The organism is Streptomyces cylindrosporus (genome assembly GCF_022698165.1).
GTDB lineage: Bacteria > Actinomycetota > Actinomycetes > Streptomycetales > Streptomycetaceae > Streptomyces > Streptomyces cylindrosporus.
The window spans coordinates 569,135-684,103 of the sequence record NZ_JALDAY010000003.1 but is presented as its reverse complement, the minus strand read 5'-3'; the positions used below and the strand labels follow the sequence as shown (position 1 = coordinate 684,103).

General features: G+C 71.6%; 98 protein-coding genes and 1 riboswitch (1 of these 99 running past the window's edge). Of the genes, 51 read left to right on the top strand and 47 right to left on the bottom strand.

Annotated features, from left to right (window positions below):
• Positions 1–96: 96 nt before the first annotated feature.
• Positions 97–1,644, bottom strand: a complete 1,548-nt coding sequence (locus MQP27_RS12395; RefSeq protein ID WP_242764922.1) for an MFS transporter — start codon at positions 1,642–1,644, stop codon at positions 97–99.
• Between the two features lie 186 nt (positions 1,645–1,830).
• Between MQP27_RS12395 and MQP27_RS12390 the strand changes: the two genes are divergently transcribed.
• From MQP27_RS12390 to MQP27_RS12380, 3 genes are all read left to right on the top strand, one after another.
• Positions 1,831–2,454: a TetR/AcrR family transcriptional regulator gene (locus MQP27_RS12390; protein WP_242764920.1), complete on the top strand. Its 624-nt coding sequence runs from the start codon at positions 1,831–1,833 to the stop codon at positions 2,452–2,454.
• Positions 2,455–2,536: 82 nt separating this feature from the next.
• Positions 2,537–3,238 carry a ribonuclease HII gene (gene rnhB / locus MQP27_RS12385; RefSeq protein WP_242764918.1) on the top strand — a complete coding sequence of 234 codons (702 nt, stop codon included), beginning with the start codon at positions 2,537–2,539 and terminating at the stop codon, positions 3,236–3,238.
• Between the two features lie 68 nt (positions 3,239–3,306).
• Positions 3,307–3,945 carry a hypothetical protein gene (locus tag MQP27_RS12380; RefSeq protein ID WP_242764916.1) on the top strand — a complete coding sequence of 213 codons (639 nt, stop codon included), beginning with the start codon at positions 3,307–3,309 and terminating at the stop codon, positions 3,943–3,945.
• Between the two features lie 248 nt (positions 3,946–4,193).
• Here MQP27_RS12380 and MQP27_RS12375 read toward each other — a convergent pair whose 3' ends face one another.
• Both MQP27_RS12375 and MQP27_RS12370 read right to left on the bottom strand, forming a co-directional pair.
• On the bottom strand, positions 4,194–4,829 hold the full coding sequence (locus MQP27_RS12375; RefSeq protein WP_242764914.1) for a hypothetical protein: 636 nt from the start codon (positions 4,827–4,829) through the stop codon (positions 4,194–4,196).
• 332 nt (positions 4,830–5,161) lie between these two features.
• On the bottom strand, positions 5,162–7,327 hold the full coding sequence (locus MQP27_RS12370) for a RecQ family ATP-dependent DNA helicase (protein ID WP_242764912.1): 2,166 nt from the start codon (positions 7,325–7,327) through the stop codon (positions 5,162–5,164).
• 370 nt (positions 7,328–7,697) lie between these two features.
• On the opposite strand from MQP27_RS12370, the gene MQP27_RS12365 reads away from it, so the two are divergent.
• The 7 genes from MQP27_RS12365 to MQP27_RS12335 all read left to right on the top strand — a co-directional run bounded on the left by MQP27_RS12365 (position 7,698) and on the right by MQP27_RS12335 (position 19,252).
• Positions 7,698–9,527 (top strand): DUF4192 domain-containing protein, encoded by a 1,830-nt coding sequence (locus MQP27_RS12365; RefSeq protein ID WP_242764910.1) that lies wholly within the window; start codon positions 7,698–7,700, stop codon positions 9,525–9,527.
• A gap of 701 nt (positions 9,528–10,228) precedes the next feature.
• The gene (locus MQP27_RS12360; RefSeq protein ID WP_242764908.1) at positions 10,229–12,148 is read left to right on the top strand and encodes a glycogen debranching N-terminal domain-containing protein; all 1,920 of its coding nucleotides are present in this window, start codon (positions 10,229–10,231) and stop codon (positions 12,146–12,148) included.
• A gap of 131 nt (positions 12,149–12,279) precedes the next feature.
• Positions 12,280–13,038 (top strand): NUDIX hydrolase, encoded by a 759-nt coding sequence (locus MQP27_RS12355; RefSeq protein ID WP_030939512.1) that lies wholly within the window; start codon positions 12,280–12,282, stop codon positions 13,036–13,038.
• Positions 13,039–13,105: 67 nt separating this feature from the next.
• The gene (locus MQP27_RS12350) at positions 13,106–15,238 is read left to right on the top strand and encodes an ABC transporter ATP-binding protein (RefSeq protein WP_242764905.1); all 2,133 of its coding nucleotides are present in this window, start codon (positions 13,106–13,108) and stop codon (positions 15,236–15,238) included.
• Positions 15,239–15,399: 161 nt separating this feature from the next.
• Positions 15,400–16,287 carry a FadR/GntR family transcriptional regulator gene (locus MQP27_RS12345; RefSeq protein WP_242764903.1) on the top strand — a complete coding sequence of 296 codons (888 nt, stop codon included), beginning with the start codon at positions 15,400–15,402 and terminating at the stop codon, positions 16,285–16,287.
• A gap of 431 nt (positions 16,288–16,718) precedes the next feature.
• Complete coding sequence (locus MQP27_RS12340; RefSeq protein WP_308289924.1) at positions 16,719–18,254, top strand: RNA polymerase sigma factor; 1,536 nt, start codon at positions 16,719–16,721, stop codon at positions 18,252–18,254.
• Positions 18,255–18,388: 134 nt separating this feature from the next.
• Entirely contained in the window at positions 18,389–19,252 is an 864-nt protein-coding gene (locus MQP27_RS12335; protein ID WP_242764901.1) for a serine protease, read from the top strand.
• 103 nt (positions 19,253–19,355) lie between these two features.
• Here the strand turns inward: MQP27_RS12335 and MQP27_RS12330 are convergent, their stop codons facing one another.
• On the bottom strand, positions 19,356–19,586 hold the full coding sequence (locus MQP27_RS12330) for a DUF7455 domain-containing protein (protein WP_242764899.1): 231 nt from the start codon (positions 19,584–19,586) through the stop codon (positions 19,356–19,358).
• 441 nt (positions 19,587–20,027) lie between these two features.
• On the opposite strand from MQP27_RS12330, the gene MQP27_RS12325 reads away from it, so the two are divergent.
• From MQP27_RS12325 to MQP27_RS12300, 6 genes are all read left to right on the top strand, one after another.
• Positions 20,028–22,151: a DNA gyrase/topoisomerase IV subunit B gene (locus MQP27_RS12325; RefSeq protein WP_242764897.1), complete on the top strand. Its 2,124-nt coding sequence runs from the start codon at positions 20,028–20,030 to the stop codon at positions 22,149–22,151.
• 249 nt (positions 22,152–22,400) lie between these two features.
• A complete protein-coding gene (locus tag MQP27_RS12320) occupies positions 22,401–22,925 on the top strand; it encodes a CcdC protein domain-containing protein (protein ID WP_242764895.1) in 525 nt (174 codons plus the stop codon).
• On the top strand, positions 22,922–24,073 hold the full coding sequence (locus tag MQP27_RS12315) for a histidine kinase (protein WP_242764893.1): 1,152 nt from the start codon (positions 22,922–22,924) through the stop codon (positions 24,071–24,073). The genes MQP27_RS12320 and MQP27_RS12315 overlap by 4 nt, the downstream gene beginning before the upstream one ends.
• Positions 24,070–24,759: a response regulator transcription factor gene (locus MQP27_RS12310; protein WP_242764891.1), complete on the top strand. Its 690-nt coding sequence runs from the start codon at positions 24,070–24,072 to the stop codon at positions 24,757–24,759. Before MQP27_RS12315 ends, MQP27_RS12310 begins: the two co-directional genes overlap by 4 nt.
• A gap of 69 nt (positions 24,760–24,828) precedes the next feature.
• Positions 24,829–25,383, top strand: a complete 555-nt coding sequence (locus tag MQP27_RS12305) for a DUF485 domain-containing protein (RefSeq protein WP_242764889.1) — start codon at positions 24,829–24,831, stop codon at positions 25,381–25,383.
• Positions 25,380–26,972 carry a monocarboxylic acid transporter gene (locus tag MQP27_RS12300; RefSeq protein WP_242764887.1) on the top strand — a complete coding sequence of 531 codons (1,593 nt, stop codon included), beginning with the start codon at positions 25,380–25,382 and terminating at the stop codon, positions 26,970–26,972. The genes MQP27_RS12305 and MQP27_RS12300 overlap by 4 nt, the downstream gene beginning before the upstream one ends.
• A 79-nt stretch (positions 26,973–27,051) precedes the next feature.
• On the opposite strand, the gene MQP27_RS12295 is transcribed toward MQP27_RS12300, so the two are convergent.
• Positions 27,052–27,744 (bottom strand): response regulator, encoded by a 693-nt coding sequence (locus MQP27_RS12295; RefSeq protein WP_242764885.1) that lies wholly within the window; start codon positions 27,742–27,744, stop codon positions 27,052–27,054.
• A gap of 161 nt (positions 27,745–27,905) precedes the next feature.
• On the opposite strand from MQP27_RS12295, the gene MQP27_RS12290 reads away from it, so the two are divergent.
• From MQP27_RS12290 to MQP27_RS12280, 3 genes are all read left to right on the top strand, one after another.
• Positions 27,906–28,721, top strand: a complete 816-nt coding sequence (locus MQP27_RS12290; protein WP_242764883.1) for an ABC transporter ATP-binding protein — start codon at positions 27,906–27,908, stop codon at positions 28,719–28,721.
• The gene (locus tag MQP27_RS12285; protein WP_242764881.1) at positions 28,711–29,574 is read left to right on the top strand and encodes an ABC transporter permease; all 864 of its coding nucleotides are present in this window, start codon (positions 28,711–28,713) and stop codon (positions 29,572–29,574) included. Before MQP27_RS12290 ends, MQP27_RS12285 begins: the two co-directional genes overlap by 11 nt.
• Positions 29,575–29,644: 70 nt before the next feature.
• Positions 29,645–30,697, top strand: coding sequence for an ABC transporter substrate-binding protein (locus tag MQP27_RS12280; protein WP_242764879.1), 1,053 nt, complete (start codon positions 29,645–29,647; stop codon positions 30,695–30,697).
• A gap of 54 nt (positions 30,698–30,751) precedes the next feature.
• Here the strand turns inward: MQP27_RS12280 and MQP27_RS12275 are convergent, their stop codons facing one another.
• From MQP27_RS12275 to MQP27_RS12260, 4 genes are all read right to left on the bottom strand, one after another.
• Complete coding sequence (locus MQP27_RS12275; RefSeq protein ID WP_242764877.1) at positions 30,752–31,432, bottom strand: response regulator; 681 nt, start codon at positions 31,430–31,432, stop codon at positions 30,752–30,754.
• Positions 31,429–33,099: an ATP-binding protein gene (locus MQP27_RS12270; protein ID WP_242764875.1), complete on the bottom strand. Its 1,671-nt coding sequence runs from the start codon at positions 33,097–33,099 to the stop codon at positions 31,429–31,431. The genes MQP27_RS12275 and MQP27_RS12270 overlap by 4 nt, the downstream gene beginning before the upstream one ends.
• A 123-nt stretch (positions 33,100–33,222) precedes the next feature.
• Positions 33,223–34,167 (bottom strand): ferredoxin family protein, encoded by a 945-nt coding sequence (locus tag MQP27_RS12265; RefSeq protein WP_242764873.1) that lies wholly within the window; start codon positions 34,165–34,167, stop codon positions 33,223–33,225.
• 54 nt (positions 34,168–34,221) lie between these two features.
• Positions 34,222–35,475 (bottom strand): citrate synthase, encoded by a 1,254-nt coding sequence (locus MQP27_RS12260; protein ID WP_242764871.1) that lies wholly within the window; start codon positions 35,473–35,475, stop codon positions 34,222–34,224.
• Positions 35,476–35,584: 109 nt separating this feature from the next.
• On the opposite strand from MQP27_RS12260, the gene MQP27_RS12255 reads away from it, so the two are divergent.
• The gene (locus MQP27_RS12255) at positions 35,585–36,745 is read left to right on the top strand and encodes a citrate synthase/methylcitrate synthase (protein WP_242764869.1); all 1,161 of its coding nucleotides are present in this window, start codon (positions 35,585–35,587) and stop codon (positions 36,743–36,745) included.
• A gap of 170 nt (positions 36,746–36,915) precedes the next feature.
• On the opposite strand, the gene MQP27_RS12250 is transcribed toward MQP27_RS12255, so the two are convergent.
• Together MQP27_RS12250 and MQP27_RS12245 are read right to left on the bottom strand one after the other, a co-directional pair.
• On the bottom strand, positions 36,916–37,152 hold the full coding sequence (locus tag MQP27_RS12250) for a hypothetical protein (RefSeq protein ID WP_242764867.1): 237 nt from the start codon (positions 37,150–37,152) through the stop codon (positions 36,916–36,918).
• Between the two features lie 149 nt (positions 37,153–37,301).
• Entirely contained in the window at positions 37,302–37,853 is a 552-nt protein-coding gene (locus MQP27_RS12245; protein ID WP_242764865.1) for a DUF6082 family protein, read from the bottom strand.
• Positions 37,854–38,176: 323 nt separating this feature from the next.
• Here MQP27_RS12245 and MQP27_RS12240 point away from each other — a divergent pair, with 323 nt between their 5' ends.
• Positions 38,177–39,265, top strand: a complete 1,089-nt coding sequence (locus tag MQP27_RS12240) for a CobW family GTP-binding protein (RefSeq protein WP_242764863.1) — start codon at positions 38,177–38,179, stop codon at positions 39,263–39,265.
• Here MQP27_RS12240 and MQP27_RS12235 read toward each other — a convergent pair.
• Positions 39,262–41,718 (bottom strand): DNA gyrase/topoisomerase IV subunit A, encoded by a 2,457-nt coding sequence (locus MQP27_RS12235; protein WP_242764861.1) that lies wholly within the window; start codon positions 41,716–41,718, stop codon positions 39,262–39,264. The two genes, MQP27_RS12240 and MQP27_RS12235, sit on opposite strands and share 4 nt — an antisense overlap.
• A gap of 293 nt (positions 41,719–42,011) precedes the next feature.
• Between MQP27_RS12235 and MQP27_RS12230 the strand changes: the two genes are divergently transcribed.
• The 4 genes from MQP27_RS12230 to MQP27_RS12215 all read left to right on the top strand — a co-directional run bounded on the left by MQP27_RS12230 (position 42,012) and on the right by MQP27_RS12215 (position 46,822).
• Positions 42,012–43,406 (top strand): M16 family metallopeptidase, encoded by a 1,395-nt coding sequence (locus MQP27_RS12230; protein ID WP_242764859.1) that lies wholly within the window; start codon positions 42,012–42,014, stop codon positions 43,404–43,406.
• Positions 43,403–44,791, top strand: a complete 1,389-nt coding sequence (locus tag MQP27_RS12225; protein ID WP_242764857.1) for a M16 family metallopeptidase — start codon at positions 43,403–43,405, stop codon at positions 44,789–44,791. Before MQP27_RS12230 ends, MQP27_RS12225 begins: the two co-directional genes overlap by 4 nt.
• 203 nt (positions 44,792–44,994) lie before the next feature.
• Positions 44,995–45,158: riboswitch (cyclic di-AMP (ydaO/yuaA leader) on the top strand.
• A 13-nt stretch (positions 45,159–45,171) separates the two neighbouring features.
• Positions 45,172–45,948, top strand: a complete 777-nt coding sequence (locus MQP27_RS12220) for a M23 family metallopeptidase (protein WP_242764855.1) — start codon at positions 45,172–45,174, stop codon at positions 45,946–45,948.
• A gap of 187 nt (positions 45,949–46,135) precedes the next feature.
• Positions 46,136–46,822 carry a GntR family transcriptional regulator gene (locus tag MQP27_RS12215; RefSeq protein WP_242764853.1) on the top strand — a complete coding sequence of 229 codons (687 nt, stop codon included), beginning with the start codon at positions 46,136–46,138 and terminating at the stop codon, positions 46,820–46,822.
• 138 nt (positions 46,823–46,960) lie between these two features.
• On the opposite strand, the gene MQP27_RS12210 is transcribed toward MQP27_RS12215, so the two are convergent.
• The gene (locus MQP27_RS12210) at positions 46,961–47,242 is read right to left on the bottom strand and encodes an HPr family phosphocarrier protein (protein WP_016432192.1); all 282 of its coding nucleotides are present in this window, start codon (positions 47,240–47,242) and stop codon (positions 46,961–46,963) included.
• Between the two features lie 199 nt (positions 47,243–47,441).
• Between MQP27_RS12210 and MQP27_RS12205 the strand changes: the two genes are divergently transcribed.
• From MQP27_RS12205 to MQP27_RS12190, 4 genes are all read left to right on the top strand, one after another.
• Positions 47,442–50,291 carry a bifunctional acetate--CoA ligase family protein/GNAT family N-acetyltransferase gene (locus MQP27_RS12205; RefSeq protein ID WP_242764851.1) on the top strand — a complete coding sequence of 950 codons (2,850 nt, stop codon included), beginning with the start codon at positions 47,442–47,444 and terminating at the stop codon, positions 50,289–50,291.
• A gap of 64 nt (positions 50,292–50,355) precedes the next feature.
• Positions 50,356–50,943, top strand: coding sequence for a DUF5998 family protein (locus MQP27_RS12200; protein WP_242764849.1), 588 nt, complete (start codon positions 50,356–50,358; stop codon positions 50,941–50,943).
• Positions 50,943–52,133 (top strand): alkaline phosphatase family protein, encoded by a 1,191-nt coding sequence (locus tag MQP27_RS12195; protein ID WP_242764847.1) that lies wholly within the window; start codon positions 50,943–50,945, stop codon positions 52,131–52,133. Before MQP27_RS12200 ends, MQP27_RS12195 begins: the two co-directional genes overlap by 1 nt.
• 43 nt (positions 52,134–52,176) lie before the next feature.
• On the top strand, positions 52,177–52,824 hold the full coding sequence (locus tag MQP27_RS12190) for a thymidine kinase (protein ID WP_242764845.1): 648 nt from the start codon (positions 52,177–52,179) through the stop codon (positions 52,822–52,824).
• A 22-nt stretch (positions 52,825–52,846) separates the two neighbouring features.
• Here the strand turns inward: MQP27_RS12190 and MQP27_RS12185 are convergent, their stop codons facing one another.
• Positions 52,847–53,650 carry a VOC family protein gene (locus MQP27_RS12185; RefSeq protein WP_242764843.1) on the bottom strand — a complete coding sequence of 268 codons (804 nt, stop codon included), beginning with the start codon at positions 53,648–53,650 and terminating at the stop codon, positions 52,847–52,849.
• Between the two features lie 297 nt (positions 53,651–53,947).
• Here MQP27_RS12185 and MQP27_RS12180 point away from each other — a divergent pair, with 297 nt between their 5' ends.
• Positions 53,948–54,799 (top strand): sulfurtransferase, encoded by an 852-nt coding sequence (locus tag MQP27_RS12180; protein WP_242764841.1) that lies wholly within the window; start codon positions 53,948–53,950, stop codon positions 54,797–54,799.
• Positions 54,800–54,917: 118 nt separating this feature from the next.
• Here the strand turns inward: MQP27_RS12180 and sepH are convergent, their stop codons facing one another.
• The 3 genes from sepH to MQP27_RS12165 all read right to left on the bottom strand — a co-directional run bounded on the left by sepH (position 54,918) and on the right by MQP27_RS12165 (position 58,901).
• Positions 54,918–55,961, bottom strand: a complete 1,044-nt coding sequence (gene sepH, locus MQP27_RS12175) for a septation protein SepH (protein WP_242764839.1) — start codon at positions 55,959–55,961, stop codon at positions 54,918–54,920.
• Positions 55,962–56,383: 422 nt separating this feature from the next.
• Positions 56,384–57,703: a D-arabinono-1,4-lactone oxidase gene (locus MQP27_RS12170; protein WP_242764837.1), complete on the bottom strand. Its 1,320-nt coding sequence runs from the start codon at positions 57,701–57,703 to the stop codon at positions 56,384–56,386.
• Positions 57,663–58,901 (bottom strand): MFS transporter, encoded by a 1,239-nt coding sequence (locus MQP27_RS12165; protein ID WP_242764835.1) that lies wholly within the window; start codon positions 58,899–58,901, stop codon positions 57,663–57,665. The genes MQP27_RS12170 and MQP27_RS12165 overlap by 41 nt, the downstream gene beginning before the upstream one ends.
• Before the next feature lie 194 nt (positions 58,902–59,095).
• Between MQP27_RS12165 and MQP27_RS12160 the strand changes: the two genes are divergently transcribed.
• Together MQP27_RS12160 and MQP27_RS12155 are read left to right on the top strand one after the other, a co-directional pair.
• Positions 59,096–60,223 carry a ferrochelatase gene (locus MQP27_RS12160; RefSeq protein ID WP_242764833.1) on the top strand — a complete coding sequence of 376 codons (1,128 nt, stop codon included), beginning with the start codon at positions 59,096–59,098 and terminating at the stop codon, positions 60,221–60,223.
• An 8-nt stretch (positions 60,224–60,231) separates the two neighbouring features.
• A complete protein-coding gene (locus MQP27_RS12155; protein WP_242764831.1) occupies positions 60,232–61,032 on the top strand; it encodes an inositol monophosphatase family protein in 801 nt (266 codons plus the stop codon).
• Between the two features lie 79 nt (positions 61,033–61,111).
• Here the strand turns inward: MQP27_RS12155 and MQP27_RS12150 are convergent, their stop codons facing one another.
• Positions 61,112–61,276, bottom strand: coding sequence for a hypothetical protein (locus MQP27_RS12150; protein WP_242764828.1), 165 nt, complete (start codon positions 61,274–61,276; stop codon positions 61,112–61,114).
• Positions 61,277–61,670: 394 nt separating this feature from the next.
• Between MQP27_RS12150 and MQP27_RS12145 the strand changes: the two genes are divergently transcribed.
• The 4 genes from MQP27_RS12145 to MQP27_RS12130 all read left to right on the top strand — a co-directional run bounded on the left by MQP27_RS12145 (position 61,671) and on the right by MQP27_RS12130 (position 65,215).
• A complete protein-coding gene (locus MQP27_RS12145) occupies positions 61,671–62,324 on the top strand; it encodes a response regulator transcription factor (protein WP_003993508.1) in 654 nt (217 codons plus the stop codon).
• 6 nt (positions 62,325–62,330) lie between these two features.
• Complete coding sequence (locus tag MQP27_RS12140) at positions 62,331–63,572, top strand: sensor histidine kinase (protein ID WP_242764826.1); 1,242 nt, start codon at positions 62,331–62,333, stop codon at positions 63,570–63,572.
• Positions 63,573–63,966: 394 nt separating this feature from the next.
• Positions 63,967–64,263 (top strand): DUF4193 domain-containing protein, encoded by a 297-nt coding sequence (locus MQP27_RS12135; protein WP_005481602.1) that lies wholly within the window; start codon positions 63,967–63,969, stop codon positions 64,261–64,263.
• 13 nt (positions 64,264–64,276) lie between these two features.
• Positions 64,277–65,215, top strand: a complete 939-nt coding sequence (locus MQP27_RS12130) for a hypothetical protein (RefSeq protein WP_242764824.1) — start codon at positions 64,277–64,279, stop codon at positions 65,213–65,215.
• A gap of 7 nt (positions 65,216–65,222) precedes the next feature.
• On the opposite strand, the gene MQP27_RS12125 is transcribed toward MQP27_RS12130, so the two are convergent.
• Entirely contained in the window at positions 65,223–65,687 is a 465-nt protein-coding gene (locus MQP27_RS12125) for a DUF3093 domain-containing protein (RefSeq protein ID WP_242764822.1), read from the bottom strand.
• A 58-nt stretch (positions 65,688–65,745) separates the two neighbouring features.
• On the opposite strand from MQP27_RS12125, the gene MQP27_RS12120 reads away from it, so the two are divergent.
• From MQP27_RS12120 to MQP27_RS12080, 9 genes are all read left to right on the top strand, one after another.
• A complete protein-coding gene (locus MQP27_RS12120) occupies positions 65,746–66,330 on the top strand; it encodes a PaaI family thioesterase (protein WP_242764820.1) in 585 nt (194 codons plus the stop codon).
• The gene (gene dut / locus MQP27_RS12115; protein ID WP_242764818.1) at positions 66,327–66,878 is read left to right on the top strand and encodes a dUTP diphosphatase; all 552 of its coding nucleotides are present in this window, start codon (positions 66,327–66,329) and stop codon (positions 66,876–66,878) included. Before MQP27_RS12120 ends, dut begins: the two co-directional genes overlap by 4 nt.
• Position 66,879: 1 nt before the next feature.
• Positions 66,880–67,641, top strand: a complete 762-nt coding sequence (locus tag MQP27_RS12110) for a DUF3710 domain-containing protein (protein WP_242764816.1) — start codon at positions 66,880–66,882, stop codon at positions 67,639–67,641.
• A gap of 157 nt (positions 67,642–67,798) precedes the next feature.
• On the top strand, positions 67,799–68,977 hold the full coding sequence (locus MQP27_RS12105; protein WP_242764814.1) for an alginate lyase family protein: 1,179 nt from the start codon (positions 67,799–67,801) through the stop codon (positions 68,975–68,977).
• A gap of 60 nt (positions 68,978–69,037) precedes the next feature.
• Positions 69,038–69,733 carry an ABC transporter ATP-binding protein gene (locus MQP27_RS12100; RefSeq protein ID WP_242764812.1) on the top strand — a complete coding sequence of 232 codons (696 nt, stop codon included), beginning with the start codon at positions 69,038–69,040 and terminating at the stop codon, positions 69,731–69,733.
• A 126-nt stretch (positions 69,734–69,859) separates the two neighbouring features.
• Positions 69,860–72,415 (top strand): DUF4118 domain-containing protein, encoded by a 2,556-nt coding sequence (locus MQP27_RS12095; protein ID WP_242764810.1) that lies wholly within the window; start codon positions 69,860–69,862, stop codon positions 72,413–72,415.
• Complete coding sequence (locus tag MQP27_RS12090) at positions 72,412–73,098, top strand: response regulator (RefSeq protein ID WP_242764808.1); 687 nt, start codon at positions 72,412–72,414, stop codon at positions 73,096–73,098. Before MQP27_RS12095 ends, MQP27_RS12090 begins: the two co-directional genes overlap by 4 nt.
• A 45-nt stretch (positions 73,099–73,143) precedes the next feature.
• The gene (locus MQP27_RS12085; protein ID WP_242764806.1) at positions 73,144–73,542 is read left to right on the top strand and encodes an OB-fold nucleic acid binding domain-containing protein; all 399 of its coding nucleotides are present in this window, start codon (positions 73,144–73,146) and stop codon (positions 73,540–73,542) included.
• A gap of 3 nt (positions 73,543–73,545) precedes the next feature.
• Entirely contained in the window at positions 73,546–74,313 is a 768-nt protein-coding gene (locus MQP27_RS12080; RefSeq protein WP_242764804.1) for a DUF3159 domain-containing protein, read from the top strand.
• 67 nt (positions 74,314–74,380) lie between these two features.
• On the opposite strand, the gene MQP27_RS12075 is transcribed toward MQP27_RS12080, so the two are convergent.
• Both MQP27_RS12075 and MQP27_RS12070 read right to left on the bottom strand, forming a co-directional pair.
• Positions 74,381–75,058: a potassium channel family protein gene (locus tag MQP27_RS12075; RefSeq protein ID WP_242764802.1), complete on the bottom strand. Its 678-nt coding sequence runs from the start codon at positions 75,056–75,058 to the stop codon at positions 74,381–74,383.
• Positions 75,058–75,729 carry a potassium channel family protein gene (locus MQP27_RS12070; protein WP_242764800.1) on the bottom strand — a complete coding sequence of 224 codons (672 nt, stop codon included), beginning with the start codon at positions 75,727–75,729 and terminating at the stop codon, positions 75,058–75,060. The genes MQP27_RS12075 and MQP27_RS12070 overlap by 1 nt, the downstream gene beginning before the upstream one ends.
• A 391-nt stretch (positions 75,730–76,120) precedes the next feature.
• Here MQP27_RS12070 and MQP27_RS12065 point away from each other — a divergent pair, with 391 nt between their 5' ends.
• Both MQP27_RS12065 and MQP27_RS12060 read left to right on the top strand, forming a co-directional pair.
• On the top strand, positions 76,121–78,226 hold the full coding sequence (locus MQP27_RS12065; protein ID WP_242764798.1) for an APC family permease: 2,106 nt from the start codon (positions 76,121–76,123) through the stop codon (positions 78,224–78,226).
• A 91-nt stretch (positions 78,227–78,317) separates the two neighbouring features.
• Positions 78,318–79,649: a class I SAM-dependent RNA methyltransferase gene (locus tag MQP27_RS12060; protein ID WP_242764796.1), complete on the top strand. Its 1,332-nt coding sequence runs from the start codon at positions 78,318–78,320 to the stop codon at positions 79,647–79,649.
• A gap of 26 nt (positions 79,650–79,675) precedes the next feature.
• Here the strand turns inward: MQP27_RS12060 and MQP27_RS12055 are convergent, their stop codons facing one another.
• From MQP27_RS12055 to MQP27_RS12040, 4 genes are all read right to left on the bottom strand, one after another.
• Positions 79,676–80,773, bottom strand: coding sequence for an AraC family transcriptional regulator (locus MQP27_RS12055; protein ID WP_242764794.1), 1,098 nt, complete (start codon positions 80,771–80,773; stop codon positions 79,676–79,678).
• A gap of 61 nt (positions 80,774–80,834) precedes the next feature.
• The gene (locus MQP27_RS12050; RefSeq protein WP_242764792.1) at positions 80,835–82,268 is read right to left on the bottom strand and encodes an aldehyde dehydrogenase family protein; all 1,434 of its coding nucleotides are present in this window, start codon (positions 82,266–82,268) and stop codon (positions 80,835–80,837) included.
• Positions 82,265–83,143: an SDR family NAD(P)-dependent oxidoreductase gene (locus MQP27_RS12045; protein ID WP_242764790.1), complete on the bottom strand. Its 879-nt coding sequence runs from the start codon at positions 83,141–83,143 to the stop codon at positions 82,265–82,267. The genes MQP27_RS12050 and MQP27_RS12045 overlap by 4 nt, the downstream gene beginning before the upstream one ends.
• Entirely contained in the window at positions 83,140–84,486 is a 1,347-nt protein-coding gene (locus tag MQP27_RS12040; RefSeq protein WP_242764788.1) for a flavin-containing monooxygenase, read from the bottom strand. Before MQP27_RS12040 ends, MQP27_RS12045 begins: the two co-directional genes overlap by 4 nt.
• Before the next feature lie 313 nt (positions 84,487–84,799).
• Between MQP27_RS12040 and MQP27_RS12035 the strand changes: the two genes are divergently transcribed.
• Entirely contained in the window at positions 84,800–86,077 is a 1,278-nt protein-coding gene (locus MQP27_RS12035) for an MFS transporter (protein ID WP_242764786.1), read from the top strand.
• A gap of 143 nt (positions 86,078–86,220) precedes the next feature.
• Here MQP27_RS12035 and MQP27_RS12030 read toward each other — a convergent pair whose 3' ends face one another.
• The 10 genes from MQP27_RS12030 to dnaK form a co-directional block, all read right to left on the bottom strand.
• Positions 86,221–87,204 (bottom strand): AraC family transcriptional regulator, encoded by a 984-nt coding sequence (locus tag MQP27_RS12030; RefSeq protein ID WP_242764784.1) that lies wholly within the window; start codon positions 87,202–87,204, stop codon positions 86,221–86,223.
• 111 nt (positions 87,205–87,315) lie between these two features.
• Complete coding sequence (locus tag MQP27_RS12025) at positions 87,316–87,708, bottom strand: DUF2267 domain-containing protein (RefSeq protein ID WP_242764782.1); 393 nt, start codon at positions 87,706–87,708, stop codon at positions 87,316–87,318.
• A 95-nt stretch (positions 87,709–87,803) separates the two neighbouring features.
• Positions 87,804–89,489 (bottom strand): FAD-dependent oxidoreductase, encoded by a 1,686-nt coding sequence (locus tag MQP27_RS12020; RefSeq protein WP_242764780.1) that lies wholly within the window; start codon positions 89,487–89,489, stop codon positions 87,804–87,806.
• Positions 89,489–89,749, bottom strand: a complete 261-nt coding sequence (locus MQP27_RS12015) for a UBP-type zinc finger domain-containing protein (RefSeq protein ID WP_242764778.1) — start codon at positions 89,747–89,749, stop codon at positions 89,489–89,491. Before MQP27_RS12015 ends, MQP27_RS12020 begins: the two co-directional genes overlap by 1 nt.
• Positions 89,750–89,755: 6 nt before the next feature.
• Positions 89,756–90,214, bottom strand: coding sequence for a thioredoxin (gene trxA / locus MQP27_RS12010; protein ID WP_242764776.1), 459 nt, complete (start codon positions 90,212–90,214; stop codon positions 89,756–89,758).
• Entirely contained in the window at positions 90,211–92,850 is a 2,640-nt protein-coding gene (clpB, locus tag MQP27_RS12005) for an ATP-dependent chaperone ClpB (RefSeq protein ID WP_242764774.1), read from the bottom strand. The genes trxA and clpB overlap by 4 nt, the downstream gene beginning before the upstream one ends.
• Complete coding sequence (locus tag MQP27_RS12000) at positions 92,841–93,215, bottom strand: chaperone modulator CbpM (RefSeq protein WP_242764772.1); 375 nt, start codon at positions 93,213–93,215, stop codon at positions 92,841–92,843. Before MQP27_RS12000 ends, clpB begins: the two co-directional genes overlap by 10 nt.
• Positions 93,212–94,183 (bottom strand): DnaJ C-terminal domain-containing protein, encoded by a 972-nt coding sequence (locus MQP27_RS11995; protein ID WP_242764770.1) that lies wholly within the window; start codon positions 94,181–94,183, stop codon positions 93,212–93,214. Before MQP27_RS11995 ends, MQP27_RS12000 begins: the two co-directional genes overlap by 4 nt.
• Before the next feature lie 6 nt (positions 94,184–94,189).
• The gene (locus tag MQP27_RS11990; RefSeq protein WP_242764768.1) at positions 94,190–94,771 is read right to left on the bottom strand and encodes a nucleotide exchange factor GrpE; all 582 of its coding nucleotides are present in this window, start codon (positions 94,769–94,771) and stop codon (positions 94,190–94,192) included.
• A gap of 10 nt (positions 94,772–94,781) precedes the next feature.
• Positions 94,782–96,698 carry a molecular chaperone DnaK gene (gene dnaK / locus MQP27_RS11985; RefSeq protein WP_242764766.1) on the bottom strand — a complete coding sequence of 639 codons (1,917 nt, stop codon included), beginning with the start codon at positions 96,696–96,698 and terminating at the stop codon, positions 94,782–94,784.
• A 286-nt stretch (positions 96,699–96,984) separates the two neighbouring features.
• On the opposite strand from dnaK, the gene MQP27_RS11980 reads away from it, so the two are divergent.
• Positions 96,985–98,700: a PucR family transcriptional regulator gene (locus tag MQP27_RS11980; protein WP_242764764.1), complete on the top strand. Its 1,716-nt coding sequence runs from the start codon at positions 96,985–96,987 to the stop codon at positions 98,698–98,700.
• Positions 98,701–98,771: 71 nt separating this feature from the next.
• On the opposite strand, the gene MQP27_RS11975 is transcribed toward MQP27_RS11980, so the two are convergent.
• The gene (locus tag MQP27_RS11975; RefSeq protein WP_242764762.1) at positions 98,772–99,218 is read right to left on the bottom strand and encodes an anthrone oxygenase family protein; all 447 of its coding nucleotides are present in this window, start codon (positions 99,216–99,218) and stop codon (positions 98,772–98,774) included.
• A 92-nt stretch (positions 99,219–99,310) separates the two neighbouring features.
• Between MQP27_RS11975 and MQP27_RS11970 the strand changes: the two genes are divergently transcribed.
• The gene (locus tag MQP27_RS11970; RefSeq protein WP_242764760.1) at positions 99,311–99,889 is read left to right on the top strand and encodes a TetR/AcrR family transcriptional regulator; all 579 of its coding nucleotides are present in this window, start codon (positions 99,311–99,313) and stop codon (positions 99,887–99,889) included.
• Between the two features lie 30 nt (positions 99,890–99,919).
• On the opposite strand, the gene MQP27_RS11965 is transcribed toward MQP27_RS11970, so the two are convergent.
• From MQP27_RS11965 to MQP27_RS11945, 5 genes are all read right to left on the bottom strand, one after another.
• A complete protein-coding gene (locus MQP27_RS11965; protein ID WP_242764758.1) occupies positions 99,920–100,576 on the bottom strand; it encodes a response regulator transcription factor in 657 nt (218 codons plus the stop codon).
• Positions 100,573–101,826 (bottom strand): sensor histidine kinase, encoded by a 1,254-nt coding sequence (locus MQP27_RS11960; protein WP_242764756.1) that lies wholly within the window; start codon positions 101,824–101,826, stop codon positions 100,573–100,575. Before MQP27_RS11960 ends, MQP27_RS11965 begins: the two co-directional genes overlap by 4 nt.
• A 126-nt stretch (positions 101,827–101,952) precedes the next feature.
• Positions 101,953–103,089: an ABC transporter substrate-binding protein gene (locus tag MQP27_RS11955; protein ID WP_242764754.1), complete on the bottom strand. Its 1,137-nt coding sequence runs from the start codon at positions 103,087–103,089 to the stop codon at positions 101,953–101,955.
• Between the two features lie 167 nt (positions 103,090–103,256).
• Positions 103,257–105,053, bottom strand: coding sequence for a thiamine pyrophosphate-requiring protein (locus MQP27_RS11950; RefSeq protein ID WP_242764752.1), 1,797 nt, complete (start codon positions 105,051–105,053; stop codon positions 103,257–103,259).
• 61 nt (positions 105,054–105,114) lie between these two features.
• Positions 105,115–108,168 (bottom strand): FAD-binding and (Fe-S)-binding domain-containing protein, encoded by a 3,054-nt coding sequence (locus MQP27_RS11945; RefSeq protein ID WP_242764750.1) that lies wholly within the window; start codon positions 108,166–108,168, stop codon positions 105,115–105,117.
• A 164-nt stretch (positions 108,169–108,332) separates the two neighbouring features.
• Here MQP27_RS11945 and MQP27_RS11940 point away from each other — a divergent pair, with 164 nt between their 5' ends.
• Positions 108,333–109,091: a restriction endonuclease gene (locus MQP27_RS11940; RefSeq protein WP_242764747.1), complete on the top strand. Its 759-nt coding sequence runs from the start codon at positions 108,333–108,335 to the stop codon at positions 109,089–109,091.
• A 10-nt stretch (positions 109,092–109,101) separates the two neighbouring features.
• Here MQP27_RS11940 and katG read toward each other — a convergent pair whose 3' ends face one another.
• From katG to MQP27_RS11910, 6 genes are all read right to left on the bottom strand, one after another.
• Positions 109,102–111,294 (bottom strand): catalase/peroxidase HPI, encoded by a 2,193-nt coding sequence (gene katG / locus MQP27_RS11935; protein WP_242764745.1) that lies wholly within the window; start codon positions 111,292–111,294, stop codon positions 109,102–109,104.
• Between the two features lie 25 nt (positions 111,295–111,319).
• On the bottom strand, positions 111,320–111,757 hold the full coding sequence (locus MQP27_RS11930) for a Fur family transcriptional regulator (RefSeq protein ID WP_242764743.1): 438 nt from the start codon (positions 111,755–111,757) through the stop codon (positions 111,320–111,322).
• Between the two features lie 178 nt (positions 111,758–111,935).
• Positions 111,936–112,634, bottom strand: coding sequence for a cupredoxin domain-containing protein (locus MQP27_RS11925; RefSeq protein ID WP_242764741.1), 699 nt, complete (start codon positions 112,632–112,634; stop codon positions 111,936–111,938).
• Positions 112,622–113,134: a hypothetical protein gene (locus MQP27_RS11920; RefSeq protein WP_242764739.1), complete on the bottom strand. Its 513-nt coding sequence runs from the start codon at positions 113,132–113,134 to the stop codon at positions 112,622–112,624. The genes MQP27_RS11925 and MQP27_RS11920 overlap by 13 nt, the downstream gene beginning before the upstream one ends.
• Before the next feature lie 103 nt (positions 113,135–113,237).
• The gene (locus MQP27_RS11915) at positions 113,238–114,269 is read right to left on the bottom strand and encodes a cupredoxin domain-containing protein (protein ID WP_242764737.1); all 1,032 of its coding nucleotides are present in this window, start codon (positions 114,267–114,269) and stop codon (positions 113,238–113,240) included.
• Between the two features lie 59 nt (positions 114,270–114,328).
• Positions 114,329–114,969, bottom strand: the end of a protein-coding gene (locus tag MQP27_RS11910; protein WP_242764735.1) for a copper resistance CopC/CopD family protein. It continues 676 nt past the right edge of the window; the window shows 641 of its 1,317 coding nt (coding positions 677–1,317); its start codon lies beyond the right edge, outside the window — the gene reads right to left on this strand; it ends in the stop codon at positions 114,329–114,331.

Below are 114,969 nucleotides of genomic sequence, written 5' to 3'. Positions count from 1 at the left end.
CGAGCCCTGAGTGTGCGGATGGCCGGGCCGACGTCCTCGCCGTCGGTCCCCTGGACTCGGTCCGGCCACCCGCGGTCCCTCGCGGACCCGGGCGGATCAGCCCACCGCCGGGCCCGCCGTGCCGGCGAGCGCCTCCAGGTCGCTCTTGCGGACCCGGATCACCAACCAGGCCGTACCGAGGGCGAGCACGGCCATGGCAGCCGCCGCGACGAAGCCCATCGAGATGCCCTGGGCCAGCACCTCGTGCCCCCAGGCGCCGGGCAGCTGGTGCGTCTTGGCGAACTCCGCCTTCTGCTCCGCCGAACCGTCGGCGAGGAACTTCGGCAGCTGCTTCTGCGCCTCGTCCTTGCTGGCCGAGCCGAACACCGTGGTCAGGATGGACAGGCCGAGCGAACCACCCACCTGCTGCATGGCGTTGAGCAGTCCGGAGGCCGCGCCCGCCTCGTGCTGGGCGACACCGGAGACCGCGGTCACCGTCAGGGTCACGAAGTTGAGGCCCATGCCGAAGCCGAACACCAGCATCGGTCCGAGCACCCCGCCCGCGTACGAGCTGTCGGAGCTGATGAGCGTCTGCCAGGCCAGGCCGACCACCGCGAGCGCCGAACCCGTGACCATGAAGGGCTTGGGTCCAAGGACCGGCAGGAACCGCTGGGAGAGCCCGGCGCCGAGCGCGATCACAACCGTCACCGGCAGGAAGGCGAGGCCGGCCTGGATCGGGCTGTACCCCAGCACGTTCTGCACGAAGAGCACGATGTAGAAGAACATGCCGAACATCGCCGCGGCCAGGCTCAGCATGATCACGTACGTGCCCGAGCGGTTGCGGTCGGCGAACATCCGCAGCGGCGTGATCGGTTCCTTGGCCCGGGACTCGACGAGCGCGAAGGCCACCAGCAGGACGACGGCCGCCGCGAAGGAGCCGATGGTGAGGCTGTCCCGCCAGCCCTCGTCCGCGGCCCGGATGAAGCCGTAGACGAGGGCCGCCATACCCGCTGTCGAGGTCACCGCGCCCACGATGTCGAAGCGGCCGGTGTGCCGCTCGGACTCGCTGATGTAGAGCGGCGTGAGCAGGGCGATCACCACGCCGATCGGTACGTTCACGAAGAGCACCCAGCGCCAGTCGAGCCACTCGGTGAGCATGCCGCCCGCGAGCAGGCCGATCGCACCGCCGCCCGCGGAGACCGCGGCGAAGACGCCGAAGGCCCGGTTGCGTTCCGGGCCCTCGGGGAAGGTCGTGGTGATCAACGCCAGCGACGTGGGCGACGCGATCGCGCCACCCATGCCCTGCAGCACGCGCGCGGCCAGCAACTGCCAGGGTTCCTGGGCGAGTCCGCCGAGCAGGGAGGCGAAGGTGAACAGCAGGATGCCGGTCATGAAGACCCGGCGGCGGCCGAGGATGTCACCGGCCCGGCCGCCCAGAAGCAGCAGGCCGCCGAAGGTGAGTGTGTAGGCGCTGACGACCCAGGTGAGGTCGGTCGTGCTGAACTTGAGCGCGTCTTGAATGTGCGGGAGCGCGATGTTCACAATCGTCGCGTCGAGTACCACCATGAGTTGGCAGGCCGCGATGACCGCGAGCGCGATGCCGGGATGCCCTTGCCGGCGAGCCGCACCTGGCTTCTGGTCCTTGATCAATTGAGAGGTTGTCACTATGGGTCCCCCACGAACGCGTTAGTGAACGATCCCGTTCACTGTCGCGTCAAAGGTAGTGAGTCCCCGATAGTGAACGCAAGCGTTCACTTAAATTGGTGTCGTACGGCGGGTCCCCCGTTGCCGCCGCGCGGCGCTCCACATCCCCGAAAACTCCGCTCCCCCATGCCCGCTGGAGACACTCAGATGGTTACCTCGCGCTGGACGGCCGCCCCCGCTCAGGCGGCCTCCCTCCGTCGGCGCGGCGCCGTGCTCGAACGCGCGATCCTCGATGCCGCCCTGGAACAACTCAGTACGGTCGGCTGGAACGGCCTCACCATGGAGGGCGTCGCCGCCGGCGCCCAGACCGGAAAGGCCGCGGTCTACCGCCGCTGGCCGTCCAAGGAGGATCTCGTCGCGGACGCCCTGCAGGCCGGACTGCCGAGCTTCGCGGAGGCCCCCGACCTCGGCAGTGTGCGCGAGGATCTGCTTGCGCTGTGCAGGCAGGCGCGCGACGCGATGTTCTCGCGCCCCGGGTTCGCGGTCCGCGCTGTGATTCACGAGTGCGATCCGATCCAGGCCGAGCGTTTCCACAGCGTCATCTTCGACGGGATCGTAGAGCCGACGATCGAGTTGCTCCGTGAGGTCATCGCCCGCGGAATAGAGCGGAACGAGGTGCGGGCCGACGCGGCGAACAGCTATGTCTTCGATGCCATTCCGGCCATGATGATGTACCGCTCGAAGATGCGCGGAAGCGAATGGGGGGATCGCGACATCGAGGAGATGATCGACCAGTTGATGGTTCCGCTCCTGCGGCCCGACGGCGACTGAAAGGGGTTCGGGAGGGTTCTGACGCGGCGCGCGGAAACCGGGGTGTCGCCGGATGATCCCCGAGGCGTACGCTAAGGGCGCCATGCCGTACGAACCACCTACTCACACCGTCGAGCGCTCCCTTCGCGCAACGACCGGAGCGAAGATCATTGCCGGTGTCGACGAGGTGGGGCGGGGTGCCTGGGCCGGACCTGTCACCGTCTGCGCGGCGGTCACCGGACTGCGCCGGCCCCCCGAAGGCCTCACCGACTCCAAGTTGCTCACCGTCAAGCGGCGCACCGTGCTTGCCGAGGAGTTGCAGAAGTGGGTGACCTCGTACGCCCTCGGTCACGCTTCCCACGAGGAGATCGACGAACAGGGCATGACGGCCGCCCTGCGGCTCGCCGCGGTCCGAGCCCTGGAGGCGCTGCCCGTCCGGCCCGACGCGGTGATCCTCGACGGGAAGCACGACTATCTCGGGACGCCCTGGAAGGTCCGTACGGTGATCAAGGGTGACCGGTCCTGTGTGGCGGTCGCGGCGGCTTCGGTGATCGCCAAGGTTCAGCGCGACAAAATGATGGCCGAACTGGGTATCGACCATGCAGACTTCGGTTTTGCGGACAATGCCGGGTATCCGTCTCCCGTGCACAAGGCCGCGCTGGAGGAGCGGGGCCCCACCCCGTACCACCGGTTGTCGTGGGCGTATCTTGATGCGCTGCCCCAGTGGCGGCACCTCAAGAAGGCCCGCAGTTGGGCGGACGGAAGCGTTCCGGAGATCGAGGGACAGCTCGGCTTCGACTTCTGACGATTCCGCTCGCACTCATGTGCCACCCCCCGACGCGAGCCGTACCAACGTTTGATAAATATCAGCTCATGCCTCTCATTCCCGAGGAGCCTCAGATTCACGAGAGTGCCCAGGGTCCCCGCGCCACTCCGGCCAGTGGCCGCACCGCGCCGACCCCTCGCCCCGTACCCGGCCCCCGCCCCGCGGCCCCGCCGCGACCCGGCCGCCCCGGTCCGCTCCGGCCCACTCCGCCGGTGCAACGTACGTCGCGTGACGTGGCCGCCAAGCCCGGACCCTCGGGTCCGGTAGCCGCCGCTGCCCCCGTCGCGGCTCCGGCGACCCCGCAGATCCAGCTGATCCCGGCCTCGCTCGAAGGCGCGCTCGACGCCGCCGAGGAGGCCGTGGACCTGCTGCTGGACTCGGGACGCGCCCCCGGCGACGTGCTCGTCATCACCACCGGCGAACAGCACCCGTGGGCCGCCCACGAACTGTCCTTCGGCGAAGCCTCCTACTGGGCCCAGCACGACGTCGGCGACGACGTCTTCTACGCCGACGCCGCCGTCGCCTCTCGCGCCGGCTCGCGCCCCGTGGTCGTGGTCGCCGTCAACGGTGGTCCCGACACTGCCGCCGCCACCGCCCTGCCGCTGGCCCACGCCCGGGCCGGCGCCCTGCTGATCGTCTGCGGCGACCCGCAGCAGATCAACTCGGTTCTGGGCGCGGGCGTCTGAGACCGCTCCGGGACGTCCACGGGGACCCCGGAGCGAGGACGACGCCGCTTGTTGCGGCATCGGCACGGCGGACGCTTCGGCATGCTCGGATGACGGCCGGGGTGGCCGCCGAGGGCGCGTGACACGGGTCGTCCGCCTTGGTCCGCGGGAGTGCCCGCGCGCGGACACGGTGTCCGTCGTACGCGCGGGTCTTCGTCCCAGGTGCTGTGCCGGCATACGGCGGGAACCTGCCGTACGGCCCGGTCGGCTCAGCGGGCTGCCGCGCGGCGCAGAACCTCCGAGGCGGCACCGCCGGTACGCGGCAGCGGAGGCGGGGCCTCTGACATGCCGAACGGTTCCGGCGACGAGTCGGCGCTCGGGCGGCGACCGCCACGGCCCTCGCCGAGGACCTGCCAGCCGTCCCGGGTCAGCGTTATGTAGGCCCCGCAGCGCAGTCCGTGCAGCGTGCAGGCGTCACGCAGACCCCACATCCATGCGCCGTCCTCCTCCGTCCAACGCGCGTCCCCCTCGCGGCAGTAGAGCAGCACCGCGGTGCGTACCGGGGTGCGCAGCCGCAGGTCGTGCGGGATGACCCGGCGCAGCTGGGCGAGCAGCGCGTTCCGGAACATCCAGCCGTCCGCCGGAGCCGGGCGGCGGGTGAACGAGGCGCTGGCGCGCAGCCGTTCGTCCGGGTCCAGGACCGCCACGATCGCGGTCGCCGGCCGAGGGCGGTGCCGGGAGTGCAGTCCGCTGACGACCTCCCGTGGGTTGCGCAGCAGGGGGATGCCGGCGGCGGCCCACTCCGCCGGTTCGAGCATGCGGACGAGCGGGTTGGCGGAAGCGGCGGACAGGTCGGCAGACGTCGACGTGGATGCCGCGGAGGACGGAGCGAATGCGAAGGTCACGGTCCTCCCTTCGGCTACGCGCCCACACTGCGGGCGAGGTCGGATTCGGGGGAGCGCACACCGCAGCAGAGCCCTACCGGACCACGGACGAGCCGTGCGGGGAGCGGAGTTCAATTCTTGCTGTCGAACTTGGATGCGGCAACGAGCAATTGGGGCCACTGACCGGAATCTGGCGGTACGCGGTTTATATCCCTACCCCGGGCTTACTGCCGCGACGCGTGAGGTGACCGTTCACCTCGCGTTCGTACACCGTTGGGGCACAGCTGGTCCAGAGGAGCGTCGCCCGACTCGGCGGAAGGATGTGGCCGAGGTCCCTGCCCGAGGGCCGGCGATCAGCCCTGGACGGCCAGGACGAGAGGCAGCACCTCCTTCGCGCCGGCCCGCCGGAGCGCGCGGGCCGCGACCGCGAGCGTCCAGCCCGTCTCGGTGTAGTCGTCGACGAGCAGGACGGGGCCTGCGGCGTCCGCGAGGGCGGAGGCGAGCGCCGGGGGCACGGTCAGGGTGCCGTCCAGAGCCTTGAGGCGCTGCGCGCTGTTGCTGCGGGAGACGTGGGGCGCGTCGGCCGCGTACTCCACGGAGCCGAGCAGCGGCAGCCTGCCGACTTCCGCGATCCGCGCGCCCAGCGAGTCGATCAGTTGGGGCCGGGTGCGCGAGGCGACGGTGACGACACCCACAGGACGGGCGAGGACAGCGGCCTCTCCCGATGCCCAGCCGCCGGGCCCCTTGGCCCAGTCGACGAGCACACCGACCACGGCCTTCGCCACATCGTCCGGCACGGGCGCGTCCGGGGCCTGGGGCGTGAGCATGGGCCGCAGCCGGTTGCCCCAGCCGATGTCCGACAGCCGGCCCAACGCCCGCCCGGGCGCCGCCTGTTCACCGGCCGGGATGCGGCCCTTGAGGTCGACGCCGATCGACGGCAGCCCGGTCGGCCACATCCGGCGCGGCTCCACCTCGACACCCGCCCGGCCGAGATCGACGCGAGCCGCGTCCAGCGCGGCCGTGGACGTGTCCGCGGTGAAGCGCGCCCCCGCGCAGTTGTCGCAGCGCCCGCACGGCTTGGCACCCTCGTCGTCCAGCTGGCGCTGCAGGAACTCCATCCGGCAGTCCGTCGTCGAGGCGTACTCGCGCATCGCCTGCTGTTCGGCCTTGCGCTGCCGCGCGACCCACTCGTACCGCTCCGACTCGTACGTCCACGGCCGGCCGGTCGCGATCCAGCCGCCCTTGACCCGCTGCACCGCCCCGTCCACGTCGAGCACCTTGAGCATGGTCTCCAGGCGGGAGCGGCGCAGCTCGACCAGGGGTTCCAGCGCGGGCAGCGACACGGGGCGGTCCGCGCGCGCGAGGACGTCGAGTGTGCGGCGCACCAGTTCCTCCGGCGGGAAGGCGAGCGATGCGAAGTACTCCCAGATCGCCTCGTCCTCCCGGCCGGGCAGCAGCAGCACTTCGGCGTGCTCGACGCCGCGTCCGGCACGGCCCACCTGCTGGTAGTAGGCGATCGGTGAGGACGGCGAGCCGAGGTGCACCACGAAGCCGAGGTCCGGCTTGTCGAAGCCCATGCCCAGCGCGGAGGTGGCGACCAGGGCCTTCACCCTGTTCGCGAGGAGGTCGTCCTCGGCCTGCTGCCGGTCCGCGTTCTCCGTCCTGCCGGTGTACGAGGCGACCGTGTGGCCGCGTTGGCGCAGGAAGGCGGTGACCTCCTCGGCGGCGGCCACCGTGAGCGTGTAGATGATCCCGGAGCCCGGCAGCTCGTCCAGATGGTCGGCGAGCCAGGCCATGCGGTGCGCGGCATCCGGCAGCCGCAGCACGCCCAGGCTCAGGCTCTCCCGGTCCAGCGGGCCGCGCAGCACCAGCGCGTCCGACGCGCCCCCGGTGCCGAGCTGCTCCGCGACATCGGCGGTCACGCGCGCGTTGGCGGTCGCGGTGGTCGCGAGCACCGGTACGCCGGGCGGGAGGTCGGCGAGCATGGTGCGCAGTCGGCGGTAGTCCGGGCGGAAGTCGTGTCCCCAGTCGGAGATGCAGTGCGCCTCGTCCACCACGAGGAGCCCGGTGGCGGAGGCCAGCTTGGGCAGTACCTGGTCGCGGAAGTCCGGATTGTTGAGCCGCTCCGGGCTGACCAGCAGGACGTCGACCTCGCCGGCCGCGATCTCGGCCTGGACGGTCTCCCATTCCTCGGTGTTGGCCGAGTTGATCGTCCGCGCGTGGATGCCGGCCCGGGCCGCGGCCTCGACCTGGTTGCGCATCAGGGCGAGCAGCGGGGAGACGATCACCGTCGGACCGCTGCCGCGGGCCCGCAGCAGCGACGTCGCCACGAAGTACACCGCGGACTTGCCCCACCCCGTGCGCTGCACGACGAGCGCGCGGCGTCTGTCGGCGACCAGTGCCTCGATCGCCCGCCACTGGTCCTCGCGCAGCCGGGCCGCGCCGGTGGCGTCCCCGACGAGGCGGGCCAGGACCGCGTCGGCGGCCGCCCGGAGTTCCGCGTTGCTGGTGTGCTCCATGCGTCCCATCCAACAGGACGGCACTGACAATCCGGACCGGGGCGGGGTGGGAGTGGCGCAGATGCCGGTGTTTCCGAAGGGGCAGGGCCGGGGTCGAAGGGGGAACCTGTCCGACTTTCCGGCGGAGCCCGCGGGAGTTTGAAGCAGGGTCCGCCGGAGTTTCCGAGGGAGCCTGCGGGGGTTTCCGGGGAGGGGTGGCGGATTTCGGGGGCGGGAGCCAGGTTCCGTGGGGAGGGGGAGTGGGCCAGACCTCGCGGGCCTGTTTCGGAGAGATCGGGTTCGGCCCGTCCCGTTCCGGCATTGACGTGTCCCTGGTCGGACTTATCCACAGGGCAAAGCGGAATTTCATGATCCGCGAGATCGTCGGCGCATGACGAATCACGGCGAAACCACTGGATCCCCCGAAAACGGCAAGGCTGCCGGACACGACGGGCACGAGCCCCGCGAGGACGGACACGCGGTCCGCCCGGCCCCGGTCGACTGCGCCGCCTACGACAGCCACGGCCCCGAGCACCAGGTCACGCTGCGCACTCCTGCCGAACTGGCCGACGCGCTCCCGTATCTGCTCGGTTACCGCCCCGAGGACAGCATCGTCCTGGTCGCCCTGCACGACAGGGACGGCCGGGGCAGGTTCGGCGGCCGTGCCCGCCTCGGTATTCCGACCAGCGCGGACGACTGGCCGTCCGCGGCGCGGCAGTTGGCGCACGGGCTGGTGACGGGCAGCGAGCGCAGAGGAACTCGCCCCGAACAGATCGTCGCCTACCTCTGCCAGGAGCCCGCGAAGGGGGAGACGGGTCGGCAGGTCATGGAACGCCTGCGCCCGCTGGCCCAGAAACTGCGCGTCGAATGCGGTCAGCTGGACGTCCCGGTGATCGAGGCACTGTGCATCTCGGACGGCCGCTTCTGGTCGTACTGCTGCGTGAACGAGACCTGCTGCCCGTCCGAAGGCGTCCCCATGGGCCTGCCCGGCACCTCCGTGCTGGCCGCCGCGGCCACCTATGCCGGCCTGCAGGTACGGGGAACGCTGCGCGAGCTCCGGGCAAGGCTGCAGCCCTGGGAAACCGCGGCGGCACTGGAGCAGGAGCTCGCCCTGGACACCGCGAGCATGGCGCTGGTGCCCCGGATTCTCGACGGCGCCAGCCGCGCGGACGTGGCCGAGGAGACGCTGGAGCTGGCCGAGCGGATCCGGCATCGCCTGGCGGAAGCCCCTGCGGTGTCCGGCACGCTCATGGCGGACCTCCGCGACGACGAACTGCTCGGGCACGACGAAGCGGCGACGTTGATTCTCGGTCTGCAGGACCGGTCCACGCGCGACCGCGCGGCCGAGTGGATGGAGGGCGAGGAGGCCGCCCCCGCACTGCGCCTCTGGCGCGCACTTGCCCGCCGTTGCGTCGGGCCGTACGGCGAGCACGCCGCGGCGCCGCTGACCCTCGCCGGCTGGGTCGCCTGGTCCGGGGGCGACGAGTTGGAGGCGAGGGAGGCGCTGGCCATGGCACTGGGCGCCGACCCCGGCTATCTGTTCGCCCGACTGCTGCATCAGGCCTGCAACGAGAGCCTGGATCCGGAGTCGATCCGGCGCTGCTTGCGGGCGGAACGGCGGGATCGCGAAAGGGGGTTGGGCCGGCGGCCCAGGGGCGGGGAGCCGGGCGCCGAGGCGGGGCCGGCGCAAGGGGAGGACGCGGAGGGAGCCAAGGACATGGGGGCGGCTTCGGCACCGGAGACGGGTGACATGACCGGGGTGCCTTTGGAGGCGCGGGCGGCATCAGAGGCTGCTGAGGCTCGCGCCGGCCTTCCTGCGTCGCCTGCGTCGGAGGAGGAGGTTTCCCGGCCACGGCGCCGTACTCGTTCCGGTGGCGCGGGCGGGAGTCGGACTCGCGCGACCAGGGCGGATGATGGGGAGGCCGGTAGCCGGTCTCGCGCAGTGAGGGCGGACGGCCGTGCGGCCAGCGGTCGGCCTCGCGCAACGAGGGGGGACGGTGTCGCGGCCGGTACCCGGAGTCGCCCAGTGGGCGCAGATGGGCGGGGCAGCGCCGCAGGAGTGGCTCGTTCGCGGAGGTCGACGACCGACGGCACCCGTCCTGGCCCCACGCGGAAACCAGCCACGCGCTCGCGTGCAGGCGGGAACGGGCCTGCGCACCGCCAGGGCAGCCGTCCCGCGGGCACGAACCCCGGAAGCGACGGCGCCGAGGGGGACGCGTGAGCAATGGCCGGGAGAACACTGAAATTTGTCTGCGAATCGACGTTGATTGTGGGGCGACGAGTGAGCGGCGGCGAAAGGCCGCCGAGAGTGACCCGTTGCGCCACCGCCATTCGGTCGGGTCTGCCGATCGTGAGCGTGACCCGGGAGAGTCTCGCCGCGTTCACCTGAGTGGCGGAGCGCCTGGATGGGCTGTGCCGCCGCACAGCCCACGTCCGTCCGGATCCCACACCCGGTGCCACACACGCCCGAGGTGCACAGAGCGCAGAAGAAGCCACCGCATGCATCAGCCGACCCCGCCCTACGCCGCCGACGACCGCACGCGCGACGCCCGGTTCAAGCCGTTCCCCCAGGCGGGCGCGGACCTGCCGACGCCCGCGAGCCCTGTTGGTATGCGCGAGCCACTCGGTGCGCTCGGCCGCGATCTGTCCGACCACCAGGATCCGTCCAACGGTCGCAATCCATCCGCAGCCCAGCCCGCGGGGGGCCACCGCTTCACGCCCGCTGGACCGACGGATCCAGCACGGCCGGCGCCCACTTCCCCGGGCATGAACCGGTCTGCACCCCCGCCCCCGCCCCCGCTCCCGCCCTCAGGCCCGCCCCGCCGCCCACCCGCCTTCCCGCCCTCGGGAACTCCCTCTCAAACCCGAGGAGTTCCCACGCCCTCCCGTCGGCCGGCCGAGCTGCCGTCCACCCACACCGCCATGATCTGCCTCGCGCTTCCCGGCCTCGCCATCTCCACGGAGCAGGGGCAGATGACCGGTCAGGGGCTGGAGGGGTTCTATCGCGCGGGTCGGCGCGTCCTGTCCCGTTGCCAGGTCCGGGTGGCCGGGCGTGAACCCACCCCCGTGCAAGCCCGGATGACCGCGGCCGACCGCGCCCGCTTCGTGGGCACCCTGCGTGTCTCCCCGCACTCCGGCCCGGACCCGGACGTCATGGTCGAGCGCATCCGGCACGCGGACGGTACGGAGCGCATCACCCTGCACAACTCGGCACTGCGCCCGCTGCGGATCCCGGTCGAGGTCGCCCTCGGCACGGACCTGGCCGACCTGGGCGCCATCGCCTCGGGCACGGCAGGCCCCGAACTGCCCGCCAGCGTCCACGACTCGGGCCTGCGCTGGTCCTGCGCCACCGGCAACTCCTGGGTCACGGCGGATCCGCCGCCCGCCGACGCGCTGGCCTCCGCAGGACTGCTGCGCTGGGAGTTGGAGCTCGCGCCCGGTGGCAGCAGGACCGTGGAGTTACGCGTACGGCCGGACGGGGCCGGACCCGCCCGGGCCGCGGGCCGCGCTGCGACGAGCCCGCTCGCCGCCGCACGCGCGTCCGGCGATGATCCGCGGATCGAGTCGCTCCTGCGCACGAGCGTCGAGGACCTCCAGGCCCTCCTGATGCGCGACCCCGCGCACCCGTCCGACCTGCACCTCGCAGCCGGGGCGCCCTGGCGCTGCGGCCTCGCCCCGGCCGAAGCCCTCGCCGCGGCCCGTATGACGCTGGCCCTCGGCACCCGGCTCGCCGCGGGCACGCTGCGTACCCTCGCCCGCACCCAACTCCTGGCATCCGGGCCGCAGTTCGGCATGATCCCAGGTCCACGGCGCGACGCGGGCATCCACCTGCCGCCGGGCTGCACCGGCACCGAGGCCACCCTGCTCTTCCCCGCGCTCCTGGCGGAGGCCCGCCGCTGGGGCCTCGCCGAGCAGGAGACGGAGGAACTGCTGCCGACGGCCGAGCGCTGCCTGACCTGGCTGCGGGCGACCGTCGGCGACGGCACCTACCTGCGCGATCCCCACCCCGGCGGTCCGGTCCGCTGTGAGACACAGGCACACGCACACCGCGCCGCGCTTCTCGGCGCCGACCTGCTCGATGCCTGCGGCAGACCCGGCGGCGCCGACCTGCGCCAGTGGGCGCAGGCGCTGCGGACGGCCTTCCGGGACGACTTCTGGATCGACGACCTCGGCGGAGGCAGACCGGCGGCCGCCCTTGCCCCGGACGGGAGCCAGGTGCCGCAACTGGGCGCGGCCGCCGGCCACCTCCTCGACACCGGTCTGCTGGGCAGGGGCGAACTGGCCGCCGGCCTGCTCGACAAGGTGCAGACCGAGCAGCTCGCACGACTGCTCGGCGGCCCGGCCATGGACTCGGGCTGGGGGCTGCGCGGACTGGGCGCGAAGGAAGCCGGATACAACCCGTTCGGCCACCGCAGCGGCGCCGTCCGGGTCCACGAGACGGCTGTGGCCGTCGCGGGGCTGGCAGCCGCCGGATACGAGAAGGAGGCCAACTCGCTGCTGCGCGGCGTGCTAGCGGCGGCCGAGGCCTTCGACCACCGGCTGCCCGAGATGTACGCGGGGGAGCAGCGCACCGGGGGAGGCGCCCCCCTCCCGCACCCGGCGTCCTGCCGCCCCGCTGCCACGGCGGCGGCCGCGGGAGTGCTGCTGCCGATCACTCTCGCGGGCATCCGCCCCGACGCCCCGGGCGGGACTGTCACGCTGCGCCCCGTGCACAGCGCACCCCTGGGCGAGACGGTCCTGACGGGACTGCGTGTCGCCGGTGCCCCCTTCTCCGTACGGGTCAGCAGACTCGGCCTCGCCATGGTCGAGGAGGCGGGCGACGGGCTCCAACTGGGCGGGTGACCTCGGAGGACGTGCCATCGGGGGGCGACCCGGAGGGGAAGGCGAGACGCATATCCGAGCGAATTGGATCAGTCACCGAAGCGGCCGACGAAGGGAGTGTTTATCGTCAGGCAGACGACTATGATCGCCGCATGCCCTACGACCCGTCAGCCTTTCCGCCCTTTGCCGTCACCGTGGACCTGGTCGTGCTGACCGTGCGCCGCCATGCGCTGTGCGCGCTCGCGGTGCGCAGGGGCGAACCACCGTTCCAGGGGCGCTGGGCGCTTCCCGGCGGATTCGTACGGGCCGACGAGGACCTGGCGCAGGCGGCGGCGCGAGAGCTGGCCGAGGAGACCGGGCTGCGCGCGCACGACCCCGCCGTACCGGCTCAGGACAACGGTGCCCATCTGGAGCAGCTCGCCACCTACGGGGATCCCAAGCGGGATCCCCGGATGCGCGTGGTGAGCGTCGCCCACCTGGCGCTCGCCCCCGACCTGCCCGCGCCCCGGGCCGGCGGCGACGCCAGCAACGCACGCTGGGCACCCGTCGAGGAACTGCTGCAGCAGGGTGGTTACGGCCGTGACGGCGAACCGGTGGCACCGCTCGCCTTCGACCACGCACAGATCCTCTCCGACGGGGTGGAGCGCGCCCGCTCGAAGATCGAGTACTCGTCGCTGGCCACGGCGTTCTGCCCCACCGAGTTCACCGTGGGCGAGCTGCGGCGGGTCTACGAAGCGGTCTGGGGCGTGGCGCTCGACCCGCGCAACTTCCACCGCAAGGTGACCGGCACGCCCGGCTTCCTGGTGCCCACCGGCGGTACGACGACGCGCCAAGGCGGTCGGCCCGCCCAGTTGTTCCGCGCGGGCGGCGCGACGCTGCTCAACCCCCCGATGCTGCGCCCCGAGGTGTGACGGCCGCACGCGTGGAGCGAGCGCCAGTATGCCCAAAAAGCGGACATAGCGCGCTATCTTGCTGCGGGTGATCCAGGCCTTCGGACTGACCAGCAACCCCCGCAAGGACCTTCCGCCCGCCGTCGACGACGTCTCCTTCGAGGCGCGCGCGGGCCGCGTCACCGCGCTGCTCGGTGCGCCGGGCGCCGGCAGGACGACGGTGCTCAGACTCATGCTCGAACTCCAACAGGGCCGTGGCATCACCTACTTCAGGGGCCGCCCCCTGCACCGCATCGCCCACCCCTCGCGCGAAGTGGGCGTGCTCCTGGGCGACGTACCGGGGCACCCGGCCCGTACCGTACGCGGCCACCTCCGCATGCTCTGCGCGGCCGCGGGGGTTCCGGTCCGGCGCGCCGACGAAGTCCTCGAAGTGGTCGGCCTGGTGAGCCTGCGCGACGAACGCCTCGGCACTCTCTCGCGCGGCATGGACCGCCGCCTCGGGCTCGCCTGCGCCCTGCTGTCCGACCCCCACACGCTCGTCCTCGACGAACCCGCCGACGGCCTCTCCACCCGCGAGACCGGCTGGCTGTACGGCATGCTGCGCGCCCATGCCGCCCAGGGCGGCACGGTCCTGCTCACCACGGCCGACCCCAAGGAGGCCGCACGCAACGCCGACCGTGTGATCACGCTGGAGCAGGGCAGACTCGTCGCCGACCAGGACGTCGCCGAGTTCGCCCGCACCCGGCTGCGCCCCCGCGTCGCCGTTCGCAGCCCGCACGCCGCACGGCTCGCCGCCCTCCTCACCAAGGAGGCCCGCACCGCGCAACGCTCCGTCGAGATCGTCCGCGAAGGCGGCAACCGCCTCTCCGTGTACGGCAGCACCTGCGCCGACGTCGGCGAAACGGCGTTCCGCCACGGCATCCTCGTACACCAACTGGCGGACGAGATCGGAGACATGGGACCCGGAGCGGGGGCGACGCCGCCGGCCGTGCCGGACGCGACCGAGGGCTCCTGGTCGCCGGCCGCATCACGTACCGCCGACGCGTACACCAGCCCCGCCGACGCGCCTGCTACCGCCACCGGTGCGCCTGCCACCGCCATGGGCGTGCCTGCCACCGCCACCGACGCGGCTGCCACCCCCACCGATGTGCCCGCCACTACCACCAGCGCGCCTGCCACCCCCACCGGCGCGCCCGCCGCCGCCACCGGCCTGCCCGCCACCGCCCCCGACGCGCACACCACCCCCGCCGACAGGCCCCCCACCGACGCCGGCGGACCCCATCCCGGCGCACCACGCCACGCCCCGTCGGCCGACGCTTCCCAGGCTGCCGATCCCGCCAACCCCGCGCACCCGCACTCGCCCGACCACCGGCACCTCCACAGCACCCCCCGTCCCCTCGACCCCCGCGCTCCCCTCTCCCCCCTCCCACCCCCCATCTCCGTCCGCCCCGCCCCCAGCCCCCTCCGCCCCCTGCGCTACGAGATCCGCCGCGCCACCGGCATCGGGACCGGGTTCCTCACCGCCGCCGCCGTGCTGCTCGTGTCCGCGCTCACCGCCGTACTCCTGGCACGGATCGGACACACCCCGCAGTCGCGCCTGCTGGTGGCCTGGCCGCGGGAGGTGCCGTTGCCCCCGGCTGCCCTGGGGGCGGGGCTGCTCGGGGCGCTGGCCTTCGGTGACGAGTTCCGCCACCCCGCGCTGGCGGCGGATCGCGGCACCGTGCCCCGGCGGCTGGGGCTGCTCGTCGCGAAGCTCCTCGTCGCCGCGGCCACCGCGCTGACGCTGGCCTTCCTCACGGTCGGCTGCGACGCCGAAGTGCTCTATCTCGTATACGGACGGGAGCTCGCGCAGGTTCCCGCCGACTGGCTTTCGCTGAGCGCGAGTTGGATCGGGCTCGTCGTCGGCTGTGCCTGGGCCGGCGTGCTGGCGGCCGGCGTCTTCCGGTCCACCACGGCGGGGCTGGCGGCCGTCGTCGCCGTACCGGTGCTCGTCGTTCCGCTCGTACAGAAGGCCTTGGAGGGATCGTCCGTGCGGACCGCGGCCGGTCTTCCGATGCGGCTGCGCGAGACGCTCCTGCTGCAGTGGCCCTTCGGGGGAGAGCGCTATCTTTCCGCGGCGGTACGTGTGCTCGCCCAACCCGTGGGCGGCGCGCTGACGTTGTCGCTGACCGCTCTGCTCTGCGCGTATCTGCTCACGACCCTGCGCGGCAGGGTCCGATGACGACCGTCCGTGTCCGTTCGCCCCACCCTGCGCACAACTCCCCGGGGAAAGCCCATTTCTTTCCGATAAGGCGTCAATTGCGACGGAGTGAGCGATCACCCTTTCGTGTGCTTTTCACCAAAGACCTCAAGGGAGTTGGGAGCGACGCCGACAAAGGATCCGTGAGTACCCTTGCGCACACCATGATGACCGCCGCCCGCTCCGCAGACTCCGGTCTCGCCGGCCCGGGCGAACTCGACCGCTACCCCTACGCGGAGGCCCCCGTCGCCGACCGCGTCGGAGTCCCTGCCTGGGAGAGCGCGGACCCGGAGCTGGGCCGCGTGGGCCGCCGCGCCGCGGGCAGCCGCGGGCGCGGGCTGCACGGCCAACTCGTCCAGCAGCTGGGCCAGATGATCGTCTCCGGCGACCTGGGCGCGGACCGCCCGCTGGTGCCCGAGGAGATCGGCCAGCGTTTCGAGGTCTCCCGCACCGTAGTCCGCGAGTCGCTCCGCGTCCTGGAGGCCAAGGGCCTGGTGAGCGCCCGGCCGAACGTCGGCACGCGCGTGCGTCCCGTCAGCGACTGGAACCTGCTCGACCCGGACATCATCGAATGGCGCGCCTTCGGGCCGCAGCGCGACGACCAGCGCCGCGAGCTGAGCGAGCTGCGCTGGACGATCGAACCGCTCGCCGCCCGCCTCGCCGCCGGGCACGGGCGCGAGGACGTCCAGCAGCGCCTCGCCGACATGGTGGAGATCATGGGTCACGCGATGGGGCAGGGTGACGCGCTCACCTTCTCCCGCGCCGACGCCGAGTTCCACTCGCTGCTCATCCAGGTCGCCGGCAACCGCATGCTGGAGCACCTCTCCGGGATCGTGTCGGCCGCGCTCCAGGTCTCCGGCGGCCCCGTCACCGGCTGTGACCGGCCCAACGAGACCTCGCTCACGTACCACGGCCGGATCGTCGACGCCCTCGCGGCCGGCGACGGCACGGGCGCCGAGACGGCCATGCGCCAACTGCTCACCGTCCACCCCGAGGTGGAGCGCGTGGTGCCGGCGCCGCGCGAGCACTGAGCGCGCGCACCGCGGGTGGCGCGGCCGGGTATGTCTCCCCCTCCTGTGGCATCGCCTGGCCGGCGAACCGTCTCCCGTCGGACCCCGCAGGATCTCCGCCGTCCTGCGGGGTCCGACGGTGCGACGGGCCGTGTGTTCCGGGCGCGAGCCCTGGGTAGGAGGTGTTGGTGGCCTTCTCTGCCCCTGTCTGACCGTTTTTGAGCGCTTACGGGGTGTGACTCGGGCCACGCAGATTGGGCGTAACGCTCGTGGGAACAGCGCGATGACCTAAGAGGTGACAGCCGAGGAGGGAATACGGACGCCGTTCACGGCGCTGTGCATCTTCCCGGCCCCCGCCCGCGCCGTCGGCCCGATCCTCAAAGCCGGCGGTCGGCTCCTGTCCGTCCCGGACGGGGCCGGAAGCCGTTTTCCAACGTTCCGAGAGGTTGTTCGTGTCGGCCAGCACATCCCGTACGCTCCCGCCGGAGATCGCCGAGTCCGTCTCTGTCATGGCTCTCATCGAGCGGGGAAAGGCCGAGGGGCAGATCGCCGGCGACGATGTGCGTCGGGCCTTCGAAGCTGACCAGATTCCGGCCACTCAGTGGAAGAACGTACTGCGCAGCCTCAACCAGATCCTCGAGGAAGAGGGTGTGACGCTGATGGTCAGTGCCGCGGAGCCCAAGCGCACCCGAAAGAGCGTCGCAGCGAAGAGTCCGGCCAAGCGCACCGCCACCAAGACGGTCGCGGCGAAGACGGTGACCGCGAAGAAGGCCACCGCCACCGCGACCCCGGCGGCGCCCGCTGCCGACCCGCCGGTCGAGGACGACGCCCCAAAGGCAGTTGCCAAGAAGACGGCCGCCAAGAAGACGACGGCGGCGGCCGCGAAGAAGACCGTCGCCAAGAAGACGGCGGCGAAGAAGACCAGCGCCAAGAAGGACGACGCCGAGGTCATCGAGGAGGAGGTGCTCGAGGACACCCCCAAGGGCGGCGACGAGCCCGAGGGTGCCGAGAGCGCGGGCTTCGTGCTGTCCGACGAGGACGAGGACGACGCGCCGGCCCAGCAGGTCGCCGCCGCGGGTGCCACCGCCGACCCGGTCAAGGACTACCTCAAGCAGATCGGCAAGGTCCCCCTCCTCAACGCCGAGCAGGAGGTCGAGCTCGCCAAGCGCATCGAGGCGGGCCTGTTCGCCGAGGACAAGCTGGCCAACGCCGACAAGCTGGCCCCCAAGCTCAAGCGCGAGCTGGAGATCATCGCCGAGGACGGCCGCCGCGCCAAGAACCACCTCCTGGAGGCCAACCTCCGTCTGGTGGTCTCGCTGGCCAAGCGTTACACCGGCCGCGGCATGCTCTTCCTGGACCTCATCCAGGAGGGCAACCTCGGTCTGATCCGTGCGGTCGAGAAGTTCGACTACACCAAGGGCTACAAGTTCTCCACGTACGCCACCTGGTGGATCCGTCAGGCGATCACCCGCGCCATGGCCGACCAGGCCCGCACCATCCGTATCCCGGTGCACATGGTCGAGGTCATCAACAAGCTCGCGCGCGTGCAGCGCCAGATGCTCCAGGACCTGGGCCGCGAGCCCACCCCGGAGGAGCTGGCCAAGGAACTCGACATGACCCCGGAGAAGGTCATCGAGGTCCAGAAGTACGGCCGTGAGCCCATCTCCCTGCACACCCCGCTGGGCGAGGACGGCGACAGCGAGTTCGGTGACCTCATCGAGGACTCCGAGGCCGTCGTCCCGGCCGACGCGGTCAGCTTCACGCTCCTGCAGGAGCAGCTGCACTCCGTCCTGGACACCCTGTCCGAGCGCGAGGCGGGCGTCGTCTCCATGCGCTTCGGTCTCACCGACGGTCAGCCGAAGACCCTCGACGAGATCGGCAAGGTGTACGGCGTCACGCGCGAGCGCATCCGCCAGATCGAGTCCAAGACCATGTCGAAGCTGCGCCACCCGTCGCGTTCGCAGGTGCTGCGCGACTACCTCGACTAGGTCGCGGTCGTACGACGTCCAAGGCCCGGTTCCCCGCGGGGAACCGGGCCTTGTCGCGCAGGTGCGCGGGTGCGGGGTGCGGCCGACTGGATCACTCTGGGTGTCCTGTGATCATCCCAGAGTGAGGAGCGTGCATGCGCCGTTCTCTTGTGCGGACCCTGACCCGGCCGCTGGTCCTGGCGGCCGCGGCGACCGCCATACCGCTGCTGTCCGCCGCCCCGGCGCCCGCGGGCGTCGTCGTCGGCGGCTTCCCTGCCGACATCTCCGGGAGCCCCTGGACGGTCGCGCTGTCCAGCCGTGACCGGTTCGGGGGTACGCGCGCGGGGCAGTTCTGCGGTGGCGTGGCCGTCGGCCGTACGACAGTGCTCACGGCGGCCCACTGCATGGGCGAGGACGTCCTGGGGGCACCTCCGAACCGGGTACGGGACCTGAAGGCCATCGTGGGCCGTACGGACCTGCTCTCGGACCAGGGCAGGGAGATCCGGGTCCGGAGCGTCCGGGTGAATCCGGGCTACGACAGCCTCAGCAACTCCGGGGACTTCGCCGTACTCACTCTCGCCGAGCCGCTGCCGCAGAGTTGGGTCGTCGCGATGGCGGCCGCCGGTGATCCCGCCTACGAGCCCGGTACGAGCGCCATGGTCTATGGCTGGGGGGATGTCACGGGCGGCGGCGACTACGCGCGCGGTCTGCGCGCGGCAAGCGTGCACGTCATGCCCGACGCCCAGTGCGAGCAGGCGTACCCGGGGAGCTCGGACGGCACCTATGTGGCCCGGAGCATGCTGTGCGCTGGGGAGCCGGAGGGCGGGCGGGACGCCTGCCAGGGGGACAGCGGCGGGCCCCTCGTCGCCCAGGGGAAGCTGATCGGGCTGGTGTCGTGGGGGAGCGGCTGCGGCCGGGCGGGCAGTCCAGGCGTCTACACGCGCGTGTCCGAGGTCGTACGGGCACTGGGCGGGGGCGGTGCGGCCGGCGGCCCGGAGAGGGCCGCAGGCGGGGTCTGAGCGCCTCCACGGCTACGAGAGCGGGCGGCGCGGTCCCTGAAGCAGGGGCCGCGCCGCCCGTAACCGGCCTGTGCCGGAGCTGGCTCGTCGTGGATGCGAGGTGTCAGCGCTCTTCTTCGGAGGCGGTGGCAGGAACGGTCGTCAGCCGCTCCGTCTCGTCCTGTATCTCAGCGGCGATCTTCTTGAGTTCCGGCTCGAACTTGCGACCGTGGTGGGCGCAGAAGAGCAGTTCGCCGCCGCTGAGCAGTACAACGCGCACGTATGCCTGTGCGCCGCAGCGGTCGCAGCGATCGGCGGCCGTCAGCGGGCTCGCGGGGGTCAGAACAGTAGTCACGTCGCCTCTTCTCTAGCTCGACGAGCTGTCGTACCAGGGTCAACATCCAACCAGCCCCAAAACGTTCCCGCCCGGGGCTTTTCCTCGAAAGATTTTTTCGAGGCCGGCTGTCTGTTGCCGGTTGGCGGCGAATGTGCCGTATTGCGTGTCTTTGTGTTGTACGGGTTCGCGCTGGCTGTCAGTGTCCGTCCTCCCGGCTGGCTTGCCGGTTTGTTCATGAGGACGTGCCCGGAGCCTAAATGGTTCATGCCTGGAAGGGAACGTGATATGTACTTCACTCCATCGAGGGATCGAACACTCATGCGACTCTGGACTACCCTGAGTTCAGACGAGGGTGGCGTGACAACGGCTCTACCAGGCCTCGGTACCCTCTTCACGGCAACCGAAGCCGCGCCCTTACCCAGAAGGGCCCCATCTGAAATTCAGCGAGGAGCGAACCGCGTGACCGCCGAAACGTCCGTGTCGTCCACAGCGCTGCTGGCAGGAGCAGAGCGGGACGGTTCCAACTACACCGCGCGGCACCTGCTCGTCCTCGAGGGGCTCGAGGCCGTGCGCAAGCGCCCGGGCATGTACATCGGGTCGACCGACAGCCGCGGTCTGATGCACTGCCTGTGGGAGATCATCGACAACTCCGTCGACGAGGCCCTCGGTGGCTACTGCGACCACATCGAGGTGATCCTCCACGACGACGGGTCGGTGGAGGTGCGGGACAACGGCCGGGGCATCCCGGTCGACGTCGAGCCGAAGACCGGCCTGTCCGGCGTCGAGGTCGTCATGACCAAGCTGCACGCCGGCGGCAAGTTCGGCGGCGGCTCCTACGCCGCTTCCGGCGGTCTGCACGGCGTGGGCGCCTCGGTGGTGAACGCCCTGTCGGCCCGGCTGGACGTCGAGGTGGACCGTGGCGGCCACACGCACGCCATCAGCTTCCGGCGCGGTGTGCCGGGCGCCTTCTCCGCGACCGGCCCGGACGCCAAGTTCGAGGCCACCAGCGGCCTGCGCAAGGCCAAGAAGATCCCCAGGACCCGCACCGGCACGCGCGTGCGTTACTGGGCCGACCGCCAGATCTTCCTCAAGGACGCCAAGCTCTCCCTGGACAACCTCCACCAGCGCGCCCGCCAGACCGCTTTCCTGGTGCCCGGCCTGACCATCGTCGTCCGCGACGAGTTCGGCCTCGGCGAGGGCGGCAGCAAGGGCGAGGAGTCCTTCCGCTTCGACGGCGGCATCAGCGAGTTCTGCGAGTACCTGGCCGGCGACAAGCCGGTCAACGACGTCCTCCGCTTCTCCGGCCAGGGCACCTTCAAGGAGACGGTCCCGGTCCTGGACGAGCACGGGCAGATGACGCCCACCCAGGTCACCCGCGAGCTCGACGTCGACGTCGCGATGCGGTGGGGCACCGGGTACGACACGACCCTGAAGTCGTTCGTGAACATCATCGCCACCCCCAAGGGCGGCACCCACGTCGCGGGCTTCGAGACAGCGGTGACCAGCACGCTGAACGAGGTGCTGCGTGCCAAGAAGCTGCTGCGCGTCGCCGAGGACGACATCGTCAAGGACGACGCCCTGGAGGGCCTCACGGCGGTCGTCACCGTCCGCCTGGCCGAGCCGCAGTTCGAGGGCCAGACCAAGGAGGTCCTCGGCACCTCGGCGGCCCGCCGCATCGTGAACACGGTGATCTCCAAGGAGCTCAAGGCGTTCCTGACCTCCACCAAGCGGGACGCGGCCGCCCAGGCCCGGGTCGTCATGGAGAAGGCCGTCGCGGCGGCACGCACGCGTATCGCCGCCCGCCAGCACAAGGACGCCCAGCGCCGGAAGACGGCCCTGGAGTCCTCCTCGCTGCCGGCCAAGCTCGCCGACTGCCGCAGCGACGACGTGGACCGCAGCGAGCTGTTCATCGTCGAGGGCGACTCCGCGCTCGGCACCGCCAAGCTGGCGCGCAACTCCGAGTTCCAGGCGCTGCTGCCGATCCGCGGCAAGATCCTCAACGTCCAGAAGTCGTCCGTGACCGACATGCTGAAGAACGCCGAGTGCGGCGCGATCATCCAGGTCATAGGAGCGGGCTCGGGCCGGACCTTCGACATCGACGCGGCCCGCTACGGCAAGATCATCATGATGACCGACGCCGACGTCGACGGCTCGCACATCCGGACTCTGCTGCTGACGCTCTTCCACCGCTACATGCGGCCGATGGTCGAGGCCGGCCGGGTCTTCGCCGCGGTGCCTCCGCTGCACCGCATCGAACTCGTCCAGCCGAAGAAGGGCCAGGACAAGTACGTCTACACGTACTCGGACCGCGAACTGCGCGACAAGCTGCTCGAGTTCGAGAGCAAGGGCATCCGGTACAAGGACGCCATCCAGCGCTACAAGGGTCTGGGCGAGATGGACGCCGACCAGCTGGCCGAGACGACGATGGACCCGCGCCACCGCACCCTGCGCCGGATCAACCTCTCCGACCTCGACTCCGCGGAGACGGTCTTCGACCTGCTGATGGGCAACGACGTGGCACCCCGCAAGGAGTTCATCTCCAGCTCGGCGGCGACGCTGGACAGGTCGCGCATCGACGCGTAGCGGCTGCGCCGGGCTCGGGGGCGCCGAGGGCTCAGGTTGGGGTGGCTCGGCCCGAACCGAGCCGACCGGCGGCCTCGCCGGACGAGACCGGTTTCCGTCGGCTCCACCCGTGGGTGGAGCCGACGGCCGTTTGCGGATCCACCCACGATCCACCCCTGCTCCGATCTGCCGACCTGCGGATTTCCGTAGCGTCGAAGGCGTCGGCAGCGCTCGCTGCCGCGACTCCCTTCTTCGCACACGGAGGCTCAGATGTCCGGGCTCGCCAACGCGCTGATGATCGCGGCCGTCGTGGTCCTGGTGATCGTGCGACAGTTCCGCGCCCAGCAGATAGGCACCTCGAAGCGCTGGTGGCTCATCCCCGTCGTCCTCGCCGTGGTAGCGCTGCGCCAACCCGGAGTCGTCGACGCCCACCACCGCACCGAGTCGGTGGCCCTGCTGGCCGTGGAACTGCTCATCGGCCTCGCCACGGGAGCCGGCTGGGCCTGGACCACCCGCATATGGGCCGAGCCGGACGGCAGCGTATGGAGCAAGAGCAGCAAGGCGAGCGTGACCGTCTGGATCATCGGCATCGCCCTGCGCGTCGGCCTCTTCGCGCTCGGCGCCGCCCTCGGCGTGCACCAGGACAGCTCCGCCCTGCTCCTCGCCCTCGCAGCCACCCTGCTGGTTCGCGGCGGGATCCTGGTGTGGCGGGCCCAGTCCGTTGCACCGGCGGCCCCCGCGGCCAGGACGTACGGTGACCACACGGCCCGGTTCGCGCGGAAGGAGCGTGTGTGACGGAGACTTCATGGACACGCTGGCCCTCCCGGGAGGCGCTGAGCCGCGACGGAATCTCACGGTCTCGGCGGCTGCTGGGCTGGGTCGTGCGGCTGCTGGTGATCGGCATGCTCCTGTGGGGCGCCTACAACAGCACCCATGTCCACGGATGGGGCGCGGTCGCGGCCGTCGCGGGTGTCCTGCTCGCCTCCCTCGCAGCCTGGGCGTTCTGGCGTACCACGCTCGCGCACCGGCTCCTGCCGTCGATCGCCCTCATCGCCGTGCTCATGGGGATCGCGGTCGCGGGCGAGGCCGGCGGGTTCACGACGGCGGCTCTCGTCATCTGGTGCGGCTGTGCCGTCGGTGCCCTGGAGCGGCTGCCGCTCGCCGCCGCCGTGCCCGTCATGTCGGTCGCCCTCGCCGCTTTCGCCGCGATGAACAACGACGTGTGGCTGACCACCGCGGTGACGACAGCCGGGCTGGGGCTCGCCGGGTACACCCTGCGCCTCGACGCGGAGGCCCGCGGCACCGCGCAGCAACTGCTCGCGCAGGAGCGGGCCGCCCGGGCCGCCGAGGCGGAGTCGGCGGCACTCGCCGAGCGGGCCCGGATCGCGCGCGAGATCCACGACGTGCTGGCGCACAGCCTCTCGGCACAGCTCGTGCACCTGGAGGCGGCCCGCCTGCTGATCGAGCGGGGCGCGGACCGGGAGCAGATCCTGGAGCGGGTGGTGGCGGCACGCGGCATGGCCCGGGACGGCCTCGACGAGACCCGGCAGGCGCTCTCCGCGCTGCGCGGCGAGCTGACCCCGCTGGAGGACTTCCTGTCGCAGCTCGTCGGTACGACCTCCGGTGCCGAGGTCACCATTACGGGTGAGCGCAAGCCGCTGCCCGCGGAGGCCTCGCAGGCCGTGCGCAGGGTCGCCCAGGAAGCCCTGACGAACGTGCGCAAGCATGCGCCGGGAGCCAAGGTGCGGGTGCGGCTGGACTACGACGACCATCAAGTGACGCTGGCCGTACGGGACTCGGGCGGTCCGCCGGGCGAGCTGAGCGAGGCGGGCGCCGGGTACGGTCTGCTGGGCATGCGGGAGCGTGCCGAGCTGCTGGGCGGTTCGCTGGACGCAGGGCCGGACGAGGAGGGGTTCGCGGTGACGCTGAAGGTGCCCGTATGACGGAAGGGGCTGAGACTGAGACGCGGCCCGCGCGGGTCGTCGTCGCGGACGACCAGACCGTCGTCCGGGAGGGCATCGTGATGCTGCTCGGCCTCCTGCCCGGGATCGAGGTCGTCGGCGCCGCGGGGGACGGGGAGGAGGCGGTGCAGCTCGTTGCCGAACTCGCCCCGGACGTGGTGCTGATGGACCTGCGCATGCCCAGATGCGACGGCGTCGAGGCGACCCGGCGCATCAGGGCCGAGCACTCCGGGACCCAGGTCGTGGTGCTGACGACCTTCGCGGACGACGAGTCGCTGTTCCCGGCGCTGCGGGCAGGAGCGCGGGGCTACCTCACCAAGGACGCGGGAGGGGACGAGATCGTACGGGCCGTGCAGAGCGTGCTGTCCGGGGACGCGGGGCTGTCGCCCAGCATCCAACGGCGGCTGCTGGAGCGGCTGTCGGAGCCCGAACCGCGGCCGGTCGCCCCGGCCGAGCCGCCCGACGGCCTCACCGCGCGGGAGATCGAGGTCCTGGTGCTGATCGCCGAGGGGCTCAGCAACACGGAGATCGGCCGCAAGCTGCATGTGTCCACGGCGACGGTGAAGACGCACATCAACAACATGTTCACCAAGACGGGACTCAAGGACCGCGCCCAGGCGGTGCGTTACGCGTACGCGAAGGGGATCGCGCGGCCACCGGTGGGTTGAATCACCTGATGGGGTGAAGAGCGCGGGGAAGAGAAGTCGGGGATCTTCCCGTTCTGTCCATCCTTGGGCATGCAGTCAAGCAATGGTCGTCCCCGCGGAGGCGGGGGTGGCGCCGAGAGTCCGGCCGAGATCCGCGAGGGTCAAGACCAGGCCCGTGCCGAGGCGCCCGGGGGCATGAGGTACGACGACCCGTGGTACGACGCACTCGCCTCCGGCTGGGGCGAGTCGGACGGTTCCGGCGTGCCCGCGCCGGTGCCGGCGCAACAGGCGGGCGAGGAGCGAGGGGTCGCCGCGGCCGACGTCTATCTGGAGGTGCAGCGGAGCGCGGCGTTCCAGGAAGTGCGCAGCCGCTACCGGAGGTTCGTGGTGCCGGGAGTCGCCGTCTTCCTCACGTGGTACGTGGGGTACGTGGTGACTGCCACGACCGCGCCGGGGCTGATGGCACGGCCGGTGGCGGGCGCCCTGAACGTGGCGATGCTCGCCGGGCTCGGACAGTTCCTCACGACGTTCCTGCTCGCCTGGGCCTACGCCCGGCACGCACGGCTGCGCAGGGACCGGGCCGCGCTCGAACTGCGCTGGGACACCCAGGAACTGACGCGCTCGGTCCGGGGCGGTGCGCTGTGACGGGCCATCATCAGACGCTGGCGCTACTCCTGTTCAGCGCGTTCGTCGCCGTCACGCTGGCGATCACGACCTGGGTCAGCCGCAACCGGCACGGCTCGGCGGAGGAGTTCTACGCCGGCGGGCGGCTCTTCTCACCTCTGGAGAATGGTTTTGCCATCGCGGGCGACTACATGTCCGCCGCCTCCTTCCTGGGCGTCACCGGACTCATCGCGCTGTTCGGCTACGACGGCCTGCTCTACGTGGTCGGCTTCCTGGTGGCCTGGCTCCTGGTGCTGTTCCTGGTCGCCGAACTGGTCCGCAACTGCGGGCGGTTCACCCTCGCCGACGTGGTGGCGGCGCGGATGAGCGAGCGGCCGGTGCGGATCGCGGCGGGAACTTCCTCGGTCACCGTGTCCGTTCTGTATTTGGTGGCGCAAATGGTCGGGGCGGGCAGCCTGGTCGCGCTGCTGCTCGGGCGGACGAGCGAGGCCGCGCAGGCGTGGACCGTGATCGGCGTCGGCGCGCTCATGGTGATCTATGTGTCGTTGGGAGGGATGCGGGCCACCACCTGGATCCAGATCGTCAAGGCGGTTCTGCTGCTCGGCGGCACGATCGCGCTCACGGTCCTCGTCGTGCTGCGCTTCCACGGCGACGTCGACCGACTGCTGCTCACGGCGGCCGAGCGCAGTGGCCACGGCGACGCCTTCCTGGCTCCGGGACTGAAGTACGGCGGGAGCTGGACCGCCCGCTTCGACTTCATCAGCCTGGGGCTCGCGCTGGTGCTGGGCACGGCTGGGCTGCCGCACATCCTGTCCCGCTTCTACACCGTGCCCACCGCCCGGGCGGCCCGGCGTTCGGTGCTCTGGTCGATCGGGCTCATCGGCGGCTTTTATCTGATGACGATCATCCTCGGCTTCGGCGCCGCCGCGATCGTGGGGCCCGAGGCGGTACGCGGGTCGAACGCGGCCGGGAACACGGCGGTTCCGCTGCTGGCGCTCGATCTGGGCGGCGGTGCGGATTCCACCGGAGGAACGGTTCTCTTCGCCATCGTGGCCGCCGTCGCCTTCGCAACGATCCTCGCGGTGGTTGCCGGGATCACGCTCGCCTCCTCGGCGTCCGTGGCCCACGACCTGTACGCGTCCCTGCGACGCCGGCGGACCGAGCCGCGCAGCGAGGTGGCTGTCGCGCGCGTCGCCTCCGTCGGCATCGGCGTGGTTGCCATCGGCCTCGGCCTGCTGGCCCGCGACCTCAACGTCGCCTTCCTGGTGGGCCTCGCCTTCGCGGTCGCCGCCTCCGCGAACCTCCCGGTGCTGATGTACTCGCTGTTCTGGCGCGGCTTCACCACCCGCGGCGCGGTGTGGGCCGTATACGGCGGGCTCGTCCCCGCGCTCGGGCTCGTGGTGCTGTCGCCGGTGGTGTCGGGCAGCCCCGAATCCCTCTTCCCCGGTGTCGACTTCCAGTACTTCCCGCTCCAGAACCCCGGCCTGGTGTCGATCCCGCTCGGTTTCCTCGCGGGCTGGCTCGGCACGGTCACCTCCGCCGAGGTCCCGGACGAGGCCAAGCACGCGGAGACCGAGGTGCGGTCGCTGACGGGGGCCGGGGCCGTGTAGCCGCCGGGCGCCCTCGTCGTCGTACCGCAGGAAATGACGGCCCCTTCACCGCCGTAACGCATGAATCGAAGTCGTCGGGTTACGGGGCCACCCATGCGTACAGGTGCTCCGGGCGGCCCGTGTCGCCGTATTTGAGGGAGAGGCGGAGGCGGCCGGCCTGTTCGAGGTTGCGGAGGTAGCGCTGGGCCGTGGAGCGGCTCAGGCCTGTCTCGGCGGCGACCTCGTGGGCCGAGAGCGGGTGGTCGGCGTGGTGCAGGACGCGGCAGATGAGGTCGCTCGTCGGCTCCGAGTGGCCGCTGGGGAGGCCGGGGGACGACGGCGCCGGGCTGGTGCGCAGCGCGCCGAAGATCCGGTCGACCTGCTCCTGGCCGGCGATCCCGCGGCCGCCGACGCGGTCGACGGTGCGGCGCAGGGCGGCGTAGGAGTCGAGGCGGGTGCGCAGGGCGGCGAAGGTGAACGGCTTGACCAGGTAGTGCAGCGCGCCCAGGCGCATGGCGGCCTGCACGGTGGTCACGTCGCTGGCCGCGGTGATCATGATGACGTCGGTGCCGTGGCCCTGTTCCCGCATGCGATGGACGAGTTCGAGGCCCGTCTGGTCGGGCAGGTAGTGGTCGAGCAGGACCAGGTCGATGGTTCCGCGCTGGACGCTGGCCAGGGCCTGGGCAGCGCTGTGCGCGCGGGCGGCGACCCGGAAGCCGGGAACCTTTCCCACGTACTTGGCGTTGATCTCGGCGACGCGGAAATCGTCGTCCACGACCAGGACGTCAATCATCGGGCCTCTTTCTGTCAAGGCCTGGCGAGCGTTAAGCCCGTGTTTCGGCTCCGCTGTTGTAGCGCGAGCAAAAAGAGCACAACAGGCTGTTGCAAGCAAAAGAACGGCATGTGCTCACAAGGCTGCTGCTGTGGCTCGGGCCACATCTACCGTCCCCGGCCATGAGCGCAGACACCAGCCCCGCCATTCAGCTGCGGGGCGCGAGCAAGATCTTCAGGACCCCGTCGGGGGGTCTGCACACGGCAGTCAGGGAACTTGATCTCACGGTCGGGCGTGGGGAGTTCGTGGCGGTCGTCGGTCCCACGGGCTGCGGTAAGTCGACCACGTTGACGCTGGTCAGCGGGTTGGAGGAGCCCACCGAGGGCGAGGTTCTGGTCGCGGGGGAGCCGGTGAACGGCGTCGGCGACAAGGTCGGTTTCGTCTTCCAGCAGGACGCCACCTTCCCCTGGCGCACCGTCCTGTCCAACGTCATGGCGGGCCCCCGCTTCCGCGGCGTGCCCAAGGCGGAGGCGAAGCAGAAGGCCCGCGAATGGCTGGCCCGGGTCGGGCTCGCCGCCTTCGAGGACCGCTACCCGCACCAGCTCTCCGGCGGCCAGCGCAAGCGCGTCGCGCTCGCCGCGACCTTCGTCAACGACCCCGAGATCCTGCTGATGGACGAGCCCTTCTCGGCGCTCGACGTGCAGACCAGGGCGCTGATGTCGGACGAACTGCTGGAGCTGTGGTCGGGCACGGGCGCCTCCGTCGTCTTCGTCACCCACGACCTGGAGGAGTCCATCGCCCTGGCCGACAAGGTCGTCGTGATGACCGCGGGGCCGGCCACCGTCAAGCAGGTCTTCGACATCGACCTGCCGCGGCCCCGCAAGGTCGAGTCGGTGCGTCTGGAGCCGCGGTTCATCGAGATCTACCGCGAGATCTGGGAGTCGCTCGGCGAAGAGGTCCGCATCACCCGCGAGAGGGGTGCCGCCAATGTCGCCTGACGTCCTCAGCACACCGGTCGTCGACACGGTCAAGGCACCGGACCGCGCCCAGTCACGCGCGCGTGCCGCCCGCCGACGCAAGATCGTCGTCACGGCCACCCGCGTACTCCTCCTGGTCGCCGTCCTGGGCCTGTGGGAGGCGTTCGCCCGGACCAAGGTCATCGATCCGTTCAACTTCTCGATGCCCTCGAAGATCTGGGACCAGATTTCCACCTGGGTGATGCACGGGACGGCCATCGGCTCTCTGGGCGAGCAGATCTGGTACACGCTGTACGAGGCGCTGCTCGGCTGGGTCCTGGGTGTGCTCGCCGGTGTCGTGTTCGGCATCGTCCTCGGGCGGATCACCTTCCTCGCCGATGTCCTTGGTCCATACATCAAGGTGCTCAACTCAATACCCAGGATCGTCCTCGCCCCGATCTTCATGATCTGGTTCGGACTCGGCCCGGCCTCCAAGGTCGCCTCCGCCGTCGTCCTGGTCTTCTTCCCGGTCTTCTTCAACGCCTTCCAGGGCGCTCGTGAGGTCGACCGCAACCTCGTCGCCAACGCCCGGATCCTGGGTGCGAGCAACCGCAGGGTGACGCTCCAGGTGGTCATCCCCTCAGCGACCTCGTGGATCTTCACCAGCCTGCACGTCAGCTTCGGCTTCGCCCTCATCGGCGCCATCGTCGGCGAGTACATCGGCGCGACCAAGGGCGTCGGCCTGCTCATCTCGCAGTCGCAGGGCACCTTCAACACGGCCGGTGTGTACGCCGCGATGGTCATCCTCGCCGTCGTCGCGCTCGCCGCCGAGGGGCTGCTGACCTTCGCCGAGCGCCGCATCTTCCGGTGGAAGCCGGCGGGCTCCGACAGCTGAACGCCCTCGACGCCCCCTGAAGCCACCCCCCTTCCTCCCGCACCGCCCTCTCACAAGGACGTGAACCCTCATGCGCAAGTCCGCCAGATACACCACCCTGGCCGCCGCCGGCCTGCTCGCCCTCTCCTCCCTCACCGCCTGCGCCAACGACGCGGCCAGCACCGCCTCCACGAGCAAGGGCGACGGCAAGGGTACGAAGGTCAAGATCATGGTCGGTGGCCTGGACAAGGTGATCTACCTGCCCGCGATGCTCGCCCAGCGCCTGGGCTACTTCGACGCCGAGGGCCTCGACGTGGAGCTGCTGAGCGAGCCGGCCGGCGTCCAGGCCGAGACCGCGCTGGTCTCCGGGCAGGTCCAGGGGGCCGTCGGCTTCTACGACCACACCCTCGACCTGCAGACCAAGGGCAAGTCCGTGGAGTCCGTCGTGCAGTTCTCGCAGGCGCCCGGCGAGGTCGAGATCGTCTCCACCAAGGCCGAGGGCGACATCAAGTCGCCGAAGGACTTCAAGGGCAAGAAGCTCGGCATCACCGGCCTCGGCTCGTCGACGGACTTCCTCACCAAGTACCTCGCCGTCAAGAACGGTGTGAAGGTCAGCGAGTTCACGCCGGTCGCCGTCGGCGCGGGACCGACCTTCATCTCGGCGCTGCAGAAGGGCGCGATCGACGGCGGTATGACGACCGACCCGACCGTCGCCACGATCCTCGACAAGAAGGCGGGCAAGGTCCTGCTGGACATGCGGACGCCCGAGGGCTCCCAGGAGGCGCTCGGCGGCCCGTACCCGTCGTCAAGCCTGTACATGCAGACGGACTGGGTCAACGGTCACAAGGACACCGTCCAGAAGTTGGCCAATGCATTCGTCAAGACGCTCAAGTGGATGTCCACCCACAGCTCGACCGAGATCGCCGACAAGATGCCCGCCGACTACTCCCAAGGCAACAAGGTCCTCTACGCCGCGGCGATCCAGAGCTCGCTGCCGATGTTCACCAAGGACGGCGTGATGCCCGCCGAGGGGCCCGCAACTGTTGAGAAGGTGCTCAAGGCGTTCAACCCCAACATCAAGAACGCCAAGGTGGACCTGAGCAAGACGTTCACTACCGAGTTCGTGGAGAAGGTCGCGCACTGATTACGTATCCATGAGGGGGCACGGCCCCTTCCCCCGCCCCCAACGGCCGTGCCCTCAGGCGCGGGTCGCCCACACGTAACGGTGTTCAGGGCGGCCCGCGTCGCCGTATTTCAGCGTGAGCCGGGCCCGGCCCGTGCGCTCCAGGAGCTTCAGATAGCGCTGCGCGGTCTGCCGGCTCACTCCCGTCCGGTCGGCGATCTCCTGGGCGGACAGCGGGCCTTCGGCGCTCATCAGGGACTGGCGCACGAGCTCCGCGGTGGAGGGGGAGTGTCCCTTGGGCAGCCCCGGCTCCGAAGGCGTGGACAGCGCGCCGAAGATGCGGTCCACCTCGGCCTGCTCCGCCTCGCCGCCGCCGTCCAGCGTGCGGCGCAGCGCCGCGTACGCCTCCAGCTTGCTGCGCAGTCCCGCGAACGCGAACGGCTTCACCAGGTACTGCAGCGCCCCGTGCCGCATGGCGGCCTGCACGGTCGACACGTCCCGGGCCGCCGTCACCATGATCACGTCGGTCTGGTGGCCGCGCCGGCGCATCTCCTGGACGACCGCCAGACCGGTCTCGTCGGGCAGGTAGTGGTCCATCAGGACCAGGTCCAGCCGGGGCAGCGCCTCCAGCTGACGCAGCGCCTCGGCCGCGCTGTGCGCCTCGCCGGCGACGTGGAAGCCCGGCACCTTCTCGACGTAGGCGGCGTTGACCTGCGCGACCCTGGTGTCGTCGTCCACGACCAGGACCTCGATCATCGCGACTCCTCCTTGACGGGCGTGTCCACAGGAGCGCTCAGCGCGGGTTCCGGCGCCGGGTCGTCCAGGGCCTCGGGCAGTACGACGGTGAACTCCGCGCCGCCGCCGTGCGCCTCGCCCACGGTCGCGCTGCCGCCCTGCCGTTCCGCGAGCCTGCGCACCATGGAGAGCCCGATGCCGCGCTTGCGGTGGGCGGGCGGCTCCTTGGTGGACCATCCCTCGGTGAAGATCAACTCCCGCTGTTCCGGCGGGATTCCCGGCCCGGTGTCGCGCACCCTGAGGACGGCGGTACGTCCCTCGGCGCGCAACTCGACCTCCACGCGCGCGTGCGGAGTGCCCGCGACCGCGTCGAGCGCGTTGTCGACCAGGTTGCCGACGACCGTGACGACCCCCCTGGCGTCGATCAGCCGGTCCGGCAGCCGGGTCCGGTCCGAGATCCACAGGGCGACGCCGCGCTCGGCGGCGACGGTCGCCTTGCCGACCAGCAGGGCGGCGAGCAGCGGGTCCTGGATCTTCTCGGTGACCTGTTCCGAGGTGGCCCGGTGGTCGCCGACCACCTCTCCGACGAAGTCCACGGCGTCGTCGTACATCTCCAGTTCGAGCAGCCCGAGCAGTGTGTGCATGCGGTTGGCGTGCTCGTGGTCCTGGGCGCGCAGGGCGTCGATCAGCCCGCGCGTGGAGTCGAGTTCCCGGCCGAGCTGCTCCAGCTCGGTGCGGTCGCGCAGGGTGGCGACGGCACCGCCGTCGTCGGTGGGCATGCGGTTGGCGACCAGGACGCGCTGGCCGCGCACGGTGAGCAGGTCCGTGCCGGTCACCCGGCCGGCCAGTATGTCGGCCGTACGCCCTTCGCCGAGCGCCTCGTCGGGGGAGCGGCCGACGGCCTCCTCGTCGATGCCCAGCAGGCGGTGCGCCTCGTCGTTGAGGAGTCGTACCCGGCCCGCGCGGTCCAGGGCGACGACGCCCTCCCGGATGCCGTGCAGCATCGCCTCGCGCTCCGCGAGCAGCGCCGAGATGTCGGAGAAGGCCAGGTCGCGGGTCTGCCGCTGCACCCGCCGGGAGACCAGCCAGGCGGCGAGCGCGCCGACGGCCAGGGCGCCGCCGGCGTACGCGAGCAGGCCCGGGATCGCGCTGAGCAGCCGGGCCCGCACACTGTCGTAGGCGATGCCGACAGAGACCGCGCCGACGATCCGGTGCTCGGTGTCGTACAGGGGCACCTTGCCGCGGGCCGTGCGGCCCAGGGTGCCGTTGTCGATCGCCATGACCTCGTTGCCGGCCAGGGCCTCGCCGGGGTTCGTCGAGACGATGCCGCCGATCTGCGAGGTGTCGGTGTGCGACCAGCGCACGCCCCGCCAGTCCATGATCACGACGTACCGGGCGTGGGTGGCCTTGCGGATCCGTTCCGCCGCCTTCTGCAGCGGTCCGTCCGGCGTCGGCGGGGTGGTCTGGAGCTCCTCGGCGATCTGCGCCTCCTGTGCGGTGGTCTCCGCGATCGACAGTGCGCGGCGCATCGCCTGGTCGTCCAGCTGCTGGCTGAGCGGTGCGAGGAAGAGGCCGGTCGCGAGCACCGCGACTCCCGCGGCGATCGCCACCTGCATCAGCAGCACCTGCGAGAACACCCGCTTCGGCATACCGAGGCGCAGGCGGCGTGCGGGGGGAGTGGGGCTCATACCCACGACGGTACGTGGGCGTGCCGGAACAGCCGTAGGGGGTGTGGCATGGATCTCTTGATCGAGGGCCTGGATCTCTTGATCAATGCTGAGGCTTGCAGGCCGTTGTGTTGATCAGCCGGGTCAACTCGCGAGCGCGGTCGTCCTGATCAACTCGCGAACCTCCACGACGTCCATGCGGGTCGGCGCGCCCAGGATCGACGTGCCGCAGCTCTCCGGGCGGGGCGGCGCGGACGCGCCCTGGGCCACGACGACCCGCCAGCGGCGCCCGTCCGCGTGCGTGACGGTCACCTCCCAGCGGGGGGCCGCACCGTCCGTCCGTACGACACTCAGCGCGTCCGCGGCGTACACGCGCGCGTGCGAGCGCACCGCGAGCTCGGCCGCCTGGCCCGGACGCTCCCAGGCGGAACTGCCACGGCAGCCCTCCACGACGACCCGCCCCTCCTGGACGCCGTGCAGGACGTCCTTGACGGCGTGCGCCTCGGCGCGGCCGTACGCGTAGCCGTAGGGCAGGACGAGCAGCGTGGGCGAGAAGCGATGACCACCCAGATGGGTGACCTCCCAGACGCCTTCCACGCCGGACGCGGCGAGTTCGGCCGCGAGCGGGCGGCCCAGCAGGGCGCAGCAGCGGTCCCGCTTGCCGTTGGTGCACACGAGCGCGAGCGGATCGCCCGCGTGCGGCCGCGCGGCGAGCACCGCGTCGAAGCTCTGGTGCTCGCCCCGGCCGAGCGCGGCGAAGTCAAGGTCGAGCAGCTCCCTCGGATCGCGGGTCGTGGCGGAGTGCAGCCACACCGCGCCGGGCACGGTGTGGGCCGCGTAGACCTGCCGGATGGCGGGCGTGCCGCAGTCGGCGTGCCGTCCGGGGCGGCGGATGAGCGCGATGCGGACGCCCGTGCCCTTCGCGGCAGCCTCCAGGGCGCGGCCGAGTGCCGGATCGAGGTGGCTCGACGTGAGCGCCTTGGCGCCCCAGGGACCGGACTGCTCCAGCAGCAGCCAGGTCCGCGCGGTGGCCGCGGTTCCCGCAAGGGGCTCTTCGAGATCCCGGGACGCGGTTGAGCACGTACTCACAGAGGTGAGCCTAACCTGACTTGCCCCGTGGTGACTTCCTGGCCGGGCCGTGTCCTACTCCGGCAGGGGCTGAGGCGGCTTCGGGCCTACGTAGTGTCCGCTCGGGCGCATGCGCAGCGGGCGTTCGCCGTACTCCTCCAGGGCGTGCGCGATCCACCCGGCCGTACGGGCCACGGCGAAGATCGTCTCGCCCGCAGAGGACGGCATGCCGCTGGACGCGGTGAACACGGCGAGGGCCAGGTCGACGTTGGCGTGCAGCGGGGTGTGGCGGGCCGTGGTGGCCACGATGTCGCGGGCCGCGGCCAGGGCGGGGGCCGCGTGGGGGAGCTCCTCCAGGAGGCGGAACAGGACACGCGCGCGTGGATCCTCGCCCTGGTAGAGCCGGTGGCCGAGTCCCGGAATACGGCGGCCCGCGCGCAGTTCCTCCGCGATCGGGGGAGCCGCGTCGCCCTGGTCGAGGACGTCGAGCAGCAGCCGGTGGGCGTGGCTGCTGGCGGCTCCGTGCAATGGGCCTTCGAGCACGCCGAGTCCGGCGGAGACGGCCGCGTAGGCGTGCGCGCGGGCCGACGCTGCGACGCGTACGGCGAGGGTCGAGGCGGCCAGGTCGTGGTCGACCAGGAGGGCGAGGGCGGTGTCCAGGACGCGCAGTGAGGCCTCGTCGGGTTCCTGTCCGCTCAGCCGCGCCCACAGCCGGTGGGCGAGCGGGCCCTCGTCGCGGCGGCCGCCGCGGGCCGGGAGGGCGGCGACGAGGGAGGGGATGAGGATGCGCGCGGTGCCGAGCACGGCGTCCTCGGAGAGGTCGAAGCGCAGCGGGTCCGCCACCGCGGCGGCGATCGCCGCGACCCGCAACCGGTCGGTGGGGCCGGCGTGTTCGGGCAGCGCGTCGACCGCGTGGCGGGCCACGGTGACCGAGGACTTCGGTGCGGTGAAGGTGACGCCGGGGTGGAGTGTGCCGGTCCACAGCCACTCGGCGACCTCTTCGTACGAGTGCCGCGTGGCCAGCTCGGTGGCGTCGACTCCCCGGAAGTAGTACCGGTCCTGCTCGATGAGGGTGATGCGGGTCCGGACGGACAGCTCACCGCCCGACGCCGGACTGCCGCTGCTCTCCCGCCTGTTGCGCCGAGCGAGCGCGGCGACCTCGTCGGCGTCGAAGGTGCTGCCCCGGCCGCCGGGCACGCGCCGGCTGCTGAGCTGACCGCGGCTCACGTACGCGTACACGGTCTCGGGTTTCACGCCCAGCAGTTCGGCGGCTTCCTTGGTGGTCAGCCGTTGCTCGGCGGGACCGGGGGAGGGCTCTTGATCGCGCATGGGGTCACCGTATCGGCATCACGACGTATGGATTGAATGCATTGATCAAATCAATATTGACAGGGGATGAGTCAAGCATGGACAGTCGAATCAAGTCCAGGGAGGAATCATGTCCGTCAACAGGTCAGCAGCCGCCACCGTCGACGTACCGCGGGGGCTCGCGGGTGTCGTCGTCACCGACACGGAGATAGGCGACGTCCGGGGGCTCGAAGGCTTCTACCACTATCGCCAGTACTCGGCCGTCGAACTCGCGCAGACCCGCGGCTTCGAGGACGTCTGGCATCTCCTGGTCCACGGCGAACTGCCGGACGCGGCACAGCGGTCGGCGTTCGCCGCCGAGACGGCCGCGCTGCGGCGGCTGCCCGACGAGGTGCGGGCGGCGCTGCCCGCGATCGCGGCGGCGAGCGGAGGTTCCGGCCCGCTGGCCGGCATGCGCACCGCGCTCTCGCTGCTCGGCGCGGCCAAGGGTTTCCGGCCGGTGTACGACATCGACGCGGACGAGCGTCGCCGGGACACCCTCGTGGCGGCCGCGGCCGTACCGACCCTGCTCATGGCGCTGCACCGGCTGGATCAGGGCCTCGACCCGGTCGAACCCCGCGACGACCTCTCCTATGCGGCCAACTACCTCTACATGCTGACCGGTTCGGAGCCGGGCGCGCGACAGGCGCGGGCGGTCGAGCAGTACCTGATCTCAACCATTGATCACGGCTTCAATGCATCAACCTTCACGGCGCGGGTGATCGCGTCGACCGGGGCGGACGTGGCCGCGTGTCTCGTCGGGGCCGTGGGGGCGCTGTCCGGGCCGCTGCACGGGGGTGCGCCGAGCCGGGCGCTGGACACGCTGGACGCGATCGGCACGCCGGACCGCATTGACGCATGGATCCGCGAGCGGGTCCTGTCCGGTGACCGGATCATGGGCTTCGGTCACGCCGTCTACCGTACGGAGGACCCCCGCTCGCGCATGCTCCGTGAGGTGGCCGAGAGCTTCGGCGGTCCGCGAGTGGCGTTCGCGGTGGAGGTCGAGCGCCAGGTGGAGGCGATCCTGGCGGAACTGAAACCCGGCCGGGAACTGCACACGAACGTCGAGTTCTACGCGGGCGTCGTCATGGAACTCTGCGGCCTGCCACGCGAGATGTTCACGCCGACCTTCGCGGCGGCGCGGGTGGTGGGCTGGAGCGCGAACATTTTGGAACAGGCGGAGGACCGGAAGATCATCAGGCCGGTGGCGCGGTATGTGGGGCCGGGGGCGCCGGTGGCGGTGCCGGCCTGAGGAACGCGTGTGGCCTGGTGCCGTTCTGGCGCCAGGCCTCATCGGTGGTGGTCGAGCAGAGACGGGGTGCCGAGCTGCTCGCGGCAGGTGCCCGGCGCGGAGCGTTGTCGCGTGCGGCCGGGGGGCTGGGACGGGACGGAGCTGGGGTGGAGACGTGCCCGTGGGAGAGGTCAGGCGTCGGGGATGTCCGCCTTGGCGCGGATCAGGGTCTCCCGGCTCACGACGACAATGCGTTCGTAGTCGGCTCGGGAGGCGTCCGAAGGAAGCTCACGCTCCAGCGCCTCGGTGGCCTCGGTGCCGATGACGGCGAAGTTTCCGTCGCTCAGTTCGAAGACGTCCGGGCAGTTCGCTCCTGAGGCACTGCCACGGGCACTTGGAGGCACACCGATGCGGCGCACGATCTTCAAGGGGTACCGGTCCTTACACACGATCTGGGCAGAGTGGTGGGCAGCACGTTACTGGGATTGCTGATGCACGTGCGTCTGCATCGACGAAAGTCACCCGAACCACGCTGCTGGTGCCCCTGAGTTGACCGGTGTGCCCTGGCTCCGGAAGATCAATCGGACGGCGGGTCGCCCACCACCCACCACTCGTCCGTGTCGGCCTCGTCGAGTTCCTTGATGAGCCTGTCGACCATGCGTCCGAGCCGTGCCTCGTCGGACACCGCCTTCAGCGTCGCGCGCTGCCCCTTGGAGGCTTGCCAGTACTCGCGCATCAAAGGGTTCTGGAACAGCTCGCGAGCATGCCCGTAGAACTGCTCCTGGTCGAGGATGCCCGCCCGATAGAGGTGGTAGAGGTTGATGTACCAGGCGTTGGCGTAGAGGTACTGCCGCCGTTTCGCCTCCGGGATTCTCGAGTCGTAGGTGTCGATCACCGCGGCCAGCGACGGATCGTCGATCGCCCTGGACAGCAACTCCCAGTGCATGCGCTGCTGGTGCGCCAGGGCCCTGCGCCGGGCCGCCCGCTCCTCCAGTTCCAGCCGCTTCGTCTGCAGCCGTTCCGCCTCGATGCGCCGTCGGCCTGCGGCCAGGGCCATCCCGGTGGTGGCGAGCAGCAGGCTGGCCGCGGCGAAGCCGAGCCTCCCCGCGGCGTTCTTCCGTGTGGCCATGTCAACTACCCCCGATCAGGCGGCCGTCCGCCGGTCGTCGGGGTGCGGGTCGACTGATGGGGACCGGCGAGCGGTGGGCGGCGCTTGCCGTCTCCCAGGGTGCCGAGCGGCTCTGATCGGCGGGGAGGCGGAGAGGAGGCGCACGGAGGGAAGCGAGGGTCGCACACTCCGGCGCCTTGCCCAACGTCTGCCCCGCAAGTGCTGCTAACAATCGTTCACTTCGCAGTGATTATTCCGGCTCGTATCCTGGTTCGGCATTCAAATCTCGTACGTGCGCCGCAGCCGCGATCCGGCGCACAAGGAAGCGCGGAAGAGGTCGCACGTTGAGCCAGCCGAGCCACAGCCGTCGGCAGATCCCGGTCGTCGTCCTCGCCGGATTCCTCGGTTCCGGCAAGACCACGCTCCTCAACCACCTCCTCCACCGCAGCGGCGGCAGCCGTATCGGCGCCATCGTCAACGACTTCGGTGCCATCGAGATCGATGCGATGGCGGTGGCCGGGGCGCTCGGCGACTCCACCGTCTCCCTCGGCAACGGATGCCTGTGCTGCGCCGTCGACGTCAGCGAACTCGACGTCTATCTCGACAAGCTCGCCCGGCCCGACGTCGGCATCGACGTGATCGTCATCGAGGCGAGTGGCCTTGCGGAGCCTGAAGAGCTCGTGCGGATGGTGCTGGCCAGCGAGCAGCCGGACATCGTCTACGGCGGTCTCGTCGAGGTCGTCGACGCCGCAGAGTTCGACGACACGCGCGCGAAGCATCCCGGGATCGACCGCCATCTCGCCCTCGCCGACCTCGTCGTCGTCAACAAGGTGGACCGGGCCGGGGGTGGGGAGGCGGTTCTCGGGGTTGTGCGGTCCCTTGTCGACCGTGCCGCTGTCGTACCCGCCACCTACGGACGTATCGACCCCGAGTTCCTCTTCGACTGCCGGCCCGCCGAGGAGCGCATCGGGCAGCTCTCCTTCGACGACCTGCACGATCACATCGCCGACGGCCATGATCACACCGCGGACGGACACGCGGCCCATCTGCACAGCGCGTACGACAGCCTGTCCTTCAGCTCCGACGTGCCCATGGACCCGCGTCGCCTGATGGCCTTCCTCGACAGCCGTCCCGAGGGGCTCTACCGGATCAAGGGATGCGTCGACTTCGGCGCGTACGACGCCCGGAACCGTTACGCCGTGCATGCCGTGGGCCGCTTCCTGCGGTTCTACCCGGAGGCCTGGACGGCCGGCGACCCGCGGCTCACTCAGCTCGTCCTCATCGGCTCCGGCATCGATTCCGCCGCCCTCGGCAAGGAGCTGGAGGCGTGCAGGAGCGACGCCCCGCACACCGCCGACGAGCACGGCATGTGGGGCGTCCTGCGCTACGTACGGGAGCCGGATGACGTCGAGGTCGAGGACCCGTCGGCCTAGACCGGACCCGCCACCACCGCCACCGTCTTCGGCAGCGACACGCCCGAGCCGTCGCGGCGCGGGTCGATCTCGGGGAGGTCGGCCGGGGTGCCGTTCTTCTGCGCCGCCTTCGCCGGGACCGTGCCCGCCCAGGCCAGGGAGAGGCAGTCCTCGCCCTTGAGGAACCGCTGGCAGCGGACGCCGCCGGTGGCCCGGCCCTTGCGCGGGTACTGGTCGAACGGGGTCAGCTTGGCCGTCGTCTGGACCGAGTCGTCGAGCGTGCCGCGCGAGCCCGCGACCGTGAACACGACAGCGTCGGCCGCCGGGTCCACCGCCGTGAAGGAGATGACCTTCGCGCCGTCCGTGAGCTTGATGCCGGCCATGCCGCCCGCCGGGCGTCCCTGCGGGCGCACCTGCGAGGCCTGGTAGCGCAGCAGCTGCGCGTCGTCCGTGATGAAGACCAGGTCCTCCTCGCCGGTGCTCAGCTCGACCGCGCCGACGATCCGGTCGCCCTCCTTGAGCGTGATGACCTCCAACTCCTCCTTGTTGGACGGGTAGTCGGGCACCACACGCTTGACCACGCCCTGCTCGGTGCCGAGCGCGAGGCCGGGGGAGGACTCGTCGAGGGTGGTCAGGCAGACCACCGTCTCGTCGTCCTCCAGGGAGAGGAACTCGGAGATGGGTGCTCCGCCGGACAGGTTCGGTGCCGACGCCGTCTCCGGGAGCTGCGGGAGGTCGACGACGTTGATCCGCAGGAGGCGGCCGGACGACGTCACGGCGCCGATCTCGCCGCGCGCCGTCGCCGGGACCGCCGAGACGATCACGTCGTGCTTCACGCGCCGGGCGTCGGCGTCCTCCGGGAAGGGCTCGCCGTTCGACGTACGCGCCAGCAGGCCCGTCGAGGACAGCAGCACCCGGCACGGGTCGTCCGCGACCTGCAGCGGTACGGCGGCCGCCGGGGCGCCGGACGCCTCCAGCAGGACCGTGCGCCGCTCGGTGCCGAACTTCTTGGCCACCGCGGCCAGTTCGGTCGAGACCAGCTTGCGCAGCTCGGTGTCCGAGTCCAGGATCCGGGTCAGCTCGGCGATCTCCGCGTTGAGCTTCTCCTTCTCCGACTCCAGCTCGATGCGGTCGTACTTGGTGAGACGGCGCAGCGGGGTGTCGAGGATGTACTGGGTCTGGATCTCCGACAGGGAGAAGCGCTCCATCAGGCGCTCCTTCGCCTGCGCGCTGTTCTCGCTGGAGCGGATCAGACGGATGACCTCGTCGATGTCGACGAGGGCGGTCAGCAGGCCCTCCACCAGGTGCAGGCGGTCGCGGCGTTTGGTGCGGCGGAACTCGCTGCGGCGCCGCACGACCTCGAAGCGGTGGTCGAGGTAGACCTCCAGGAGCTCCTTGAGGCCGAGGGTGAGCGGCTGGCCGTCCACCAGCGCGACGTTGTTGATGCCGAAGGACTCCTCCATCGGCGTCAGCTTGTACAGCTGCTCCAGGACGGCCTCCGGCACGAAGCCGTTCTTGATCTCGATGACCAGGCGCAGGCCGTGCTCGCGGTCGGTGAGGTCCTTGACGTCGGCGATGCCCTGGATCTTCTTCGAACCGACCAGGTCCTTGATCTTGGCGATGACCTTCTCCGGGCCGACCGTGAAGGGCAGCTCGGTGACGACCAGGCCCTTGCGGCGGGCGGTGACGGTCTCGATCTCGACCGTGGCGCGCATCTTGAAGGTGCCGCGGCCCGTCTCGTACGCGTCCCGGATGCCGGAGAGTCCGACGATACGGCCGCCGGTGGGCAGGTCGGGGCCGGGGACGTACTTCATCAGCGTTTCCAGATCCGCGTTCGGATAGCGGATCAGATGGCGGGCGGCCGCGATGACCTCGCCGAGGTTGTGCGGGGGCATGTTGGTCGCCATGCCGACCGCGATGCCCGACGAGCCGTTCACCAGCAGGTTCGGGAAGGCGGCCGGGAGGGCGACCGGCTCCTGCTCCTGGCCGTCGTAGTTGGGCGCGAAGTCGACCGTGTCCTCGTCGATCGACTCCGTCATCAGGCTGGTCGCCTGGGCCTGGCGGCACTCGGTGTACCGCATGGCGGCGGGCGGGTCGTCGTTGCCCAGCGAACCGAAGTTGCCGTGGCCGTCCACCAGCGGGACACGCATCGAGAAGGGCTGGGCCATGCGCACCAGGGCGTCGTAGATCGACGCGTCGCCATGGGGGTGCAACTTACCCATGACCTCGCCGACCACGCGCGCGCACTTCACATAGCCGCGCTCGGGGCGCAGGCCCATCTCGTTCATCTGGTAGACGATGCGCCGGTGCACCGGCTTGAGGCCGTCGCGGGCGTCGGGCAGGGCGCGGGAGTAGATGACCGAGTACGCGTACTCGAGGAAGGAGCCCTGCATCTCGTCGACGACGTCGATGTCGAGGATGCGCTCCTCGAACGAGTCGTCGGGCGGCGGGGTCTTCGTGCTGCGGCGGGCCATCGCTGCCGGCTCCTCTTTTCTGGTCGCTCGCCTTCGGGACGCGCCCCTTCGGCTCACTACTTGCTGAAGCGTGAACGGGATCTGACGCGAACCATTGTGGACCGCGGCACTGACAACACGGACGAGGACCGGGCGTGAGCCCTCCCGTCCAGCGTGCCCGCAGGCTACGCGATCCGCTGTGGGCGTACGTCCCGCGGGAACTTCGCCGACGGTCCGCACGCTTGCATACAGTGGCAGGACCGGCAGGAAAACAGCGGTTTCAACCACCGCATCCGCGAGGCGAAGGGACGTACATGCCCATGGCTCACACGGCCACAGACCAGGCAGGCACCGGGGGCCTGACAGCGACCGAGCACCGCCTGGCCAACGGGCTGCGCGTGGTGCTCTCCGAGGACCACCTGACCCCGGTCGCGGCGGTGTGCCTCTGGTACGACGTCGGCTCGCGGCACGAAGTCAAGGGACGTACCGGCCTTGCTCACCTCTTCGAGCACCTGATGTTCCAGGGCTCCGGCCAGGTCAAGGGCAACGGCCACTTCGAGCTGGTGCAGGGCGCCGGCGGCTCGCTCAACGGCACCACCAGCTTCGAGCGCACCAACTACTTCGAGACCATGCCCGCCCACCAGCTGGAGCTCGCCCTCTGGCTGGAGGCCGACCGCATGGGCTCCCTGCTGGCCGCCCTGGACGACGAGTCCATGGAGAACCAGCGGGACGTCGTGAAGAACGAGCGCAGGCAGCGTTACGACAACGTCCCGTACGGCACCGCGTTCGAGAAGCTCACCGCCCTCGCCTACCCGGAGGGCCACCCCTACCACCACACCCCGATCGGCTCGATGGCCGATCTGGACGCGGCGACCCTGGAGGACGCGCGCGCGTTCTTCCGCACCTACTACGCGCCGAACAACGCCGTCCTGTCGGTGGTCGGCGACATCGACCCGGAGCAGACCCTGGCCTGGGTGGAGAAGTACTTCGGCTCCATCGCCTCGCACGACGGCAAGCCCGCGCCCCGCGACGGCTCGCTCCCGGACACCATCGGCGAGCAGCTGCGCGAGGTCGTCGAGGAGGAGGTCCCCGCGCGCGCGTTGATGGCCGCCTACCGGCTCCCGCACGACGGCACGCGCGCGTGCGACGCGGCCGACCTGGCGCTCACCGTCCTCGGCGGCGGCGAGTCCTCCCGCCTCTACAACCGCCTGGTCCGGCGCGACCGTACGGCCGTCGCGGCCGGCTTCGGCCTGTTGCGCCTGGCCGGCGCGCCCTCGCTGGGCTGGCTGGACGTGAAGACCTCCGGTGACGTCGAGGTGCCGGTCATCGAGGCCGCCATCGACGAGGAGCTCGCCCGGTTCGCCGAAGAGGGCCCCACGGCCGAGGAAATGGAGCGCGCCCAGGCCCAGTTGGAGCGCGAGTGGCTCGACCGGCTCGGCACGGTCGCGGGCCGCGCCGACGAACTGTGCCGGTTCGCCGTCCTGTTCGGCGATCCGCAGCTCGCCCTGACCGCCGTGCAGCGCGTCCTCGAGGTGACGCCGGAGGAGGTCCAGGAGGTCGCCAAGGCCCGCCTGCGGCCCGACAACCGCGCGGTGCTCGTCTACGAGCCCGTCTCCCCGGAGGCCGCCGAGGACGCGGATCCCCCCGAAGACCCCGAGGCCGAGGCCACGGTCGAAGCCGGCGACGAGAACGAGGAGGCGGCCAAGTGACCGAGCTCGCCACGATGCAGTTCCACCCGCAGCCCCAGGCGGGCGAGGCCAAGCCGTGGGCGTTCCCGGCGCCCACGCGCGGGGCGCTCGGCAACGGCCTGACGGTCCTGCGCTGCCACCGCCCCGGCCAGCAGGTCGTCGCCGTCGAGGTGCTCCTGGACGCGCCCCTGGAGGCCGAGCCGGCCGACTACGAAGGTGTCGCCACGATCATGGCGCGCGCCTTCTCCGAGGGCACCGACAAGCACTCCGCGGAGGAGTTCGCCGCCGAGCTGGAGCGCTGCGGCGCGACCCTCGACGCGCACGCCGACCACCCCGGCGTCCGCCTCAGCCTGGAGGTCCCGGCCTCCCGCCTGGCCAAGGCGCTCGGTCTGCTCGCCGACGCCCTCAGGGCGCCCGCGTTCGCCGACAGCGAGGTCGAGCGGCTGGTCCGCAACCGCCTCGACGAGATCCCGCACGAGCTGGCCAACCCCTCCCGCCGGGCCGCCAAGGAGCTCTCCCGGCAGCTGTTCCCGGCGACCTCGCGCATGTCGCGCCCGCGCCAGGGCACCGAGGAGACCGTCGAGAAGATCGACGCGGCGGCCGTACGCGCCTTCTACGACCGCCATGTCCGGCCCGCCACCGCCACCGCGGTGGTCGTCGGCGACCTCACGGGCATCGACCTGGACGCGCTGCTCGGCGAGACCCTGGGCGCCTGGACCGGCTCCACCGCCGAGCCCCGCCCGGTGCCGCCGGTCACCGCCGACGACACCGGCCGCGTGATCATCGTCGACCGTCCCGGCGCCGTCCAGACGCAGCTGCTCATCGGCCGCGTCGGCGCCGACCGGCACGACCGCGTGTGGCCCGCGCAGGTCCTCGGCACGTACTGCCTCGGCGGCACCCTCACCTCCCGCCTGGACCGCGTCCTGCGCGAGGAGAAGGGCTACACCTACGGTGTGCGGGCGTTCGGCCAGGTGCTGCGCTCCGCCCCGGACGGCACGGGCGCCTCGATGCTCGCCATCAGCGGCTCCGTCGACACCCCGAACACCGGCCCGGCGCTGGACGACCTCTGGAAGGTGCTGCGCACCCTCGCCGAGGGCGGCCTCACCGACGCCGAGCGGGACGTCGCCGTGCAGAACCTCGTCGGAGTCGCGCCGCTGAAGTACGAGACCGCGGCGGCCGTCGCGAGCACGCTGGCCGACCAGGTCGAGCAGCACCTGCCCGACGACTACCAGGCGACGCTGTACCGGCAGCTGGCCGCGACCGGCACCGTGGAGGCCACCGCGGCGGCCGTGAGCGCCTTCCCGGTGGACCGTCTGGTGACCGTCCTCGTCGGCGACGCGGCGCAGATCAAGGCGCCCGTGGAGGCCCTCGGCATCGGAGAAGTGACCGTGGTGTCCGCCGAGTAGCGGCACGCGCGCCTGGAGAGGCCCTGGTGACTGATGCGTCACCAGGGCCCTCCTATGTCCGAATTGGTGCGGAATCGAAGGAGAGTTGCCTGTCTGCCCTGTGGGATGCGCTACAAACACCGTGATCCGTTTGGGGATTGAAAGTCGGCCCGCTTAGCGTCGTCCGGGCTGTCCGTCAGGCACCGCGCCGCGTCCGCGGCACCGGACAGTCATCGCCGAGTCCCCGTACGGCGCGAGCCAGGGGAGCCGGGGACCCATCGCAGTCCCTGGGGTGAATCGGACGCCCGCGCGTGCAGCGAGGGGGTCCGTAGGAGACCTTCCTGCTCCGAACCCGTCAGCTAACCCGGTAGGCGAGAAGGAAGGAAAGGATCAGCCAGTACATGGCGTTCATGTGCGCCACCGGGAAGCACCGCCGTCCCGGCAAGCTCAAGCGCTCCACCGTCCAGGCGGCCGGCGTCGCCGCCCTCGCCACCACCGGTGTCATCGGCACCCTCGCGGCTCCCGCGCTCGCCGCGGAGAACTCGGTCGAGAGCACGGTCGAGCAGACCGGCCTCAACCCCGTCATCGCCATCGGCGACTCCATAGCCGACAAGATCGACGCCCAGGCCGACGCGCAGAAGCAGGCCGCCGAGGAGGCCGCCCGCAAGAAGGCCGCCGCCGAAGCCGCGCGCAAGAAGGCCGCCGCCAAGGCCAAGGCGGAGCGCGAGGCCAAGGAGCGCGCCGCCCGCGCGGCCGAGCGCAAGCGCCTCAACACCTTCGTCGCGCCGATCGCCAACTCCTATGTCTCCACGGGCTACAAGGCCAGCAGTTCGCTGTGGTCCTCCGGCAGCCACACGGGCATCGACTTCCACGCGGCCAGCGGTACGTCCGTGCACGCGGTCGGCTCCGGCACGGTCGTCGAGGCCGGGTGGGGCGGCTCCTACGGCAACAACATCGTGATCAAGATGAGCGACGGCACGTACACCCAGTACGGCCACCTGTCGTCCATCGGCGTCTCGGTGGGGCAGAAGGTCACCCCGGGCCAGCAGATCGGCCTCTCCGGCGCGACCGGCAACGTCACCGGACCGCACCTGCACTTCGAGGCCCGTACGACCCCCGACTACGGCTCGGACATCGATCCGGTCGCCTATCTGCGCTCGCACGGCGTGAACGTCTGACGACGGACCGCGAGATCTTCCGGAACCCCGGCTCCACGAGCCGGGGTTTCGTCGTTTCCGTCCCCTCGCTGTCCAAAAAATATCCCTGGATTCCGGCCCCCCGTCGGAAATTCCGGCCGATTGCAATAGAGTCACGGAACACACGTCAATCGGCGACGTTTCACGGGGATTAAGACGGAGGTCGGTCATGCGTATTCCGGCGCACTCGGTATGCACGGCGATCAGAGACGACATCGTCGCCGGTGTCTACGAGCGCGGGAGCCGCCTCACCGAGGAACTCCTGGCCCGCCGCTACGGCGTCTCGCGCGTCCCCGTCCGCGAGGCCCTGCGCACCCTGGAGGCCGAGGGCTTCGTGGTGACGCGCCGGCACGCGGGCGCGTGCGTGGCCGAACCGAACGAGCAGGAGGCCGCCGACCTGCTGGAGATGCGCATGCTCCTGGAGCCGCTCGGCGCCTCCCGGGCCGCCCAGCGGCGTACCGAGGCCCATCTCAAGGTCCTGCGCGGCCTGGTCAGACTGGGCCAGGAGCGGGCCAGGAGGGGCAACAGCGAGGATCTGCGCTCCCTGGGCGGCTGGTTCCACGAGACGCTCGCCCAGGCCTCCGCCAGCCCCGCGCTGACCTCGATGCTGACCCAGCTGCGGCACAAGATCGCCTGGATGTACGCCGTGGACGCCCCCGCCAACCCCGTGGAGTCCTGGGCGGAGCACGGCGCGATCGTCGACGCGGTGGCCCGCGGCGACAGCGAACGCGCGCGTGCCGTCACGACCCTGCACACCGAGCGTTCCAGCGCGGCCCACCGGCTGCGGTTCGGCTCCGGCGCCGAGCGTGTGAGGAACTCGCAACATCCCGTAAACATGCCGAGCCTGCGGCATTAACACGGGCGCCGTATACAAAGAAGTGAGAATTCGCGGGGGTTTATTCATGCTGCCCCCGAGCGGAATTCCGCGGTGCCGGCGCGGGAAATGCGAAGGGCTCGCCCGGTAATTCGGACGAGCCCTTCTGCGATGCCGTGATCAGACGGTCTCGGGAAGCTCCTCGAGACCCTCGGAGACCAGCTTGGCCAGACGGTCGAGGGCGGCGTCCGCACCCTCGGCGTCGGAGGCGAGGACGATCTCCTCGCCACCCTGGGCGCCCAGGCCCAGGACGGCCAGCATGGAGGCCGCGTTGACGGGGTTGCCGTCGGCCTTGGCGATCGTCACCGGGATGCCTGCGGCCGTGGCGGCCCGGACGAAGATGGAAGCGGGGCGGGCGTGGAGGCCCTCGGCCCAGCCGACGTTGACGCGGCGCTCAGCCATGTGATGCTGCCCTTCGGTGTTCAGGGTTGTCTAGACCAGTTTCCCACACGTGAAGCAAGCCCGGAACGGACCTTCGTCCGTCCGGATCGGCGGCGTCGGACCGCGGCCTCGGCCCGACTTCCGTCCTGTCCGTCTTCTGCTGTCGTTCTCCACAGACTGCCTCGCGCCGTTGTCGGACGCGAGCCGTACTCTGGGGCCCATGCAGACCTCGTCGGACCGGCACGAGTACCCCGCCCACTGGGAAGCCGACGTGGTGCTGCGCGACGGCGGCACCGCGCGCATCCGCCCCATCACCGTCGATGACGCGGAGCGCCTGGTCAGCTTCTACGAGCAGGTGTCGGACGAGTCGAAGTACTACCGCTTCTTCGCGCCCTACCCGCGTCTGTCCGCAAAGGACGTCCACCGCTTCACGCACCACGACTTTGTGGACCGGGTGGGACTCGCGGCCACGGTCGGCGGCGAGTTCATCGCCACCGTACGCTATGACCGCATTGGTGCCGACGGCACGCCCGCGTCCGCCCCCGCCGACGAGGCCGAGGTCGCCTTCCTCGTCCAGGACGCGCACCAGGGCCGCGGCGTCGCCTCCGCCCTCCTCGAACACATCGGCGCCGTCGCACGCGAGCGCGGCATCCGCCGCTTCGCCGCCGAGGTGCTGCCGGCCAACACCAAGATGATCAAGGTGTTCACGGACGCCGGCTACACCCAGAAGCGCAGCTTCGAGGACGGCGTCGTACGGCTGGAGTTCGACCTCGAACCCACCGACCGCTCGCTCGCCGTCCAGCGCGCGCGTGAGCAGCGCGCCGAGGCGCGGTCCGTACGGCGGCTGCTCGTGCCCGGCTCGGTCGCCGTGATCGGCGCCGGACGCACGGCCGGGGGCGTGGGCCGCAGCATCCTCGACAACATCAGGGACGCCGGGTTCACGGGCGAGCTGTACGCCGTCAACAAGGCCTTCCCCGAAGACCTCAAGGAGCTCGACGGCATCCCCGCCCACCGCTCCGTCCGGGACATCGGCGGGCATGTGGACCTCGCGGTCGTCGCCGTGCCCGCCGAGCACGTGCCCGAGGTCGTCACCGAGTGCGGCGAGCACGGCGTGCAGGGGCTGGTCGTCGTCTCCGCCGGGTACGCCGAGAGCGGGCCCGAGGGCCGCGAGCGCCAGCGCGAACTCGTACGGCACGCGCGCACGTACGGCATGCGGATCATCGGGCCGAACGCCTTCGGGGTCATCAACACCTCGGCGGACGTACGGCTCAACGCCTCCCTCGCCCCCGAGATGCCGCGCCCCGGCCGCATCGGCCTGTTCGCCCAGTCCGGCGCCATCGGCATCGCGCTGCTGTCCCGGCTGCACCGGCGTGGCGGCGGCGTCACCGGGGTCACCGGCGTCTCCACCTTCGTGTCGTCCGGCAACCGCGCCGACGTGTCCGGCAACGACGTCATCCAGTACTGGTACGACGACCCCGACACCGATGTCGTCCTGATGTACCTGGAGTCCATCGGCAACCCGCGCAAGTTCACCCGCCTCGCCCGGCGCACCGCGGCCGCCAAGCCCCTGGTCGTCGTCCAGGGCGCCGGCTCCGCGCCGCAGGGACATGCCGTACGGGCCACGCGGCTGCCGCACGCCACGGTGTCCGCGCTGCTGAGGCAGGCCGGCGTCATCCGCGTCGACACCATCACCGAACTCGTCGACGCGGGCCTGCTGCTGGCCCGGCAGCCGCTGCCGGCCGGCCCGCGCGTGGCGATCCTCGGCAACTCCGAGTCGCTGGGGCTGCTGACGTACGACGCCTGCCTCTCCGAGGGGCTCAGGCCGCAGCAGCCGCTGGACCTGACCACCGGGGCCACCGCGGGCGACTTCCACGCGGCCCTGCTGCGGGCCCTCGGCGACGACTCGTGCGACGCCGTGGTCGTCACCGCGATCCCGGCGATCGGCGAGGCCTCCGTCGCGGACGCCGAGCTGGCCGAGGCGCTGCGCTCCGCCGCCGAGCAGGTCCCCGGCAAGCCCGTGCTCGTCGTGCACGTGGAGCTCGGCGGGCTCGCGGAGGCCCTCTCGGCCGCCGCCGGCACCGCACCGCAGGCCGAGGCCAAGGCCTCCGGCGCCCGCCGGCTCCGCCCCTCGCAGCAGCTCCCCCCGCCGTCGGCCTCCCCGGCCCCGCCCCAGGCACCGGCCGAGACCCCCGCCACCGCCCCCCGCCTCATCCCCGCCTACCCCGCCGCCGAGCGCGCCGTCCGCGCCCTCGGCGAGGCCGTGAAGTACGCCCAGTGGCGGCGCGAAGCGGCCGAGCCGGGCAAGGTGCCCGAGTCCATCGACGCGGACATCGACGAGAAGGGCGCCGCCGAGCAGATCGCCGGCATGCTCACACGCGGGCAGGGCCTCACCCTCGGCACCGAGGAGACCTGCGAGCTGCTCGGGCGGTACGGGATCGCCGTCCGCAGGGCCGTCCCCGCCTTCACCGCGGAGGACGCCGTACGGGCGGCGGACGACATCGGCTACCCGGTCGCCCTCAAGGCCACCGCCCCGCACCTCAGACACCGCGCCGACCTGGGCGGCGTACGCCTGGACCTCGCGGACGAGGAGCAACTGCGGCGGGCGTACGCCGAGTTGACCGGGCTGTTCGGAAAGCCGGAGGAGCTGCGCCCGGTGGTGCAGGGGATGGCGCCGCGCGGGGTCGACACGGTGATACGGGCCGTCATCGACCCGGCGGCCGGGGCCGTGCTGTCGTTCGGGCTGGCCGGAGCGGCCTCGCAGCTGCTCGGCGACATGGCGCACCGGCTGATCCCGGTCACCGACCGGGACGCCACCTCGCTGATCCGGTCGATCCGGACGGCACCGCTCCTGTTCGGCTGGCGCGGCTCGACCCCGGTCGACACGCCTGCCCTGGAGGAACTGCTGCTGCGGGTGTCCCGGCTGGTCGACGACCACCCGGAGGTCGTCGCGGTGACCCTGGAGCCGGTCGTCGTCGCCCCCCGTGGCCTGAGCGTTCTCGGCGCCTCCGTCCGCCTGGCGCCCCCGCCCGCGCGCGACGACCTCGGCCCGCGCACCCTTCCCGTCTACTGAGACGTGCCCGGAGACAGCCCTGACCGGTGCCTCGCAGTCGGTGCACCCCCGTAGGATGGACGCCATGGCCAAGACCAGTACGACGACCCAGGGGCTGCGTGCGGCGATCGAGCGCAGCGGCTACTACCCGGCCCTCGTGGCCGAGGCGGTGGAGGCCGCCGTGGGCGGCGAGCCCATCCGGTCGTACCTGGTCCACCAGGAGACGACGTTCGACCAGAACGAGGTGCGGCGGCACGTGACCGTGCTCGTCCTCACCGGCAACCGCTTCATCGTCAGCCACACCGACGAGCAGGCTGCCGACAGCACCTCCCCGACGCCGTACGCGACGACCTCGACGGAGTCGGTCAAGATCGGCCGGATCTCTTCGGTCGTGCTCAGCCGGGTGGTCGCCAACCCCGAGCAGTACCAGCCGGGCACCCTGCCCCGCGAGGTCGTGCTGACCATCGGCTGGGGCGCCGTCTCCCGCATCGACCTGGAGCCCGCCGCCTGCGGCGATCCCAACTGCGAGGCGGACCACGGCTACACGGGCAGCTCCACGGCGGACGACCTCAGCCTGCGCGTCAGCGAGGCCGGGGACGGCCCGGAAACGGTCCGCCAGGCCCTCGCCTTCGCCCAGTCGCTCTCCGAGGCGACCGCGGACACCACCCGCTGATGGTTCACGCTCCCTGGGACGCTGAGCCGCAACCCCTCTCCGTCGACTCCGCGCCCCTGCCCGAGTACGGCAGCGGCTCCCTCGCCGATCTGCTGCCCACGCTGGCCGCCGGCATGGGCGTACCGGACACGACCGCCGCGATCACCGAGCTGACCCCCGCCGACCGGAACTGCGTGTTCCTGATCGACGGGCTCGGCTGGGAGCAGCTGAAGGCGTACCCGGACGAGGCGCCCTTCATGACCTCGCTGCTCGGCAGCTCGCGCGGCTCCACCGGCCGCCCGCTGACCAGCGGCTACCCGGCGACCACCGCGACCTCCCTGGCCTCCGTCGGCACCGGCCTGCCGCCGGGCGCGCACGGCCTGCCCGGCTACACCGCGCGCAACCCGGAGACCGGCGAGCTGATGAACCAGCTCCGCTGGCAGCCCTGGACCTCGCCGCGCGCCTGGCAGCCGTATCCGACCGTCTTCCAACTCGCCCACGCCGCCGGTGTGCACGCGGCCCAGGTGTCCTCGCCGCACTTCGAGAACACCCCGCTCACCAAGGTCGCGCTCAGTGGCGGAACGTTCCTCGGGCGGCTGTCCGGCGAGGACCGCATGGACGTCGCGGCCGAGCAACTGGCCGCCGGAGACCGTTCCTTGGTCTACACGTACTACGCCGAGCTGGACGGCGCCGGACACCGCTACGGCGTCGAGTCGGACACCTGGCGCGGCCAGCTCATGCACGTCGACCGGCTGGTCCAGCGCCTCGCCGAGCAACTGCCGCCGCGCACCGCGCTGTACGTCACCGCCGACCACGGCATGATCGACGTCCCGTTCGACGAGCAGCACCGCATCGACTTCGACGAGGACTGGGAGCTGCGCGCCGGGGTCGCCCTGCTGGGCGGCGAGGGCCGGGCGCGGCACGTGTACGCCGTCCCCGGCGCCGAGAACGACGTCCTCACCTGCTGGCGCGAGGTGCTCGGCGAGCAGTTCTGGGTGGCGTCGCGGGACGAGGCGATCGCGGCGGGCTGGTTCGGGCCGCACGTCGACGAGCGGGTGTACGCCCGGATCGGCGACGTCGTCGCGGCCGCGCGGGACGACGTGCTGATCATCGCGTCCGAGCGGGAGCCGAAGGAGTCGGCGATGGTCGGCAACCACGGTTCGATGACCCCTGCCGAACAGCTGATCCCGCTGCTCGAAGTACGCTCCTGAAGCCGCACGACCGACCACTCCACCGAAAGGTGCTCAACTTCCCATGCCCGAGCTGGTGTTCTTCTCCGGAACGATGGACTGCGGGAAGTCCACGCTGGCTCTCCAGATAGAGCACAACCGCTCGGCGCGGGGCCTGGTGGGCATGATCTTCACGCGCGACGACCGGGCGGGCGAGGGAAAGCTCTCGTCCCGGCTGGGCCTGGTCAGGGACGCGGTGGAGGTCGAGGACGACCAGGATCTGTACGCGTACATCGTCGACCACCTCTCCCAGGGCGGCCGGGCGGACTACGTGATCGCCGACGAGGCACAGTTCCTGGCGCCGGAGCAGATCGACCAACTGGCCCGCGTGGTCGACGACCTGGGCCTGGACGCCTACGCCTTCGGCATCACCACGGACTTCCGCTCCAAGCTCTTCCCCGGCTCCCAGCGCCTGGTCGAACTCGCCGACCGCGTCGAGGTCCTCCAGGTGGAGGCCCTGTGCTGGTGCGGCGCCCGCGCCACCCACAACGCCCGCACGATCGGCGGCGCGATGGTGGTCGAGGGTGCCCAGGTGGTGGTGGGCGACGTCGACCAGCCGGACGCGATCGGCTACGAGGTCCTCTGCCGCCGCCATCACAGCCGCCGAATGACGGCGGCGACGGCCCGAGCGGCCGCCCTGTCCCCGGACGTGCTGCCGGTTTCGTCGGCCTGAGACCGAGCCCGTGCGCCCGGGCTCAGCGCGGGTTCTGGGTCAGGGAGAAGCGGGCGCCCTCCGGGTCGGCCACCGTCGCGACCCTGCCGTGGGCGGTGTCCCTCGGGGGCTTCAGCACGTGGCCGCCGAGCTCGGTCAGGTGGGCCACCGCGGCGTCCGCGTCGGCCACCTCGAAGTACGTCATCCAGTGCGGGCCCCGGTCGCGGGGGAGGGCGTGACCCACGCCGTGGATGCCGGCCACCGGGTGGGAGTCGACGTGGAGGGCGACGTAGTCGGAGTCGGCGGAGACGACCGGCTCCTCCTCGTAGCCGAAGACCGTTTCGTAGAACTTGGCCACGCTCGCCGACTCGAAGGTCAGCAGCTCGTTCCAGGCGGGTGTGCCCGGCACGCCCGTGATGCCGGTGCCGAGGTGGGCCGCCGCCTGCCAGATGCCGAAGACCGCGCCCGAGGGGTCGGAGCCGATGGCCAGCCGGCCGGCCTCGGCCGCGTCCAGGGGGCCCACCCCGATCGTGCCGCCGCACAGCCGCACCGTCTCCGCGGTCAGGTCCACGTCGTCCGAGGCGAGATACGGCGTCCAGGCGACGGGCAGATGCCGGTCCGCCGGGAGCTGGCCGATGCCCGCCACCTCGTAGCCGTCGAGCAGGGCCCGCACATACGGCCCGAGCTGCTGCGGACCCGGCTCGAACTCCCAGCCGAACAGCGCGCCGTAGAACTCCTCGGTGGCGGCCAGCCCGTGCACCATCAGGCTCACCCAGCAGGGCGTGCCGGGTGTGCGCCGGGCGTGCGTCTCGCCGTTCGGGCCGGCCGACCCCCGTGCCTCGGTCATCGTCACTCTCCCTCGACCCCTCGCGGTGGCCGTGTCGCGTCCGCTCTCCGGATGTCCGTGCCGATGCTCGCACCACCCGTCCCGCCGCGCGCTCCGGGCGCGCCGCGGGCTCGGGGCCACGTGCCCGCAGAATGCCCGGTGTGCGGTTTACCGTCCGTTTCCGTGCGATGGCCGACGTATGTCCATCGGCTGTACAGCATGTGCCCGAGTCCGTACGCCTCGTGATCGGGCCTGTCCGGCCGAGCAGAGTAGCCGGACATGGACGATGCGGCCACCCCGTGCGCAAGGATGGTGGCCATGAACGCCATCATCTCCGCTTCCGAACTCGCGAGCGACCTGGCCGGATCCAACCCGCCAGTACTGCTCGACGTCCGCTGGCAGCTCAGCGTGGCCAAGGCGGCCGGCGAGCCGCCCTTCGACGGCCGCGCGCAGTACGCCGCCGGGCACATCCCGGGTGCCGTCTACGTCGACCTGGACTCGGAGCTCGCCTCCGCGCCCGGCGAGCGCGGCCGGCACCCGCTGCCGGACCTCGCGGTCTTCGGCGCCGCGATGCGCCGGGCGGGCGTCTCGGCCGGGAAGCCGGTCGTCGTGTACGACGGCGGACAGGGCTGGGCGGCGGCCCGCGCGTGGTGGCTGCTGCGCTGGACGGGTCACCCGGACGTGCGGGTCCTCGACGGCGGGTTGCCGACCTGGGAGGGGGCGCTCGAGACGTCCGCGCCGGCGCCGGCGGAGGGCGATTTCGCGCCGGTTCCGGGCGGCGAGGGGCTGTTGGACGCCGACGGCGCGGCGGCGCTGGCCCGTTCCGGCGTGTTGTTCGACGCGCGGGCGGGTGAGCGGTACCGCGGGGACGTGGAGCCGATCGACCGGGTCGGCGGGCACATCCCGGGTGCGGTGTCGGCGCCGACGAACGAGAACGTGGGCGTCGACGGCCGCTTCCGGCCCGCCGAGGAACTGGCCGAGCGCTTCAAGTCCCTTGGCGCGGCCGGTGGTTCGGACGTCGGCGTGTACTGCGGCTCGGGCGTCTCGGGGGCGCACGAGGTGCTGGCGCTGGCGGTCGCCGGGATCGACGCGGCGCTGTACGTCGGCTCGTGGTCCGAGTGGTCCTCGGATCTGTCGCGGCCGGTCGCCGTCGGGCCCGAGCCCCAGTAGGCCGAGCAGGCCATGTGCAAGGGGCATGTGTAAGGGCCGCGTCTCCATGGGCGCGGCCCCTTACACCTCGTACCTTCCCTTACACCTCGTACCTTCGCGTCAACCGCCGTACGACCGGCTACTCCTGCTTCTTGCGGCGCGTCCCGAACACGATCTCGTCCCAGCTCGGGACGGCCGCGCGGCGGCCGGGGCGGACGCCGTCGGCCTCGGCCTGGCGGTCGGTGGCGCCGACGAGCCGGTCGCGGTGGCTGCCCACCGAGCGGGGCATCAGGACGTCCGCGTAGGCGGAGCCGGCCGAGGCCGCGGGCGCCGGGGGCTCCTCCGCCTCGGGTTTGGCGACCGGCTCCTCCGGCGGCGGAGGCGGTGTCTCGGAGGGGCGCTCCGGCACCACCAGGTCGCCGCGGAAGCTCGGTACCGCCTCCAACAGGCTGGTCAGCGAGTCCCGTTCGCCCGCCGTGCTCTCCTCGGCGGGCTCGGTCGACTGCGCGGGCAGGCTCGGCCGGTGCAGCGCGCCGTCCAGTGGGCGGTCGCGCGGCAGCCGTGCGATGCGCGGGACGAAGGGGAAGCTGGGCTCCGGAGCGGCGAGTTCCTCGGACTCGCCGATCAGCGAGCGCGCCTCCTCGTCGACGGCCTGCACGAGCCGCCGGGGCGGGTCGTACGTCCAGCTCGCCGAGTGCGGTTCGCCCGCGACCCGGTAGACCAGCAGGACCTCCCAGGTGCCGTCGTCGCGGCGCCAGGAGTCCCACTGCACGGTGTCCTTCTCGGCACCGCGCAGCAGCAGCCGCTCCTGGACGGCCTCGCCGAGCTGCGGACCGGCCGCGTTCTCGCCGGGGCGGCGGACCGGGGTCTTGCGGGCCCGCTCGGCCATGAACGCGCGCTCGGCGAGGACGGGGCCCTCGAAGCGGCGTACGCGGTCGACCGGGATTCCTGCGAGCTGCGCGACTTCTTCCGCGGAGGCACCGGCGCGTATACGCGCCTGGATGTCGCGGGGACGGAGATGGCTCTCGACCTCGATCTCGATCTGGCCGAGACGGGGCCGGTCACCGCGGACGGCGGCACGGAGCCGCTCGTCGATCGGAAGGGTGTACTCCGTTGAGTCGGCAGCCTTGAGCACCAGCCGTGTGCCGTCATTCGAGACGGCCACGACACGCAGTTCGGGCATGGGGACCTCCCGGGTGGTGCCTGCCGACGTCACGTGCGTCGCTGCTTCCGCTAGTCGAGTGTGGCCTGCCCGGGTGCAGCCTGCCACAACCTTGCCGAGTTGCCCGGCGTGTCGGGCCAGGGCCCTGGATCGCCGTTATGGCACGGTTACCTATTCGCAACGCTAAGTGACCAACTCCGTCACCCTGTGCAACTAGCCCCCTCCCGGCGGTCCTTCAGCCGCGGACGCCCTGGCGGGAGACCGGACCCAGGGCTCGCAACAGTACTCCATTTGGACCACGTGCGTGGATTGGCTCGACCCTCAACTTCTGGCAACGGGGGCCGCCCGACCGCTCGTTACGGGCTTTCCGGGATCTTGAACGTGGCGTACTTCACGGAATCACCAGAAACGGAACTAATGGTTTCCCTCGCCCGGGGCCTCGGCTACGACCCCAGGACCCTCCGCAAGTAGTCGTTCTGGAACCGGCGTTCCGGGTCGAGGCGGTCCCGCAGTGCCGTGAACTCCCCGAAGCGCGGGTAGACCCCGGCGAAGTACTCGGCGTCGCGGGTGTGCACCTTGCCCCAGTGCGGGCGGCCCTCGTGCGCGGTGAAGATGCGCTCGGCGGCGGTGAAGTACGCCTGGTACGGCGTGCCCTTGAACATGTGGACGGCGACGTACGCGCTGTCGCGGCCGGACGCGGTGGACAGCGTGATGTCGTCCGCGGGAGCCGTGCGCACCTCGACCGGGAAGCTCACCCTGAGGTCGGAGCGGTCGACCATCGCCTTCAGTTCGCGCAGCACCCCGGTCAGCGCCTCGCGTGGGACGGCGTACTCCATCTCCACGAACCGCACCCGGCGCGGAGAGGTGAAGACCTTGTACGGGATGTCGGTGTAGGTGCGTGCGGAGAGGGCCCTGCTGGAGACCCGGGCGATCGTCGGGACCGTCGCCGGGGCCGCGCGGCCGACCCACTGGGCCACCTGGAAGACGCCGTTGGAGAGGAACTCGTCCTCGAACCAGCCGGCGACCCGGCTCACCGGCTTCTCCGGGCCCGCGCTGCGGTTGTTGCGCTTGGTGTTGGTGGAGCCGGTGTGCGGGAACCAGTAGAACTCGAAGTGCTCGTTCTCGGCCCACAGTTCGTCGAAGTCGGCGAGCACCTTGTCGAAGGGCATCGGCTCCTCGCGGGCCGTGAGCAGGAAGACCGGCTCCACGGCGAAGGTGATCGCGGTGACGATGCCGAGCGCGCCCAGGCCGATCCGGGCCGCCGCGAAGACGTCCGCGTTCTCCTTCTCGGAGCAGGAGAGCACCGACCCGTCGGCGGTGACCAGCTCCAGGGCGCGGATCTGGGCGGCGATGGAGGCGGACTCGCGCCCGGTGCCGTGCGTGCCCGTGCTGGTGGCGCCGGAGACCGTCTGCTCCATGATGTCGCCCATGTTGGTCAGCGACAGACCCTCGCGGGCCAGGGCCATGTTGAGTCTCTTGAGCGGGGTGCCGGCCTCCACCGTGACCGTCATGGCATCGCGATCAATCTTGCGGATACCGGTCAACAGTTGAGGGCGGATCAACACACCGTCCGTCGCGGCGATGGACGTGAAGGAGTGCCCGGTGCCGACCGCCTTCACGGTCAGCCCGTCCTCGGCGGCCTTGCGTACGGCCGCGGCCAGTTCCTCCACGGAGGCCGGCTCGACCTCCCGCGCGGGACGGGCCGAGACGTTCCCGCCCCAGTTACGCCACGTGCCGTTCTTCGCGCTCGTCGTGCTGCTCAACGGTGCCTCCCCGACGCGGAGCCGGCCTGTCGAGCCGGCGGTACCCCAGGAAACCGACCGCGACCGCGACGGCCCCGGCCACGGCCGGAACCCCGTACCCGGCCCGCGCCCCGGCCGCGTCGATGACCCAGCCGGCCACCGAGGAGCCGAGCGCCACGCCGACCGCGAGCCCGGTGCTGATCCAGGTCATGCCCTCGGTCAACTGCGCGCGTGGTACGTGCTCCTCGATCAGGGACATCGTCGTGATCATCGTGGGTGCGATGGACAGGCCCGAGACGAAGAGCGCCACGGCCAGAAACGGCAAGTTTCCGACCAGTAGGAGGGGGATCATACTCACGGCCATCGCGCATATGCCCAGCAGCCAGCGGCGCTGTGGTGCCCCTGTGAACCGCAGCAGCCCGAAGACGACTCCCGCCACACAGGAACCCGCCGCGTACAGCGCCAGGACCACGCTCGCGGCCCCCTTGTGGCCGCGCTCGTCGGCGAAGGCCACGGTCACCACGTCCACCGCGCCGAAGATCGCGCCGGTCGCCACGAAGGTGGCCACCAGGACCTGCAGGCCACGCGCGCGCAGCGCGCTTCTTCCGCCCCGGTGGTCGCGCGGGTGCGGTGCCGGCTCGGTGGCCCGCTGGGCGGTCAGCCAGAAGACGCCGACGGCGAGGAAGCAGGCGGCCAGCAGCGGCCCGGCCTCCGGGAACCAGGCCGTGGACAGCCCGATGGAGATGATCGGCCCGAAGATGAAGCACACCTCGTCGACCACCGACTCGAAGGAGTACGCGGTGTGCAGCTGCGGGGTGCCCCGGTACAGGGCGGCCCACCGGGCGCGGATCATCGCGCCGAGGCTGGGCACGGCGCCGATGCCGGCCGCGCACACGAACAGCAGCCAGTCCGGCCACCCGAAGCGCGCGGCGCACAGCAGCCCGGCCGCCGAGGCGAGTGCGACCAGGGTGGCCGGGCGCAGCACCCGGCGCTGACCGTGCTGGTCCACCAGCCGGGAGATCTGCGGCCCGATCGCCGCGGCGGCCAGCGCGATGGTGGCCGACAGGGCGCCCGCGAGCCCGTACCGCCCGCTGATCTGGGAGATCATCGTGACCACGCCGATGCCCATCATCGACAGCGGCATCCGGCCGAGGAACCCCGCGGCGGAGAAGCCCTTGGAGCCGGGGGCGGCGAACAGGGCGCGGTAGGGGCTGGGCACGGCGGGCTCCGGTCAGAGAACGGCAGAGAGGGGCGTACGGGGTGTGCGGCGGCCCGGTAAGGCGCGAAGACCGTCGATACAGCTTACGAGTTAGGTCACCCTAATGCACCGGGGAAACCGCTGTTGAGACAGCTGCCCCCTCACCGGCCCCCCGCCGTTTCCCGGCTGTCAGTGGCGGGTGGCAGGATCGACCCATGTCAGACGCGCTCGATGCCACCCCCTACGACGCCCTGCTCCTGCTCTCCTTCGGCGGCCCCGAGGGCCCGGACGACGTGGTCCCGTTCCTGGAGAACGTGACGCGTGGGCGAGGCATCCCCAAGGAACGCCTGAAGGAAGTCGGTCAGCACTACTTCCTGTTCGGCGGGGTCAGCCCCATCAACGACCAGAACCGCGCCCTGCTGGACGCCCTGCGCAAGGACTTCGCGGACCACGGCCTGGACCTGCCGGTCTACTGGGGCAACCGGAACTGGGCGCCCTACCTGACCGACACCCTGCGCGAGATGACCGCCGACGGCCGCCGTCGCATCCTGGTCCTCGCCACCAGCGCCTACGCCTCGTACTCGGGCTGCCGCCAGTACCGCGAGAACCTCGCCGACTCGCTCGCCGCCCTGGAGGCCGAGGGCCTGGAGCTCCCCAAGGTCGACAAGCTCCGCCACTACTTCAACCACGAGGGCTTCCTGGAGCCCATGATCGACGGCGTCCTGCAGTCCCTGGCCGACCTCCCCGAGGAGGTCCGGGACGGCGCCCACATCGCGTTCTCGACCCACTCGATCCCCACCGCCTCGGCGGACAGCTCCGGCCCGGTCGAGGGCCACGGCGAGGGCGGCGCGTACGTGGAGCAGCACCTGGACGTGGCGCAGCTGATCGCCGACGCGGTCCGCGAGCGCACCGGCGTGGACCACCCCTGGCGGCTCGTCTACCAGTCCCGCTCGGGCGCCCCGCACATCCCGTGGCTGGAGCCGGACATCTGCGACCACCTGGAGGAGCTGCACGGCGTCGGCGCCCCCGCGGTCGTCGTCGCCCCCATCGGCTTCGTCTCCGACCACATGGAGGTCCTCTACGACCTCGACACGGAGGCGAAGGCGAAGGCGCAGGAGCTGGGCCTGCCGATGCGCCGCTCGGCCACCGTGGGCGCCGACCCGCGCTTCGCCGCGGCCGTCCGCGACCTGGTCGTGGAGCGCGCGGCCGTCGAGCGCGGCCAGGAGGTCACCCCCTGCGCCCTGGGCGCCCTCGGCGCGAGCCACAACCTCTGCCCGGTCGGCTGCTGCCCGGCCCGCGCCCCCCACCCCGCCGCGGCCGGCGCCGACAGCCCCTACGCGTGAGGAGCCCCGTGACCGACCCCCTCCACCAGGAACTGCTGGAACTGGCCCAGGAGGCCGCCCGGCGCGCCGGAGACCTCCTCAGGGACGGCCGCCCGGCCGACCTCGCGGTGGCCGCCACCAAGTCGAGCCCCATCGACGTGGTGACCGAGATGGACATCGCGGCGGAGAAACTGATCACGGACCTGATCTCCACCCACCGCCCGCACGACGGCTTCCTCGGCGAGGAGGGCGCCGACACGGAGGGCACGAGCGGCATCCGCTGGGTGATCGACCCGCTGGACGGCACGGTCAACTACCTCTACGGCCTGCCGACCTGGGCCGTCTCCATCGCGGCGGAACAGGACGGCGAGACGGTCGTCGGGGTCGTGGCGGCCCCGATGCGCGGCGAGACGTACCACGCGGTGCGCGGCGGCGGTGCCTGGCAGGGCGAGCGGGAACTCACCTGCCGCCCGGCCCCGCCCCTGGAACAGGCCCTGGTCTCCACGGGCTTCAACTACGTCACCGAGGTCCGCGCCCACCAGGCCGAGGTGGCCCACCGGCTGATCCCGCTGCTGCGCGACATCCGCCGCGGCGGCTCGGCCGCGGTCGACCTCTGCGATGTGGCCGCCGGCCGCCTGGACGGCTACTACGAGCGCGGTCTGAACGCGTGGGACTACGGCGCGGGCGACCTGATCGCCCGGGAGGCGGGCGCCCTGACCGGTGGCCGCCCCGGAGAGCGTCCCTCCCGTGACCTGACGGTCGCGGCCACCCCGGGCGTCTTCGAGCCCCTCCAGCGCCTCCTGGAGGACTTCGGCGCCTGGCACGACTGAAAACCCCTCGCACAGGACAGCGGGCCCCCGGCGCTGGATTCGCCGGGGGCCCGCTGTCCTGCTCAAAGCCGATCAGACGCTATGCGCCGACCTCCACACCGTGCTCGGCGGCAAGGCGGCGCAGGTCGTCGAGCTCGGCCTGTTCCACCTCGACGAGGAAGTCGTCGCCCTCGTCGCGAGCCCGCGTCAGGTCGGACTCGGTCGTCCTTATGCGCTGCAGAAGTCCTGCGGTGAATGCGTCCATGCTGCGCCCCCTCGTCCTGGGTCGTGGGTCGGTGGCACGGGGGTGTGCCGTTCGGAAGGGGCGATCACGTCTCCATCAGGTGCCCGGCACAGTCCGCGCCGGGCGGCGACGGTGCCGGACACCCACGCCCACTCTGCGGAAAGCGGATTGCGCCGTGCCGCATGGTGCTGCGGCACTAGCAGAGCGTGATCGCGGGGTATGAACCGTCCTCCCCGCGCTTCCTTCCACGGAAACCTCAACCCGACGAGAAAATCTCGCATTCCCGGACCTCACACCTGTTCTTCATGTTGAGACAACCGCGGCCTTCCCTGCTCCTCCCCCCGCCTTACAGCCGACTTATGGCCGAAAAGGGCAGGATGGAGGCACACACTCATGAAGCAGGAAGGACAGTCACGTGCGCGTACTCGTCGTCGAGGACGAGCAGCTGCTCGCCGATGCGGTGGCCACCGGACTGCGCCGGGAGGCCATGGCCGTCGACGTCGTGTACGACGGTGCGGCCGCCCTCGAACGCATCGGCGTCAACGACTACGACGTGGTCGTCCTGGACCGCGACCTCCCCCTGGTCCACGGCGACGACGTCTGCCGCAAGATCGTCGAGCTCGGCATGCCCACGCGCGTACTGATGCTCACGGCCTCCGGCGACGTCAGCGACCGGGTCGAGGGCCTGGAGATCGGCGCCGACGACTACCTCCCCAAGCCCTTCGCGTTCAGCGAGCTCATCGCACGCGTGCGTGCCCTCGGCCGGCGCACCAGCGTGCCCCTGCCGCCGGTCCTGGAGCGCGCCGGCATCAAGCTCGACCCCAACCGCCGCGAGGTCTTCCGCGACGGCAAGGAGGTCCAGCTCGCCCCCAAGGAGTTCGCCGTCCTGGAGGTGCTGATGCGCTCCGAGGGCGCCGTCGTCTCCGCGGAGCAGCTCCTGGAGAAGGCCTGGGACGAGAACACCGACCCGTTCACCAACGTCGTGCGCGTGACCGTCATGACCCTGCGCCGCAAGCTGGGCGAGCCGCCCGTCATCGTCACCGTCCCCGGCTCGGGATACCGGATCTGATCACCGATGGCCGCCACACCCGCTCTCCCCACGGCACCCCCGAAACCCACCTGGGACCCCCGCAAGCCCGAACCGCCGTTCCCCTGGCTGCGCCCGACCATCCGCATACGGCTCACGCTGCTGTACGGCGGGATGTTCCTGATCGCCGGGATCCTGCTGCTGTCGATCATCTACCTGCTGGCCGCCCAGGCCCTGCACGAGGGCAGCGGCCAGACGTTCTCGGTGTCCGGCACCAACCTCGGCATCAGCAGCCCCACCTGCCCCAAGCTCAACCAGGCGGGCAACAACGACGAGTTCAACTCGATCCTCAACTCCTGTGAGGCGGTCCAGCGCCAGCACGCCCTGGACGACCTGCTCAGCCGCTCCCTGCTGGCCCTGCTGGGCCTCGCGGTGATCGCCTTCGCCTTCGGCTACGCGATGGCCGGCCGGGTGCTGTCGCCGCTGGGCCGGATCACCCGCACCGCCCGCGCGGTGGCCGGCTCGGACCTGTCCCGCCGGATCGAGCTGGACGGCCCGGACGACGAGCTGAAGGAGCTCGCGGACACCTTCGACGACATGCTGGAGCGCCTCCAGCGCGCCTTCACCGCCCAGCAGCGCTTCGTGGGCAACGCCTCGCACGAACTGAGGACCCCGCTCGCGATCAACCGCACGCTGCTGGAGGTCCACCTCTCCGACCCGAACGCGCCGGTGGAGCTTCAGCAGCTCGGCAAGACGCTGCTGGCGACGAACGAGCGCAGTGAGCAGCTCGTGGAGGGCCTGCTGCTGCTCGCCCGCAGCGACAACCAGATCGTCGAGCGCAAACCGGTCGACCTCGCCGAGGTCGCCCAGCAGGCCGTCGACCAGGTGAACGCGGAGGCACAGGCCAAGGGCGTGGTGATCCGCGGCGAGCAGAAGCCCGCGGTGGTCCAGGGCAACGGCGTGCTGCTGGAGCGCATCGCGCTGAACCTCGTACAGAACGCGGTGCGGTACAACGTCTCCGAGGGCGGCTGGGTCGAGGTCACCACCGAGGTCCAGCACGGCCAGGCGGTCCTGGTCGTGTCGAACACCGGCCCCGTGGTACCCGCGTACGAGATTGACAACCTGTTCGAGCCCTTCCGGCGGCTGCGTACCGAGCGGACGGGCAGTGACAAGGGTGTCGGCCTGGGGCTTTCCATCGTCCGGTCGGTGGCGCGGGCCCATGGCGGACACATTTCGGCGCAGCCGCGAGAGGGGGGCGGGCTGGTGATGCGTGTCACACTGCCCATCTGAGATGGCATCGTCGGCACTCGGGGTTGTTCGCTTTGCGCGGAATTTTCCGGGCGTGGAGGCGGGTACCCCGTGTGTGATCGATCACATGGGCGAATTTCCGGCCATCTACTCTCCGTGATCATGTCGGGCGTCGTAAAGCCGGGAAAATCCGGGTTTTCGGGTGTCTTGATCACGGGAAGTACAGGTTGAGACGCCTTTGAAGTGCGGCATGGGGACCGTGTACGGTCCCGTTCGCCATCCAAGCCGATCACTCTTGAGGGGTCCGATTGGGTGTCGATTGAGTAACAGACCTTGATGTGAGGCAAAATCTCCGCCTCGAGGCGGGCACAAGTCCGGCCTCTCACGCGTTACGTGCGCTGGAGACACCCGCAGACACCCAGAGGGGGAGAGCGAAATGGCAACGGATTACGACACCCCACGCAAGACCGACGACGACGTCGACTCCGACAGCCTTGAAGAGCTGAAGGCCCGGAGGAACGACAAGTCGACCTCGGCGGTCGACGTCGACGAGTTCGAGGCCGCAGAGGGCCTCGAACTGCCCGGAGCCGACCTCTCGAACGAGGAGCTGGCCGTCCGGGTGCTGCCCAAGCAGCAGGACGAGTTCACCTGCATGAGCTGCTTCCTGGTGCACCACCGCAGCCAGCTGGCCCGGGAGAAGAACGGTCAGCCGATCTGCCGCGACTGCGACTGAGGACGGGTCGGCCGTGACTGGCTCGACCCCACCTCGGAAGCGCCGCTTCCTCCTGCCGGGAGCGGACCAGGGGCAGCAGCAAGGCCCCCACGGCACGCGTGACGACGAGCGGGGCTCGTCCGGTACGACATCCGGCACCACCGGATCCACCGGATCGGCCTCGCTCGAACCGGCGACCGACCGGGCTGACCTCCCGGCGCCGGAAGAGCAGAAACCCGCGCCCGTCGCGAAACGGCGGGCCGCGGTGATCCGGGAGAAGGCCGCAGAAGGCGTCCGCAAGGGCGGCAGCCGGGCCCGAGCGGGCCTGGCGTACCTCGCCGACCGGATCATCGAGAACGCCCCGCGGATCCCCGTACGCGACCTCGCGACGCTCCGCAGGCAGTTCCCGGGCCTCGGGCCCGAACAACTCGCCGACAAGCTCGTGGCGGGCGCCGCCGTCGCGACCTCGACCGTCGGAGCGGGGGTCGGAGCGGCGGCGATGCTGCCCGTGCCGCCCGCCATGCCGACGGAGATCGCCGCCGAGATCACCGGCGTGGCCGCGATCGAGCTGAAGCTCATCGCCGAGCTGCACGAGGTCTACGGCGTACGGCCGCCCGGCAACCTCAAGGAACGCAGCACCGCCTACCTGAACTCCTGGTCGGGCGAGCGCGGGGTCGACGTGACGAAGCCGTCGACCGTGGGCGGCGCGCTCAACAGCCAGATGAAACAGCAGCTGCGCCAGCAGATCATGAAGCGCATGGTGCGCGACCTGCCCAATCTGATGCCCTTCCTGGTGGGCGCAGCCGTGGGTGCGGCCATGAACCGCCGCGACACCAAGAGGCTCGCCGAGCGCATCCGCAAGGACCTGCGCAAGATCCAGGTGCCCTGGGACGCGCTGCCCGAGCTGCCCGCCCTGGAGGCCCCCGCCGAGCCGCTGGAGCTCGGGGACATCACCAGGGAACTGGGCCGCTGAGCGGGCCCTACACCGCCGCCTGACGGGCCGCCTTCAGCGCCTCGGCCAGCCGCTCCGGCTCCCGCGTCGACAGGTACAGGTACGGCGTCGGGTCCTCCGGATCGGTGACCTCCACCTTCAGCGCGCCGGGGATGTACGCGCGCAGCAGCAGGAACGCGCGCGTGTCCGCCTTGTACGTGCGCCAGGCGCGCGCCTCCTCCGCGTCCAGCACCTCCGCCTCCCCGAGCGCCGTCACCGGGATCTTCGCCTCGCCGGCGATCAGCGAGCCGCCCACGATCCGGATGCGGACCGAGCCGTACGAGCTCGCCACGACCGCCGACGCCGCCGTGCCGCCGACCAGTCCGCCGAGCAGCGGCAGGGTGCCGAAGGGCAGCAGGATCAGGGCGAAGGAGACGCCGACCAGGAAGGAGATCAGCCACCACGAGCGGGGGGCGGTGAGGCGTTCTTCGTACGGGGTGGCGGAGAGCTGCATGGAGCCAAGCTTGGCACGGTGTCCGGATATGGCGGACGCGCGGGTAAGGTCTGCGGCTGTGAGTGGTACTTCCGCAGCTCTGAAGCCTCCCGCCGACGCGGTGAAACCCGTGCGGCACCCCGACGCTCCCGCGCCCGGTGAGCTTCTCGGGGCGCACTACGAACAGTGTTTCGGGTGCGGTGGCGAGCAGCCCCACGGGCTGCACCTTCAGGCGCGGGCCGGCGAAGGCGTCACCATCGCCGCGGAGTTCACCGTGCAGCCCGCCCACCAGGGCGCGCCCGGCCTCGCCCACGGCGGGGTGCTGGCGAGCGCGCTGGACGAGACCCTCGGCTCCCTGAACTGGCTGCTGCGGACCATCGCCGTGACGGGCCGCCTGGAGACGGACTTCGTGCGACCGGTGCCGGTCGGCACCACCCTCTACCTGACGGCCGAGGTCACCGCGGTGGCCGGCCGCAAGATCTACTCGACCGCCACCGGTCGGCTCGACGGTCCCGAGGGCCCGGTCGCCGTCCGCGCGGACGCGCTGTTCATCGAGGTGAAGGTCGACCACTTCATCGACAACGGCCGCCCGGAGGAGATCCGCGCCGCCATGAGCGACCCCGACCAGCAAAGGCGCGCCCGCGCCTTCGAGGTGAACCCGTGAGCCGTGATCCCCTGAACGTGCTGATCCGGCGCGTCGACCCGGACGTACCGCTTCCGTCGTACGAGCACCCCGGTGACGCGGGAGCCGATCTGCGCACCACCGAGGGGTGCGAACTGGCGCCCGGGGAGCGGGTCGTGCTGCCCACCGGGGTGTCGATCGCCCTCCCGGAGGGGTACGCGGCCTTCGTGCACCCCCGGTCCGGTCTCGCCGCCCGCTGCGGTGTCGCCCTCGTGAATGCCCCGGGGACGGTTGATGCCGGGTACCGTGGGGAGATCAAGGTGATCGTGGTGAATCTCGACCCGCGCGAGGCCGTGCGGTTCGAGCGCTTCGACCGGATCGCCCAGCTGGTCGTCCAGCAGGTCGAGAGGGTCCGCTTCCGGGAGGTCGCGGAGCTTCCCGGCTCGGCGCGGGCCGAAGGGGGCTTCGGGTCCACCGGAGGGCATGCGGCGGTGGCCGGGACGGGCAGCACGAACGGTGAGGCCGCCATGGGCGGCCCTACGGGTGGGAATCGATACGCTTCGGTCGTATCCGACCGGGAAGGACAGTGACGTGTTCGGACGTCGCAACAAGAAGGGTGCCGCCGAGGACGCGGCCGGCGAGGCCGAGCAGGTCGTCGACAGTGTCGACACTGAGGCGGACGAAGAAGAGGTCGAGCGCGAGCGTGTGCGGCTCGAACCCGAACCCCGGCCCGACGGGCCCTGGGACGAGTCCGAGGTGCGCGACCCCGCCGAGGGCCGTGTGGACCTGGGCGGACTCTTCGTGCCCGGCGTCGACGGCATGGAGCTGCGGGTCGAGGTCGCGGGTGACGCGATCGTCGCGGCGACCGTCGTACTGCGCGACAGCGCCATCCAGCTGCAGGCCTTCGCCGCTCCCAAGCGCGAGGGCATCTGGGGCGAGGTGCGCGAGGAGATCGGCTCCGGCATCACCCAGCAGGGTGGCATCGTCGACGAGGTCGAGGGCCCGCTCGGCTGGGAGCTGCGCGCCCAGGTGCCGGTGCAGCTGCCGGACGGCACGGGCGGCTTCCAGGTCGTGCGGTTCGTCGGTGTGGACGGCCCGCGCTGGTTCCTGCGCGGTGTGATCTCGGGCCAGGGCGCCGTGCAGCCGCAGGCGGCCGGCCTCCTGGAGCAGATCTTCCGGGACACCGTCGTGGTCCGCGGCGAGGGCCCGATGGCGCCCCGCGACCCGATCGTCCTCAAGCTGCCGAACGACGCCCAGATGGTCCCCGAGGGCGTCCAGCAGGAGGAGGGCTCGCGCTTCTCCGGCGGCATGGGGCAGCTCCAGCGCGGACCGGAGATCACCGAGGTCCGCTAGACAGCCGTAGCGAAGAGGGCCGTACCCCTGGCGGGTGCGGCCCTTTCTCGTGCGCGCACCCTTGACGGCGCATTGGTCTGTACCTACGGTCTCGGCTCAACGCCTCTGTTCACAGAGGGACTTGTCGTTCACATACGAGAACGGATGGCCCCCCACCATGCGCCGGACCGCACTGTTCGCAACCGCCTCCGCCCTTGTCGTGGGCATGATCGCCTGGCCTGCCGCCCGGCACGCCGACGCCGCCCCCAGCACCTTCGTCCACCCCGGAGTCACCGTCTCCCGGGCGCAGTTGGACTTCGCCCGCACCAAGGTGAACGCCGGCGCCCAGCCCTGGAAGGGCGCCTTCGACCAGATGCTGGCCAGCAAGTACGCCGACCTGAACCGCACGCCGAAGCCGCGCGCGACGGTCGAGTGCGGCTCGTACTCGAACCCCAACTACGGCTGCACCGACGAGCGCGAGGACGCGATAGCCGCGTACACCGACGCCCTCGCCTGGTACATCACCCGCGACGACCGCTACGCGCAGAAGGCGATCCAGCTCATGGACGCCTGGTCCGCCGTCATCAAGGAGCACACCAACAGCAACGCGCCCCTGCAGACCGGCTGGGCCGGCTCCTCCTGGCCCAAGGCCGCCGAGATCATCAAGTACACCTACACCGGCACCTGGACGAACTCCGCCCGCTTCGCGACCATGCTCCGGGACGTCTACCTCCCCGAGGTCATCAACGGCTCCAACTCCAACGGGAACTGGGAGCTGTCGATGATGGAGGCCGCCGTCGGCATCTCCGTCTTCCTGGAGGACAAGACCTCGTACGACAAGGCCATGGCGAAGTTCCGCACGCGCGCGGCCGCGTACGTCTACCTGTCCACGGACGGCGACCTGCCCAAGACCGTGCCGAGCCAGAACCTCGACACCAAGGCGAAGATCGTCAGCTACTGGCAGGGGCAGTCCACCTTCGTCACCGGGCTCACCCAGGAGACCTGCCGCGACTTCACCCACACGGGTTACGGCATCTCCGCGATCTCGCACATCGCCGAGACCAGCCGGATCCAGGGCCAGGACCTGTACGGCACCGACGTCGGCGAGCGGCTGCGGCAGGCGCTCGGCTTCCAGTCCAAGTACCAGCTCGGCGCGGCCGTCCCGAGCTGGCTGTGCGGCGGCTCGCTCACTCTGGGGCTCGGGCCGGTCACCGAGGTCGGCTACAACGCCCTGCACAACCGCCTCGGCATCGCGATGACCAACACCCAGACGCTGACCGAACAGCAGCGCCCGGCCGGCAGCAACAACCTCTTCGTGGCCTGGGAGACCCTCACCCACGGCGACAACCCCAGCTGAACCGTTGATCGACCGGGCGCCGGACGGCGATACTGGCGCCCGGTCGACGGGGGAGGCGACATGAGCAGCCAGGTGGTCACCGAGACCATGGTGCGCGTCGAGAACATCCACAAGTCGTACGGTCATGGAGCGGCCGCCGTGCACGCGCTGCGCGGCGTCTCCTTCGAGGTGCCGCGCGGCGAACTCGTCGCCCTCAAAGGGCGGTCGGGATCGGGCAAGACCACGCTCCTCAACATCGTCGGCGGACTCGACGTACCGGACCGGGGGCGGGTGAGCGTCGACGGGCAGGAGCTGTCCGGGCTCGGCGAGGACGGGCTGCTCGCGCTGCGCCGGGACCGGATCGGGTTCGTCTTCCAGTCCTTCGGGCTGATCCCGATCCTCACCGCCGCCGAGAACGTCGGCGTCCCGATGCGGCTGCGCAAGGCGGACGTGCGGGAACGCGAGGAACGGGTCGAACTGCTGCTGGCCCTCGTCGGGCTCGCCGACCACGCGAGGCAGCGGCCCGGGGAGCTGTCCGGCGGCCAGCAGCAGCGCGTCGCCATCGCGCGTGCCCTCGCCAACAGCCCCGCGCTCCTGGTCGCCGACGAGCCGACCGGCCAGCTGGACGCCGAGACCGGGCACGCCGTGATGGAGCTGCTGCGTGCCGTCGTCCACAGCGAGCGGGTCACCGCCCTCGTCGCCACCCACGACGCGACCCTCCTCGACCTGGCCGACCGCGTGCTGGAGCTGAGCGACGGGGAGATCGTCGAGCACTGACCGGCCAGGCCCGTCAGGGATACGTCAAAAACGTCGCTTACCCCGGCCCTCGCCCCCTTTGTCCGGATCATTGGCCGTAAGGTCGACGCTGCGTGCGCAGCGGTGAACCGGAAGAAAATAGGGGTCATGGGACGCGGCAAGCTTCGGATCTACCTCGGTGCGGCACCGGGCGTCGGCAAGACGTACGCCATGCTCTCCGAGGCGCACCGGCGTGTGGAGCGGGGCACCGACTGCGTGGTCGCCTTCGTGGAGCACCACGGCCGGCCGCGCACCGAGGTGATGCTGCACGGCCTCGAAGAGGTCCCGCGCAGGGAGCTGGAGTACCGCGGGGCCGTCTTCGCCGAGATGGACGTGGACGCCGTGCTGCGCCGTGCCCCCGCCGTCGCCCTGGTGGACGAGCTCGCCCACACCAACATCCCCGGCTCCCGGAACACCAAGCGCTGGCAGGACGTGGAGGAGCTGCTCGCGGCCGGCATCGACGTCGTCTCGACCGTCAACATCCAGCACCTCGAATCGCTGGGCGACGTCGTGGAGTCGATCACCGGTGTGCGGCAGCGCGAGACCGTGCCGGACGAGGTGGTGCGGCGGGCCGACCAGATCGAGCTTGTCGACATGTCGCCGGAGGCGCTCCGACGCCGTATGGCGCACGGGAACATCTACCAGCCCGACAAGGTCGACGCGGCCCTCTCCAACTACTTCCGCCCCGGCAACCTCACCGCCCTGCGCGAGCTGGCGCTGCTGTGGGTGGCCGACCGGGTCGACGAGTACCTCCAGCAGTACCGCAGCGAGCACCGGGTCTCCAGGATCTGGGGCTCGCGGGAGCGGATCGTGGTCGGGCTCACCGGCGGCCCCGAGGGACGCACCCTGATCCGCCGGGCCGCGCGGCTCGCCGAGAAGGGCGCCGGCGGCGAGGTGCTCGCCGTCTACATAGCCAGCAGCGACGGGCTGACCTCGGCCTCCCCGAAGGAACTCGCCGTCCAGCGCACGCTCGTCGAGGACCTCGGCGGCACCTTCCACCACGTCGTCGGCGACGACATACCGGCCGCGCTGCTCGCCTTCGCGCGCGGCGTCAACGCCACCCAGATCGTGCTCGGCGTCTCCCGGCGCAAGAGCTGGCAGTACGTGTTCGGACCGGGCGTCGGAGCGAGCGTGGCCCGGGACTCGGGGCCCGACCTCGACGTCCACCTGATCACCCACGCCGAGGCCGGCAAGGGGCGCGGGCTGCCGGTGGCCCGGGGCGCGCGGCTCGGCCGGTCCCGGATCATCTGGGGCTGGCTGGTCGGCGTCGGCGGACCGGCCCTCATGGCGGTGCTGCTCAGCACCGTCGACCTCGGCCTCGCCAACGACATGCTGCTGTTCCTGGCGGTGACGGTCGCGGCGGCGCTGCTCGGCGGACTGCTGCCCGCGCTCGCCTCGGCCGCGGTGGGCTCCCTGCTGCTGAACTACTTCTACACACCGCCCCTGCACCGCTGGACCATCGCCGACCCCAAGAACATCGTCGCCATCGTGATCTTCGTCGGCGTCGGCGTCTCGGTGGCATCGGTCGTCGACCTCGCCGCCCGCCGCACCCACCAGGCGGCCCGGCTGCGCGCCGAGTCGGAGATCCTGTCCTTCCTCGCCGGGAACGTGCTGCGCGGCGAGACCGGCCTTCAGGAACTGCTGGAACGGGTCCGCGAGACCTTCGGCATGGAGTCGGCGGCCCTGCTGGAGCGGGCGAGCGACCACGACCCGTGGACCTGCGCGGGCCGCGCCGGGCCCGGTACGGCGGTCGAGCGGCCCGAGGACGCCGACGTGGACGTCCCGGTCGGCGACCACATGGCCCTTGCGCTGACCGGCCGGGTGCTGCCCGCGGAGGACCGCCGGGTGCTGGCCGCGTTCGCCGCCCAGGCCGCCGTCGTACTGGACCGCCGGCGCCTCCAGGAGGAGGCCGACCAGGCGCGGGCGCTCGCCGAGGGCAACCGGATCCGCACGGCGCTGCTGGCCGCCGTATCGCATGATCTGCGTACTCCGCTCGCCGGGATCAAGGCGGCCGTTTCGTCCCTGCGGTCGGACGACGTGGCGTGGTCCGAGGAGGACCAGGCCGAGCTTCTGGAGGGCATAGAGGAGGGCGCCGACCGGCTCGACCACCTGGTGGGCAACCTCCTCGACATGTCCCGGCTGCAGACCGGGACGGTCACCCCGCTGATCCGCGAGGCCGACCTCGACGAGGTGGTGCCGATGGCGCTGGTCGGGGTGCTCGAGGACAGCGTCGAGCTGGAGATCCCCGAGACGCTGCCCATGGTCGCCGTCGACCCCGGGCTGCTGGAGCGGTCGGTGGCCAACCTGGTCGAGAACGCCGTCAAGTACAGCCCGGCCGGGAAACCCGTCCTGGTGGCCGCCAGCGCCATCGCCGACCGCGTCGAGGTGCGGGTCGTCGACCGCGGCCCCGGCGTCCCCGACGAGGCCAAGGAGCGCATCTTCGCCCCCTTCCAGCGCTACGGCGACGCCCCGCGCGGCGCCGGCGTGGGTCTCGGCCTCGCGGTCGCCCGGGGCTTCGCCGAGGCCATGGGCGGCACGCTCAACGCCGAGGACACGCCCGGCGGAGGCCTCACCATGGTGCTCACCCTGCGCGCGGAAGGATGGCGCGCGGAACTCCACGACGACGGCGCCGAACCGGCGGAACCCGAAAGGCAGGTCACATGACCCGCGTGCTGGTCATCGACGACGAGCCGCAGATCGTGCGCGCCCTCGTGATCAACCTCAAGGCGCGCAAGTACGAGGTCGACGCGGCCCACGACGGCACCACCGCGCTCCAGCTCGCCGCCGCCCGCCACCCCGACGTGGTCGTCCTCGACCTCGGCCTGCCCGACATGGACGGCGTCGAGGTGATCCGGGGCCTGCGCGGCTGGACCCGGGTGCCGATCCTCGTACTGTCCGCCCGGCACACCTCCGACGAGAAGGTCGAGGCGCTGGACGCGGGCGCCGACGACTACGTCACCAAGCCCTTCGGCATGGACGAGCTGCTGGCCCGGCTGCGGGCCGCGGTCCGGCGTGCCGAGCCGGTCGGGGCCGGGGACGGCGAGGTGACGGTCGTGGACACCGGGGAGTTCACCGTCGACCTGGCCGCGAAGAAGGTCAACCGGGGCGGCCGGGACGTACGGCTGACGCCCACGGAGTGGCATCTGCTGGAGGTGCTAGTCCGCAACACGGGCCGGCTGGTGAGCCAGAGGCAGCTGCTCCAGGAGGTGTGGGGGCCGTCCTACGGGACGGAGACCAACTACCTGCGGGTGTACATGGCCCAGCTGAGAAGGAAGCTGGAGGCGGACCCGTCGCACCCGAAGCACTTCATCACGGAGCCGGGTATGGGGTACCGGTTCGAGCGGTAGGCCCGCGGGTACGAAGGTGTCAGTGCACCCCGGTACGCTTCAGATATGAGTGCTGTTCCTCGTTCCGAAAAGTCGGTGGGCCGGTTCAGGCGCATGCTCGACCGGCTCTCCTCGTCGCAGGAGGACCTGGAGTCGGAGGAGCTGCGGGAGGACGCCGAGACCACGGGCTGCGTGCGTATCGGCGACTGCCACGACCGACAGGTCGTCACGGTTACTGGTACCTTGCGCACGGTCACCCTGCGGCCGCGGGCGGGCGTCCCGGCCCTGGAGGCCGAGCTGTTCGACGGCTCCGCCGCGCTGGACGTGGTGTGGCTCGGCCGGCGCTCCATCGTGGGGATAGAACCGGGGCGCAGACTGATCGCATCGGGCCGGATCTCGATGAGCCGGGGCCGCCGGGTGCTGTTCAACCCGAAATACGAACTGAGACCCCTCGGACGGGAGTAGCCGGTGACGTCGCTCGACAAGCCGACAGAGGACACGTCTGCCGACGATGCCCGGGCGGTGACCGAGGCCGCCCTGTTCGAGGCGTTCGGCGGCGTGCGGGGCATGGTCGAGACGGTGCTGCCCGGCCTGCTCTTCGTCACGATCTTCACGATCAACAAGGACCTGCACTGGTCGGCGATCGCCGCCCTCGCCGTGTCCCTGCTGCTCGTGGTGGTCCGGCTGGCCATGCGGGACACCGTCAAGCACGCCTTCAGCGGTGTCTTCGGCGTCGCCTTCGGTGTCGTCTTCGCGATGATGACGGGCAACGCCAAGGACTTCTACCTCCCCGGCATGCTCTACACGCTGGGCCTGGCGGTGGCGTACATCGTCACGACCCTCGCGGGCGTGCCCCTGATCGGCCTGATCCTCGGCCCGGTCTTCAAGGAGAACCTCTCCTGGCGCACCCGCAACCCCGGCCGCAAGAAGGCGTACGCCAAGGCGAGCTGGGCCTGGGGCCTCATCCTCCTCGCCAAGTGCGCGATCCTCTTCCCCCTGTACTGGTGGGCGAACACCGCGCAGCTCGGCTGGGTCCTGATCGCCCTGAAGATCCCGCCCTTCCTGCTGGCGGTCTGGCTGACCTGGGTCTTCCTCGCGAAGGCGCCCGCGCCGATCGACGTCTTCGCGGAGATGGAGGCGGAGGAACAGGCCGAGAAGCAGCGCAAGGCGGAGCTGGCGGCCGAGCGCGCCGAGCAGAGTGAGGCGGCCGGCGGCCGGCACCGTCGAGAGGCCTAGTCAGCGGTACGACGACGAGGGGCGCCCCGCACTCGCGGGGCGCCCCTCGTCGTCGTGACCGGAACGCCTAACCCGCCGCGTCCTCGCGGCGCACCGACAGCAGGTCCTCCAGCTGTTCCTCCCTGGCCTGGGCGGCCACGAACAGGAGCTCGTCGCCCGGCTCCAGGGAGTCGTCGCGGGTCGGGGTCAGGACCCGGGTGCCGCGGATGATGGTGACCAGGGACGTGTCCTCGGGCCACTCCACGTCGCCGACCTGGGTGCCGGCCAGGGCCGACTCCTCCGGGAGGGTCAGCTCGACGAGGTTCGCGTCGCCGTGGCTGAAGCGGAGCAGGCGGACCAGGTCGCCGACCGAGACCGCTTCCTCGACCAGCGCCGACATCAGGCGGGGGGTGGAGACGGCCACGTCGACGCCCCAGGACTCGTTGAAGAGCCACTCGTTCTTCGGGTTGTTGACCCGGGCGACGACGCGCGGGACGCCGTACTCCGTCTTCGCGAGGAGGGAGACGACCAGGTTGACCTTGTCGTCTCCGGTCGCCGCGATGACGACGTTGCAGCGCTGGAGCGCCGCCTCGTCGAGGCTCGTGATCTCGCAGGCGTCGGCGAGCAGCCACTCCGCCTGGGGGACGCGCTCGACCGAGATGGCGGTCGGCGCCTTGTCGACGAGCAGGACCTCGTGGCCGTTCTCCAGCAGCTCGCCCGCGATCGAGCGGCCGACCGCGCCGGCACCGGCAATGGCGACCCTCATCAGTGACCGCCCTCCTCTTCGGGACCCTTGGCGAAGGACGCCTCGACCTTGTCGACCTCGTCGGTGCGCATCATCACGTGCACCAGGTCGCCCTCCTGCAGCACCGTCTGCGAGCTGGGCAGGATCGCCTCGCCGAGCCGCGTGAGGAACGCCACGCGGACGCCCGTCTCCTCCTGCAGCTTGCTGATCTTGTGGCCGACCCAGGCCGGGGAGGTGTGCACCTCCGCGAGCTGGACGCCGCCGGTGGGGTCGCGCCACAGGGGCTCGGCGCCCGAGGGGAGCAGCCTGCGCAGCATCTGGTCGGCCGTCCAGCGGACCGTCGCGACGGTGGGGATGCCCAGGCGCTGGTACACCTCGGCACGGCGCGGGTCGTAGATGCGGGCCGCGACGTTCTCCACGCCGAACATCTCGCGGGCCACCCGGGCCGAGATGATGTTGGAGTTGTCACCGCTGGAGACGGCGGCGAAGGCGCCGGCCTCCTCGATGCCGGCCTCGCGCAGGGTGTCCTGGTCGAAGCCGACGCCGGTCACGCGACGGCCACCGAACCCGGGGCCGAGCCGACGGAAGGCGGTGGGGTCCTGGTCGATCACCGCGACCGTGTGCCCCTGTTGCTCCAGTGTCTGGGCCAGAGCGGAACCCACTCTTCCGCAGCCCATGATGACGATGTGCACGACCGTCCTTCCGAATGACCGAAAACTACTGCTCAGATCAGGGTCTCAGACCGACGCCCAAGCTACACACGCGCGGTAGGACGTCGGCACCCCTGTGCACGGTTGCCGTGCACAGGGAGTTCTCAGCGACGGCTGATGCTGCGGATGCTCACAAGTGTCAGGATTCCGAGGCCGACGAGGGTCGCGGCGGCGCCGATCAGTTCGGCGGTGGCGTGCATGGGGCCTCCAGGGGGCGGCGACGGCCGGGAATTCGGGCGGTGTTTGTCATATAGACATGCGGGTGCGCCGAGCTGCGGAATCCGCAGCCGGGGGGACCTCTGATTTCACTCGGAGAGCAGATCGAGGGTGGCGGGTGGTTGGGCACCCGTTCGAACGCCTACGATGCTCTGTTGTGTCCAAACTGACCGACGTGCCCAAACGGATCTTGATCGGGCGCGCACTGCGCAGTGACCGGCTGGGCGAAACGCTCCTGCCGAAGCGCATCGCCCTCCCCGTCTTCGCCTCCGACCCGCTGTCCTCCGTGGCCTACGCCCCGGGAGAGGTGCTGCTGGTCCTGTCCATCGCGGGCGTGTCGGCGTACCACTACAGCCCCTGGATCGCCCTCGCGGTGGTCGTGCTGATGTTCACCGTGGTCGCCTCGTACCGGCAGAACGTGCATGCCTACCCCAGCGGTGGCGGCGACTACGAGGTGGCGACGACCAACCTCGGCGCCAAGGCCGGCCTCACCGTCGCCAGCGCCCTGCTGGTCGACTACGTCCTCACCGTCGCCGTCTCGATCGCCTCCGGCATCGAGAACCTCGGCTCGGCGGTGCCGTTCGTGGTCGAGCACAAGGTGCTCTGCGCGGTCGCGGTGATCGTGCTGCTGACGCTGATGAACCTGCGCGGCGTCAAGGAGTCCGGCAAGCTCTTCGCGATTCCGACGTACGTCTTCGTCGGCGGCGTCTTCATCATGATCGCGTGGGGTGCCTTCCGCGGGCTGGTGCTCGACGACACCATGCGCGCGCCGACGGCCCAGTACACGATCAAGGCCGAGCACCAGGGCCTCGCGGGCTTCGCGCTCGTCTTCCTGATGCTGCGCGCCTTCTCCTCCGGCTGTGCGGCGCTGACCGGTGTCGAGGCGATCTCGAACGGCGTCCCGGCTTTCCGCAAGCCCAAGTCGAAGAACGCGGCGACCACCCTCGCCGCGATGGGCCTGCTCGCCGTCACGATGTTCTGCGGCATCATCGTGCTCGCCCTGACGACCAAGGTCCGCATGGCCGAGAACCCGGCCACCGACCTGCTCAAGAACGGCATCGGCGTCGGCGCCGACTACGTGCAGAACCCGGTGATCACCCAGGTCGCCGAGGCCGTCTTCGGCAAGGGCAGCTTCTTCTTCGTGGTCCTCGCGGCGGCCACCGCGCTGGTGCTGTTCCTGGCCGCGAACACCGCGTACAACGGCTTCCCGGTGCTCGGCTCGATCCTCGCCCAGGACCGCTACCTGCCCCGCCAGCTGCACACCCGCGGCGACCGCCTGGCGTTCTCCAACGGCATCGTGCTCCTGGCCGGCGCGGCCACCCTGCTGACCGTGATCTACGGCGCCGACTCCACCCGGCTGATCCAGCTGTACATCGTCGGCGTGTTCGTGTCCTTCACGCTCAGCCAGACCGGCATGGTCCGGCACTGGAACCGCCACCTGGCCACCGAGAAGGACCCCGCCAAGCGCCGCCACATGGTGCGCTCGCGCGCGATCAACACCTTCGGCGCCTTCTTCACCGGCCTGGTCCTGGTCGTCGTCCTGGTCACCAAGTTCACGCACGGCGCCTGGGTGGCCCTGCTCGGCATGTGCATCTTCTACGCGACGATGACGGCCATCCGTAAGCACTACGACCGTGTGGCCTCCGAGATCGCGGCCCCCGAGGGCCCGAGCGACGACAGCGTACGGCCCTCCCGGGTGCACTCGGTCGTGCTGATCTCCAAGATCCACCGCCCCACGCTCCGCGCGCTCGCGTACGCCAAGCTGATGCGCTCGGACTCGCTGGAGGCGCTCACCGTCAACGTCGACCCGGCGGAGACCAAGGCGCTGCGCGAGGAGTGGGAGCGGCGCGGGATCGACGTACCGCTGAAGGTCCTCGACTCGCCCTACCGCGAGATCACGCGGCCGATCATCGAGTACGTGAAGGGGCTGCGGAAGGAGTCGCCGCGGGACGCGGTGTCCGTGATCATCCCCGAGTACGTGGTCGGCCACTGGTACGAGCATCTGCTGCACAACCAGAGCGCCCTGCGGCTGAAGGGCCGGCTGCTGTTCACGCCCGGTGTCATGGTGACGTCCGTGCCCTACCAGCTGGAGTCCTCCGAGGCCGCGAGGAACCGGGCCCGCAAGCGGCAGGAGTGGAACGCGCCGGGTTCGGTGCGGCGCGGTCCGGCGGTGCAGGGGCGGCCCAAGGAGCCTTCGGGCACGGCGGGTTCGTCTGGTTCCCCGGCGGGTTCGTCCGGTTCTTCGGGCAGCGGCAAGGGCTGACGCGCGCTGGTCGGCGGCCGGACGACACCCACGTAGACTGGTGGGCTGTTGTCCGGCCGTTGTTCTCTCTCGACTCTGGAGTCACCCCACCATGCAGGCAGAACCGAAGAAATCGCTGGTGGGGGAGGAGTACGAGGTCGAGGTCGAGTCCGTCGCGCACGGCGGCCACTGCATCGCCCGTATCGCCGGGGGCCAGGTGCTCTTCGTCCGGCACGCGCTGCCCGGTGAGCGGGTCGTGGCCCGGGTGACGGAGGGCGAGGAAGGGGCCCGTTTCCTGCGCGCGGACGCGGTGCGGGTCCTGTCGGCGTCCAAGGACCGCATCGAGGCGCCCTGCCCCTACGCCGGTCCGGGCCGCTGCGGCGGCTGCGACTGGCAGCACGCCAAGCCGGGGGCGCAGCGGCGGCTCAAGGGTGAGGTGATCGCCGAGCAACTGCGGCGGCTGGCCGGGCTGACGCCCGAGGAGGCCGGCTGGGACGGCACGGTGATGCCGGCCGAGGGCGACAAGCTGCCGGCGGGCGAGGTGCCGCAGTGGCGGACGCGCGTGCAGTACGCGGTGGACGCCGAGTCCGGGCGGGCCGGATTGCGCCGGCACCGTTCGCACGAGGTCGAGCCGATCGAGCACTGCATGATCGCCGCGCCGGGCGTGAGCGAGCTGGGCATCGAGCAGCGGGACTGGTCCGGGATGGCGTCGGTGGAGGCGATCGCCGCGACCGGGTCCCAGGACCGCATGGTGATCCTGGAGCCGCGGCCGGGCGCCCGGCTCCCGCTGGTCGAACTGGACAAGCCGGTCTCCGTGATGCGGGTCGAGGAGAAGGACGGCGGCATCCACCGCGTCCACGGCCGCGCGTTCGTCCGCGAGCGGGCCGACGGCCGTACGCACCGCGTGGGCAGCGGCGGCTTCTGGCAGGTCCATCCGATGGCGGCGGACACCCTGGTCAAGGCCGTGATGCAGGGCCTGCTGCCGCGCAAGGGCGAGATGGCGCTCGACCTGTACTGCGGTGTGGGCCTGTTCGCCGGCGCCCTCGCCGACCGGCTCGGCGACAAGGGCGCGGTCCTCGGCATCGAGTCCGGCAAGCGGGCGGTCGAGGACGCCCGGCACAACCTGGCCGACTTCGACCGCGTCCGCATCGAGCAGGGCAAGGTGGAGACGGTCCTGCCGCGCACGGGCATCACCGAGGTCGACCTGATCGTCCTGGATCCGCCGCGGGCGGGGGCGGGGCGGAAGACGGTGGAGCATCTGTCGTCGCTGGGAGCACGCCGGATCGCTTACGTGGCGTGCGATCCGGCCGCGTTGGCGCGGGATCTGGGGTACTTCCGGGATGGCGGGTACCGGGTGCGGACGCTTCGGGCGTTCGATCTGTTTCCGATGACGCATCATGTGGAGTGCGTGGCGATTCTGGAGCCCGTCTCGAAGGGGCTGTGAGCTGACCTGCGGCCGAAAGGGCAGGCTTACGTCATCTCCGGTGAGGTGCCGGGGGTGCCGGTCCCGCCGTCTGCGGAGAGGATGCCCTCGCGCAGTTGCAGGGGTGCCATGCCGTGCCAGCGGCGGACCGCGCGGCGCAGGGCGCGTTCGTCGGAGAAGCCGGCCTGGCGGGCCACCTCGCGGAGGGTGAGGCGGGGGCGGTGCAGGAGTTGTTCGACGCGTTCGCGGCGGACGCCCTCCACGATCGCCTCGTAGGAGGTGCCGCAGTCGGCCAGGCGGCGGCGCAGGGTGCGTTCGCTCGACGCGTGTCTGCGGGCCTGTTCGGAGAAGGAGGGGACGACCGGGAGGCTCTGCGCGACGGAGATCTCCAGTACCTCCAGGAGGTCCTGCTGGCGGCGGCGCGAGGCCATCTGTGCTTCGAGCAGTTCCAGGGTCGAGGCGCAGGTGACCGGGTCGCGGCCCGGCATGGGGCGGCTGATCCATGTCTGGGGAACCACCAGCCGGTTGCCGGAGGCGCCGAAGTGCAGGGGGCAGCGGAAGAGGTCGCGGAACGGCTGGACGTCACGCGGGGCGGGGAAGGCGAAGTGGACCTCCTGCGGTGCGAGGTCGGCGCCCGCGGCGAGACGGGCCAGGGTGACGACGCTGGAGAACGCCTCCTCGACGAGGAAGACGGCGACGTTCGGGTCGATCATCGGATCCGGGAGGTCGGCCCGGACCACGTAGGCGGAGTCCTCCCGGCCGGCCGACCAGACGGTCATGGCCCCGGACACGTTCTGGAAGCGCACCCCCGCCTCGATGGCGGCCTGGAGGGTGTCACTGGCGAGCATGGCGAAGCCGAGGAGGCCCCAGGCGGTGAGGTGCTGTGCGGCTCCTACCCGCAGGCCCAGATTCTCGTCCCCGGTGAGTTCGACGGCGCGCCGGATGACGGTGCTGCCCTGGCGGTAGGAGACGCGCAGGGCCGCCGATCCCATCAGGGTCTCGGTGAGGCCCACTTGTGTCAGCTCGGGTCGCAGGTCGACGCCGTACTCTCCGGTGATTCGGGTGAGGTAGCGCAGGATGTTCGGGGAGATCGTCGCCGAGGTGCTGCGGGTGGTGCCGTTCTCCGGACGGGGTGGCTCGGGCATGGGGTCTCTCCAGGGCCGTACTCGCGACCACTTTAGGCAGGTGCGTCCGGGTCCGGCCCTGCTAGCGGGTGCGGATCCACACCGTCTTCTCCCTGGTCCACTGGGCGAAGGCGTCGGTGGACCGCTCCGCGCCGCCGAACCCGGACTGCTTCCAGCCTCCGAAGGGGGCGGTGATGTCGCCCTCGCTGTAGGCGTTGACGGAGACCACTCCGGCCTGGATGCCGCGGGCGAGCCGGAAGGCGGTGTCGAGGTCGTGGGTCCACAGGGAGGCGGCGAGGCCGTAAGGGGTGGCGTTCGCCGTCCGGATCGCCTCCTGCTCGGAGGCGAAGGTCTGGACGGTGACCACGGGGCCGAACAGTTCCTCGGTGAGGACGCCGCTGCCCTCGGGGGCGCCGACGACGACCGTGGGCGGGTAGTAGGCCCCGTACGGGTGCAGGTCCGCCGGCAGGCCGGCGGTGTGCGCCACGGCTCCGGCGGCCACCGCCTCGTCCACGGCACGGGCGACCCGGTCCCGCGCCGCCCGGCTGATCAGCGGTCCCGTACGGGTCTCCGGCTTGGCGGGGTCACCGATGACCAGGGCCCCGGCGGCGGCCGTGAACCGTGCGACGACCTCGGCGGCGATGTCCTCGTGGACCAGGATCCGGGAGCCGGCCGTGCAGTTCTGGCCCATCGTCAGGAAGGCGGCGTCGATCATGTCGTCGATGAGCTCGACGCCGAAGCCGAGCGCGTCCGGCATCAGGACCTGGGGGCTCTTGCCGCCCATCTCCAGGGAGACCCGCTTGAAGTTGGTCTCCGCGGCATCGGCCAGGATCCGCCGTCCGGTCGCCGTCGAGCCCGTGAACGAGAGCGCGCCGATACCGGGGTGGCGGGCGAGTGCCCGGCCGGCCTCCGTGCCGTAACCGGGCAGGACGGTGAGCGTGCCGTCCGGCAGCCCGGCCTCCGTCGCCAGCCGTGCCACGTGCAGGGCCGAGCGCGGGGTCGCCTCGGCGGGCTTGAGCAGCAGGCTGTTGCCCGCGGCCAGGGCGGGGCCGATCTTCCAGGCGGCCATGGCGAACGGGTAGTTCCAGGGGAGGACGGCGGCGACCACTCCGACGGGTTCCCGGCTCATCAGGCCCAGGTGGTCGTGGCCGGTGGGCGCGATGCGGCCGAAGACCTTGTCGGCCGCCTCCGCGAACCAGCGGATCGACTCGATCGCGCCGGGCACGTCGCCGGTACGGCACTCCGTGATCGGCTTGCCGGCGTCCTCGCAGTCCAGGCGGGCCAGGATCTCGGCGTCGCGTTCCATCAGCTCGGCGAGGCGCAGCAGCACCGCCGCCCGCTCCCGGGGCGGCCGGGCCGACCAGACACCGCCGTCGAAGGTGCGCTGGGCCTCGTCCACGGCGGCGTCCACCTCGGCCGCGCCGGCGGCGGGCAGGGTGTCGAGGGTCTCCCCGGTGGCCGGGTTGACGACCCTGAGCAGGCGGTCGTCCGTGTTCGTACCGGTGGTCACGGTCATGCCTCCTTCACGAGTTCCCAGCGGCCGTCGACCTGCCGGGCCAGTCCTCTGCGGCGCAGGTCCTCCAGGTACCGGGCCAGGCCGCGCTCGCCGCGTCTGCGGAAGAGCGGGAGGAGCCGGGGGAGGAGGTTCGGCACGAGCATGGAGAAGCGGACCAGGAGCGATTCGCCGACGCGTGGATACGCCTCCAGGCGCGGCCGATCCAGCAGGCTCACCACCGCCGCGACGACGTCGGACGGCTGCTGCGGCGGGTCCTGGAACTGCAGGGAGTTGCCGCCGCTGACGGCCTCCTCGCGCAGCATCGCGGTGTCGGTCGCCGAGGGCAGGACCGAGCCGACGCGGATGCCCTTGCCCTCCAGGTCGAGGGCGATGGACAGCATCGCGCCGCGCAGCCCGAACTTCGACGCCGCGTAGATGGGGGTCTCCCCCTGCGGGAAGACGCCGGCGAGCGACACGGTGGTGATGACGCGGGGGTCGGCCGCGGCCCTCAGCAGGGGAATGGCGAGCCGGGTGGCCACCAGCGGGGAGATCATGTTCAGGTCGATCTCCCGCTCGATGGTCTCCACCGCGCGTACGTCGAACCGCTCGGTGCTGGTCATGCCGACGTTGTTGACCAGCACGTCCAGGCGGCCGAAGGCGGAGGCCACTTGTTCGAAGAGGTCCGCCACCCCTGCCCGGTCCAGCAGGTCGCAGCCGAGGCCCAGGTGGCCGGTGCCGGGGAGGGTGTCCGCGACCCGCTTCGCGCGCTCACCGTCGATGTCGACGACGACGCACACGGCGCCGCCGATCGCGAACCGCCGGCACAGCGCGCTGCCGATGCCGCCCGCGCCGCCGGTCACCAGCATCACCTTGCCGGTGCAGTCGTACCCGCTCATGCCACCGTCTCCCTGCTGCGCACGGCCGGTACCGCCGGCGGCCGTCCCTCGGTGGGCCAGCCCATGGCGGCGGCGACCTTGGTGAGGTACTTGGTGTACGCGGCGCTGTCGACGTATCCCGTGTGGCGCGGGGAGTCCACGAACCTCAGGCCGCCGGTCAGGTCGGGGCGGTCGTCCCGGATCATGCGGGCGAACCGCTCCGCGTTCGGCGGGTCCCGGCGCGTGTCCTGGACGAAGCCGGCGATCAACTGGGCCTGGGCGTCGAAGAGTTGGTAGGCGCCGGAGTTGGTCTCGATGAAGCCGACGCCGAACAGTCCCTCGTGCTCGCGGGAGAAGGACGACAGGTACAGGTCGGGGTGCTGTTCGTCCCCGAAGTAGCGCTGGGCGACGGGCACTTTGTGGACGTAGCCGGTCGCCAGCAGGATCAGGTCGAAGTCGTTGCTGCTGCCGTCGGTGAAGTGGACGGTACGGCCCTCGGCGCGCACGATGCCGGGCCGGGCGGTGATGTCGCCGTGCTGCAGGTGGTGCAGGAGCATCGAGTTGACCGTGGGATGGGTCTCGAAGAGCTTGTGGTCCGGCTTCTGCAGGCCGAGGCGGCGCGGATCGCCGTTGACGATCCGCAGGAGCGCGCCGAACAGCCTCTGCTCCAGCCACTTCGGCATCCGCGGGCCGACGCCTTCGAGGGTGTCCACGGGCCTGCCGAACAGGTGCTTCGGGATGAACCAGTAGCCGCGGCGCATGCTGATCTCCGCGTGGTCGGCGGCGCGGGCCGCGTCGCAGGCGATGTCGCAGCCGGAGTTGCCCGCGCCCACCACCAGGACCCGCTTGCCGCGCAGTTCGTCGCTGCTGCGGTAGCCGACCGTGTGCCGGATCTCGCCGCTGAAGTCACCCGGGATCTCGGGGATGTTGGGGTGCCACTGCGAGCCGGTGCAGACCACGACCTGCCCGTGCCGGCTGGTCCGTCCGTCGGCACGGGTGACCGTCCAGGTGCCGTCCGGGTTCTTCGCCACGTCACGGACGGCGGTCCCGAACTCGATCCGCTCCGTCAGCCCGTACGCGTCGGCGAAGGACGTCAGGTACGACAGGACCTGCCGTCGCGAGGGGTAGTCGGCGAAGTGGTCGGGCATCGGCCACCCGCCGAACCCCGAGAGGGTCCTGCTGGAGATGAAATGCGCCGACTCGTACATCGGGCTGCCCGGGTTGTCGATGTCCCACAGACCACCCGGACCCGTGTGCCGCTCGATGTGCGTGTACGGAAGCCGCCGCTCACCGAGTGCCCGTGCCACTGCCAGCCCCGCGGGACCCGCACCGATGACACAGGTGTCGAATTCGGACTCCTTCACGAGTCCACCTCCTCTCGTCGCCACGTTTCGGCGTGGGAGGAACTTAGGCAGCGGGCAAGCGCCCGCGGACTGGCCCGTGCGGCCACAAAGGGGGCTCCAGCGGCCAGGCAACTGACCGGCCCGGCGCGGCCCGGGCCGGTGACCGCAGCGCTGGTGAGCCGGTCTCCCGGGGCAGCGCCGGGGCCGTGCGCCGCTGGCCGCCAGGGTCCCCCGTGTGGCCGTCGGCGTCCTCCGCCGCGTGCGTCCGGATTCCTACGGTTGCTCCAATTCGCGCGCCCCGGCCGCCCACGGTCCGTGACAGGAAGAGGCCCCCATGACCGCATCCGTCGGAGCGACGGCTCCCCCTCTGCCCGTGCGGGGCGGCCCGCTCGCGGGAGCCCGCCGGGGCACGGCCACCGTGTTCGCCGCCCAGGGCGCGGCCGTGGCCGCCGTGTCCACCACCGTGCCCGCCGTGGAGAGCCGTCTGGGGCTGTCGTCCCTGGCGATGACCGCGCTCACGATCGCCCTGACGCTGGCCGCGGGCACCGGCAGCTTCGCGGGGCTGGCCGCCGTACGCCGCTCGGGTCCCGTCACCGTCATGCGTGCGGCGGTGCTGACCGCGGCCGCGGCCCTGCTCGCCGTGGCCTGGGCACCCGGCAGGGTCGCCGCCTCGGCCGCCTACGTCCTGTTCGGGCTGGCGCTCGGCGCCATCGACGTGTCCGTCAACACCCGCGCGGCCACCGTCGAACGCCACTACGGACGCAGCATCCTCTCCTCCTTCTACGCCGCCTGGAGCGCCGCGGGCGTGGCGGCGGCGCTGCTGACGGCGGGCGTCTCCCGGCTGGGCTGGCCGGTCCAGTACGTCCTCACCGCGCACGCCGCGGTCGTGGCCGTCCTGGCCCTGACCGTCCGGACACAAGGCCTTGTCGCGCCGCACGGCGAGGGGCCGGCACCGGCCCAGGAGATCCTGGGCCGACGGGTCTGGGCGCGGCTCGTCCCCTTCGGTGTCGTCCTTCTCGTCGCCTACGTCGTCGACTCCACCGTCTCCGCGTGGTCGACCGTCTACCTTCACCAGACCCTCGCCGCGTCCCTGGCGGCCGCGCCGCTCGCGTACGCGGCCTACCAGGCGGGCACGGTGACCGGCAGGGCGGGCGCCGACCACCTGGTCCGCCGGGTCGGGCCGGTGGCGGTGGTGCGTGCCGCCGCCCTGCTCGCGGCCGCCGCCCTGGGCGCCCTGGCAGCGGCCCGGAGCTGGCCGTACGCCGTCGTCGCGGCAGGGTGTGCCGGCCTCGGAGTCGCCGCCCTCACCCCGCTGTGCGTCGCCGCCGCCGGGCGGCTGCGACCCGGCGCCCCGGAGACCGTGCTGGCCCGGCTCAACGTCTTCAACTACGTCGGCGTCCTCGTCGGAGCCGGCGCGAGCGGGGGCCTGGGAGCGACGGGCCACTTCCGCATCGCCTACGCGATACCCGCCGCACTTGCCCTGGCCCTGGTGACCACCGCACGCTTCTTCCGCACCGACGGCGCCCGGGCGTCCGCGGGTGTGGACACCATGCCGGCCGGGACCGGTTCGCCCATCCCCAGTGCTCGTACCGGGGGCCCCTGCCGTCCGTGAGGGCGCTGATCGACGAGCTGTCGCCCGTCTTGGCTGCTGGGGTTCGCGGTCCACCCGGAACTCCAGGACGCGGTGGTCGTCACGCACGATCCACCGTGCGCGGTCGCTGTCCACTCAGCGCGGAACGACGGCGTCAGCCGCACTCACCCGGAGCGCAGTGTCTGCGAGGGCAACTCGCCGAAGCGCGCCCGGTAGCGGGCCGCGAAGCGGCCCAGGTGGCCGAAGCCCCAACGATGGGCGACCGCGCTCACGTTCACTTCGCCCGATCCGCCGCGGCGCAGCTCGTCGTGGGCGCGGGTGAGGCGGATGTCGGTGAGGTAGGCGAGCGGGGCCATGCCGACGTACTGCTGGAAGGCTTCTTGGAGTCGCCGTGTGCTCACCCCGGCGAGCGTGGCCAACTCTCCCACGGTGAAGGGGTGTTGCGGCATGCTGTGCATGGCCTCGACGGCCCGCTTGACGGGGCCGGGGCGCAGCGCGGGGCCGGATCGGTCGAGCTCGTCGCGGTAGCGGTGGTCGGTGGCGAGGAGGAGCCCGTTCAGCAGGGCTTCCTGGAGCGGGCGGGCGACCATCGGCAGGGTGGGCAGCCCGCCGGCCTGTATCTCGTCGAACGCCGCGCGGACCATTCGTACCCAGCTCAGGCCGGCGCCGTGCGTGATGTCGAGTTCGGGCGCGAGGACGACGGGGGTGCGCAGCGGTCGGCCGAGAAGGCACTCGAGCTGACGGTTGAGGGCCTTGGGGTTGATCTTCACGGCCAGCAGGGGGCAGTCGGTGCTCACGCGGTCCAGGGTCGTGTCGCCGTACGGCTGGAAGACGGCGGCGCTGGCGGTCGTCGCCACCGCCCTGGTGTGCATTCCCTGGCGCCAGGCCATGCGGCCGCCCAGGGGGATGTCCACGTGGTAGGAGCCCAGTTCCCCGAACCGTATGCGCACTTCCGTGCCGAAGCCGATTCGTCCGAGTGTGAGCGGGCCGAGCGCGGCGATGTCGTACCGGGCGGTGAACTTGGTGTTGCCGCCGAGTACGTCGATGAAGTTGGCGTAGAAGCGTTCTCCGATGACTTCCCGGGCCTCGTCCACGTCCGTCGTCCGGAAGATCAGCGGATCCTGACTCCGGCGGGGTGACTGCTGCATACCGCAACCTCCTGCGCCTCTGGGCCGTTTGAGGACGGCTCACCTCATGGTCCACCACTGCTTGCGTGAACGACGACGGCATGGCACAGGCTGTCGCGGGGGTGCTATGGCTCAGTCGGCAAGGTCGGCCTTGCCGAACGGGACGGCGTAGCTGGAAGGGAGCTGGCTGATGACCTGGTTGAGCTCGCCGCCGGAGACGGCGTCGGCGAGGGTGGTCAGCACGGCGGCGGCGTCCCACGGGGCGGTGCGCGGCCGGGCGCCGGTGCGCTCCGCGACCCGTCGGTAGAACTCCTCGATCCCGTAGCTCTCGGCCTGCTGTCGTTTGGCGCCGGCCAGGACCTGCCCCAGCGGGCCGGGCAGCTGCGAGGCGAGGTCGTCGACCTCGCCGGGGCTGATCCGGCCCGCCAGCACACTCAGGACCTCCTCGGTGACCTTGGCTGCTTCGTCCTGATGGGAGTACTCCCCGCGCTCCCGTACCCGGGCGAGGAACTCGTCGTATTTCATGGTTGCCTTCGCTTCCCTCCGTTGCCCGGGCGGGATACGCGGAGCCTCAGCCGCTGCTCTCGCTGCGTTCGTTGATCTCGATGTTCCGAGGTTCGTCATGCGTGCCCCAGGTGCCGGTGTACGAAGTGGAGGGCCATCGCGCCTTCGCCCACCGCCGACGCCACCCGTTTCACCGAGCCGCTGCGGACGTCGCCGGCCGCGAAGACGCCGGGCAGGGTGGTCTCCAGGGTCAGGCAGTCGCGGTCCTGGCTCTCCCACAGCCCGGGGACCGAGCAGGCCTGGGCCTCGGCTCCGGTGAGTACGAAGCCGCGGTCGTCGAGCGCGAGGGTGCCGGACAGCCAGTCCGTGTTGGGGGCGGCGCCGGTGAAGACGAACAGGGCCCGGACGTCGAGGCGGCGGTGGTGCCCCGTACGGTTGTCCGTCACGTCGACCGTCTCCAGGACCTGTGCGCCGGTGACCTCGGTGACTTCGGTGTGCAGCAGCGTTTCCACCCGCGGGTGCCGTTCGACCTGGTCGATCAGGTAGCGGGACATGTGGGTGCCGAGGTCCGCCCCGCGCACCAGGAGGTAGACCTTGGGCGCGTACCCGGCGAGGAAGAGCGCGGCCTGGCCCGCGGAGTTGCCACCGCCGACGACGGCGACGGGGTCGGTGCGGCACTGCTGGGCCTCGTACACGGTCGCCGAGTAGTGGATGCTCGTCCCCTCCAGGTGTTCGATGCCGGAAATGCCGAGGCGGCGGTAACGGGCGCCGGTGGCCAGGACGACGGTGCGGGCGGTGATCTCGCTGCCGTCGGCGAAGCTCACGGCGTAGTGGCCGTCGCGCGGTTCGAGGCGCGTGGCCTCCGCGGGGACGCTGATCCCGGCGCCGAACTTGGTCGCCTGGAGCACTCCGCGTTCGGTGAGTTCGGCGCCGGAGATGCCGGAGGGGAAGCCGAAGCAGTTGTCGATGCGGGACGACGTCCCCGCCTGGCCGCCGGTGGCGATCGCTTCCACGACGGTGGTGCCCAGGCCCTCGGAGGCGGCGTGCACCGCGGCGGCGAGGCCGGCCGGCCCGGAGCCGACGACGAGGAGATCGCCGCGGCCGTTCGACGGCGGCAGCTGGGGCAGGCCGATCAGCCGGGCGAGTTCGGCGTTGCCGGGATTGCGCAGCAGGGTGGTGTCGCGCCAGATGACGAGGGGGGTTTCCTCCGGCCGGACGCCGAAGCGACGCAGCAGCGCCTCGGCCTCCTCGTCCGTCTCCAGGTCGACCCAGCGATGGGGCAGCCGGTTCCGGGCGGCGAACTCGCGCAGCCGCCGGGTGTCGGGGGAGTAGCGCGAACCGATGATGCGGAATCCGGCTCCCTGCCCGACGAGCAGGGCACGGCGGCCCAGGCAGGCGCGCAGCACGAGATCGCCCAGGGCGGGGTCCCGGGTGACCAGGCGGCGCAGCTGGTCCACGGAGAGGGCGAGGACTTCTCCCGGTTCCCTGGCGACGGCGGTGTAGAAGGCCACCTGCCCGTGCAGCAGGCCGAGTTCGCCGAGGAAGCGGCCGGGGCCGTGGACACGGAGGACGTGTTCGTCGGGTGTGCCGTGGTCCTCGACGACCGCGACGGAACCGGCGAGGACGACGAAGAACGTCTCGCACCGCTCGCCCTCGCGGATCAGCACGTCGCCCGGGTGCGTACGACGCCGGTCGCCGTGTTCTGCCAGGTGGGCGATCTGGTCGTCCGACAGCCGGGGGTAGGCGCCGTAGATGTCCGGGGTCTCGAACGGGACGGCCTCCGGGTCCTCGTTCCCGGGCATCACACGAACGCCTCGTGCACGAAGCACCACCGCCAGTCCTCGCCGGGCTCCATCGACGCCACGATCGGGTGGCCCTCGGCGGCGGCGTGACGGCGCGCGTGCCGATGCGGTGAGGAGTCGCAGCAGCCGACGTGTCCGCAGGTCAGGCAGAGCCTGAGGTGGACCCACGGGGAGCCGAGCCGCAGGCATTCCTCGCAGCCGAGGGCGCGCGGCCCGACGGGGCGTACCAGGGCGAGGTGGGGGTCGGTACGTACGGTCATCGGGATTCAACCTCCGGGAGCCGGCTGCCGGCCGGCGAGCGACTGTTCGACCCACTGGCGCAGGGCGGGTGCGGGCGCGGCTCCCGCCTGCCGGGCGATGGTCCTTCCCTGGTCGAGGACCAGCAGTGTCGGTACGGCCTGGACTTCGAACCGCCGTGCCAGCTGCGGGTTCTTGTCGATGTCGACCTTGGCCAGCTTGATGCGGCCCGCGAGCTCGCCGGCGACCTGCTCCAGCGCCGGGCTGACCATGCGGCAGGGGCCGCACCAGGTCGCCCACAGGTCGACCACGACGGGCACCGTGGCCTTCTCGACGACCTCGGCGAAGTCGTCGTCGCCCGCGTCCACGATCCAGGGCAGGGGCTGTTTGCAGTTGCCGCACCTGGGCCTTCCCTCGGCGGCCGGGGGCACGCGGTTGGCGCGGCCGCAGTGCGGACAGGTGACGGTCGTCGCGTGCCGGGTGGTCATGCCGCCCTCGCCTCCTCGGCGCCCTCGGGGCGGTCGTAGGTGACGACGAGCTCGTGCTGCCGGGCGTCGACCCGGACGGTGGCGCCGTCCTGGACGTCGCCGCGCAGCAGGGCCCGGCCGACGAGCGTTTCGACCTCGTGGGAGATGTAGCGGCGCAGCGGGCGCGCCCCGTAGACCGGGTCGTAGCCCTGGTGGGCGATGAACTCCCGGGCGGCGTCGGTGAGTTCGACGGTGATACGGCGCTCGGCGAGCCGGCGGCGCAGCTCGTCGAACTGCAGCTCCACGATCCGCTCGATCTGGGCCTCGCCCAGGGGCTTGAACAGCACGATGTCGTCGACCCGGTTGAGGAACTCCGGCCGGAAGTGGCCGCGCAGCTCGCCCATCACCAGCGCCCGCGCGTCCGGCTTGATCTCGCCCTCGGCTGTCGCGCCGTCGAGGAGGTGCTGGGAGCCGATGTTGGACGTCATGATGATCACGGTGTTGCGGAAGTCGACGGTGCGGCCCTGGGCGTCGGTGATACGGCCGTCGTCGAGGATCTGCAGCAGGGTGTTGAAGACGTCGGTGTGCGCCTTCTCGACCTCGTCGAACAGCACGACCGAGTACGGCTTGCGGCGTACGGCCTCGGTGAGCTGGCCGCCCTCCTCGTAGCCGACGTATCCGGGCGGCGCCCCCATCAGCCGGCTGACGGTGTGCCGCTCCTGGTACTCGCTCATGTCGAGGCGGACCATGTTGTCCTCGGAGTCGAACAGGGCCCGGGCGAGGGTCTTGGCCAGCTCGGTCTTTCCGACGCCGGTGGGGCCGAGGAAGATGAACGAGCCGATGGGCCGGCGCGGGTCGCGGATGCCGGAGCGGGCCCGGATGACGGCGTCCGCCACCAGCTTGACCGCCTCGTCCTGGCCGATGACCCGCTCGCGCAGGATCTCGTCCAGGCGCAGCAGCTTCTCCCGCTCGCCCTCCTGGAGGCGGGCGACGGGGATGCCGGTCCACGCGGCCACGATCTCGGCGATCTCCTCCTCGGTGACGACCTCCCGCAGCAGCCGGTTCTGGCCCTGCTTGGCCGTCAACTGCTCCTCCTCCGCGGCCAGTCGGCGCTCCAGGTCCTGGAGGCGGCCGTAGCGGAGCTCGGCGGCCCGGTTGAGGTCGTAGGCCCGCTCGGCCTCCTCCGCCTCGAAGCGGACCTGTTCCAGTTCCTGGCGCAGGTCCTGCACCCGGCGGATGCCCTGGCGTTCGGCCTCCCACTGGGCGTGCTTGGCGTCGGCCTCGGCCCGCAGATCCGCCAACTCCTTGCGCAGTTCCTCCAGTCGGGCCCGGCTGGCCGCGTCGGTCTCCTTGGACAGCGCCGCCTCCTCGATCTCAAGGCGGGTCACGCGCCGGGTGATCTCGTCCAGTTCCGCGGGCATGGAGTCGATCTCGGTACGCAGCCGGGCGCACGCCTCGTCGACGAGGTCGATGGCCTTGTCGGGCAGGAAGCGGTCGGTGATGTACCGGTGCGACAGGGTCGCCGCCGCGACCAGCGCCGTGTCCTGGATCTTGACGCCGTGGAAGACCTCCAGGCGCTCGCGCAGGCCGCGCAGGATCGAGATGGTGTCCTCCACGCTGGGCTCGTCGACCAGCACCTGCTGGAAGCGGCGTTCGAGCGCGGCGTCCTTCTCGATGTGCTGCCGGTACTCGTCCAGCGTGGTCGCGCCGATCATGTGCAGCTCGCCGCGCGCCAGCATCGGCTTGAGCATGTTGCCCGCGTCCACGGCGCCCTCGGCGGCGCCCGCCCCGACGACGGTGTGCAGTTCGTCGACGAAGAGCAGGATCCGTCCCTCGCCGGCCTTGACCTCGGCGAGGACGGCCTTGAGGCGTTCCTCGAACTCGCCGCGGTACTTGGCGCCGGCCACCAGCGAGCCCATGTCGAGGGCGAACACCGTCTTCTCGCGCAGCCCTTCGGGTACGTCGCCGCGCACGATGCGCTGGGCGAGGCCCTCGACGATGGCGGTCTTGCCGACACCCGGGTCGCCGATGAGGACGGGGTTGTTCTTCGACTTGCGGCTGAGGATCTGGGTGACACGGCGGATCTCGGCGTCCCGGCCGATGACCGGGTCGAGCTTGCCCTGCCGGGCCTCGGCGACCAGGTCGCGGCCGTACTTCTCCAGGGCCTCGTACGCCACTTCGGGGTTGGCGGAGGTGACGCGCTGGTTGCCGCGTATCCGGGTCAGCGCGCCCAGGAACGACTCACGGGTCACACCGTGCTCCTTGAGCAGGCGCCCCGCCGCGGTCGCCGACCCCTCCTCGGCCAGGGCGAGCAGCAGGTGCTCCACCGACACGTACTCGTCCTTGAGGCGTTTGGCCTCCCGCTCGGCGGCGTCCAGCAGCCGGGCCAGCCGCTGGGTGACGAAGACCTGGCCGGGGGCCGCGCCGGGACCGGTCACCCTGGGCCGACGGGACAGGTCCTCGCGTACGGCCGCGCGGACCTCCTTCGGCTCGGTGCCCGCCTGCTGCAGCAGCCGCGGGACCAGGCCGTCCTCCTGGTCGAGGAGCGCCAGCAGCAGGTGTTCGCCGTCGACTTCGGTCTGCCCCATGCTGATGGCAAGGGTCTGCGCCTCCTGCAGGGCTTCCTGGGACTTCTGGGTCAGGCGGTTCATGTCCATGGTGGTGGATCACTCCTCGTTCCGGCGCGGCGCAGCGCGGCTTCGAGCAGGCTGATGCGGTCGAGCAGGTCGAGCACCAGGCCGAGGGACGCGTAGTTGAGGCACAGTCCGGTACGCAGCCGCTGGATGCGGGCCAGGTCGGCCGGTGCCGTGGGGGCGAACGCCAGCCGTCCGGAGGCGTCGCGGTCGGCGTCCACCAGCCCGAGGGCCACGAACCGGCGGATCAGATCGGGATGGAGGCCCGAGCGGCGGGCCACGGTGTCCAGGGAGAGCCTGGGCACGGGCACGATCGCGTACGGCCCGCGCGCTGCCACCGGGGCCGTCCGCTCCGGCGCCCGGCGAGTCCTTGCCGGTCGGTCGCTCATCGGGTCCTCCTGGGGTCGAACGAGGAGACGGCGGCGAGTTCCTCGAACAACTCGCGCTCCCGGTCGCCGAGTTGGGGCGGCACCATGATCCGGAGCTCGGCGTACAGATCGCCGCCCGCGCCCCGGGGGGCCGGCATGCCCTCGCCGCGCAGCCGGAGCCGCCGGCCGCTGGAGGATCCCGCGGGCACGGTCACCTTGGCGGTGGCGCCGCTCGGGGTCGGCACCGGCACGGTCGCGCCCAGCGCGGCCTCCCAGGGGGTGACCGGAAGCTGCACGTGGACGTCCCGGCCGTCGAGTCGGAACTGGGGGTGCGGCCGGATCCGCACCCGCAGATACAGGTCTCCGGCGGGGGCGTCGCCATTGCCGCGGCCGCCCTCGCCCGCGAGCCGGATGCGCTGCCCGTCCGTGACCCCGGGCGGCACGTCGACGTCGTAGCGCCGCTGCCCGCCGGGACCGGCGAGGGTGACCGTCCGGCGGCCGCCGCGGTACGCCTCCTCGACGGTGAGCGGCAGTTCGGCCTCCTGGTCGGCTCCGGGGACGCGCATCCGCCCGGCACCGCCGAAGAGCGAGCCGAACAGGTCCTCGAAGTCGACGCCCCCGACGCCTTCGGCACCCCCGAAACCCTCGGCGCCTTCGTCGCCGAAACCGGTGGTGCCGTACCGGACGCGCGGACCACCCGTCCCGGAGGACCAGCGGAAGCCTCCGCCTCCGGCGCCTGCACCGACCCGCTCCTCCCAGTCCTCGGGGACCTTCCGGAAGTCCTCGCCGAACCGGTCGTAGCGGGCTCGCTGTTCGGGGTCGGACAGCACACTGAACGCCTCGTTGATCTCCTTGAACCGGTCCTCCGCCGCCGGATCCTTGTTGACGTCGGGGTGGTACTTGCGGGCCAGGGTGCGGTAGGCCCGCTGGATCTCGTCCCGGTCGGCGCCCCGTCCGACGCCGAGGACCTCGTAGAAGTCGCGTGCCATCGCCGCTCACTCCCGCTTCGCCACGGTCACGGCGGCCGGCCGCAGCTGCCGCCCGTCCGCCCCGTAGCCGGGGCGGACGACCTGGACCACGGTGTTCGGTTCGGCGCCGGGGTCCTGGACGACGCCGACGACCTCGTGCCGGGTGGGGTCGAAGGCCACACCTGTAGCGTCGTCGCGCGGGTAGCCGAGGCGTTCGAGGACGTCCACGGCCTGGTCACGCACGGCCCGGACGCCCTCGACGATCGCTCCCGGGTCGGCGGCCGCGTGGCTCAGGGCGAGTTCGAGGTTGTCGACGACCTGAAGGAACGCCGCCGCTGTGCGCGCCCGTTCGGCCGCGCGTTCCCGCTCCAGCTCCCTGGCATGGCGTTTGCGGAGGTTGTCGAGGTCGGCCAGGGCGCGGCGCCAGCGGTCCTCCAGGTCCTTCAGCGCGGCCGCGTACTCGTCGTCGGCCGCGGCGGGGCCGGCGGTGGCCGCGTCCGGGCCCGGTGCGGCCTCCTCGGCCGGCGGTCCGGGCGGGGACAGGTCCCCGCGCGGCGGCTGTACGGCGCCTTCCGGCGGCGGGTCGGGTGCCTGGGGGTGGGTGGGCATGGCCGGCACCTCAGCCCTTGTCGAACTCGGCGTCGATCACGTCGTCGTCGCCCCCGGCGCCGCCCGGCGCGGATCCGTCCGGCCCGGCACCGTCCGGCGATCCGGCGTCCGACGGGCCGCCCGCCGACGCTCCGGCCCGGTGCGCCGCCAGGCCCGCGAAGACCTGCTGGAGCTCCGAGGTCAGCGGCCGGACCTTGTCGACACCGGCCTCGTTCTTGACCGCGTCGCGGGCCTCGGCCACCAGCATCTCGGCGCGGGCCTTCTCGTGCGCGGGCGCGGAATCGCCCAGCTCGCCCAGTCGCTTCTCGACCTGGTAGGCGATCGCGTCCAGCTCGTTGCGGGCGTCGACCGCCTCGCGCAGCGCCTGGTCCTGGTTCCGGTTGCGCTCGGCCTCCTCGACCATGCGCTCGACCTCGCCGCGGTCGAGGTTGGAGCTCTCGCTGATGGTGATGCCCTGCTCCTTGCCGGTGTCCCGGTCCCGGGCGGTGACGTTGAGGATGCCGTTGGCGTCGATGTCGAAGGTGACCTCGATCTGCGGCTCGCCGCGCGGGGCCTGGCGGATGTCGGTGAGCTGGAAGCGGCCCAGGACCCGGTTGTCGGCGGCGAGTTCGCGCTCGCCCTGGAGGACGACGACATCCACGGCGGGCTGGTTGTCGGTGGCCGTGCTGAAGGTCTCGGTACGGCGCACCGGGATCGTGGTGTTCCGTTCGATGATCTTCGTCATGACACCGCCACGCGTCTCCACTCCGAGTGACAGCGGTGTCACGTCCAGCAGCAGGACGTCCTTGACCTCGCCCTTGAGTACCCCCGCCTGGATCGCGGCGCCCATGGCCACGACCTCGTCGGGGTTGACGCTCATGTTCGGGTCCTTGCCGCCGGTCAGCCGCCGCACCAGTGCCTGGACGGCGGGGATACGGGTGGAACCGCCGACGAGGATGACCTCGTCGATGTCGTTCTCGCCGACTTTCGCGTCGCCCATGGCCTGCTTGACCGGGCCGAGGCAGCGCTCGACAAGATCGCCGGTGATCTGCTCGAACGTGGACCGCATGATCGTCTGGGTCAGATGCTTCGGCCCGGACGCGTCAGCCGTGATGAACGGCAGGCTGACCTGCGTCTGCGTCACCGAACTGAGCTCGGTCTTGGCCTTCTCGGCAGCCTCGAACAGGCGCTGCAGAGCCTGCGGATCCTTGCGCAGGTCGATGCCGTTGTCCTTCTGGAAGCCGTCCGCGAGGTGGTCCACCAGACGGCGGTCGAAGTCGTCGCCGCCCAGATGGCTGTCCCCGGCGGTGGACCGCACCTCGACCACGCCGTCGCCGACGTCCAGGATGCTCACGTCGAAGGTGCCGCCGCCCAGGTCGAAGACGAGCACCGTCTCGTGCTCCTTCTTGTCCATGCCGTAGGCGAGGGCGGCCGCGGTCGGCTCGTTGATGATCCGCAGTACCTCCAGGCCGGCGATCCGGCCGGCGTCCCTGGTGGCGGTGCGCTGGGCGTCGTTGAAGTAGGCGGGCACGGTGATGACGGCCTCCGTGACCTTTTCGCCCAGCTGCTTGGAGGCGTCGTCGGCCAGCTTGCGCAGTACCTGTGCGCTGATCTCCTCGGGTGCGTAGAGCTTGTCGCGCACCTTGAAGCGGGCGGCGCCGCCGTCGCCCTCGACGACGTCGTATCCGACCGCCTTGGCCTCCTCGGAGATCTCGTCGAAGCGCCGGCCGATGAAGCGCTTGGCCGAGTAGATGGTGCCCTTGGGGTTGAGGATCGCCTGGCGCCGGGCGAGCTGACCCACCAGGCGCTCACCGGTGTCGGTGAAGGCGACCACGGACGGAGTCGTGCGGTTTCCCTCGCTGTTGGGCACGACCGACGGCTCACCGCCCTCCCAGGCGGCGATCACCGAGTTCGTGGTGCCGAGGTCGATTCCGACTGCCTTGGCCATGGGGAACTCCTTCCGCGGGTTCGGTCTCACCTGCTCGACCAGCTGCACGTCCTGGCCGACGACGGCCCCCTCTCAACCGGAGGGTTCGCCCAGTGGTCCCGTGGACCCAGACTGGCGACCCGGAAGGGCGTCGTGCCTGCTCCTGGCAGGTCGAAACGCGGCTCGTCCGGTCGGTCTGCGAGGACGAGACAGCCGGGACGGGCCCCTGCCGGATGGACCGGCGTCGGCGGGGTACACGGCGCTTGCTCGACCGCGTCTCCGACGCCGGTGAGAACGGAGTGGTCGTATGGCCGGCCGTAGGAAGCAGGCGTTGTTTCATCGCGAGCAGCAGGAGGCCCGTCAGCCGCCCGGGGACTCGGATCCGCACGGGCTGCTTGCGCTCTGTGACCTTCTGTTCCGCAGCACGGACGGCAGCGAGATTCTCCGCATGGCCATGGCCCAGGTCGGCGCCCTCGCCCCGTTCCGCCTGGAGGCGGGCTATCTCCTGTCCGGCGACGGGATCGTCCGGGTCCCCTCCCGCGACTCCGCCGGGGGCGAGGCCGTCGACCGGCGGGTGCGGGAGCTGGCCGAGGCCGACGGTCCGGTCGCCGTCCCCACGCGGCTGTGGGGCTGGGCGTTCGGGCTGCGCGGGTTCGGCCGCCTGCTCGGTTACCTCGTGGTCTCGTCCCGGCAGCGGCCCAGTGAGCAGGACGACCTCCTGATCGGCAGGCTGATACGGCTCACCTCCGCGGCGCTGTCCCTCGCGGCCGCGGGGCACCGGCAGCAGCACGACGCCCTGGAGCTGAGCCGGCTGCGGGAGGAGCACGCCACCGCGGTCCAGCGGCTCGACTCACTCCGGTCCGAGATGCGGCACCAGCGGATCGTCCACGAGACACTCGCCGAGGTCGCCGCCGGGGGCGGCGGCGAGGACGCCATCACCCACGCCCTGTACGAGCTCACGGGTCTGGCCGCGGTCGCCGAGGACCGGTTCGGGAACCTCCGGTCCTGGGCCGGTCCGGGCCGGCCCGGTGACTCCCCGGCACCACCGGCGGAGCGTCGGCAGGAGGTGCTGAGGCAGGTGGCCCTCGGCCCCGGGCCGGTCAGGATCAAGGACCGGCTGATCGCTCTGGCCCGTCCCCGCGGCGAGGTCCTCGGCGTGCTCGCCGTCGTGGACCCGGACGGGACGGCGGACGAGCGCACCCTGTTCGCCCTGGAGCACGCCGTGCGGTCGCTCGCCCTGGAGCTGGCTCATGTGCGCGGTCTCGCCGAAGTGGAGCTGCGGCTGCGCCGCCAGCTGCTCGAGGACCTGCTGGAAGGCACGGACGAGGCGAGCGCCTACGCCAGATCCGAGGCGGTCGGGCACGATCTGCACCGGGCGCACCACGTCATCGTGGTGAACTGGTGGGGCAGGACGGCGGACGACTCCTTCACCCAGGCCGTCGAACGAGCGGCGGCGACGGTGGGCGTCCGGGCCCTGGTGACGCGTCGCGGCGGCCGGGTGGTGCTGCTGGCCGAGGTGAAACCGAACGGCGACGCCCTGCACGCGGCGCTGTCCCGCGAGCTCGGGACGCGCGACGGGGCGATCGGGGTGAGCCGCCGCTGCGAGTCCCCCGCAAGCATTCCGCGCCGCTATCAGGAGGCGCTGCGCGCGCTGGAAGTGCGGCGGCAGTCGCGCGAGCGGGACGGGGCGACGTTCTTCGACGACCTCGGGCTGTACCGGATCCTCGGACCCGGGAGCGACCGCCGCGAACTCGAGGCGTTCGTGGGGGAATGGCTCGGCACGCTCATCGACTACGACGAACAGCACGGCACGCAGATGGTGGAGACGCTCTCGCGGTACTTCGACTGCGGCGGCAACTACGACGAGACCGCCGCCGCCCTGACCGTCCACCGCAGCACCCTGCGCTACCGGCTCCAGCGCATCCGCGAGATCGGCGGGCGCGACCTCGCGGACGTGGACACCCGGCTCAGTCTCCAGGTGGCGACGCGGGTGTGGAAGATCATGCTGGGCGGCCGAGGCTGACGACACCGCGGCCCGGCCGCCGAGGCCTGGTCCTACCTCCCCCTTCGGCGGCGGTGTTGCCGCCGCGGGCGTCAGGACAGGGCGGTGACCAGCAGGGTGAAGGCGGCGATGATGACGGCCACGCGGACGTAGTGGTAGCGGTTCCAGCGGTTGAGCTGGTCCTTCCAGTCCGCCGGGCGGTTCTCGGGGGTCCAGGTCCTGTTCCGGTTGTTGATCGGGACGAGCAGCAGTATCGACATGACCACGCTGACGATCAGCAGTCCGGCGGCGGTGGCGACCAGTCCGGCGCCGTCGTGGGGCCATCCGGCCATGGCCCAGATCGCGCTGAGGACGAGGGAGCCGATGTACCAGAACGGCATCAGCGCGCCGAGCATCCGGCCGCCGTGCGCGTGGCCGAGCTGGCCGCTGTCCTCGGGAAGCGCGTCCAGGATCCGGTTCATGATGAAGGCGACGGAGAACTCCACCCCCACCATCAGGCCGACGACGACGGTGGTGACGACCCCGAGTGCGTTGAGCATGACGATCCCTCCGTTTGGCTAGCGTTGCTAGGCGATGAGGCAACGCTAGACCTGCTGTCGCTCGCTTGTCTAGCGGTGCTAGGATCCGTGTCATGTCGGTACAGGAACGCAAGCGGCGCGAACGGGCCGAGCGTGAGCGCCTCATCGTGGCGACGGCCCGCGAACTCGCCGAGCAGCAGGGCTGGGACGCGGTCACGACGCGGCGGCTCGCCGAGCGCATCGAGTACAGCCAGCCCGTCCTCTACAGCCACTTCCGCGGCAAACGGGAGATCATCGGTGCCGTCGCCCTCGAAGGCGCCACCGAGATGGCCGCGGCGGTGCGGGCCGCGACCGCCGCCGTGGCGGGGCCGCGCGAGCGGGTCGCCGCGCTCGCCCGCGCGTATCTCGACTTCGCCGAGCGCAACCCGGCGGTCTACGACGCCCTGTTCCAGCTCGACGGCGGCCTGGCGTACGCGCGGGAGGACACCCCGGAGCCACTGAAGGACGCCTTCGCCGCACTCCTGGAGAGCCTCGGCGAGGTCGCCGGGGACGGCGTCGACCCGGGACTGTTCACCGAGCTGTTCTGGGCGTCCCTGCACGGGATCGCGACCCTGACCCGAGCGGGCCGGCTGCCGCCGGAGTACGCCGAGCAGCGGGTGCGGCTGTTGGTGAACCGCCTCGCCGTGGCCTGACGCGCCGACACCACCCGCCGCCGGCCGGCCCTACGTCAGCTCCAGCAACCCCCGCCGCACCGCCTCCGACACCGCCGCCGCCCTGTTGTCCACGCCGAGCTTCCGGTAGATGCGCACCAGGTGGGTCTTGACCGTCGCCTCGCTCAGGTACAGGGACTCCGCGATGGCGCGGTTGCTGTGGCCGTCCGCCATCAGGCGGACGACCTCCCGCTCGCGGGCCGTCAACTCCGGCGCGGGCGCGGCCACTTGGCCGACCAGGCCGCCGACGATCCCGGGCGCGAGCCCCAACCCGCCCGCCGCCGCGCCGCGTACGGCCCGGAAGAGGTCCTCGGGCGGGCCGGCCTTGAGGACGTAACCGCGGGCGCCCGCCTCCAACGCCCGTACGACATCGGCGCGTCCGGAATAACTGGTCAGCATGACGACGGGCACCGCCGGGGCCCGCGCTGCGAGCGCGCGGACCGCCTCGACGCCGTCGGGGACGGCGGTGCCCCGGCCCGCGTTCTCGAAGCGCAGGTCCATCAGCACCACGTCCGGTGCCAGCGACAGCGTGAGCCGGACGGCCTCCGCGGGATCGCCCGCCTCCGCGATCACGTCGAGATCCGGTTCGCCCTCCAGCAGGGCGCGCAGCCCCGCCCGTACGACGGCGTGGTCGTCGGCGATCAGGAGGCGGAGCGGGGGCGGGGTCAACGGGCCGCCGCCGTCCGGCTCGGGAGCGTCAGTACGCCGGTCCGGGCGCGGGCGGGGACCGTGGCCCGGACGCGGGTGCCCCGGCTCGGGGCGCTGTCGACGGTCAGCTCACCGCCGTACTCCCGAAGCCGCGCCCGTGCCGCCGGAAGGCCGAAGCCGCGGCCGGACGGGGTCGGGCAGGCGGTGAGGTCGAAGCCGATGCCGTCGTCGCGCACCTCCAGCTCGACCCGGTCGGGGCCCTGGCGGAGCGTGACGAGGAGGCTGGTCGCGCGGGCGTGCTCGCGGACGTTGGCGAGGGTGCCCTGCGCCACCCGGAACAGAGTGAGCGCCGCCTGTTCGTCCAGGTCGGGGCGGTGGACCCCGGTCGAGCGGAAGCGTACGTCCGGCGCCGCGCCCTCCTCCCGCGCCCGCAGGCAGAGCAGTTCGAGGGCGCCCTCCAGCCCCTCCTCGGCGACCGCGGAAGGGGTGAGGTCCCGGATCATCCGCCGGGTCTCCGCGAGGCTCACGTCCAGACCGTCGGCGACCGCCCGCACCCGGGTGCGCGCCACGTCCAGCCGCTCCTCCCAGTCCCGTTCGGCGGCCTGGAGCAGCATCAGGCTGCCGGAGAGTTCCTGCGCGAGCGTGTCGTGCAGGTCCCGGGCGATGCGCTCGCGCTCGCCCAGCACCCCGGCCCGCCGCTGCTCCCGGGCCAGCACCTCACGGGTGCCGCGCAACTCGTCCACCAGCCGTTGCCGCTCGGCCGCGACCCGCTGCTGCGCCCCGTACAGCGCCACCGTGCCCCACACCGCCGCCACCGGGATCAGCACCAGCTCCGGGTCGAACCCGCCCGCGCTCCTGGTGAGTTGGGAGATCAGTACGAGGGTGACGGCACCCGTCGCGACCAGCGCCGCCCGGCGTCCGAGCGCCCGCAGGGCCGCGCAGGCCAGCGGCACCGCGCACCACACGTAGGCACCGGTCAGGGACGGGGGAGTCAGGGCCGCGAGGTAGGCCCACAGCACGATCAGGGCCGCCACCCAGGCGTGCCGGGCGAGCGCGCCCAGCCGGCGCCACAGCAGCAGGCCCGCCGCGTAGGTCGCGGCGAGCAGCGTGCTGACGGTCACGATGTCCCAGCACAGCGCGATGTTCAGCCTCGCGAGCCGGACCAGGGCGGCGCCGACGACGAGGAAGAACACCAGGTGCGCCAGGTGGCGGGGAGCGAACCGGCTGCCGGGGACCGGCGGTGACGGGTGGGCGGGGCCCGGGTCGGACACGGCAAACCCCCTGGAGAGACGATCCGTCGGGGCGGCCGAGTCTATCCGTCGGCTGTATGGGCGATGTGAGGAGCGGGGTCCCGGCCGCCGGCGCGGGAGTGGGGGCGGCCGGGACCCCGCGGCACGTCAGGCCCCCGGGCGCAGTCCCGGCCAGCCGGGCGTGGGGTCGCCCTTCACCTCGCCGAAGTACAGGGCGAAGGTCTGCTTCCAGCGCTCCACCCCGGCCCGGTCGGCCATGAACTCCGGGAAGCCGTCGAGATGGGCGTCGGGGTACTCCCAGATCGGCTTCAGACCGCCGGCCGGGGTGACGTCGGTCCGTACCGACCAGCCGTTGAAGGCGTTCTGCTGGGTGGCCGTGGACAGCTGCCAGTTGAGGTACAGCTTCGCGGCCGTCGGGTTCGCGGCCTGCTTCAGGATCGCGGCGCGCTGGCCCCACGCCATGAACGGATGCCTCTCGGGCACCACGAACCGCACGGGCGACGAGGACGGGGCGACCAGGCTGCCCGCACCGCCGACGCCGATCGCCCGCTCCCCGGCGCGCACGGCGTCACCGGGCGAGTTGCTGCCGCGCGCGAACCGCACGTCCTGCGCGGCGAGCTTGGCGACCCAACTCCAGCCGTACGTCCGGGCGAACAGGGAGTAGAGGTACAGCACGGCGTCGTCGTCGTGCGGGTACGACGAGGCGATCCGCCCCTTCCACCTCGGGTCCACCAGGTCGAGCGGCGTGGCGGGGGCGTCCGGACCGACCGCCGCGGGGCCGTACATGAAGCTGAACGCGATCACCGCCACGGCGACCCACGCCCCCTGCGGATCCCTGAACCGGTCGTACAGCTTCGAGAACCCAGCCGGCCTGTAGTGCAGCAGCCTCCCCTGCTGCTTCCAGCGGACGAAGTCCTGAAGGGTCTGCAGCTGTACGACGTCGGGGACGAGGGTGCCGGTGGCGAACTGGTTGTCCACGCGGACGTCGTGGTACTTGCTGTAGTCCACGACCACGGTCAGGTCGATGTCGGGGAAGCGGGCCTTGAAAGCGGCCTTGGTGCCGTCCTGCTGGGTGGGGGTGTCGCCGCCGGCGTAGACGACGAGCTTGCCGCCTTCCTTCAGCGCGGCCCGGTAGAGCTCGTCGAGGGTGCGGGTCTCCTCGGGGCCGGGGGAGTGCTGTGCGACGGCCGGGGCGGCGGAGGCGTTGGCGGTGGCCACGCCGAGACCGAGGGCGGCGCCCGCCCCGGTGGTGAGGACACGTCGTCTGCTGGGGAAGCTGGACACGCTGCGGAGACCTCTCTGCTGGGGGGGGGTGACGTACGGCCCGGGCGCCATGGGCGTTCGTCAGTCTGGCCCGGCGGAGAGGGGTACCGCGTCGTCCGTACGGATCGAGCGACAGCCACAGGACGGAACCCGGGTTCAACCGAACGGTTGAACCCGGAGGACCGCCGCTACTCCTCCCGGTGCCGGTGCGGGAGGAATTCCTGGACCTTCGCCTTGAAGCCCTGGCGGACCATGCCCGCGCGGTCGCTGTCGCCCTTGAGGACCGCGGCGGCCGCCGCCTCGATCTGGTCGAGGGTGGCGTGCGGCGGGATGGGGGGTACGGCGGGGTCGGTGACGAAGTCGAGGACGCACGGGCGGTCCGCGGCCAGCGCCGTCCGCCAGGCGCCGGCCACCTCGTCCGGCTTCTCGATCCGGATGCCGGTCAGGCCGATGGAGCGGGCGAAGTCGGCGTAGGCGACATCGGGGATCGACTGCGAGGGCAGGAACTGCGGGGCGCCGGACATCGCCCGCATCTCCCAGGTGACCTGGTTGAGGTCCCGGTTGTTGAAGACGGCGACGATCAGCCGCGGATCCGCCCAGTCCTGCCAGTACTTGGCGATCGTGATCAGCTCGGCCATGCCGTTCATCTGCATGGCGCCGTCCCCGACCAGCGCGATGGCCGGCCGGTCCCCGTGCGCGAACTTGGCGCCGATGGCGTACGGCACACCCGGCCCCATCGTCGCGAGGGTCCCCGACAGCGAACCGCGCATCGCGCCCCGCAGCTTCAGGTGCCGCGCGTACCAGTTGGCGGCCGACCCGGAGTCGGCGGCCAGGATCACGTTCTCCGGGAGCAGGTCGTTCAGGGCGTGGGCGACCAGCTCCGGGTTGATCGGATCGGCCTCGACCGCGGCCCGCCGGTCCATGACCTCCCACCAGTGGGCGACGTTGTCCTCGATCTTCTTGCGCCAGGCCGAGTCCTCCATCTGGTCGAGGAGCGGCAGCAGCCGGCGCAGCGTCCGGGCCGCGTCCCCGACGAGGTTGACCTCGAAGGGATAGCGCAGCCCGACCATGTGCGGATCGATGTCGATCTGCACGGCCCGCGCCTTGCCGAACTGCGGCAGGAACTGCGTGTAGGGGAAGGAGGATCCGATGACGAGCAGCGTGTCGCAGTCCCGCATCATCTCGTACGACGGCCGGGTGCCGAGCAGCCCGATGGCGCCGGTGACATACGGCAGCTCGTCGTCCAGGGCGTCCTTGCCGAGCAGCGCCTTCGCGACACCGGCGCCCAGCCGCTCGGCGACCTGGGTGACCTCGGTGCGGGCCCCGCGCGCGCCCTGGCCGATCAAGATGGCCGTCTTGCCACCGGAGTTGAGCAGATCGGCGGCCTTCTGCAGGTCCTCGTCGTCGGGCACGGGCGCGTAGTGCGACATGCCGAGGCTGGAGGGCACCATCTTGAAGGCGTGCTCGGGCGGCGAGTAGTCGAGTTCCTGCACGTCGGCCGGGACGATCACGGCCGTCACCGAGCGGCGCGCGACGGCGGTGCGCAGCGCCCGGTCGAGCACGTTCGGCAGCTGCTCGGGCACGGTGACCATCTCGCAGAAGTCCGAGGCCACGTCCTTGTACAGGCTGACCAGGTCGACCTCCTGCTGGTAGGAGCCGCCCATCGCACTGCGGTTGGTCTGCCCCACGATCGCCACCACCGGCACATGGTCGAGCTTGGCGTCGTACAGGCCGTTGAGGAGATGGATCGCGCCGGGCCCCGAGGTCGCGGCGCAGACGCCGACGCGGCCGGAGAACTTGGCGTAGCCGACGGCTTCGAAGGCGGACATCTCCTCGTGGCGGGACTGCACGAACCGCGGCTTGTTGTCCGCCCGTCCCCAGGCCGCCAGGAGGCCGTTGATGCCGTCTCCCGGATAGGCGAAGACATGGTCCACGTCCCATTCGCGCAGCCGCTGGAGGATGTAGTCGGAGACCTTCGTCGACATGGTCGGTTCCCTTCGTCAAGTGACGTCGAGTGGCGTCAAGTCATGTGCGGTTGGAGTGATTTCACGGGCGGCGCAGCCGCCGCACGGCCTCCCGGCCGCCCGCCGCCGCGGCGGTCGCGGCAAGCGCGGTGGTGGCCCAGCGGGCCGTGCGCGAGGGGCGTTCGGGCCGGTCGGCCAGGCGCTCCGGCCGCTCGCCCGGCAGCGGGCCCTCCAGGCCGAGGGCGAGCGCCTCGGCCAGGTGCAGGGCGTGCCGCCCGGTGCCGCCCTGGTCGATCTGGGTGCGGCAGCTGAACCCGTCGGCCAGCAGCAGGGCGTCGGGGGCGGCGGCGCGGACGGCGGGCAGGACGCCCAACTCCCCGACGGCCAGCGAGACTTCGTGGTGGCCCCGCTCGAATCCGAAGTTGCCGGCCAGCCCGCAGCAGCCCTCGTCCAGGACGTCGGCGTCCAGATGGGCGCGGCGCATGAGTTCGTGGTCGGCGTCGGACTTCATGACGGCGTGCTGGTGGCAGTGGGTCTGCACGGTCGCCGAGCGCCCCAGCTCCGGCGGCCGCCACCCCTCGGGCGCGTGCCGCACGAGCTGCTCCGCGAAGGTGCGCATCTGCCCGGCCAGCCGCCCCGCGTCCTGGTCGTCCGGCAGCAGCTCGGGCGCGTCGGCGCGGAACACGGCCGTGCAGGACGGCTCCAGGCCGACGACGGGCGTGCCCGCGTCCAGATAGGGCCGCAGGACGTCGAAGGTGCGCCGCAACACCCGCTTGGCGACGTCCAGTTGACCGGTGGAGATCCAGGTCAGCCCGCAGCACACGGGCCTGGTCGGCACGGCGACCCGGAACCCGGCGTCCTCCAGGACCCGTACCGCCGACATCGCAACCGACGGGTGGAAGAAGTTGCTGAAGGTGTCCGGCCAGAGGACCACCGTCGACGGGTCGGCCGGGTCCGGCCGCTCGTCGCCGCGGGCCCGCCACCACCGTACGAAGGACCGCCCGGCGAACACCGGGGCCTGCCGTGCCTCGTCCACTCCGGCGAGCCGCTTGCCCGCCCGGCCGAGGAGCGGGGCGTGCAGCGCGCTGTTCGCCAAGGCCGGTACGTGGGTGGCGAGTTGGGACCACAGGGGCAGCCAGCCCATCGAGTAGTGGGCGGCGGGACGCAGCCGGCGTTCGTAGTGGTGGGCGAGGAACTCCGCCTTGTACGTGGCCATGTCCACACCCGTCGGACAGTCCGACTTGCAGCCCTTGCAGGCCAGGCAGAGATCGAGGGCGTCGCGCACCTCGGTCGAGCGCCAGCCGTCGGTCACCGTCGAGTCGGCGTGCCCGCCGAGCATCTCGAACAGCAGCCGGGACCGGCCCCGCGTCGAGTGCTCCTCCTCCTTCGTGACCCGGTACGAGGGGCACATCACCCCGCCCTGGTGGGAACGGCAGTTGCCGATGCCGACACAGCGCAGCACCGCCTGGGTGAAGGAGTGGTCGTCCTCCGGATAGCCGAAGTGGGTCTCCTCGGCCGCAGGCCGCCAGGCGGGCCCCAAGCGCAGCTGTCCGTCGACCGGTCGGGGGTCGACGACCTTGCCGGGGTTCATCCGGTTGCCCGGATCGAACAGGGCCTTGAACTCCCCGAAGGCGGCCACCAGCCGCTCGCCGAACATCCGGGTCAGCAGCTCGCCCCGCGCCTGCCCGTCCCCGTGCTCACCGGAGAGCGAGCCCCCGTAGGAGGCGACGAGGTCGGCGGCCCGCTCCAGGAACCGCCGGAAGTCCGCCACGCCCTGCGCGGTCCTCATCCCGAACGGAATCCGGGTGTGCACACACCCCTGCCCGAAGTGCCCGTACAGCGAAGGGTGGTTGTAGTCGAACTCCTCGAACAGCCGCTTCAGGTCCCGCAGATAGTCGCCGAGCCGCTCCGGCGGTACGGCCGAGTCCTCCCAGCCCTCCCAGGTCTCCCGGTCGTCCGGCGGGCGCGCGGTCACCCCGAGCCCGGCCTCCCGGGCCTTGAGCATCTTCTGCTCGCGCCGCGGATCGTCGGAGAAGGCGACGGAGGCGTCCTTCTCGGACCGGCCGATCGCCTTCAGCAGGGCGTGCGCCTGTCCGTCGACGTCGTCCCGGCTGTCCCCGATGAACTGCACCAGCAGCCAGCTGTCCCCCTCGGGCAGCGCGTCCAGCGAGTCGAGGTAGGCGTGCTCCTCGCGCATCAGCTGCGCCATCCGCCCGTCCAGGGCCTCCAGTTGACCGGGGGAGCAGTGCTCCAGCAGGTGGGGTACGTCGTCGGCGGCCCGGCAGATGTCGTCGTACCCGAGCACCAGCAGCGACTCGTACGGCGGCACCGGGACCAGGTCCAGCTCGGCGTGCAGGACGGTCACCAGGGTGCCCTCGCTGCCGACCAGGGCCCTGGCCACGTCGAGGCCGTTCTCCGGCAGCAGCGAGTCGAGGTTGTAGCCGGAGACCCGGCGCGGGATCTTCGGGTAGCCGCGCCGGATGTCCGCCAGGTACTCGTCGACGATCCGGTCCAGACCGTCGTACACCTCGGCCCGCCGCCCGCCCTCGGCGGCGATCCGGGCCCGCTCGGCCTTCGAGGTGGGCCCCACCCACATCCGCAGCCCGTCGTAGGTCAGCACCTCCAGCCGGCGCACGTTGTCGACCGTCTTCCCGTACGCCTGCGCGGAGGCCCCGCACGAGTTGTTGCCGATCATGCCGCCGAGCGCGCAGTGGCTGTGCGTCGAGGGCTTCGGGCCGAACTTCAGACGGTGGTCGGCGAGCCTCCGGTCGAGTTCGTCCAGGACGATGCCGGGCTCCACCACACAGGTGCGGGCGGCGGGGTCCACGGAGACCAGGGCGTGGCAGTACTTGCTCCAGTCGATCACCACGGCCGCGTTCGTCGTCTGCCCGGCGAGGCTGGTGCCGCCGCCGCGGGAGAGCACCGGCACGTCGAAGCGGGCGCACACCTGCACGGCGTGCGCGCCGGCCTCGACGGTGCGGGGGACGACCACGCCGAGCGGGACCTGCCGGTAGTTGGAGCCGTCGGTGGAGTAGGCGCCCCGGCTGCCGGGATCGAAGCGGACCTCGGCGTCGGTCTCGGCCCGCAGGGCCCCGACCAGGCTGTCGAGGTTCGATTCGTGGACGCGCTCACTCATGGGTCGGCCTCCGGGCTGCCGCGTTTCCCTGTCCGGACGGGCCACCGGGTACCCCGGCAGGCCGGACGCAATGACACCTTCGGCCGTCATGGCCGATGTGCGCCCTTTCAGCCCGTCCGGGCGGTGTCCACACTGCGAGGCAGGGGATCGGACCGGGGGTGCGGATGGCTGCGCAGCGCAGGGCACGGAGACGCCGGAAGAAGCGGGCACGGGGGCGCGGGCGGGCGGTCCCCTCCGGTGGCGGGCTGCTGCTCGGCCTGCTGGCGCTCGCCGTGTTCTGGTCGCGGATCTGGGTGTACGTCGTCGTACTCGCCGCCCTGGCCGCCGCGGGCGCGCTCGGCTGGTGGCTGTGGCGCACCGACCGGCTGGTGCGCGGCCGGGACCGGGCGTGGCGGCGGCAGGACGCGGTGGCCGCGGGGCATCGGACCCTGGCCGAGGTGGACGGCATGACCGGCACGGAGTTCGAGGACCTGGTGGCCGCGCTGTGCAGGCGGGACGGGTGCGGGGGAGTGCGCCGCGTCGGGGGGTCCGGGGACCAGGGGGCCGACGTGGTCGGGCGGTTGCCGGACGGGCGGAGCATGGTCGTGCAGTGCAAGCGGTACGCGCCGAGCGCCGTCGTCGCCAGCCGGGAGGTGCGGGACCTGCTCGGTTCGAAGGTGCACTTCGGGGCCGATGTCGCGGTGTTCGTGACGACGACCCGGTTCAGCGGGCAGGCCATGGACGTCGTACTCAGGAACGGCATCATCGCGCTCAACCGCGATCTGCTGGGGCTGTGGAACAGCGGTGCCTCGCTGCCCTCGCTCATGGGCGTGAACGGCTCCGGGCAGGGCGACGCCCGGCACCTTGCGCGTTGGCGGAGCACGTACGGCCGGAAAAAGCGGCGTCCGGGCCGCCCCCTGCGGGGTGGCCCGGACGCCGTATGACCGGACGGGATCAGGCGATGTCGAAGCGGTCCGCGTTCGACACCTTCACCCAGGCGGCGACGAAGTCGTTCACGAACTTCTCCTTCGCGTCGTCCGAGGCGTAGACCTCGGCCAGGGCGCGCAGCTCGGAGTTCGAGCCGAAGACGAGGTCGGCACGGGTGCCGGTCCACTTGACCTCGCCGGTCGCGTCGTCACGGCCCTCGAAGACCGTCTGGTCCTCGGAGACCGACTTCCACGTCGTGCCCAGGTCGAGCAGGTTGACGAAGAAGTCGTTCGTCAGCTTGCCCGGGGTCTCGGTGAAGACGCCGTGCTGCGTGTTCTGGTAGTTGGTGCCCAGGACCCGCAGACCGCCGACGAGGACGGTCATCTCGGGGGCGCTCAGGCCGAGCAGGTTCGCCCTGTCGAGCAGCAGGTACTCGGCCGGCAGGCGGTTGCCCTTGCCCTGGTAGTTGCGGAAGCCGTCCGCGGTGGGCTCGAGCGCGGCGAAGGACTCCGCGTCGGTGTGCTCGTCCGTGGCGTCCACACGACCCGGGGTGAACGGCACCTCGACGTCGAAACCGGCGTCCTTGGCGGCCTTCTCCACGCCCGCGGCACCGCCGAGGACGATCAGGTCGGCCAGGGAGACCTTCTTGGCGCCCGTGTTGAACTCCGCCTGGACGCCCTCCAGGACGCGCAGGACCTGCGCCAGCTCGTCGGGCTGGTTGACCTCCCAGCCGGCCTGCGGCTGGAGGCGGATGCGGGCGCCGTTGGCACCGCCGCGCTTGTCGCTGTTGCGGAAGGTGGACGCCGACGCCCAGGCGGTGGAGACCAGCTGGGAGACCGTGAGACCCGAGTCGAGCAGCTTCGCCTTCAGCGCCGCCACGTCGGCGGCGTCGATCGGCTCGCCCTCCGCCTCCGGCAGCGGGTCCTGCCACAGCAGGGTCTCCTCCGGGACCTCCGGGCCGAGGTACAGCGACTTCGGGCCCATGTCGCGGTGGGTCAGCTTGTACCAGGCGCGGGCGAAGGCGTCCGCGAACTGGTCGGGGTTCTCGTAGAAGCGGCGCGAGATCTCGGCGTAGATCGGGTCGAACTTCAGCGAGAGGTCCGTCGTGAGCATCGTCGGGAGCTTCTTCTTCGACGGGTCGTGCGCGTCGGGGATGATCGCCTCGGCGTTCTTCGCCACCCACTGGTGGGCACCGGCCGGGCTCGTCGTCAGCTCGTACTCGTACTCGAAGAGGTTCCTGAAGAAGCCGTTGCTCCACTGGGTCGGCGTGGCGGTCCAGGTGACCTCCAGGCCGGAGGTGATCGCGTCGCCGCCCTTGCCGGAGCCGTAGGTGGACGCCCAGCCCAGGCCCTGCGCCTCGATCGGGGCGGCCTCCGGCTCGGGGCCGACGTTCTCCGCGGGGCCGGCGCCGTGCGTCTTGCCGAAGGTGTGGCCACCGGCGATGAGGGCGACGGTCTCCTCGTCGTTCATCGCCATCCGGCGGAAGGTCTCACGGATGTCGCGGGCCGCGGCGATCGGGTCCGGGTTGCCGTTCGGGCCCTCCGGGTTGACGTAGATGAGACCCATCTGGACGGCGCCGAGCGGGCTCTCCAGGTCACGGTCGCCGGTGTAGCGCTGGTCGTCCAGCCACACCGTCTCCGGGCCCCAGTAGACGTCCTCCTCCGACTCCCAGACGTCCTCGCGGCCGCCGCCGAAGCCGAAGGTGGTGAAGCCCATCTGCTCCAGCGCGACGTTGCCGGTGAGGATCATCAGGTCGGCCCAGGACAGGCTCTTGCCGTACTTCTTCTTGACCGGCCACAGCAGACGGCGGGCCTTGTCCAGGTTGCCGTTGTCCGGCCAGCTGTTCAGCGGCGCGAAGCGCTGCTGGCCGGCGCCGGCACCGCCGCGGCCGTCGCTGATGCGGTAGGTGCCCGCGCTGTGCCAGGCCATGCGGATCATCAGCGGGCCGTAGTTGCCGAAGTCGGCCGGCCACCAGTCCTTGGAGTCGGTCAGCACCTCGGCGATGTCCTGTTTCACGGCCGCCAGGTCCAGGCTGCTGAAGGCCGCGGCGTAGTCGAAGTCCTCACCGAGGGGGTTCGCCACGGCCGGGTTCTTGGCGAGGATCTTCAGGTTGAGGCGCTCCGGCCACCACTGGCGGTTGCCGCCGCCCTGGGTGGGGTGCAGGGCTCGCCCGTCGTGCGCTACCGGGCACTTGGCCTCTGCGGCGTTGTTCTCAGACATGGGAATCCTTCCGGGGGGTTGGTGCTCAGGCCGTGCGTGCGGTGGAACAGTCGGGGCACAGGCCCCAGTAGATGACCTCGGCCTCGTCGATCGCGAAGCCTCGGTCGTCCGAAGCGGTGAGACAGGGGGCGTGACCGACCGCGCAGTCGACGTCGAAGACGGCGCCGCACGACCGGCAGACGAGGTGGTGGTGGTTGTCCCCGACCCTGCCCTCGAACCGGGCGGGGCTGCCGGGCGGCTCGATGCGGCGGACCAGGCCGGCCGTGGTGAGGGCGTGGAGTGCCTCGTACACGGCCTGCAGCGATATGTGGCCCACGCGCTCGCGCACGCCGGAGGCGATCGCCTCGACGCCCAGGTGGTCACCCTGGCGAACGGTCTCGAGCAGGGCGACGCGGGCGGCAGTCACCCGCAGGCCGGCACCGCGCAGCTCATCGGCGGTGGACGGGGGCTGGGGTGAAGTCATGACGCCAACCTACCCGCACAAACACGAATGGTTCAAGAAAACGAACAGTACAAGTCTGGTGTCGTGGGGGTGACCGGTGGGACGCGCGGTGTTCCCGGGGCACGCGCAGGCGCCCACGGGTGACCGTGGGCGCCGGGATGCCGCTGTTTCTCTCGGTGACTCCGATCCAGGTGTGACGTCAGTCACCTCCGGGGCTTTCGCTCCGGGCGGCGGACGCCCGGGAGCCCACCAGGAGCAGGCACAGGACCGAGACGCCCGCGACCACGCCGGTGAGGAGGAGCAGGGGGTCGAGGGGACGGGTGGTGGAGGCGGCGTTCTGGAGGTCCGGGGCGGACTGCGTCGACGCGGAGGCGGCGGCGGACGGGGTCTCGGAGGCCTGCGCGGCGGCGTCGGCGCTGTGGTCGGCATGGGCGGACCGGGACGCGTGGGGCGAGTGGGTCATGTCCATGGAGGGCATGGCAGCGGCGGCGGAGCGCCGGGTGGGCGCGGGCGTGGGGGCCGAGGTCGCCGGGTGGCTGTGCGCGGTCGGGGTGGGAGCGGGCAGCACCACCAGCTGCGCCGTCATGTTCGGATGCACCGTGCAGACGTAGCCGTACGTCCCCGGCGTCGTGAAGGTGTGGCTCCAGCTGCCGCCCTTGCTCAGCATCGGCGAGTGGACGGCGGCCGGGCCGGACGTGGTCTTCACGTCGTGGGGTGCCTGGTCCTGGTTGGTCCAGGTGACGGTGTCCCCGGCGGTGACGGTCAGGCTCCGGGGCGCGAACGCGTAACCGGACATGGCGACTTGGTGGGTGGTGGCCGCCCGCGCCGGTGCGGCGGGCAGGACCAGGGCGGTGCCCGCGAGGAAGAGCGCGGCGAGCAGGGAGGTCAGGCGGGGCATGCGAACTCCGCGGCGACGAGCAGCCGGATGCGGTCTGCGGGGCGGATGCGGGGCAGGGTGAGGCCGGTCGCGCGCAGCCGGCGGTACGGCAGGCCGAGCATGCCGAGGACCAGCAGCCGGCCGGCGGTCCGCTCGACGACGCGGAAGCCGAAGACGCCCGGCACCGGGTCCGCGGCCAGGGCGAGTTCGCCGGGGACGTGCAGCCGGGTGGCCTCGTCCGTGGGCGTGAGGCTGGTGCTGACGAAGCTGAGCACCCGGCCGCCGAGCGGCCGGCCGGCCAGCTCCAGGCTCAGCACGCAGTCGTCGGAGTCGTGCGCCACGGTGAGGGTCGCGTCCAGCGCGGTGAGCCGGCGCCGCAGCGTGGTCAACGGGCCGAAACGAGCGGTCAGTTCGGCGATGCAACGGTCCGGGACTGCGGTGTAGGTGCCGGGGTCGGGCAGCCAGTCCGGGCCCGGGCGGGGCGGCGGCAGGGGGACGGTGGGGAGGGTCTCGGTGGTCATCTCGGCACCTCGGTGGTTCGGGCGGAGTGACGGGCGGGGAGAATGGAGCGGCGGCGGGCCGGCCGACTGCGACTCGGCCGGCCCGTCGCGTCCTGCCGGGGGATCAGCAGGAGTTGGTGATGTACTCCTCGGTCGGGGCGAGCAGGTGCTCGGCCCAGACGGTGTGCATCTTCACGTAGGCGTCCGGGTCGAGGATGTCCGCGACCTGCTGGCCCAGCGACTCCTCCAGGTGCGCCGAGTTGATGTGCTGGAGCAGCACGCTCAGCGTGTCGTCGGAGACGCTGCCCACGCCGTTGACCGCGGGAGTGAGGATCGACTCCAGCCAGACGGTGTGCATCTTGATGTAGCTGTCGAGCTTCAGCGCGTCCTGGACCTGCTGGCCCGGGGACTCCTCCAGGTGCGCCTTGTCGATGTGCTGGAGGATCGGCAGCAGCACCTGCTGGACGCTGACGCACTGCTCGCCGCCGCCGTCGCCGCCACCGCTCGTGCCGCCGGAGCTGCTGCCCCCGCTGCTCGAACCGCCGCTGCTGCCACCGGAGTCGGAGCCCCCGGTGGTGCCGCCCGTGGTGCCGCCGGTGGAGCCGCCCGTCGACCCGCCGGTCGAGCCGCCCGTGGAGCCGCCGCTCGAACCGCCGGTGCTGCTGCCCCCGCTGTCGTCGGCGACCACGGTGACCGATGCCGTCATGTCCGGGTGGACCGCGCAGTAGTAGTCGTACGTACCGGCCTTGGTGAAGGTGTACGACCAGCTGTCGCCCTTCTCCAGCGTCCCCGAGTCGAACTTCGCCGGGCCGCTGGTGGTGGTGACCGTGTGCGGAGCGGAGTCCTCGTTGACCCACTTCACGGTCTGGCCGACCTTCACCGTCAGCTTCGGCTGCGCGAAGGCCATGTCCTTGATCTCGATGGTGTAGTCGGCCGCCGCGGCGTCCGTGGCCGTCTGGTCCATGTCCGCCATCGACTGGGCCGCGGCGGCCGGTTGGGCGGTCTGCGGGGCCGCGGCGCCGGTGGACGCCTGGAGCAGACCGAGACAGGCGACGGCCGCGAGACCGGCGCCCAGACCGGTGGCCAGCAGCGCCCGGTTGCCCACCCGGGAGCGCCGGTGGCCGGCCGGGGGTGCGGTGGTTTCCTCTGTGTGCATGGTGGTGCGTCTCCCTTGTGAGATTCGCCGGTACGGCGAGGGGGTGGGACGGGTGCCGGTCAGCGGCCGGGAGCGGACGTGACCAGCAGACTCGTGGCGGCCAGTACGACGAGGACGAGCCCCGTCTCGGCCGCGACCGAGTGGACGAAGGGCCGTACGGTGAGGCGGTCGCCGCGCAGCAGTACGGCGATGTCGAGCCGTGTCCGCACCCAGCCCCGGCTGCGCTGCGCGAGCAGCAGCACCAGGGCCAGCACGGCGAGTTTGAGCAGCAGGAGGCGGCCGTAACCGGTGTGCAGCAGCGCGCCGAAGGAGCCCACGACCTGCCAGGTCAGCACCGCCCCGGCGGCCACGATCGCGGCCACCGACACCCCGGCCAGCGTGGAGTAGCCGGACACCACGGCCTTCAGCTCCGCGGGCCGGCGCCGGGGCAGCACCCCGGTCAGCAGCAGTGCCAGACCGCCGAGCCACAGCGAGACGCCGAGCAGATGGACCACGTCGGCCACCGCGCCCCAACCGGGGTGCGTGCCCTCGGAGTTGTGCCCGGTCATGCTCGTCGTACGGAGCAGCCCGAGGGCCACGGCCAGCGCGCCGACCCGCCAGCCGGGCGAGCGCGCGGTCCGGTCCCCGCCCTGCAGGACGGCGGCCAGGACGATCGCGGCGAGCACCCACATCAGCACCCGGCAGGCGGCCACGACACCGA

Coding starts and splice junctions, on each gene's coding strand:
- MQP27_RS12390 (WP_242764920.1), top strand. CDS start 1,831: ATGGTTACCTCGCGCTGGACGGCCGCCCCCGCTCAGGCGGCCTCCCTC.
- rnhB (WP_242764918.1), top strand. CDS start 2,537: ATGCCGTACGAACCACCTACTCACACCGTCGAGCGCTCCCTTCGCGCA.
- MQP27_RS12380 (WP_242764916.1), top strand. CDS start 3,307: ATGCCTCTCATTCCCGAGGAGCCTCAGATTCACGAGAGTGCCCAGGGT.
- MQP27_RS12370 (WP_242764912.1), bottom strand. CDS start 7,327: ATGGAGCACACCAGCAACGCGGAACTCCGGGCGGCCGCCGACGCGGTC.
- MQP27_RS12365 (WP_242764910.1), top strand. CDS start 7,698: ATGACGAATCACGGCGAAACCACTGGATCCCCCGAAAACGGCAAGGCT.
- MQP27_RS12360 (WP_242764908.1), top strand. CDS start 10,229: ATGATCTGCCTCGCGCTTCCCGGCCTCGCCATCTCCACGGAGCAGGGG.
- MQP27_RS12355 (WP_030939512.1), top strand. CDS start 12,280: ATGCCCTACGACCCGTCAGCCTTTCCGCCCTTTGCCGTCACCGTGGAC.
- MQP27_RS12335 (WP_242764901.1), top strand. CDS start 18,389: ATGCGCCGTTCTCTTGTGCGGACCCTGACCCGGCCGCTGGTCCTGGCG.
- MQP27_RS12320 (WP_242764895.1), top strand. CDS start 22,401: ATGTCCGGGCTCGCCAACGCGCTGATGATCGCGGCCGTCGTGGTCCTG.
- MQP27_RS12310 (WP_242764891.1), top strand. CDS start 24,070: ATGACGGAAGGGGCTGAGACTGAGACGCGGCCCGCGCGGGTCGTCGTC.
- MQP27_RS12305 (WP_242764889.1), top strand. CDS start 24,829: ATGCAGTCAAGCAATGGTCGTCCCCGCGGAGGCGGGGGTGGCGCCGAG.
- MQP27_RS12295 (WP_242764885.1), bottom strand. CDS start 27,744: ATGATTGACGTCCTGGTCGTGGACGACGATTTCCGCGTCGCCGAGATC.
- MQP27_RS12290 (WP_242764883.1), top strand. CDS start 27,906: ATGAGCGCAGACACCAGCCCCGCCATTCAGCTGCGGGGCGCGAGCAAG.
- MQP27_RS12285 (WP_242764881.1), top strand. CDS start 28,711: ATGTCGCCTGACGTCCTCAGCACACCGGTCGTCGACACGGTCAAGGCA.
- MQP27_RS12280 (WP_242764879.1), top strand. CDS start 29,645: ATGCGCAAGTCCGCCAGATACACCACCCTGGCCGCCGCCGGCCTGCTC.
- MQP27_RS12275 (WP_242764877.1), bottom strand. CDS start 31,432: ATGATCGAGGTCCTGGTCGTGGACGACGACACCAGGGTCGCGCAGGTC.
- MQP27_RS12270 (WP_242764875.1), bottom strand. CDS start 33,099: ATGAGCCCCACTCCCCCCGCACGCCGCCTGCGCCTCGGTATGCCGAAG.
- MQP27_RS12260 (WP_242764871.1), bottom strand. CDS start 35,475: ATGCGCGATCAAGAGCCCTCCCCCGGTCCCGCCGAGCAACGGCTGACC.
- MQP27_RS12255 (WP_242764869.1), top strand. CDS start 35,585: ATGTCCGTCAACAGGTCAGCAGCCGCCACCGTCGACGTACCGCGGGGG.
- MQP27_RS12245 (WP_242764865.1), bottom strand. CDS start 37,853: ATGGCCACACGGAAGAACGCCGCGGGGAGGCTCGGCTTCGCCGCGGCC.
- MQP27_RS12235 (WP_242764861.1), bottom strand. CDS start 41,718: ATGGCCCGCCGCAGCACGAAGACCCCGCCGCCCGACGACTCGTTCGAG.
- MQP27_RS12230 (WP_242764859.1), top strand. CDS start 42,012: ATGCCCATGGCTCACACGGCCACAGACCAGGCAGGCACCGGGGGCCTG.
- MQP27_RS12220 (WP_242764855.1), top strand. CDS start 45,172: ATGGCGTTCATGTGCGCCACCGGGAAGCACCGCCGTCCCGGCAAGCTC.
- MQP27_RS12215 (WP_242764853.1), top strand. CDS start 46,136: ATGCGTATTCCGGCGCACTCGGTATGCACGGCGATCAGAGACGACATC.
- MQP27_RS12210 (WP_016432192.1), bottom strand. CDS start 47,242: ATGGCTGAGCGCCGCGTCAACGTCGGCTGGGCCGAGGGCCTCCACGCC.
- MQP27_RS12205 (WP_242764851.1), top strand. CDS start 47,442: ATGCAGACCTCGTCGGACCGGCACGAGTACCCCGCCCACTGGGAAGCC.
- MQP27_RS12200 (WP_242764849.1), top strand. CDS start 50,356: ATGGCCAAGACCAGTACGACGACCCAGGGGCTGCGTGCGGCGATCGAG.
- MQP27_RS12195 (WP_242764847.1), top strand. CDS start 50,943: ATGGTTCACGCTCCCTGGGACGCTGAGCCGCAACCCCTCTCCGTCGAC.
- MQP27_RS12190 (WP_242764845.1), top strand. CDS start 52,177: ATGCCCGAGCTGGTGTTCTTCTCCGGAACGATGGACTGCGGGAAGTCC.
- MQP27_RS12185 (WP_242764843.1), bottom strand. CDS start 53,650: ATGACCGAGGCACGGGGGTCGGCCGGCCCGAACGGCGAGACGCACGCC.
- MQP27_RS12180 (WP_242764841.1), top strand. CDS start 53,948: ATGAACGCCATCATCTCCGCTTCCGAACTCGCGAGCGACCTGGCCGGA.
- sepH (WP_242764839.1), bottom strand. CDS start 55,961: ATGCCCGAACTGCGTGTCGTGGCCGTCTCGAATGACGGCACACGGCTG.
- MQP27_RS12160 (WP_242764833.1), top strand. CDS start 59,096: ATGTCAGACGCGCTCGATGCCACCCCCTACGACGCCCTGCTCCTGCTC.
- MQP27_RS12150 (WP_242764828.1), bottom strand. CDS start 61,276: ATGGACGCATTCACCGCAGGACTTCTGCAGCGCATAAGGACGACCGAG.
- MQP27_RS12140 (WP_242764826.1), top strand. CDS start 62,331: ATGGCCGCCACACCCGCTCTCCCCACGGCACCCCCGAAACCCACCTGG.
- MQP27_RS12135 (WP_005481602.1), top strand. CDS start 63,967: ATGGCAACGGATTACGACACCCCACGCAAGACCGACGACGACGTCGAC.
- MQP27_RS12125 (WP_242764822.1), bottom strand. CDS start 65,687: ATGCAGCTCTCCGCCACCCCGTACGAAGAACGCCTCACCGCCCCCCGC.
- MQP27_RS12105 (WP_242764814.1), top strand. CDS start 67,799: ATGCGCCGGACCGCACTGTTCGCAACCGCCTCCGCCCTTGTCGTGGGC.
- MQP27_RS12100 (WP_242764812.1), top strand. CDS start 69,038: ATGAGCAGCCAGGTGGTCACCGAGACCATGGTGCGCGTCGAGAACATC.
- MQP27_RS12095 (WP_242764810.1), top strand. CDS start 69,860: ATGGGACGCGGCAAGCTTCGGATCTACCTCGGTGCGGCACCGGGCGTC.
- MQP27_RS12090 (WP_242764808.1), top strand. CDS start 72,412: ATGACCCGCGTGCTGGTCATCGACGACGAGCCGCAGATCGTGCGCGCC.
- MQP27_RS12085 (WP_242764806.1), top strand. CDS start 73,144: ATGAGTGCTGTTCCTCGTTCCGAAAAGTCGGTGGGCCGGTTCAGGCGC.
- MQP27_RS12075 (WP_242764802.1), bottom strand. CDS start 75,058: ATGAGGGTCGCCATTGCCGGTGCCGGCGCGGTCGGCCGCTCGATCGCG.
- MQP27_RS12060 (WP_242764796.1), top strand. CDS start 78,318: ATGCAGGCAGAACCGAAGAAATCGCTGGTGGGGGAGGAGTACGAGGTC.
- MQP27_RS12055 (WP_242764794.1), bottom strand. CDS start 80,773: ATGCCCGAGCCACCCCGTCCGGAGAACGGCACCACCCGCAGCACCTCG.
- MQP27_RS12050 (WP_242764792.1), bottom strand. CDS start 82,268: ATGACCGTGACCACCGGTACGAACACGGACGACCGCCTGCTCAGGGTC.
- MQP27_RS12045 (WP_242764790.1), bottom strand. CDS start 83,143: ATGAGCGGGTACGACTGCACCGGCAAGGTGATGCTGGTGACCGGCGGC.
- MQP27_RS12035 (WP_242764786.1), top strand. CDS start 84,800: ATGACCGCATCCGTCGGAGCGACGGCTCCCCCTCTGCCCGTGCGGGGC.
- MQP27_RS12030 (WP_242764784.1), bottom strand. CDS start 87,204: ATGCAGCAGTCACCCCGCCGGAGTCAGGATCCGCTGATCTTCCGGACG.
- MQP27_RS12025 (WP_242764782.1), bottom strand. CDS start 87,708: ATGAAATACGACGAGTTCCTCGCCCGGGTACGGGAGCGCGGGGAGTAC.
- MQP27_RS12020 (WP_242764780.1), bottom strand. CDS start 89,489: ATGCCCGGGAACGAGGACCCGGAGGCCGTCCCGTTCGAGACCCCGGAC.
- MQP27_RS12015 (WP_242764778.1), bottom strand. CDS start 89,749: ATGACCGTACGTACCGACCCCCACCTCGCCCTGGTACGCCCCGTCGGG.
- trxA (WP_242764776.1), bottom strand. CDS start 90,214: ATGACCACCCGGCACGCGACGACCGTCACCTGTCCGCACTGCGGCCGC.
- clpB (WP_242764774.1), bottom strand. CDS start 92,850: ATGGACATGAACCGCCTGACCCAGAAGTCCCAGGAAGCCCTGCAGGAG.
- MQP27_RS12000 (WP_242764772.1), bottom strand. CDS start 93,215: ATGAGCGACCGACCGGCAAGGACTCGCCGGGCGCCGGAGCGGACGGCC.
- MQP27_RS11995 (WP_242764770.1), bottom strand. CDS start 94,183: ATGGCACGCGACTTCTACGAGGTCCTCGGCGTCGGACGGGGCGCCGAC.
- MQP27_RS11990 (WP_242764768.1), bottom strand. CDS start 94,771: ATGCCCACCCACCCCCAGGCACCCGACCCGCCGCCGGAAGGCGCCGTA.
- dnaK (WP_242764766.1), bottom strand. CDS start 96,698: ATGGCCAAGGCAGTCGGAATCGACCTCGGCACCACGAACTCGGTGATC.
- MQP27_RS11980 (WP_242764764.1), top strand. CDS start 96,985: ATGGCCGGCCGTAGGAAGCAGGCGTTGTTTCATCGCGAGCAGCAGGAG.
- MQP27_RS11975 (WP_242764762.1), bottom strand. CDS start 99,218: ATGCTCAACGCACTCGGGGTCGTCACCACCGTCGTCGTCGGCCTGATG.
- MQP27_RS11970 (WP_242764760.1), top strand. CDS start 99,311: ATGTCGGTACAGGAACGCAAGCGGCGCGAACGGGCCGAGCGTGAGCGC.
- MQP27_RS11950 (WP_242764752.1), bottom strand. CDS start 105,053: ATGTCGACGAAGGTCTCCGACTACATCCTCCAGCGGCTGCGCGAATGG.
- MQP27_RS11945 (WP_242764750.1), bottom strand. CDS start 108,168: ATGAGTGAGCGCGTCCACGAATCGAACCTCGACAGCCTGGTCGGGGCC.
- MQP27_RS11940 (WP_242764747.1), top strand. CDS start 108,333: ATGGCTGCGCAGCGCAGGGCACGGAGACGCCGGAAGAAGCGGGCACGG.
- katG (WP_242764745.1), bottom strand. CDS start 111,294: ATGTCTGAGAACAACGCCGCAGAGGCCAAGTGCCCGGTAGCGCACGAC.
- MQP27_RS11930 (WP_242764743.1), bottom strand. CDS start 111,757: ATGACTTCACCCCAGCCCCCGTCCACCGCCGATGAGCTGCGCGGTGCC.
- MQP27_RS11925 (WP_242764741.1), bottom strand. CDS start 112,634: ATGCCCCGCCTGACCTCCCTGCTCGCCGCGCTCTTCCTCGCGGGCACC.
- MQP27_RS11920 (WP_242764739.1), bottom strand. CDS start 113,134: ATGACCACCGAGACCCTCCCCACCGTCCCCCTGCCGCCGCCCCGCCCG.
- MQP27_RS11915 (WP_242764737.1), bottom strand. CDS start 114,269: ATGCACACAGAGGAAACCACCGCACCCCCGGCCGGCCACCGGCGCTCC.